The sequence below is a fragment of the Stappia stellulata DSM 5886 genome, from assembly GCF_000423705.1.
Taxonomy (GTDB): Bacteria; Pseudomonadota; Alphaproteobacteria; order Rhizobiales; family Stappiaceae; genus Stappia; species Stappia stellulata.
Genome location: NZ_AUIM01000011.1, coordinates 1 through 111,722 on the forward strand (window position 1 = coordinate 1; position 111,722 = coordinate 111,722).

At 65.0% G+C, this 111,722-nt stretch carries 108 protein-coding genes and 1 pseudogene (1 of these 109 running past the window's edge); 50 read left to right on the forward strand and 59 right to left on the reverse strand.

From position 1 onward, the window contains the following. Positions 1–2,775, forward strand: a 2,775-nt coding sequence (locus G572_RS22985) for a cadherin-like domain-containing protein (protein WP_037546214.1), incomplete at its 5' end; no start/stop codon positions are given. A gap of 33 nt (positions 2,776–2,808) precedes the next feature. Here G572_RS22985 and G572_RS22990 read toward each other — a convergent pair. The 3 genes from G572_RS22990 to G572_RS0107455 form a co-directional block, all read right to left on the reverse strand. Further along, positions 2,809–4,176, reverse strand: coding sequence for a TolC family outer membrane protein (locus G572_RS22990; RefSeq protein WP_051241961.1), 1,368 nt, complete (start codon positions 4,174–4,176; stop codon positions 2,809–2,811). Between the two features lie 98 nt (positions 4,177–4,274). Next, positions 4,275–4,727, reverse strand: a complete 453-nt coding sequence (locus tag G572_RS0107450) for a host attachment family protein (RefSeq protein ID WP_029057928.1) — start codon at positions 4,725–4,727, stop codon at positions 4,275–4,277. 128 nt (positions 4,728–4,855) lie between these two features. Then, a complete protein-coding gene (locus G572_RS0107455) occupies positions 4,856–5,302 on the reverse strand; it encodes a low molecular weight protein-tyrosine-phosphatase (protein ID WP_029057929.1) in 447 nt (148 codons plus the stop codon). 145 nt (positions 5,303–5,447) lie between these two features. Between G572_RS0107455 and G572_RS0107460 the strand changes: the two genes are divergently transcribed. Continuing rightward, positions 5,448–5,750, forward strand: coding sequence for a 4a-hydroxytetrahydrobiopterin dehydratase (locus G572_RS0107460; protein ID WP_281168761.1), 303 nt, complete (start codon positions 5,448–5,450; stop codon positions 5,748–5,750). A gap of 41 nt (positions 5,751–5,791) precedes the next feature. Here the strand turns inward: G572_RS0107460 and G572_RS0107465 are convergent, their stop codons facing one another. Further along, positions 5,792–6,034, reverse strand: a complete 243-nt coding sequence (locus G572_RS0107465) for a sulfurtransferase TusA family protein (protein ID WP_245566176.1) — start codon at positions 6,032–6,034, stop codon at positions 5,792–5,794. A 144-nt stretch (positions 6,035–6,178) separates the two neighbouring features. Here G572_RS0107465 and G572_RS0107470 point away from each other — a divergent pair, with 144 nt between their 5' ends. The 5 genes from G572_RS0107470 to G572_RS22995 all read left to right on the forward strand — a co-directional run bounded on the left by G572_RS0107470 (position 6,179) and on the right by G572_RS22995 (position 9,973). After that, complete coding sequence (locus G572_RS0107470) at positions 6,179–6,730, forward strand: DUF924 family protein (RefSeq protein WP_029057932.1); 552 nt, start codon at positions 6,179–6,181, stop codon at positions 6,728–6,730. Positions 6,731–7,097: 367 nt separating this feature from the next. Further along, positions 7,098–7,436 (forward strand): P-II family nitrogen regulator, encoded by a 339-nt coding sequence (locus G572_RS0107475; RefSeq protein WP_029057933.1) that lies wholly within the window; start codon positions 7,098–7,100, stop codon positions 7,434–7,436. Between the two features lie 24 nt (positions 7,437–7,460). Next, positions 7,461–8,786, forward strand: coding sequence for an ammonium transporter (locus tag G572_RS0107480; protein ID WP_051241968.1), 1,326 nt, complete (start codon positions 7,461–7,463; stop codon positions 8,784–8,786). 243 nt (positions 8,787–9,029) lie between these two features. Beyond that, positions 9,030–9,458: a hypothetical protein gene (locus tag G572_RS0107485; protein WP_029057935.1), complete on the forward strand. Its 429-nt coding sequence runs from the start codon at positions 9,030–9,032 to the stop codon at positions 9,456–9,458. Positions 9,459–9,637: 179 nt separating this feature from the next. Beyond that, a complete protein-coding gene (locus G572_RS22995; RefSeq protein WP_051241970.1) occupies positions 9,638–9,973 on the forward strand; it encodes a hypothetical protein in 336 nt (111 codons plus the stop codon). 93 nt (positions 9,974–10,066) lie between these two features. Here the strand turns inward: G572_RS22995 and ggt (G572_RS0107495) are convergent, their stop codons facing one another. Further along, entirely contained in the window at positions 10,067–11,659 is a 1,593-nt protein-coding gene (gene ggt, locus G572_RS0107495) for a gamma-glutamyltransferase (protein WP_029057936.1), read from the reverse strand. A gap of 264 nt (positions 11,660–11,923) precedes the next feature. Here ggt (G572_RS0107495) and G572_RS0107500 point away from each other — a divergent pair, with 264 nt between their 5' ends. Further along, on the forward strand, positions 11,924–12,358 hold the full coding sequence (locus tag G572_RS0107500) for a GlcG/HbpS family heme-binding protein (protein WP_029057937.1): 435 nt from the start codon (positions 11,924–11,926) through the stop codon (positions 12,356–12,358). Positions 12,359–12,392: 34 nt separating this feature from the next. On the opposite strand, the gene phaR is transcribed toward G572_RS0107500, so the two are convergent. After that, positions 12,393–12,989 carry a polyhydroxyalkanoate synthesis repressor PhaR gene (phaR, locus tag G572_RS0107505; protein ID WP_029057938.1) on the reverse strand — a complete coding sequence of 199 codons (597 nt, stop codon included), beginning with the start codon at positions 12,987–12,989 and terminating at the stop codon, positions 12,393–12,395. Between the two features lie 386 nt (positions 12,990–13,375). Here phaR and G572_RS0107510 point away from each other — a divergent pair, with 386 nt between their 5' ends. Together G572_RS0107510 and phbB are read left to right on the forward strand one after the other, a co-directional pair. Further along, complete coding sequence (locus tag G572_RS0107510) at positions 13,376–14,557, forward strand: acetyl-CoA C-acetyltransferase (RefSeq protein WP_029057939.1); 1,182 nt, start codon at positions 13,376–13,378, stop codon at positions 14,555–14,557. Between the two features lie 242 nt (positions 14,558–14,799). Beyond that, positions 14,800–15,528, forward strand: coding sequence for an acetoacetyl-CoA reductase (phbB, locus tag G572_RS0107515; RefSeq protein ID WP_029057940.1), 729 nt, complete (start codon positions 14,800–14,802; stop codon positions 15,526–15,528). Positions 15,529–15,699: 171 nt separating this feature from the next. On the opposite strand, the gene rpmF is transcribed toward phbB, so the two are convergent. From rpmF to G572_RS0107530, 3 genes are all read right to left on the reverse strand, one after another. Further along, a complete protein-coding gene (rpmF, locus tag G572_RS0107520) occupies positions 15,700–15,885 on the reverse strand; it encodes a 50S ribosomal protein L32 (protein WP_029057941.1) in 186 nt (61 codons plus the stop codon). Positions 15,886–16,033: 148 nt separating this feature from the next. Beyond that, the gene (gene mtgA / locus G572_RS23000) at positions 16,034–16,777 is read right to left on the reverse strand and encodes a monofunctional biosynthetic peptidoglycan transglycosylase (RefSeq protein WP_051241971.1); all 744 of its coding nucleotides are present in this window, start codon (positions 16,775–16,777) and stop codon (positions 16,034–16,036) included. Next, positions 16,774–17,703: a hydrogen peroxide-inducible genes activator gene (locus G572_RS0107530; protein ID WP_029057942.1), complete on the reverse strand. Its 930-nt coding sequence runs from the start codon at positions 17,701–17,703 to the stop codon at positions 16,774–16,776. Before G572_RS0107530 ends, mtgA begins: the two co-directional genes overlap by 4 nt. 248 nt (positions 17,704–17,951) lie before the next feature. Between G572_RS0107530 and G572_RS0107535 the strand changes: the two genes are divergently transcribed. The 4 genes from G572_RS0107535 to G572_RS0107550 all read left to right on the forward strand — a co-directional run bounded on the left by G572_RS0107535 (position 17,952) and on the right by G572_RS0107550 (position 20,817). Then, the gene (locus G572_RS0107535) at positions 17,952–18,503 is read left to right on the forward strand and encodes a peroxiredoxin (RefSeq protein WP_029057943.1); all 552 of its coding nucleotides are present in this window, start codon (positions 17,952–17,954) and stop codon (positions 18,501–18,503) included. 71 nt (positions 18,504–18,574) lie between these two features. Then, positions 18,575–19,102: an alkylhydroperoxidase, AhpD family gene (ahpD, locus tag G572_RS0107540; RefSeq protein WP_029057944.1), complete on the forward strand. Its 528-nt coding sequence runs from the start codon at positions 18,575–18,577 to the stop codon at positions 19,100–19,102. Between the two features lie 112 nt (positions 19,103–19,214). Continuing rightward, complete coding sequence (locus tag G572_RS0107545; protein WP_029057945.1) at positions 19,215–20,120, forward strand: polyprenyl synthetase family protein; 906 nt, start codon at positions 19,215–19,217, stop codon at positions 20,118–20,120. 19 nt (positions 20,121–20,139) lie between these two features. Further along, positions 20,140–20,817, forward strand: a complete 678-nt coding sequence (locus G572_RS0107550; protein ID WP_029057946.1) for an AraC family transcriptional regulator — start codon at positions 20,140–20,142, stop codon at positions 20,815–20,817. Here the strand turns inward: G572_RS0107550 and G572_RS0107555 are convergent. The 5 genes from G572_RS0107555 to gloB form a co-directional block, all read right to left on the reverse strand. Next, the gene (locus G572_RS0107555) at positions 20,766–21,164 is read right to left on the reverse strand and encodes a VOC family protein (protein WP_029057947.1); all 399 of its coding nucleotides are present in this window, start codon (positions 21,162–21,164) and stop codon (positions 20,766–20,768) included. The genes G572_RS0107550 and G572_RS0107555 overlap by 52 nt on opposite strands. Positions 21,165–21,248: 84 nt before the next feature. Beyond that, entirely contained in the window at positions 21,249–21,920 is a 672-nt protein-coding gene (locus tag G572_RS0107560) for a hypothetical protein (RefSeq protein ID WP_156884509.1), read from the reverse strand. 29 nt (positions 21,921–21,949) lie between these two features. Then, positions 21,950–23,170: an argininosuccinate synthase gene (locus G572_RS0107565; protein ID WP_029057949.1), complete on the reverse strand. Its 1,221-nt coding sequence runs from the start codon at positions 23,168–23,170 to the stop codon at positions 21,950–21,952. Between the two features lie 131 nt (positions 23,171–23,301). Next, positions 23,302–23,748, reverse strand: a complete 447-nt coding sequence (locus tag G572_RS0107570) for a cupin domain-containing protein (protein WP_029057950.1) — start codon at positions 23,746–23,748, stop codon at positions 23,302–23,304. Positions 23,749–23,795: 47 nt separating this feature from the next. After that, positions 23,796–24,587, reverse strand: a complete 792-nt coding sequence (gene gloB / locus G572_RS0107575) for a hydroxyacylglutathione hydrolase (protein WP_029057951.1) — start codon at positions 24,585–24,587, stop codon at positions 23,796–23,798. Between the two features lie 157 nt (positions 24,588–24,744). Here gloB and G572_RS23005 point away from each other — a divergent pair, with 157 nt between their 5' ends. Then, entirely contained in the window at positions 24,745–25,629 is an 885-nt protein-coding gene (locus G572_RS23005; RefSeq protein WP_245566177.1) for a class I SAM-dependent methyltransferase, read from the forward strand. On the opposite strand, the gene metW is transcribed toward G572_RS23005, so the two are convergent. Together metW and metX are read right to left on the reverse strand one after the other, a co-directional pair. Then, complete coding sequence (gene metW / locus G572_RS0107585; protein ID WP_029057952.1) at positions 25,565–26,179, reverse strand: methionine biosynthesis protein MetW; 615 nt, start codon at positions 26,177–26,179, stop codon at positions 25,565–25,567. The genes G572_RS23005 and metW overlap by 65 nt on opposite strands. After that, positions 26,176–27,327 (reverse strand): homoserine O-acetyltransferase MetX, encoded by a 1,152-nt coding sequence (gene metX, locus G572_RS23010; RefSeq protein WP_051242091.1) that lies wholly within the window; start codon positions 27,325–27,327, stop codon positions 26,176–26,178. The genes metW and metX overlap by 4 nt, the downstream gene beginning before the upstream one ends. 389 nt (positions 27,328–27,716) lie before the next feature. Between metX and hisC the strand changes: the two genes are divergently transcribed. Together hisC and G572_RS0107600 are read left to right on the forward strand one after the other, a co-directional pair. After that, positions 27,717–28,808 carry a histidinol-phosphate transaminase gene (gene hisC, locus G572_RS0107595; RefSeq protein WP_425423421.1) on the forward strand — a complete coding sequence of 364 codons (1,092 nt, stop codon included), beginning with the start codon at positions 27,717–27,719 and terminating at the stop codon, positions 28,806–28,808. Positions 28,809–28,859: 51 nt separating this feature from the next. Further along, a complete protein-coding gene (locus G572_RS0107600) occupies positions 28,860–29,801 on the forward strand; it encodes a prephenate/arogenate dehydrogenase family protein (RefSeq protein WP_029057954.1) in 942 nt (313 codons plus the stop codon). 20 nt (positions 29,802–29,821) lie between these two features. Here the strand turns inward: G572_RS0107600 and folK are convergent, their stop codons facing one another. Both folK and folP read right to left on the reverse strand, forming a co-directional pair. Continuing rightward, on the reverse strand, positions 29,822–30,334 hold the full coding sequence (gene folK, locus G572_RS0107605) for a 2-amino-4-hydroxy-6-hydroxymethyldihydropteridine diphosphokinase (protein ID WP_029057955.1): 513 nt from the start codon (positions 30,332–30,334) through the stop codon (positions 29,822–29,824). Then, on the reverse strand, positions 30,331–31,185 hold the full coding sequence (folP, locus tag G572_RS23015) for a dihydropteroate synthase (RefSeq protein ID WP_208979062.1): 855 nt from the start codon (positions 31,183–31,185) through the stop codon (positions 30,331–30,333). The genes folK and folP overlap by 4 nt, the downstream gene beginning before the upstream one ends. Before the next feature lie 297 nt (positions 31,186–31,482). On the opposite strand from folP, the pseudogene G572_RS25885 reads away from it, so the two are divergent. Next, positions 31,483–31,685: pseudogene (locus tag G572_RS25885) on the forward strand (alkaline phosphatase D family protein); the annotation flags it as partial. A 52-nt stretch (positions 31,686–31,737) separates the two neighbouring features. Here the strand turns inward: G572_RS25885 and G572_RS0107620 are convergent. Together G572_RS0107620 and G572_RS0107625 are read right to left on the reverse strand one after the other, a co-directional pair. Next, positions 31,738–32,997: a multidrug effflux MFS transporter gene (locus G572_RS0107620; RefSeq protein ID WP_051241975.1), complete on the reverse strand. Its 1,260-nt coding sequence runs from the start codon at positions 32,995–32,997 to the stop codon at positions 31,738–31,740. Then, positions 32,994–33,452, reverse strand: a complete 459-nt coding sequence (locus G572_RS0107625; protein WP_029057957.1) for a MarR family winged helix-turn-helix transcriptional regulator — start codon at positions 33,450–33,452, stop codon at positions 32,994–32,996. The genes G572_RS0107620 and G572_RS0107625 overlap by 4 nt, the downstream gene beginning before the upstream one ends. A 170-nt stretch (positions 33,453–33,622) precedes the next feature. Between G572_RS0107625 and typA the strand changes: the two genes are divergently transcribed. Beyond that, entirely contained in the window at positions 33,623–35,446 is a 1,824-nt protein-coding gene (gene typA / locus G572_RS0107630; RefSeq protein WP_029057958.1) for a translational GTPase TypA, read from the forward strand. 69 nt (positions 35,447–35,515) lie between these two features. On the opposite strand, the gene G572_RS0107635 is transcribed toward typA, so the two are convergent. Both G572_RS0107635 and G572_RS0107640 read right to left on the reverse strand, forming a co-directional pair. Then, positions 35,516–36,913: an MFS transporter gene (locus tag G572_RS0107635; RefSeq protein ID WP_037546323.1), complete on the reverse strand. Its 1,398-nt coding sequence runs from the start codon at positions 36,911–36,913 to the stop codon at positions 35,516–35,518. A 26-nt stretch (positions 36,914–36,939) separates the two neighbouring features. Further along, positions 36,940–41,736: an NAD-glutamate dehydrogenase gene (locus G572_RS0107640; RefSeq protein ID WP_029057960.1), complete on the reverse strand. Its 4,797-nt coding sequence runs from the start codon at positions 41,734–41,736 to the stop codon at positions 36,940–36,942. Between the two features lie 223 nt (positions 41,737–41,959). Between G572_RS0107640 and G572_RS0107645 the strand changes: the two genes are divergently transcribed. The 3 genes from G572_RS0107645 (at position 41,960) to leuD (ending at position 44,271) form a co-directional block, all read left to right on the forward strand. Next, positions 41,960–42,532 carry a peroxidase-related enzyme gene (locus tag G572_RS0107645; protein WP_037546217.1) on the forward strand — a complete coding sequence of 191 codons (573 nt, stop codon included), beginning with the start codon at positions 41,960–41,962 and terminating at the stop codon, positions 42,530–42,532. A gap of 129 nt (positions 42,533–42,661) precedes the next feature. Further along, positions 42,662–43,612, forward strand: a complete 951-nt coding sequence (gene argC / locus G572_RS0107650; protein ID WP_029057962.1) for an N-acetyl-gamma-glutamyl-phosphate reductase — start codon at positions 42,662–42,664, stop codon at positions 43,610–43,612. Between the two features lie 53 nt (positions 43,613–43,665). Next, positions 43,666–44,271 carry a 3-isopropylmalate dehydratase small subunit gene (gene leuD / locus G572_RS0107655; RefSeq protein WP_029057963.1) on the forward strand — a complete coding sequence of 202 codons (606 nt, stop codon included), beginning with the start codon at positions 43,666–43,668 and terminating at the stop codon, positions 44,269–44,271. 75 nt (positions 44,272–44,346) lie between these two features. On the opposite strand, the gene G572_RS0107660 is transcribed toward leuD, so the two are convergent. Beyond that, the gene (locus G572_RS0107660; protein WP_029057964.1) at positions 44,347–44,820 is read right to left on the reverse strand and encodes a MarR family winged helix-turn-helix transcriptional regulator; all 474 of its coding nucleotides are present in this window, start codon (positions 44,818–44,820) and stop codon (positions 44,347–44,349) included. A gap of 145 nt (positions 44,821–44,965) precedes the next feature. Between G572_RS0107660 and G572_RS0107665 the strand changes: the two genes are divergently transcribed. After that, positions 44,966–45,388: an organic hydroperoxide resistance protein gene (locus G572_RS0107665; protein WP_029057965.1), complete on the forward strand. Its 423-nt coding sequence runs from the start codon at positions 44,966–44,968 to the stop codon at positions 45,386–45,388. A gap of 14 nt (positions 45,389–45,402) precedes the next feature. Here G572_RS0107665 and G572_RS0107670 read toward each other — a convergent pair whose 3' ends face one another. Both G572_RS0107670 and G572_RS0107675 read right to left on the reverse strand, forming a co-directional pair. Then, positions 45,403–45,909, reverse strand: coding sequence for a cyclic nucleotide-binding domain-containing protein (locus G572_RS0107670; RefSeq protein ID WP_208979063.1), 507 nt, complete (start codon positions 45,907–45,909; stop codon positions 45,403–45,405). Positions 45,910–46,028: 119 nt separating this feature from the next. Further along, positions 46,029–46,712 (reverse strand): response regulator transcription factor, encoded by a 684-nt coding sequence (locus tag G572_RS0107675; RefSeq protein ID WP_029057967.1) that lies wholly within the window; start codon positions 46,710–46,712, stop codon positions 46,029–46,031. 157 nt (positions 46,713–46,869) lie between these two features. Between G572_RS0107675 and G572_RS0107680 the strand changes: the two genes are divergently transcribed. From G572_RS0107680 to G572_RS0107705, 6 genes are all read left to right on the forward strand, one after another. Further along, positions 46,870–47,445, forward strand: coding sequence for a L,D-transpeptidase family protein (locus tag G572_RS0107680; RefSeq protein WP_245566178.1), 576 nt, complete (start codon positions 46,870–46,872; stop codon positions 47,443–47,445). A gap of 130 nt (positions 47,446–47,575) precedes the next feature. Then, complete coding sequence (locus tag G572_RS0107685) at positions 47,576–48,493, forward strand: pirin family protein (protein ID WP_029057969.1); 918 nt, start codon at positions 47,576–47,578, stop codon at positions 48,491–48,493. 151 nt (positions 48,494–48,644) lie between these two features. Next, positions 48,645–49,541, forward strand: coding sequence for a diaminopimelate epimerase (gene dapF / locus G572_RS0107690; protein ID WP_245566179.1), 897 nt, complete (start codon positions 48,645–48,647; stop codon positions 49,539–49,541). After that, positions 49,538–50,824, forward strand: a complete 1,287-nt coding sequence (gene mtaB / locus G572_RS0107695) for a tRNA (N(6)-L-threonylcarbamoyladenosine(37)-C(2))-methylthiotransferase MtaB (RefSeq protein ID WP_029057971.1) — start codon at positions 49,538–49,540, stop codon at positions 50,822–50,824. Before dapF ends, mtaB begins: the two co-directional genes overlap by 4 nt. A 4-nt stretch (positions 50,825–50,828) precedes the next feature. Continuing rightward, on the forward strand, positions 50,829–52,034 hold the full coding sequence (ftsY, locus tag G572_RS0107700) for a signal recognition particle-docking protein FtsY (RefSeq protein WP_029057972.1): 1,206 nt from the start codon (positions 50,829–50,831) through the stop codon (positions 52,032–52,034). A gap of 6 nt (positions 52,035–52,040) precedes the next feature. Then, positions 52,041–52,679: a septation protein A gene (locus G572_RS0107705; protein ID WP_029057973.1), complete on the forward strand. Its 639-nt coding sequence runs from the start codon at positions 52,041–52,043 to the stop codon at positions 52,677–52,679. A 31-nt stretch (positions 52,680–52,710) separates the two neighbouring features. Here the strand turns inward: G572_RS0107705 and G572_RS0107710 are convergent, their stop codons facing one another. The 3 genes from G572_RS0107710 to yddG all read right to left on the reverse strand — a co-directional run bounded on the left by G572_RS0107710 (position 52,711) and on the right by yddG (position 54,841). Next, positions 52,711–52,917: a DUF1737 domain-containing protein gene (locus tag G572_RS0107710; protein WP_029057974.1), complete on the reverse strand. Its 207-nt coding sequence runs from the start codon at positions 52,915–52,917 to the stop codon at positions 52,711–52,713. Between the two features lie 27 nt (positions 52,918–52,944). Next, positions 52,945–53,838: an HpcH/HpaI aldolase/citrate lyase family protein gene (locus G572_RS0107715; RefSeq protein WP_425423422.1), complete on the reverse strand. Its 894-nt coding sequence runs from the start codon at positions 53,836–53,838 to the stop codon at positions 52,945–52,947. A gap of 76 nt (positions 53,839–53,914) precedes the next feature. Next, entirely contained in the window at positions 53,915–54,841 is a 927-nt protein-coding gene (gene yddG / locus G572_RS23020; protein ID WP_051241977.1) for an aromatic amino acid exporter YddG, read from the reverse strand. 279 nt (positions 54,842–55,120) lie between these two features. Between yddG and G572_RS0107725 the strand changes: the two genes are divergently transcribed. Both G572_RS0107725 and G572_RS0107730 read left to right on the forward strand, forming a co-directional pair. Beyond that, complete coding sequence (locus G572_RS0107725) at positions 55,121–56,410, forward strand: HD-GYP domain-containing protein (protein ID WP_084649992.1); 1,290 nt, start codon at positions 55,121–55,123, stop codon at positions 56,408–56,410. Between the two features lie 87 nt (positions 56,411–56,497). Next, positions 56,498–56,959, forward strand: a complete 462-nt coding sequence (locus G572_RS0107730; protein WP_029057977.1) for a GNAT family N-acetyltransferase — start codon at positions 56,498–56,500, stop codon at positions 56,957–56,959. 22 nt (positions 56,960–56,981) lie between these two features. Here G572_RS0107730 and G572_RS23025 read toward each other — a convergent pair whose 3' ends face one another. Beyond that, positions 56,982–58,025 (reverse strand): DUF2125 domain-containing protein, encoded by a 1,044-nt coding sequence (locus G572_RS23025; protein WP_051241981.1) that lies wholly within the window; start codon positions 58,023–58,025, stop codon positions 56,982–56,984. 172 nt (positions 58,026–58,197) lie between these two features. Here G572_RS23025 and G572_RS23030 point away from each other — a divergent pair, with 172 nt between their 5' ends. Continuing rightward, on the forward strand, positions 58,198–58,740 hold the full coding sequence (locus G572_RS23030; RefSeq protein ID WP_037546220.1) for a gamma-glutamylcyclotransferase: 543 nt from the start codon (positions 58,198–58,200) through the stop codon (positions 58,738–58,740). Between the two features lie 40 nt (positions 58,741–58,780). Here the strand turns inward: G572_RS23030 and G572_RS0107745 are convergent, their stop codons facing one another. The 4 genes from G572_RS0107745 to G572_RS23045 form a co-directional block, all read right to left on the reverse strand. Beyond that, positions 58,781–59,170 (reverse strand): hypothetical protein, encoded by a 390-nt coding sequence (locus tag G572_RS0107745; RefSeq protein WP_029057978.1) that lies wholly within the window; start codon positions 59,168–59,170, stop codon positions 58,781–58,783. A gap of 69 nt (positions 59,171–59,239) precedes the next feature. After that, on the reverse strand, positions 59,240–60,025 hold the full coding sequence (locus tag G572_RS23035) for a lysophospholipid acyltransferase family protein (RefSeq protein WP_037546222.1): 786 nt from the start codon (positions 60,023–60,025) through the stop codon (positions 59,240–59,242). A gap of 94 nt (positions 60,026–60,119) precedes the next feature. Next, complete coding sequence (locus tag G572_RS23040) at positions 60,120–60,803, reverse strand: YdcF family protein (protein WP_084649994.1); 684 nt, start codon at positions 60,801–60,803, stop codon at positions 60,120–60,122. Between the two features lie 151 nt (positions 60,804–60,954). Further along, a complete protein-coding gene (locus G572_RS23045) occupies positions 60,955–61,794 on the reverse strand; it encodes a phosphatase PAP2 family protein (protein ID WP_051241982.1) in 840 nt (279 codons plus the stop codon). Between the two features lie 452 nt (positions 61,795–62,246). On the opposite strand from G572_RS23045, the gene G572_RS0107765 reads away from it, so the two are divergent. The 6 genes from G572_RS0107765 to G572_RS0107795 all read left to right on the forward strand — a co-directional run bounded on the left by G572_RS0107765 (position 62,247) and on the right by G572_RS0107795 (position 68,727). Next, entirely contained in the window at positions 62,247–62,891 is a 645-nt protein-coding gene (locus tag G572_RS0107765; RefSeq protein WP_029057979.1) for a LysE family translocator, read from the forward strand. A gap of 61 nt (positions 62,892–62,952) precedes the next feature. Continuing rightward, on the forward strand, positions 62,953–64,278 hold the full coding sequence (locus G572_RS0107770) for an aspartate aminotransferase family protein (protein WP_029057980.1): 1,326 nt from the start codon (positions 62,953–62,955) through the stop codon (positions 64,276–64,278). Then, positions 64,275–65,090 carry a hypothetical protein gene (locus G572_RS25400; protein ID WP_051241983.1) on the forward strand — a complete coding sequence of 272 codons (816 nt, stop codon included), beginning with the start codon at positions 64,275–64,277 and terminating at the stop codon, positions 65,088–65,090. The genes G572_RS0107770 and G572_RS25400 overlap by 4 nt, the downstream gene beginning before the upstream one ends. 35 nt (positions 65,091–65,125) lie before the next feature. Beyond that, entirely contained in the window at positions 65,126–66,565 is a 1,440-nt protein-coding gene (locus G572_RS0107780; RefSeq protein ID WP_037546223.1) for a M48 family metalloprotease, read from the forward strand. A 77-nt stretch (positions 66,566–66,642) separates the two neighbouring features. Then, entirely contained in the window at positions 66,643–67,671 is a 1,029-nt protein-coding gene (locus G572_RS25890) for a glycosyltransferase family 2 protein (protein ID WP_156884513.1), read from the forward strand. Between the two features lie 6 nt (positions 67,672–67,677). Next, positions 67,678–68,727 (forward strand): glycosyltransferase, encoded by a 1,050-nt coding sequence (locus G572_RS0107795; RefSeq protein ID WP_029057982.1) that lies wholly within the window; start codon positions 67,678–67,680, stop codon positions 68,725–68,727. A gap of 22 nt (positions 68,728–68,749) precedes the next feature. On the opposite strand, the gene G572_RS23055 is transcribed toward G572_RS0107795, so the two are convergent. The 3 genes from G572_RS23055 to G572_RS25900 form a co-directional block, all read right to left on the reverse strand. Continuing rightward, on the reverse strand, positions 68,750–69,445 hold the full coding sequence (locus G572_RS23055) for an FkbM family methyltransferase (protein ID WP_051241989.1): 696 nt from the start codon (positions 69,443–69,445) through the stop codon (positions 68,750–68,752). A 4-nt stretch (positions 69,446–69,449) separates the two neighbouring features. Continuing rightward, a complete protein-coding gene (locus G572_RS25895; protein WP_156884514.1) occupies positions 69,450–70,334 on the reverse strand; it encodes a class I SAM-dependent methyltransferase in 885 nt (294 codons plus the stop codon). Between the two features lie 72 nt (positions 70,335–70,406). Then, positions 70,407–71,477, reverse strand: coding sequence for a glycosyltransferase family 4 protein (locus tag G572_RS25900; RefSeq protein WP_084649956.1), 1,071 nt, complete (start codon positions 71,475–71,477; stop codon positions 70,407–70,409). A gap of 245 nt (positions 71,478–71,722) precedes the next feature. Here G572_RS25900 and G572_RS0107810 point away from each other — a divergent pair, with 245 nt between their 5' ends. After that, entirely contained in the window at positions 71,723–72,811 is a 1,089-nt protein-coding gene (locus G572_RS0107810) for a YeeE/YedE family protein (protein ID WP_029057983.1), read from the forward strand. Between the two features lie 13 nt (positions 72,812–72,824). Here G572_RS0107810 and G572_RS0107815 read toward each other — a convergent pair whose 3' ends face one another. The 3 genes from G572_RS0107815 to G572_RS23065 all read right to left on the reverse strand — a co-directional run bounded on the left by G572_RS0107815 (position 72,825) and on the right by G572_RS23065 (position 76,142). Next, on the reverse strand, positions 72,825–73,523 hold the full coding sequence (locus tag G572_RS0107815; protein WP_208979064.1) for an SDR family oxidoreductase: 699 nt from the start codon (positions 73,521–73,523) through the stop codon (positions 72,825–72,827). An 80-nt stretch (positions 73,524–73,603) separates the two neighbouring features. Then, the gene (locus G572_RS25410) at positions 73,604–75,763 is read right to left on the reverse strand and encodes a 3'-5' exonuclease (RefSeq protein ID WP_051241993.1); all 2,160 of its coding nucleotides are present in this window, start codon (positions 75,761–75,763) and stop codon (positions 73,604–73,606) included. Beyond that, positions 75,756–76,142 carry a response regulator transcription factor gene (locus G572_RS23065; protein ID WP_037546226.1) on the reverse strand — a complete coding sequence of 129 codons (387 nt, stop codon included), beginning with the start codon at positions 76,140–76,142 and terminating at the stop codon, positions 75,756–75,758. The genes G572_RS25410 and G572_RS23065 overlap by 8 nt, the downstream gene beginning before the upstream one ends. A gap of 179 nt (positions 76,143–76,321) precedes the next feature. Here G572_RS23065 and G572_RS0107830 point away from each other — a divergent pair, with 179 nt between their 5' ends. Next, the gene (locus G572_RS0107830; protein ID WP_029057985.1) at positions 76,322–76,738 is read left to right on the forward strand and encodes a hypothetical protein; all 417 of its coding nucleotides are present in this window, start codon (positions 76,322–76,324) and stop codon (positions 76,736–76,738) included. A 7-nt stretch (positions 76,739–76,745) separates the two neighbouring features. Here the strand turns inward: G572_RS0107830 and G572_RS23070 are convergent, their stop codons facing one another. Continuing rightward, the gene (locus G572_RS23070; protein ID WP_156884518.1) at positions 76,746–77,240 is read right to left on the reverse strand and encodes a hypothetical protein; all 495 of its coding nucleotides are present in this window, start codon (positions 77,238–77,240) and stop codon (positions 76,746–76,748) included. Between the two features lie 175 nt (positions 77,241–77,415). On the opposite strand from G572_RS23070, the gene G572_RS23075 reads away from it, so the two are divergent. Further along, positions 77,416–78,054 carry a GNAT family N-acetyltransferase gene (locus tag G572_RS23075; protein WP_051241998.1) on the forward strand — a complete coding sequence of 213 codons (639 nt, stop codon included), beginning with the start codon at positions 77,416–77,418 and terminating at the stop codon, positions 78,052–78,054. Beyond that, positions 78,041–79,261, forward strand: coding sequence for an MFS transporter (locus tag G572_RS23080; protein ID WP_037546228.1), 1,221 nt, complete (start codon positions 78,041–78,043; stop codon positions 79,259–79,261). The genes G572_RS23075 and G572_RS23080 overlap by 14 nt, the downstream gene beginning before the upstream one ends. On the opposite strand, the gene ggt (G572_RS0107850) is transcribed toward G572_RS23080, so the two are convergent. Then, the gene (gene ggt / locus G572_RS0107850; protein WP_029057986.1) at positions 79,255–81,009 is read right to left on the reverse strand and encodes a gamma-glutamyltransferase; all 1,755 of its coding nucleotides are present in this window, start codon (positions 81,007–81,009) and stop codon (positions 79,255–79,257) included. The genes G572_RS23080 and ggt (G572_RS0107850) overlap by 7 nt on opposite strands. A 103-nt stretch (positions 81,010–81,112) precedes the next feature. Here ggt (G572_RS0107850) and G572_RS0107855 point away from each other — a divergent pair, with 103 nt between their 5' ends. Beyond that, a complete protein-coding gene (locus G572_RS0107855) occupies positions 81,113–81,457 on the forward strand; it encodes a c-type cytochrome (protein ID WP_051242000.1) in 345 nt (114 codons plus the stop codon). 69 nt (positions 81,458–81,526) lie between these two features. Here G572_RS0107855 and G572_RS0107860 read toward each other — a convergent pair whose 3' ends face one another. From G572_RS0107860 to G572_RS0107885, 5 genes are all read right to left on the reverse strand, one after another. Further along, complete coding sequence (locus G572_RS0107860) at positions 81,527–82,561, reverse strand: aspartate-semialdehyde dehydrogenase (protein ID WP_029057988.1); 1,035 nt, start codon at positions 82,559–82,561, stop codon at positions 81,527–81,529. Positions 82,562–82,927: 366 nt separating this feature from the next. Beyond that, a complete protein-coding gene (locus G572_RS0107870; RefSeq protein ID WP_037546230.1) occupies positions 82,928–83,968 on the reverse strand; it encodes an esterase-like activity of phytase family protein in 1,041 nt (346 codons plus the stop codon). 3 nt (positions 83,969–83,971) lie between these two features. Beyond that, the gene (gene cobT / locus G572_RS0107875; RefSeq protein ID WP_029057990.1) at positions 83,972–85,861 is read right to left on the reverse strand and encodes a cobaltochelatase subunit CobT; all 1,890 of its coding nucleotides are present in this window, start codon (positions 85,859–85,861) and stop codon (positions 83,972–83,974) included. A gap of 13 nt (positions 85,862–85,874) precedes the next feature. After that, entirely contained in the window at positions 85,875–86,861 is a 987-nt protein-coding gene (gene cobS, locus G572_RS0107880; protein WP_029057991.1) for a cobaltochelatase subunit CobS, read from the reverse strand. 305 nt (positions 86,862–87,166) lie between these two features. Further along, positions 87,167–87,808: a DnaJ domain-containing protein gene (locus tag G572_RS0107885; protein WP_029057992.1), complete on the reverse strand. Its 642-nt coding sequence runs from the start codon at positions 87,806–87,808 to the stop codon at positions 87,167–87,169. A 191-nt stretch (positions 87,809–87,999) separates the two neighbouring features. On the opposite strand from G572_RS0107885, the gene G572_RS0107890 reads away from it, so the two are divergent. Beyond that, entirely contained in the window at positions 88,000–88,302 is a 303-nt protein-coding gene (locus tag G572_RS0107890) for a BolA family protein (RefSeq protein WP_037546232.1), read from the forward strand. Here the strand turns inward: G572_RS0107890 and G572_RS0107895 are convergent. The 3 genes from G572_RS0107895 to G572_RS26535 are packed head-to-tail and all read right to left on the reverse strand — an operon-like array spanning position 88,299 to position 91,428. Next, positions 88,299–89,639, reverse strand: coding sequence for an HlyC/CorC family transporter (locus G572_RS0107895; RefSeq protein ID WP_029057994.1), 1,341 nt, complete (start codon positions 89,637–89,639; stop codon positions 88,299–88,301). The two genes, G572_RS0107890 and G572_RS0107895, sit on opposite strands and share 4 nt — an antisense overlap. After that, complete coding sequence (gene aroB / locus G572_RS0107900; protein WP_037546234.1) at positions 89,632–90,807, reverse strand: 3-dehydroquinate synthase; 1,176 nt, start codon at positions 90,805–90,807, stop codon at positions 89,632–89,634. The genes G572_RS0107895 and aroB overlap by 8 nt, the downstream gene beginning before the upstream one ends. A gap of 6 nt (positions 90,808–90,813) precedes the next feature. Beyond that, on the reverse strand, positions 90,814–91,428 hold the full coding sequence (locus G572_RS26535) for a shikimate kinase (protein WP_425423427.1): 615 nt from the start codon (positions 91,426–91,428) through the stop codon (positions 90,814–90,816). Positions 91,429–91,632: 204 nt separating this feature from the next. On the opposite strand from G572_RS26535, the gene G572_RS26425 reads away from it, so the two are divergent. Beyond that, the gene (locus G572_RS26425) at positions 91,633–91,776 is read left to right on the forward strand and encodes a hypothetical protein (RefSeq protein ID WP_169391296.1); all 144 of its coding nucleotides are present in this window, start codon (positions 91,633–91,635) and stop codon (positions 91,774–91,776) included. Between the two features lie 36 nt (positions 91,777–91,812). Further along, positions 91,813–92,745: a site-specific tyrosine recombinase XerD gene (gene xerD / locus G572_RS0107915; RefSeq protein WP_029057996.1), complete on the forward strand. Its 933-nt coding sequence runs from the start codon at positions 91,813–91,815 to the stop codon at positions 92,743–92,745. Positions 92,746–92,755: 10 nt separating this feature from the next. Here the strand turns inward: xerD and G572_RS0107920 are convergent, their stop codons facing one another. Next, entirely contained in the window at positions 92,756–93,808 is a 1,053-nt protein-coding gene (locus tag G572_RS0107920; protein ID WP_029057997.1) for a MaoC family dehydratase, read from the reverse strand. 219 nt (positions 93,809–94,027) lie between these two features. On the opposite strand from G572_RS0107920, the gene G572_RS23090 reads away from it, so the two are divergent. Then, positions 94,028–94,756 (forward strand): carbonic anhydrase, encoded by a 729-nt coding sequence (locus G572_RS23090; RefSeq protein ID WP_084649957.1) that lies wholly within the window; start codon positions 94,028–94,030, stop codon positions 94,754–94,756. Between the two features lie 82 nt (positions 94,757–94,838). Here the strand turns inward: G572_RS23090 and G572_RS0107930 are convergent, their stop codons facing one another. The 3 genes from G572_RS0107930 to G572_RS26205 are packed head-to-tail and all read right to left on the reverse strand — an operon-like array spanning position 94,839 to position 100,619. Further along, positions 94,839–98,198 (reverse strand): error-prone DNA polymerase, encoded by a 3,360-nt coding sequence (locus G572_RS0107930; protein WP_029057998.1) that lies wholly within the window; start codon positions 98,196–98,198, stop codon positions 94,839–94,841. Next, positions 98,195–99,862 (reverse strand): Y-family DNA polymerase, encoded by a 1,668-nt coding sequence (locus G572_RS0107935; protein ID WP_084649958.1) that lies wholly within the window; start codon positions 99,860–99,862, stop codon positions 98,195–98,197. Before G572_RS0107935 ends, G572_RS0107930 begins: the two co-directional genes overlap by 4 nt. After that, positions 99,747–100,619: an ImuA family protein gene (locus G572_RS26205; RefSeq protein ID WP_051242006.1), complete on the reverse strand. Its 873-nt coding sequence runs from the start codon at positions 100,617–100,619 to the stop codon at positions 99,747–99,749. Before G572_RS26205 ends, G572_RS0107935 begins: the two co-directional genes overlap by 116 nt. 208 nt (positions 100,620–100,827) lie before the next feature. Between G572_RS26205 and G572_RS0107945 the strand changes: the two genes are divergently transcribed. Together G572_RS0107945 and G572_RS0107950 are read left to right on the forward strand one after the other, a co-directional pair. Continuing rightward, the gene (locus tag G572_RS0107945) at positions 100,828–102,243 is read left to right on the forward strand and encodes a lipopolysaccharide biosynthesis protein (protein ID WP_029058000.1); all 1,416 of its coding nucleotides are present in this window, start codon (positions 100,828–100,830) and stop codon (positions 102,241–102,243) included. Between the two features lie 231 nt (positions 102,244–102,474). Then, a complete protein-coding gene (locus G572_RS0107950) occupies positions 102,475–103,623 on the forward strand; it encodes a GNAT family N-acetyltransferase (protein ID WP_029058001.1) in 1,149 nt (382 codons plus the stop codon). 11 nt (positions 103,624–103,634) lie between these two features. Here the strand turns inward: G572_RS0107950 and G572_RS0107955 are convergent, their stop codons facing one another. The 3 genes from G572_RS0107955 to ccrA all read right to left on the reverse strand — a co-directional run bounded on the left by G572_RS0107955 (position 103,635) and on the right by ccrA (position 107,263). Then, entirely contained in the window at positions 103,635–105,275 is a 1,641-nt protein-coding gene (locus G572_RS0107955) for an AMP-binding protein (RefSeq protein WP_029058002.1), read from the reverse strand. Positions 105,276–105,358: 83 nt separating this feature from the next. Then, the gene (locus G572_RS0107960; protein ID WP_029058003.1) at positions 105,359–105,871 is read right to left on the reverse strand and encodes a CAP domain-containing protein; all 513 of its coding nucleotides are present in this window, start codon (positions 105,869–105,871) and stop codon (positions 105,359–105,361) included. Positions 105,872–105,964: 93 nt separating this feature from the next. Further along, on the reverse strand, positions 105,965–107,263 hold the full coding sequence (gene ccrA, locus G572_RS0107965; RefSeq protein WP_029058004.1) for a crotonyl-CoA carboxylase/reductase: 1,299 nt from the start codon (positions 107,261–107,263) through the stop codon (positions 105,965–105,967). A gap of 386 nt (positions 107,264–107,649) precedes the next feature. On the opposite strand from ccrA, the gene G572_RS0107970 reads away from it, so the two are divergent. Beyond that, positions 107,650–109,677, forward strand: a complete 2,028-nt coding sequence (locus G572_RS0107970; RefSeq protein WP_029058005.1) for a protein meaA — start codon at positions 107,650–107,652, stop codon at positions 109,675–109,677. A gap of 9 nt (positions 109,678–109,686) precedes the next feature. On the opposite strand, the gene G572_RS0107975 is transcribed toward G572_RS0107970, so the two are convergent. The 3 genes from G572_RS0107975 to G572_RS0107990 all read right to left on the reverse strand — a co-directional run. Then, on the reverse strand, positions 109,687–110,388 hold the full coding sequence (locus G572_RS0107975) for an MOSC domain-containing protein (protein WP_029058006.1): 702 nt from the start codon (positions 110,386–110,388) through the stop codon (positions 109,687–109,689). Continuing rightward, positions 110,385–110,927, reverse strand: a complete 543-nt coding sequence (locus G572_RS0107980) for a MarR family winged helix-turn-helix transcriptional regulator (protein ID WP_029058007.1) — start codon at positions 110,925–110,927, stop codon at positions 110,385–110,387. The genes G572_RS0107975 and G572_RS0107980 overlap by 4 nt, the downstream gene beginning before the upstream one ends. A gap of 432 nt (positions 110,928–111,359) precedes the next feature. After that, positions 111,360–111,722 carry the 3' end of a LysR family transcriptional regulator gene (locus G572_RS0107990; RefSeq protein ID WP_208979066.1) on the reverse strand. The gene runs 543 nt beyond the window's last position, so the window shows 363 of its 906 coding nt (coding positions 544–906); its start codon lies beyond the right edge, outside the window — the gene reads right to left on this strand; the stop codon is at positions 111,360–111,362.

Below are 111,722 nucleotides of genomic sequence, written 5' to 3' on the forward strand. Positions count from 1 at the left end.
GTCGGCATCGTCGCGAATGCCACGGATTCCGATGCGACCGACAGCGTCTCCTATTCCGTCGACGACGCCCGCTTCACCGTCGATCCCGACGGCACCGTGCGCATCGCAGACGGCGCAAGCTTCGACGCGGAGACGGAGGGCAGCATCGACGTCACCGTCACGGCGACCTCCACCGATGGCAGCACGTCCAGCGAGACCTTTGCGGTCGACGTCACCGACGTGAACGAGAGCGCCGTCTCACCGGTCACCGACACGGACGCCAGCGCCAACACCCTGGCCGAGGATGCTTCCACCGGCACAACGGTCGGCATCGTGGCCAACGCCACTGACGCAGATGAGTCCGACAGCGTCAGCTACGCCGTTGACGACACCCGCTTCACCGTCGACCCCGACGGCACCGTGCGCGTCGCAGACGGCGCAAGCTTCGATGCGGAGACGGAATCCAGCATCGACGTCACAGTCACCGCAACATCCACCGACGGCAGCACCTCGTCGGAAACCTTCGCGGTCGATGTGACGAATGTCATCGATGAAACGCCGACCGACATCGTCATGAGTGGTGGAACGGTCGATGAAAACAGCGCTTCGGGCACGGTGGTCGCGACGCTCTCGACCGTGGATGCCGATGCCGGCGACAGCCACAGCTATGCCTTCACCAACGAACCGTCCGGATTCTTCGAAATCGTCGGGAACGAAATCCGGGTAAAAGCCGGAGCGAACCTGGATCACGAGACTGCGGACCGACACACCGTAACCGTGCAAGTAACCGATTCCGCCGGGAACACCCACTCGGAGGATCTGGACCTCGCGGTCAACGACGTGAACGAGGGGCCAAGCGCGGGGCTGGTCACTCTCGGCGCGGTCGCGGAAGACGGCAGCCTGACGATCACCGCCGCCCAACTGCTCGCCAACAGTTCCGATGTCGACGGCGACAGCCTGACCGTTTCCAGTGTCGCGGTGGATCCCGCTTATGGCACACTTGCAGACAATGGCGACGGCACCTGGACCTTCACCCCGACGAGCGACTACGCGGCGAACTATGTACCGTTGAGCTTCGCCGTGACGGATGGAGAATACAATGCGGGATCATGGGCCCTGGTCGATGTGACCGCGGTTGCCGATGCCCCCGCGGTCGCGGTCGGCTCCACGACAAAAAATGCCTTCAGTACCGACTTCGAGAGCGGTGCCGCCAGCCAGTTCGTCTCGACCTACGAGGGCTGGAACTCGGATGGCGCAATCGAGGTGCGCGATGGGCTCGAGAGCTCGTCGAGCCCGGCTTCGACAACGCATATCGAACTGAACATGGACCCGGACAATCAGCCCAGCGGCGACGACGACGACGACTCTCCACCGGCGTTTCCCGACGCGCCGAACATCTATCGCACAGTGGAAACGGAGGCGAACGGCACCTACGAGCTGACCTTCGACTACGCGGGCCGGCCAGGTTTTGACGCATCGGTAAACCGCATCGAGATCCTGTGGGACGGCGAGGTGATTGCCACGCTCTCCGCCGACGGAACCGCCAGCTCGGAGCCGGTGTGGCAGAGCTATACGGTCACGCTGCCCGGCGACGGCGACCCGACACGCATCGAGTTCCGCGAGGCCGGCGTCGACGTCAGCCGCGGTCGCGGCATGTTCCTCGACAACATCCAGATCGCCGAGACACTTGAGGACGCGGCGCGCGGCGCGGCGAACACGGCAATCGATCTCCCGGACCTCTCCGGCAGTCTCTTCGACACCGACGGCTCGGAGGCGCTGTCGCTCGCCCTTTCCGGCTTGCCGAACGGCACCGTCATTTCCGACGGCAGCAACACGTTCACGGCGACGAGCGATAACGCGAGCGCCAACGTGACCGGCTGGAACCTTGCCAGTCTGCGCGCGACCCCGCCATCCGACTACACCGGAACCATGCACCTAACCGTCTCCGCCACGGCGACAGAGGCGCTCAACGGCGACACCGCGACCACGCATACCGCGCTCAGGGTGCATGTCGACGGAGGGGACGGCCAGACCCTGACAGGAACGAGCGGCTCCGACACCATGGCAGGCACGGCCTATGACGACGTCATCGACAGCGGAATGGCCAGAGATACCGTCTCGGCCGGCGCCGGCGACGACATCATTCATTACAATGTGCGCTACAACGACGGCGGCAATCTCGTCGACGGGGGCGACGGCACGGACCTGGTGGATTTCTCAAGCTCTTCGCCCGGGGGATACACGACGAACTACGGCATCGGCATCGATCTCGCCACGGGCGCGGTCATCGATATCGGCAACTACAACGCCAACGGAAACTACAGCTTCAGCTATGGTGTGAAATCCAGCGTCTCGAACGTCGAGGACGTGCGCGGCTCGGCCTTCAACGACCTGCTGAAGGGCGATGCCGGCGGGAACACACTCTACGGCAATGCCGGCGACGACTTCCTCAGCGGCCGCGCGGGCAACGACGTGCTGGCGGGCGGCGGCGGCGACGACGCACTTTACGGCGGCGACGGCGCGGACCTGTTCATCTATGCGGCCGGCGACGGAAGCGACACGCTCGCCGGCGGCGCAGGAGGTGGCTGGACCGATATTCTCGACCTCGGCGATGGCGCCTCCGTGCAGCTCGGCGACTACGGGACCGACTGGACGGTGACGATCACGCAAGGAAACATCCTGACCGACGACAGCGCCAACGGTCATCTGGATCTCTCGCAGGATGCGGCGGGCTACATCGACATGCAGGACGGCAGCCGCATCGACTTCCAGGAGATCGAACAGATCCAGTGGTGACGACCGCGACAGCAGCGCCTTGGCTACGGCCGGTCAGTCGCGCTTGTCCAGCCTGAGCGACCAGCTTTCCATCGTCGGAACGAGGCGCGCCGGCACGGCGACGACCTTTGCCGGAACGCCGAAGCGCTCGGGCGACAAGCGGCCGAGTGTCGCCAGCAGAAAGAGTTCCGCCACAGCGCGGTCGAAACGGGCGTTCTCGTAGACCGTCCGGCTGTCGACCAGTTCGCGCTGTCCGTTGAGAACATCAAGCAGCGTGCGTTCCCCACCGCGATATTCCATCTTCAGACCCCGCACCGCGCGTTCGTTCGCGGAAATCGCCTGCCTTGCGGCTTCCGCCCGCCGGCGGGAGGTTTCCATCTGCTTCTGCGCGGCGATCACGCTTTCGCGCACCTGAAGACGTGTGTCGTCGACCTCGTATTCGCGCTGCGCGGCCGTTTCCTTGGCCTGGCGCACGCTGGCGATGTTGCTGCCGCCGGTGAAGATCGGAACATTGACCCGCACACCGACCTGAAAATCCTCGACCGATCGCGTTGCCAGACTGTCTCTGTATTCGTTGAGGTAAGACGCGCTGGCCGTGACCCTGGGCAGCATGTCGCCGACGCGGGCCCTTGCCGCGAACCGCGAGGCCCGTGCTTCGGAGACTTTCGAGCGCACCGTCGGATTGCCCCGCATGGCGATGTCGATCGCCGCCCCCAGCGACGCGGGAAGCAGGTCGGCCGGCAGGGCCGGCCATGCCAGCTTGCCCGGCTCCCGGCCGACCAGCCGCTGATAGGCGGCATCGCTTGCCGCAAGCTGGCCGAGCGCCTGTTCCAGATCGGCCTGCGCCTCATTGTAACGAGCGGAGGCCTGATCGACATCGGTGCGCGAGGCGTCGCCGAGTTCGACACGGCGCTTCGCCGACCTGCGTTCCTCGCCCACGAGTGCAAGATAGCTCTTTCGATGGGCGACGTTGTTCCGGTCCCTGAGGACGGCGAGAAAGGTCCGGCCGGTTCCAAACAGGAGGTCCTGTTCCGCGCCCAGCAGCCGCTCCTGCCCCGCCGCACTTTCCTCATGCGCCTGATTCAGACGGTTCACGCCGGCAAATCCCTGAAACAGGGTCTGTTCCGCCGTGATCTCCAGATTGTGCTCGAAGCGATCGTTGTCCGTCGCGTTCAGGTGGTCGCGGTAATCGCGCCGCTCCACCCCATAACTGCCCGACACGCGCGGCAGGAAGGCACTGCGCGCCTGCCACACCCCCTGATTCGTCGCGCGCTGCCGCGCGCGCTCGGCCTTCAGCGCAGGGCTTTGCCGATACGCCTCGCGCATGGCGTCGCGCAGTGTTTCCGCCTGCGCGGCGGGGCCGAACAGGCAGACTGCCAGCGCGACGCAAATGGCGCGCGAGGGGATGATCCAAACGGACATGCGTCGGTCCTCATTGTCAAAGAGGACTCAACCCCAAACGTGGTTAAGGACGGCTTAACCCTGCGGCACCGCAGCACGATCCGGGCGGTCTTCGCCGGTCAGTCCTTGGTCGCGAGGATCCGCTCGATCTGGTCGGGCGGATGGCCGGTCAGCGTCTTGTCGACTTCGGCCACCACCCGGCTTGCGACCTCCTTGTGAAACGCCTTGCGCAAGTCGCCCAGCGTCATCGGCGGCGCGACGACCACCAGTTTCGAGAAGCGCCCGGCATGGGCCGCCTTGTAGAGAGCCTCGGCCACCTCCTTGGCAAAACGATGCTTTTCGAGTGTATGCCAGTCGGTGTCCTCCATGGCACTGCGGTGGGCGCCGGGCCCGTCGGCGCGTCGACCGGGACTGTCCGTCCCCTGTTCGGACGTGGCGGGATTCTCGTGCTCCAGGACCCGAAGAACCTCGAAATTCGGATAGTCGGCATCGCCTTCATTGCGGAAAAAGAGAGCCTTTTCACCGTCGCCGACAAGAATCCAGCTTTCGTGTTCGATGCGCAAGCCGCTCATCTTCGACCTCCTTGTTTGGCACTTCGCCGTTTCGCGATCGAAACGTCTGTCGGATCCGCGCAGGGGTGAGTCGCCTCCGGGTGACATCAACGCCTCGTCCATTTCACATAGGAACGAAAGCCCCGGACTTAAACGCCCTGCGTGACCTCCGGGAGCAGACGGTCGCAGCCCGCATCGAGCATCTCGAACACACGCTGGAAGCCGTCGGGTCCGCCGAAATAGGGATCGGGCACATCGACATCCAGGAACCGGCGCAGGACGCCGCCGCCGTTAACGCGCATCGGCTTGAGGTTCGCGAGATTGTCGCCGTCCATCGCCAGCACGAGATCGAAGCGCTGAAAATCCGCAGCCGTCACCTGCCGCGCCCTGAGGCGGGTGAGATCGATGCCGTTGCGCCGCGCGATCGCAATCGACCGGGGATCGGGCGCCTTGCCGACATGCCAGCTCCCGGTCCCGGCCGAATCGACCCCGATCCGCCCGTCGGCCCCCATGGATACGAGTTTTGCCCGCAGGATGCCCTCCGCCAGCGGAGACCGGCAGATATTGCCAAGACAGACGAACAAAACGGAGGTCATGCAGCTCTCCCCAGGACGCACCGGCCTATCGGCGGATGGCGAATAAAGATCCCCACGGCAGGGGGTGTTTTCACGGAACGCACATCCTAGGTGAAGGGGGAAGGCATTCAAGCGCCTGGAATTCGCGCGGGCCTCGACACAGGAGATCTTGCATATGGCATCCCGTCTTGACGACAGCGAACGCTCCGCAGCCCTGGCCGACCTTGACGGCTGGGCCCCGGCCGCGGACCGCGACGCAATCGAGAAGACCTTCACCTTCCGCGATTTCAACGAAGCCTTCGGCTTCATGACGCGATCCGCGCTGGTCGCGGAAAAGCTGAACCACCATCCAGAATGGTTCAACGTCTACAAGACGGTAAAGGTGACCCTGACCACCCATGACGCGGGCGGCCTCAGCCAGCTCGACGTGAAGATGGCAAAGGCGATGGACGCGATCGCCGCGACCTAGGTGTCAAAGCGCACATGCAAAACGCCAACGGGCTCCCGGACTCAGCCCGGCTCGCCGCCGCGCTCCAGCACGAAGACATGCGTTTCGCCGGCCTGCTCGCGCGACACGAGACGATGGCCCGCCTCGTTGCAGAAATGCGGAATGTCGATCACCGACATCGGGTCGGTCGCCTCGATCCGCACCCGCGTGCCGGCAGGCAGCCGGGCAAGCGCCTTGCGCGCCTTGAGCACCGGCAGCGGGCATTTCAGCCCCTTCAGATCGAGCTCGGTCAGCGGTTCGGTCACTGGGGTCGTCCCTGTCCAATGGATTGTCGGTATGACCATCGGTGCGAAGCCGGTCGTCGTGTTGCCGGCCCCCGCCTGCCTGGGGTTCCACGCCCGTTCCGGCGATGCGATAGTCGCATGACGCAACCCGAGGATAGGCCTGAAATGACGCGCGACAAGATCGATCCCTTCGAAATCCTGGATTTCTGGTGGAAAGCCGGGCCGAAAAAATGGTTTGCCAGCGATGCGGCCTTCGACGACGAAATCCGCCAGCGGTTCGAGCCGGCCGTGACGGCGGCGGGACTCGGCGCCCTGGACGACTGGGCCGGCACCCCGCACGGCGCTTTGGCGCTGCTTCTGCTTCTCGACCAGTTCCCGCGCAACCTTTACCGCAACGACGCCAGGGCCTATTCGAGTGATGCTCGCGCGCTCGCCATCGCAGAACGGGCGCTCGACGCGGGCTTTGACCGCGCCTACCCGGGAATGGCACGCAGCTTCTTCTATCTTCCGTTCGAACATGCCGAGGACATGGCCGCGCAGGAGCGCAGCGTCGACCTGTTCCGCCGCCTCGGCGACGACACCACCTATCTCTATGCCTTGGTGCATATGGACGTCATTCGCCGCTTCGGACGGTTTCCCCATCGCAACGCCGCGCTCGGACGCGACACGACCGCAGCGGAATCCGCCTATCTCGCCGACGGCGGGTTCGGCGCCTGATTTCCAGGCACACGCTATTTTAGCTTATTTTTTATGCAGACCCGCGAGGCGAGTCTGCATATTTTTTGACCATGCGCCAGCCGGTGGCAACACGGCCGAAGCACGGGTTACGCAAAGTGGTTCGGCTTTTTATTAGCCTTTGATTTTCCTCGATAAATTCTGAATCAACACCTGGCAAGCCCGCCGCTTTTTTGCACTGCAATACGAGTTGGCACGCTCCTTGATACCTGAGGTTTGGCGTTGGTCGGCGCCGGCTCCCATGCGCATCGCGCATTCACCGGACGACGCGCCGCCGACAACCGCCCCCGGCAAGCGCCAGCCGCTTCCGACGGGCAGGGGCAAGCAGGGAAAGGAACGGGAAGCGAGCATGAAAATCGTGATGGCCATCATCAAGCCGTTCAAGCTCGACGAGGTGCGCGACGCCCTCACGAGCATCGGCGTTCAGGGACTGACAGTCACGGAAGTCAAGGGGTACGGACGCCAGAAGGGGCACACGGAAATCTACCGTGGCACCGAATACGCCGTCAGCTTCCTTCCGAAACTGAAGATCGAGGTCGCCGTGGCCTCCGACCTTGCCGACAAGGTGGTCGATGCGATTGCCGGTGCCGCCAAGACCGGACAGATCGGCGACGGCAAGATCTTCGTCTACGCGCTCGACCAGGTTCAGCGCATCCGCACCGGCGAAGCCGACGCCGCCGCGCTTTGATCCATTCGAGCAGGGGATAATCCGATGAACAACCGTATCAAGTCCGCCGGTCTCGCCATTGTCGCGACGCTCGCGGCGAGCGGTCCGGCGCTCGCGCAGGACACGCCGCAGTTTTCGCTGTCGGGCGAGACCGCCTATATCTTCAACACGCTGCTCTTCCTGATCGGCGGGTTCCTCGTCATGTGGATGGCTGCAGGCTTTGCCATGCTGGAAGCCGGCATGGTGCGCAGCAAGAACGTCTCCATGCAGTGCCTGAAAAACATCACGCTCTATTCCATCGCGGGGCTGATGTTCTGGATCACCGGCTACAACCTGATGTACACCGGCGTCGACGGCGGCTTCATGGGATCGCTCGGGCCCTACAGCATCGACCCCGTCGGCGGCAATGCGCTCGACACCGGCTATTCGACCGCCTCCGACTGGTTCTTCCAGATGGTGTTCTGCGCCACAACGGCCTCCATCGTCTCCGGCACGCTCGCCGAGCGCATCAAGCTGTGGCCCTTCCTGATCTTCACGATCGTGCTGACCGGCTTCATCTATCCGATCGGCGGCTCTTGGGAGTGGGGCGCGGGCTGGCTTGACGGCATGGGCTTCTCCGACTTCGCCGGCTCCACGCTGGTGCACTCGGTCGGCGGCTGGGCCGCTCTTGCCGGCGCGCTGGTTCTCGGGGCACGCGCCGGGAAATACGGCGCGGACGGCCAGGTCCATCCCATGCCCGGCTCCTCCATGCCGCTCGCCACGCTCGGCACTTTCATCCTGTGGCTCGGCTGGTTCGGCTTCAACGGCGCCTCGCAGCTTGCCATGGGCACCATCGCCGACGCCACCGACGTGTCGCGGATCTTCGTCAACACCAACATGGCCGCCGCTGCCGGCGTCGTCGTCGCGGTGATCCTGATGCAGATCATGTACAAGAAGGTCGACGTGACGATGGCGCTGAACGGCGCGCTCGCCGGTCTCGTCTCGATCACCGCGGAGCCGCTGGCCCCCAGCGTCTTCCAGTCGATCATCATCGGCGGCATCGGCGGCGTCATCGTGGTCTTCACCGTGCCGCTCCTCGACAAGCTGAAGATCGACGACGTGGTCGGCGCGATCCCGGTTCACCTGATCGCCGGCATCTGGGGCACGATGATCGTGCCGCTGTCCAACTCCGACGCGAGCTTCTATGTCCAGGGCGTGGGCGTTGTCGCCTTCGGTGTCTTCACCTTCGGCGTCAGCCTGGTGGTGTGGCTCATCCTGAAATCGACCATCGGCGTGCGTGTGACCCCGGAAGAAGAGGCGCTCGGCCTCGACAAGACGGAAGTCGGCGTCGAAGCCTATCCGGAGTTCGGCCAGGGCAGCCAGCGGGTCTGATCCGGCCTTGCCTCTCCCGTGACGGCCGATCCCGCATCGGCCGCACCTTGAAACCCGGAGCCCAGGCTCCGGGTTTTTTTGTGTCCCCGGGCGAGGGGAAGCAGCCCTTGCGGCCACGCCGGGAAGACAGCATCATCGCGCCACGGATGAAACGCACGCGAATCGATGCCCGCGCCACGCACGCATGTTTTCTCCGCCGACGATGCCCTTCGCCCACAGCTGCTCCCGGAAAGGATCCCGGCCATGCCGTTCATCGTGTCGATACCGCTGACCCTGGCGCCGCTGCTGGTCTACAACCTGCTCGCGTTTTCGCTTCTGGGAGATGTGGGCGGAGATCCGTGGCTCGGACCGGTGCTCACCGTCGAACTGGTCTCCGGCGCCCGCTTCACGCTGGTCATCGGCGACCTGATGATCCTGTCCGGCCTCGTCCTGCTGTTCATAGAACTCCTGAAGGCAACCCGCACGGGCGTCGTCGCACTGACCGACCACATTCTGTCGACGCTGGTCTTCGTCGCCTATCTGGTGGAATTTCTCACCGTCCGCGAGGCGGCGACCTCCGTGTTCTTCATCCTGATCTGCATCTCGCTTGTGGACGTAATCGCCGGCTTCAGCATCACCATCACCGGCGCGCGCCGCGATTTCGGTGTCTCGCGCGGCGACGACTACCACTGAACGCACGCACCGACCGTTCGCCCGCAACAGAAAAAACGGCGGAAATCCGGGGACAACCGGCGCGATTCGCGCGCGCATCGCGAAATAGTTAACAAGAGGTTATCGCCTGGCACGGCATTTGCGCTAAATTACCCGGTAACAACGCCAATGTCTCAAATTGGCACGCCCGGGAGGCGACAATGCGGATTGAACCAGCCAACCGTGTCACAGCGGGATCGACGACGAGACGGACGAGGGCAGCGAATGCCGGCGCGACGACCGATTCACGCGCGGCATCGGGCTCCGGAACCCTGGTCGCCATCGAACCGGTGGTCGAAACCCGGGAGACGGGATATTCGCGGCTGCATCGCACCAATGCCGCCTTTCTTGCGCAGCTGATCGCAACGCGGGACAACATGCCGCAAACCCGTGCACGCCGTCGCGCGGCTCCGGCGCAGGCGGTCGACGCCTATCGCGCAACCGAGCGCCAGCCGCGCCACATGGACGCCGGCCGCGTGCTTTCCGTCAGCCGTTGAGCCCTGTCATCAGGCCTTAGGCGCTCAGCGCGAATGAAAAGGCGGCAGGATCTCCCGCCGCCTTCCATCCGGTCCGGAACCTGATCGCGCCCCTCAGTACCCCAGCGCCATGCCGTCCTTGCGCGGATCGGACCCGCCGACCAGCGTGCCATTGTCACGGTCGATAAGGATCGCCTGCGCGCCGCCGATCGGCCCCGGGGCCTCGACGATCTCGTGCCCGAGCCCGCGCAGGACCGACAAGGTTTCCGCCGGAACGCTTCGCTCCGCCTGCAGCACATGGGTCGTTTCGTCGAAGAACATGCGCGGCGCGTCGATGGCCTCCTGCGGGTCCATGCCGAAGTCGACCATGTTGGTCAGCACATGCGCGTGTCCGCAGGGCTGGTAGCCCCCGCCCATCACGCCGAACGACAGATGCGGCTTGCCGTCCTTGAACGCCATGGCCGGAATGATCGTATGCAGCGGACGCTTGCCGCCGTCGATGCAGTTCGGGTGGCCCGGTTCAAGCCGGAAACAGGCGCCCCGGTTCTGCAAGAGCACGCCGCTCTTCGGCGCGCAGATGCCGGAGCCGAAATCCTTGTAGACCGAATTGATCAGCGACACGGCCATGCCGGCATCATCGACAACGGAGAGATAGATCGTGTCCGAGGAGGGCCCGAGCAGCGCCGGCGGAATGTCGGGAATACGCGAGGACGGCGTGATCCGCGCGGCGAGCTTGTCGAGATAGGCCGGCGTGAGGAAGGCATCCGGCCCATAGGCCATGTGATCGGGATCGGCGAGGAAGAGGTCGCGCACGGAATAAGCGAGCCGGCCGGCCTCCATCTCCAGATGGAAGCGTTCCGGCCCTGACGGATCGAGGCCAGCGAGGTCGAAGCGCTCCAGGATGCCCAGCATGACAAGGGCGATGAAGCCCTGACCGTTGGGCGGAAGCTCGGCCACGTCGATGCCGCGGTAATTGCGCACCACCGGCGTCATGTCGAGCGTCTCCATACCCGCCAGGTCGTCCATCGTCATCAGTCCGCCCTTGGCGGCCAGCGTATCGACGATATCCTGGGCGACCTCGCCTTCGTAGAAAGCTTTGGCCCCTGTATCGGCAATCGCCTGCAGCGTGCGGGCAAGTGCCCGGTGACGCATCACCTGCCCGACCTTCGGGATCGCACCGTCGATCAGGTATTCGTCGGCCGCACCGGCATCGGCGGAGAGTTTTTCCAGATTGCGCGCCCAGTCGTGGGCCACGCGCGGCGTCACCGGATACCCGTCGCGCGCGCAGCCGATCGCCCGTTTCAGGACGTCGCCGAGGCTGCGGGTCCCGTGACGCGCCAGCAGCACCTCCCAGGCGCGGACCGCTCCCGGCACGGTGACCGCATGCGGGCTGTTGAAATCGATCTGCGTGACGCCCAGTTCGGCAAGCTTGTCCGGCGTTGCCGCCGCCGGCGCCGGGCCCGAGCCGTTCAGACCGTGCACGCTGCCATCGGGATTGGCGACGATCGCGAAACAATCTCCGCCGATGCCCGTCATCTGCGGCTCGACGACGGCCTGGACGGCGGCGGCCGCCACCGCGGCGTCGACGGCATTGCCGCCCGCCTGCAAAACCTCAATGGCGGCCGACGTCGACAGCGGATGCGAGGTCGCCGCCATCGCGGTCGTCGCATAGGCCGCAGAACGGCCCGGATGATGGAAATCGCGCATGGTGTGCATCCTCTTGTTGCCTGGGCACCGGGTGCTTGTGCCGCGGAAGCGTGTCGCGGGCACCGCAACGCCTGTCATCCGGCCTCGTCGCGGAGGGGAGGGTGCAACATCCCGCTTCCCGTGGTCGGATGACACGCCCGCCGGCGCGCCCCATTGTTTCGAAATCGGAATGGGTCTTTGTCGATTTTCTCCATTGGAACACAACAGAGACCCTGATAGCCGTTTCCCGACCCTACACCGATGTCATTGCGGAGATTTTTGCAAATGAGCAAACTCACTCTTTCCGTAGCGGAGAAAATTATCAAGGCGGCTTTTGCCAAGGGCGCCGACCTCGACCTGAAGCCGCTGACCGTCGCGGTTCTCGATGCGGGCGGGCATGTCATCGCGCTGATGCGCCAGGACGGATCGTCCATCATGCGGCCGCAGATCGCCACCGGCAAAGCCTATGGTGCGATCGCGGTGGGAGCGGGGTCGCGCTGGCTGGACGCCAATGCCCAGACCCGCCCGCATTTCGTGCAAGCCCTCAATGGCGCGGCCGGCGGCGGCATCGTACCGGTGCCGGGCGGCGTGCTCGTACGTGACGGGGACGGGGGCGCGATCCTCGGGGCCGTCGGCATCACCGGCGACACCTCGGACAACGACGAGGCCTGCGCCATTGCCGGAATCCAGGCGGCCGGCCTCCAGGCCGACGGCGGCTGAGCGTCAGCGGCTGCCGCGAGACGGCGGCCGCCCCTCACTCCTTGTCGCTTGCCAGTTCGTCGATCTTCTTCTGCATGGCGTCGAGCTGTTTCTTCAGCGCGTCGAAGTCCTCGACCCCGCCGGCGCGTGCTGCGCTCCCGGCCTCGCCGTTCTGCGCCGGTCCGCCCTCGCCGTCCTTTTCCTGCCCGAAAGGCAGGAACATCTTCATGGCACGGTCGAAGACCTCTGCATTGCGCTTGACCTGATCCTCGATCGCATCGAAGGCGGTCGCGCCAAAGGCGCTGGACATCTGTTCGCGCAGCCGGTCCTGCTCCTTGGTCAGCGAGGTCATCGAAAAATCGAGATAGCTCGGAACCACATTCTGCATGCTGTCGCCGTAAAAGCGGATCAGCTGCCGCAGGAACGTGATCGGCAGAAGATTCTGTCCCTTGTTCTCCTGCTCGAAAATGATCTGCGTGAGAACGGACCGGGTGATGTCGTCGCCTGATTTCGCATCGAAAACGACAAAATCCTCTTCATCCTTCACCATGATCGCCAGGTCTTCGAGCGTGACATAGGTGCTCGTCCCCGTATTGTAGAGACGGCGGTTTGCATACTTCTTGATGATCGTCGGATCGCTCGTTTTTGCCATATCGTGTATCGGATCCCGGCTTCGGGCGTCGCCTCTCTGCAGGTGATCGGATCGGGCCAGACCAGACCGGAGAGAGGTGCAACGCGGCATTCCTCCCGGCTCCACGCAGCCGAACCGGCCGCATGCGCCACTCTTTCGTTTCCAGCACGATAAGCCAATCCCCCCCATCGGCACCACCGTTTTGTCGGCATGATTGCAAAACGCGTGGTTGTGCCCGCCACCCCGACGAAAGCACGAGCCGCGCGGCCTGCAAAACGCGCGTGCATACGTGGAGTGCCGGTTGACTATGGCAGGTCGAGCGTCTCTAGTTTGGGGAACGCGCACGCACAAAACCATTGAGGGGACAAGCGTGCACCCCGGGAGGTCCGGAGTTTCGGAGAACATACATGAGCGCACCCACCGACGTCGTTATTGTCAGCGCAACGCGCACCCCCGTCGGTTCCTTCAACGGAGCCTTTGCAAACACCCCGGCTCATGAGCTCGGCGCGACCGCGATCAAATCCGCCCTCGAGCGCGCCTCCGTGGACGCCGCGGATGTGGACGAAGTTGTCTTCGGTCAGGTCCTCACCGCCGGCACCGGCCAGAACCCGGCGCGCCAGGCCGCCATCCAGGCGGGCATTCCCGAAAGCGCGACCGCCTGGGTCCTCAACCAGGTATGCGGCTCGGGCCTGCGCACCGTCGCCATCGGCATGCAGCAGATCCTGGCCGGAGACGCCTCGATCATCGTCGCGGGCGGACAGGAAAACATGTCGCTTTCGCCGCATTGCGCGCATATGCGCTCCGGCTACAAGATGGGCGACTTCAAGCTTATCGACACGATGATCAAGGATGGCCTCTGGGACGCCTTCAACGGCTACCATATGGGCCAGACGGCGGAAAACGTCGCCGAGAAGTGGCAGATTTCCCGCGACCAGCAGGACGAATTCGCCGTCGCCTCGCAAAACAAGGCAGAAGCCGCGCAGAAGGCCGGGCGCTTCGCCGACGAGATCACGCCGGTGACCGTGAAGGAACGCAAGGGCGAAAAGATCGTCGACCAGGACGAATACATTCGCCATGGCGCCAGCCTCGACGGCATGGCCAAACTGCGCCCCGCCTTCACCAAGGATGGCAGTGTGACCGCCGGCAACGCCTCCGGCATCAACGACGGCGCCGCGGCCATCGTCGTGATGAGTGCTGCCGAAGCCTCGCGCCGCGGCCTGACGCCGCTGGCGCGCATCGCCTCCTGGGCGACCGCCGGCGTCGATCCGGCCGTCATGGGGTCGGGCCCGATCCCCGCCTCGCGCAAGGCGCTGGAAAAGGCCGGCTGGAAGGCGGAAGATCTCGACCTGGTGGAAGCCAACGAGGCCTTCGCCGCCCAGGCCTGCGCCGTGAACAAAGACATGGGCTGGAACCCGGACATCGTGAACGTCAACGGCGGCGCGATCGCCATCGGCCATCCGATCGGCGCCTCCGGCGCCCGCGTCCTCGTCACGCTGCTTCACGAGATGGCACGGCGCGACGCCAAGAAGGGTCTTGCGACCCTGTGTATCGGCGGCGGCATGGGCGTGGCGCTCTGCGTCGAACGCTGAGGCGCGGCATTGTCGGGCCACTAGACTTTCGGCTCAGTCACGACGCGCGAACCCTTTCGTGCGTCGTGACTCACACGCTTGATTTCAAATGTGAATTTCAATCGCGCACCACCATGGGCGGATGGCCGCCTGAAACGCCGATTGATGAGGATCAAGGCGGGCGCCTCAACGTATCGCCATCAAACCGCTGACGAAAAAAGATCGTTTGCGGCTATTTCGAACCGCCAAAGGGGAGGACGTTCATGAGCAATGTGGCAATCGTGACAGGGGGAACGCGGGGCATCGGCGCCGCGATCTCGAAGGGGCTGAAGGACGCCGGCTACACCGTGGCCGCCACTTACGCCGGCAACACGGAAAAGGCCGAAGCCTTCAAGGCGGAGACCGGCATTCACGTCTACAAGTGGGATGTGGCCGATCCGCAGGCCTGCCATGACGGCGTCGCCCAGGTTGTCTCCGACCTCGGTGCGGTCGAGGTGCTCGTCAACAACGCCGGCATCACCCGCGACGGCTGGTTCCACAAGATGGACTACGAGCAGTGGTCCGCGGTGATCCGCACCAACCTGGATTCCATGTTCACGATGACGCGTCCGGTCATTGACGGCATGCGTGAGCGCGGCCATGGCCGTATCATCAACATCTCCTCGATCAACGGCCAGAAGGGTCAGCTCGGACAGACCAACTACTCCGCGGCCAAGGCCGGCGTGATCGGCTTCACCAAGGCGCTGGCCGCAGAAACCGCTCGCAAGGGCGTCACGGTCAATGCGATCTGCCCGGGCTACATCGACACCGACATGGTCGCAGCCGTGCCGGAGAAGGTGCTGGAAGGCATCATCGGCAACATCCCGGTCGGCCGTCTCGGCAAGGCGGAGGAAATCGCCGGAGCCGTCGTCTATCTCGCCTCGACACAGGCCGCCTTCATGACCGGCGCGGTCATCACGATGAACGGCGGTCAGTACTACGCGAATGGCTGAGACCGCCGACAACAGGACGTGAAACGCAAAAAGGGCTTCCGGAGCGATCCGGTAGCCCTTTTTCGTGTCGCATGACACGTCGACGCAGCGCCTCACATGTCGCGAAAGACAACGCAAAAAAGCCGGCGCGAACACGCCGGCTCTTTAACGCTTCAAAGCGTTCCGCTTTGATCAGGCGTCGGTCTTCGGCGCCAGGATCTGACGTCCCCGGTACATGCCGGTCTTGAGATCGACATGATGCGGGCGGCGCAATTCGCCCGAATCCTTGTCCTCGACATAGGTCGGCTGCGCCAGGGCGTCCGCGGAGCGCCGTGCGCCGCGCTTCATGCGCGATGTTTTTCTCTTCGGAACGGCCATTCTTGTTCTCTCCGTCGTGCAATATCCAGCGAACCCGGACCGGGTCAGCCCGGGGCGTGGGTCCACACGGTGTGCAGGAATGGCGGGCTTATACAGAACCTTTGGACATTTTGCCAGCCCGAAAGGGACTTTTTTTGATGATTCCGCATCACTGCGACGCCGCAAATCCGGGCAGGCAGCCGAGATGCGGAGCAATATCGGCCGCGCGCGCCCGGTTCACCCGCGCCAGCCGCGCATGCCCGGGGCCGGGGCTTGCCGGATTGCGCGCAAGCGGCGCCGGCAGTGCGGTGGCAAGCCGCGCTGCCTCGCGGCGTCCGAGGGCCAGCGCCGTCTTGCCGTACCAGGCCTGGGCGGCGGCCTCCGCGCCGAAGATCCCCTCGCCCCATTCCGCGACGTTGAGGTAGATCTCGAGAATGCGCTTCTTGCTGAGCATTGCGTCGATCAGAAGCGCCAGCGGCAATTCCAGCGCCTTGCGCACATAGCTTCGATCCGTCCACAGGAAGAGGTTTTTCGCGACCTGCATCGTGATCGTCGAGGCGCCGCGCACATCCTCGCCCTCACCGAGCGCCTCGATCTGGCTGCCGAGCGCCTCCCAGTCGATACCGCCGTGTTCGCAGAACTTCGCATCCTCCGAAGCGACAACGGAGCGGATCAAATGCGGCGAAATCGCCTCCAGCGGCACATAGGTCCGGTCGACCCAGAGGAAGCGCACATAACGGTCGAGCATCAAGGTGCTCACCGGCGGCACCACCGCATAGACAACGATCAACACCGGCGGCAGCAGAAGCACGACGACCAGTCCCCGCAGCATCCAGCGCCGGATCCGACGCCAGAGCGAACGCCGCTTGCCGCGCACCGGCTCATTGTTCTCCGGACCGCGATCCCGCCTCATGCCGCGACCTCGGCCGCAGCTTCGCGACAGGCGGCCAGATAGCCGCGCAGGAAGGCCGCAAGGGCCCTTGCGTCGGCGGCATGCACGGACCGCCGGCGCCAGACGACGCCGAGCTGGCGCGTTGCCTCGGTCCCGGCAAGCGGCACGATGGCAAGCTGCGTGCCGCGAGCGATCCCTGCATCGGCCGCGATCTGCGGCACGAGCGTGATCCCGAGGCCATTGTCGACCATCTGCACCAGTGTCGTCATCGAGGAGGCGCGAATGTCGTCCGCCTCGCTCGGCGCGGCGCCGGCAAGGGCCCGCAACACATGCTCGCGCAGACAATGCCCGTCCTCCAGCAGAAGCAACGGCTCGTCGCGCAGACGCAAGAGATCGACCGGTTGCGCGAGCGCGGCCAGCGCATGATCCCCGGGAAGGGCAAGCAGGAGACGGTCGTCACCGATCATCTCGCTGTCGCAGTCGCCCACATTCTGGGGAAAGGCAATCAGGACCGCGTCGAGACGCCCCTCGCGCAGGGTCTCCATCAGCGGCGCCGTGAGATCCTCGCGCAAGTGCAGGCGCAACTCCGGATGCGCCTTGCGCAGGCCCGGCAGCGCACGCGGCAACAGGAAGGGCGCAATGGAGGGGATCACGCCGAGACGCAGCCGCCCCGAAAGCGGCTGATGCGCGATCCGCGCATGGCCGACGAGATCCTCGGCATCGCGCAGGATCGAGATCGAGCGATCGAGCACGCTCTGACCGGCCTGCGTCAACGCCAGCGTGCGGCCGGAGCGGTCGATCAGATCCGCCCCCAGGCAGGCTTCGAATTGCCGAATCCCGGCCGACAGCGTCGATTGCGTGACATGACAGGCCGCGGCCGCCCGGACGAAGGTGCGCTGCTCCGCGAGTGCGACAAAATACTGCATCTGACGAAGCGTCGGGAGCATCGATCCATCCGGTTGGGCACCCGCCGGCGGACACACTGGCCGGACGGAAAGGCGATTTCAAAACTGACGTCAGGTCATGAAACGAAAACGAAAATTCCGATTGGCGAGATCGTTTTTATCGGTTTGACCGAACGGCGGTAGTTTGCATAACCGGTCTCACTGCACCGCACAACACGCGGTGTCCCCCTCCTTTCCACCTCGCCGCGCGTCCATCGCGAGTGCGCGGCATTTCCCATCAGGAGACACAGATGATCGGCATTGGCGACACCCTTCCCGAGTTCGAGATCGTCGGCGTGAAGCCCGGCTTCAACCATCACGAGGAAAACGGCGAAAGCGCATTTGAAACGCTGACCGAGAACAGCTTCGAAGGCAAGTGGAAGGTCATCTTCTTCTACCCGAAGGACTTCACCTTCGTCTGCCCCACCGAGATCGCCGAATTCGCCCGTCTCGCGGGTGACTTCGAGGACCGCGACTGCGTCGTGCTCGGCGGCTCCAGCGACAACGAATTCTGCAAGCTTGCATGGCGTCGCGATCATCCGGATCTCGACAAGCTCGCGATCTGGTCCTTTGCCGACACCAACGGCTCGCTCATCGACGGCCTTGGCGTGCGGTCGCCGGACGGCGTTGCCTATCGCTACACCTTCATCGTCGACAACGAGAACACCGTCCAGCACATCTATGCGACCAACCTGAATGTCGGCCGCAATCCGAAGGACACGCTGCGCGTTCTCGACGCCCTTCAGACGGACGAGCTGTGCCCGTGCAACCGCGAGGTCGGCGGCGACACGCTGGCCGCCTGAGTTCGGAAAAACACCTGCCGGGGCGGCTCTTGTGCCCGCCCCGGCCTTTCTTCCGCCAAGGAGCGAACAGCATGTCGATCGATGCCCTGAAGACCGCGGTGCCGGACTTCGCCAAGGACACGCGCCTGAACCTGTCGTCGCTGGCCAGCGACGAGACCTTCACCGACCAGCAGAAATACGGCCTGATGGTCGCCTGCGGCATCGCCAGCCGCAATCCGACGGTGCGCAAGGAACTGCTGGACGAGGCAGCAAAGCATCTTGCGCCGGAAGCGCTTGCCGCGGCCAAGGCGGCGGCGACCATCATGGCGCAGAACAATATCTACTATCGCTTCGTGCATCTGGCCTCGAACGCGCAATACAAGACCATGCCGGCCAAGCTGCGCATGAACGTCATCGGCAAGCCCGGCGTCGAAAAGGCCGACTTCGAGCTGTGGTCGCTGGCCGTCTCCGCGATCAACGGCTGCGGCATGTGCATCGACGCGCATGAGGACGTCCTGCGCAAGGCCGGGATGTCGAGCGAGCAGATCCAGACGGCCATCCGCTATGCGGCGATCATCCAGTCTGCGGCTGTGGCGCTGGAGGCGAACCTCGCGGCGTGACGCCGCCGCAGTTGACCTTTTCGCGGTTTCACGACACTGAGGAGCCGCGATACGAACGCGGGCGGCGCGGCGCAACGATGCGCCGTTCGCGACCCGACACGCGGAGGCCCTCTTGACCGTCGATCCCGCAAGCCGCCTGGCCGACAGCGCCACGCGCGTCGAAGCCGCCCTGGAGCAGGCGCTGGACGCCGCGCCCCTCGACGGCGAAACCGCCCGCCCCGCGCGGCTGACGGCCGCCATGCGCCACGCCTGTCTGGGCGGCGGCAAGCGGCTGCGGCCGGGCTTGATGGTCGCGGCCGGCCGCCTGTTCGGCCGCGACGACGACGGGCTGGTGCTGGCGGGCGCCGCGCTAGAATGCATCCACTGCTATTCGCTCGTCCACGACGACCTTCCGGCCATGGACGACGACGACATGCGCCGGGGCCGGCCGACGGTGCACAAGGCCTTCGACGAGGCCACCGCCATTCTCGCCGGCGACGCGCTGCTGACGCTCGCCTTCGATCTCATCTGCGATGAACGGGTGCATGCCTCCGCCGACTTGCGTCTGACAGCGAGCCGCGAACTCGCCCGCGCCGCCGGCCTCGGCGGCATGGCCGGCGGGCAGATGCTGGATCTCGCCGCCGAACACCGCCCGACATCCGAGAACGACGTTCGCCGCTTGCAAGCGATGAAGACCGGCGCGCTGATCCGTTATGCCGCGCGCACCGGCGCACGGCTCGCCGGCGCCGACGCGAACGGTATCGCCGCGCTGACGCGGTTCGGCGAAATTCTCGGACTGGCGTTCCAGCTCGCCGACGACCTGCTCGATGTAGAAGGCGACAGCGCGGCGCTTGGCAAGGCCGCCGGCAAGGACGCGGACGCTGGAAAGGCGACGCTGGTCGCGCTCAAGGGCGTGGACTGGACACGGGCGGAACTCGACCGCCAGATCGCGCAGGCGGAAATCCTGCTGGCGCCCTTCGGCGCCAGCGCCGATGAGCTGTCGGCGCTTGCCCGTTTCGTCGCCAATCGCGACCGCTGAACCGGCACGCAGGTCCGGCATGTCGCCCCTCCTCGACGTCTGGCATCACACCGTCGACCGCCCGGCCCGCGATCTGGTGCTCCCGGACGGCTGCCGCGACCTGATCATGGTCGAGGTTCCGGGGGCAAGGCCTTCCGGCTTCGTCAGCGAGTTGCACACCGCGCCCGTTCTGGCCACGAACTTCGCTCCCGGCACACGACTGACCGGCTATCGCCTCGTGCCGGGCACATGGATCGACACCGTCCGGCTGCTCGCGCGCGTTGCGGAGACACGGGAGGATCTCCTGCGCCCGGAAATGCTGATCGAGGAGCATTGCGCCCGCGCGCCTTCCATCGTTGAAGCCTTCGCCGCAATCGAGGCGCGGCCGGAGGCAACGCCGGCGCAACTTGCGCGCCGGCTGGCCGTCGCCCCGCGCACGTTGCAGCGGCTGTTTCGCGACAACGCCCTGACCGTGCCAGGCTTCTGGCTGGGGCTTGCCCGGGCACGGCGCGCCGCGCTGCAGCTCGGCGACGACACGCCTCTTGCCGACATCGCCGCAGCTGCGGGTTATGCCGACCAGGCGCATATGACCCGGGCGTTCCGTCGCTGGTTCGGAACGACGCCGGCGCGGCTCAGGACCGATACGCGCCGCCTCGTCCTGCTCGCTCAGTCGGGGCTGGCGGTTCCGCCGACCGGAGAACAGATCTCCACCAGATAGCCATCGAGATCCGAGACATAGGCCGTCGTCTGGCCCCACTCCTCCTCGCGCAGCTCCTGCAGCACCGACGCCCCGGCCGCACGCGCGCGCTCAAGCGTGCCCGCGACGTCGTCGGTCTCAAGGGCAATCTCGAAGACTGGCCTCTTCGGCTCGGCGCGCGCCGGATCCTTGCCAAGCTGCGTCATCAGCGCGCGGGACGAGAAGGCGAGCTTCGTCTCGCCGGTGACAAGCTCGCCGTAGTCCCCGCCTTCGTGCAGGAAGCCGGTCGCCAGACCGAAGGCGCTTTCATAGAAGGAAAGCGCGCGGGCGACATCCTCGACATAGAGGATCGTGTAGCGAAATTTCATGGTCGGTTCTCCTTGAAGCCAATGCTGGCGCCCGCTTAGCCCGCAGGCGGACGTGGGTCTTGAAGATTTGCGACAGGCAACGCCTCAGACTGCTCCCGCCAAGAAACTGCGCATGTGAAACGCCCCCTCTCGCGGCCCTTGCGCGAAGGCGCTGCCCACCGGACAGACGTGGCGCGCGCGGCATCCGCTATGGCAGGCCGCATCCGGCGTCGCCTCGAGATGGGCCAGGCAGCGCGGCACGTCATAACCGGCCGGTCCAAGCGCTCCGGCGGGACAGGCTTTGATGCAGGGCCGCGCGACACAGGAGGGACACGGCCCCTCATCCGGGACATCCCTCGTATCCACGACGGTCTCAAGCGACAGGAAGGCCGCCCGCAGCGCCAGCCACGGCCCGAAGGTCTCATGGGCGAGCAGCCCCATTGGCGAGGACGAAAACCCGCCCACGCGCAGCGCCCAGCGCTGGAACGGATGATATGGCGGCCCGTCGAACACGAAGACCGGCGCAAGGCCCGCCGCCCCGGCAATCGGCGTCAGAACCCGGCGCGTGTAGCGGTCGAGCGGATCGGGCGCGCCGTCACGGGCTTCGGGGCTTTTGTCGAAAAGGGAAAAAAGCTCGCTCGACAGACTGCCGACAAGCATCAGGCCGGCCGTCGGAACGCCGTGGGGGAGTTCCGGCACGCCATCTTCGGCCCGCGGCGCGAAACCGCCAACGAGCCGGAACCCGGCGCGGGCGAGGGCGGCGCCGATTTCGGCCATCCGCCCGTCCTCCCGCGCCGGGGCCGTCATTACTTCGACCGGTCGCGCTTGGCGAGCGTGCGCAGGCGCAGGGCGTTCAGCCGGATGAAGCCGGCGGCGTCCTTCTGGTCGTAGGCGCCGTGGTCGTCCTCGAAGGTGACCAGCTCTTCCGAGTAGAGCGAATAGGGCGACTGACGGCCGACCACGATCACATTGCCCTTGTAGAGCTTGAGGCGAACCTCGCCGGCGACCTTTTCCTGGCTCTTGTCGATCAGCGCCTGCAGCATGTCGCGCTCGGGCGAGAACCAGAAGCCGTTGTAGACCAGTTCCGCGTAGCGCGGCATCAGCTCGTCCTTGAGGTGCGCGGCACCCCGGTCGAGCGTGATCGATTCCATCGCGCGATGGGCCTCGAGCAGGATGGTGCCGCCCGGCGTCTCGTAGACGCCGCGCGACTTCATGCCGACGAAGCGGTTCTCGACAAGATCGAGCCGACCGATGCCGTTGTCACGGCCATAGTCGTTGAGCTTGGCAAACAGCGTCGCCGGGGACATCGCCTTGCCGTTCAGGGAGACCGCGTCGCCCTTCTCGAAGCCGATGGTGATCTCGGTGGCGACGTCCGGCGCATCCATCGGCGAGACGGTGCGCTGGTGCACATATTCCGGTGCCTCTTCCCACGGATCCTCGAGCACTTTGCCCTCGGAAGAAGAGTGCAGCATGTTGGCGTCGACCGAGAACGGGGCTTCGCCGCGCTTGTCCTTCGGCACCGGAATCTGATGCTTCTCGGCGAAGTCGATCAGGTCGGTGCGCGACTTGAAGGTCCAGTCGCGCCAGGGGGCGATCACCTTGATGTCGGGATCGAGCGCATAGGCGGCCAGTTCGAAGCGGACCTGGTCGTTGCCCTTGCCGGTCGCGCCATGGGCAATTGCATCGGCCCCGGTCTCATGCGCGATCTCGATCAGCCGCTTGGAGATCAGCGGACGCGCGATCGACGTGCCGAGCAGGTAGACGCCCTCATAGACCGCGTTGGCGCGGAACATCGGGAAGACGAAATCGCGGATGAATTCCTCGCGCAGGTCGTCGATGTGGATCTCCCTGATCCCCATCAGTTCGGCCTTCTTGCGCGCCGGCTCCAGCTCCTCGCCCTGGCCGAGATCGGCGGTGAAGGTCACCACCTCGCAGCCGTATTCGGTCTGAAGCCATTTCAGGATGATCGAGGTGTCGAGACCGCCCGAATAGGCGAGCACCACCTTCTTGATATCTTTGTGTGCCATGAGATCCATTGTCCAGTCGAAGAAGTGCCGGAGGCGTTACGCATCCGGCGGAAAGCCGCCGCGCACTCTAACGGCCCGCGTGCGCAACGCAAGACGGGAAACCCCCGACCCGGAGGCGCGGCGACCGTGTCTCACCCGCGCGGCACCGGCCGCCAGTCCTTGGGCGCCATCTCGAAGCCGGAGAACTCAAAGCCGGGGGCCACGGTACATCCGACAAGCGTCCAGCGCCCGAGGCTCTCCGCCGTCTGCCAGGCGCCGACGGGCACCACGCCCTGCGGGCGCTGGTTCGCAGCCAGGTCGACACCAAGATGGAGCGCGCGCGCATCGTGCCCGTTTTCCGAAATCGTCAGCGCCAGCGGCCCACCCGCATGCCAGTGCCAGATCTCCACCGCATCCACCCGGTGCCAGGCGGAAATCTCGCCGGCCTCCAGCAGATAGTAGATCGCGGTCGAACGCGCCCGCCCGGCCGCATCCGTCGCCGGATCGCGGTAGGTCTCGCGGTAGTGGCCGCCTTCGGGGTGCGGCGCGAGGTCGAGAATGCGGATAATGTCCCGGGCGGAGAGCGAGGGGTCGAGCATCGAAAATCCTTGGTCTTGAGACGGTCCAATGGAGACCGCCTGCCGCGTCAGAAACTGTCCTTGCGCCGGCGGATCTCGGCGAAAACCTCCGCGTCGCTTGCGTCCATCATGCCGAGCGCCTTGCGGATGCCGGGATCGTCCGCGCGCAGGAAGGGGTTGGTGGCAAGCTCGTCTTCCATGGTGGTCGGCAGCGTCGGCTGGTTGCGCTCCCGCAGGCCTTCCACGGTCTTCGCGCGCTTTGCCAGCGCTGCATTGTCCGGGTCGACGGTCACCGCGAAACGCGCGTTCGCCAATGTGTATTCATGGCCGCAATAGATCCGCGTGTCCCCCGGCAACAGCCGCGCCAGCTTCTCCATCGAGGCCCACATCATCGCCATGTCGCCTTCGAACACCCGACCGCAGCCAAGCGCGAACAGCGTATCGCCGGTATGGGCGAAATGCGCATCCGGCGCCCACCAGGAAATCTGGTCGAGCGTATGGCCCGGGGTTCCCAGCGCCTGAAACGCAACGCCACCGGCGGTGATCGTGTCGCCGTCCGCGACGACGGCATCCATCTCCGCGATCTTGTCGCGCGACAGCGCGGGGCCGGTCACACGCGCACCCGTCGCCGCCTTGAGTGCGCCCAGCCCCTGCACGTGGTCCCAGTGATGGTGGGTGACCAGAATATCGGTCAGCGTCCAGCCCGTGCGCTCCAGCTCCGCCAGATACGGTTCGGCGTCGGGCACGTCGAAGGCGATGGTTCCGCCTGTCCCGGGCATGTGGACCAACACGCCGAAATTGTCGTCGAGACAGGGAAACTGCCGGATTTCGACCTGTTTCGTCGCTTCGCTCATCGCCATGCTCTCCTGTCGTTTCGCTTCACTCAACCCGCGCCCGAAGCGCGGACCGCAGCGACCGCCGCAGGACCACGCGACGGGCGCGCCCACCCTGCCCCGACCAAGCTCTGGGGACAAGAGGTCGACGCGGGCGAGCTGCGGCATTCGAGACGGTTGCATCGTGGCGCAGGGAAGGGTTCAATCGGCGTCCCAGCCCGCCACCGGGCCGTCGCTGCAGGTCTTCATGTATCTCGACGTCGTCCATCAGCGCACCTTCTACGACCTGCCTCTGGGTCGGATGTTGCGGGTCCTTGTCGGCGCGCGGATCCGCAGCTTCTGGCCGGAGTTGCGCGACCGCCGCCTGATCGGCCTCGGCTACGCCGGCCCCTACATGCGCCCCTATCTGGACGAGGCGGAACGCTGCGTCGCCGCCATGCCGGCGGCACAGGGCGTCGTCGCCTGGCCGCGCGGCGGACGCAATTCGGCAACGCTGGTCGACGAGACCGAGTTGCCGTTCTTCGACAACAGTTTCGACAATGCGCTGATCGTTCATGGCGTCGACCACAGCGGCGACCCCGACGCCATGCTGCGCGAGGTCTGGCGCGTGCTTGCGCCCGGCGGCCGAATGATCGTCGTGCTGCCGAACCGGCGCGGCCTGTGGGCGCGCTCTGAAATCTCGCCCTTCGGCTACGGCCGTCCGTTCTCGCGCGGCCAGATCGAGGCCTTGCTGCGCGCCTGCCAGTTCAACACGCTGGGAACCGGAGAAGCGCTCTTCCTGCCGCCGACGAAATCGCGCATGCTCTTGAGAAGCGCGCGCGCCTGGGAACGTGTCGGACTCCGGACGTGGCCGGCCTTCGCCGGGCTCCTGCTCGTGGAGGCGGAAAAGCAGATCTACCGCGGCACGCCGGTCGGCAAGACGCGGCTTATCCGTTCCTTCCGGCCGACCTTCATCCCCGAAGGCGCCGCGACGGGCCTGTCGGTTTCACCCGGCTCTTCCCCCTTCAGCGTTTCAGCAGAAACAGCGCCTGTTCACCGATCAGGTTCCACACCCACCAGGGCGCGGTAAAGCCGACCGGCTCGCCACGCGCATTGAGCGCCATCGCCTTGACCATATGCGCGTTCGTCTCCTCGCACATCGAGACGAAATCGCGGATGGTGCAGAAGTGGATGTTCGGCGTGTCGTACCAGGAATAGGGAAGATAATCGGTCACCGGCATGCGCCCCAGGAACATGAGCTGGAGCCGGTTGCGCCAGACACCGAAGTTGGGGAAGGACACGATCACATTCGATCCGATCCTCAGCAACTGGTCCAGCACGACGCGCGGCGCGCGCGTCGCCTGCAGCGTCTGGCTGAGAATCACAAAATCGAAGGCGTCGTCGGGATAATCCGCCAGATCGCTGTCGGCATCGCCCTGCACGACCGAAAGCCCGCGCGCCACACAGGCATTGACGCCGGCCTGGGAGATCTCGATGCCCCGCCCGTCGACCTTGTTGTCGCGCACCAGAAGATCGAGCAGCTCGCCGTCACCGCAGCCGATGTCGAGCACGCGGGACCCTGGAGCCACGAGGTCGGCGACCAGCCGGTGGTCGCCGCGAACGCCGTTCTTGCCGCTCATGCCGCGCCCCCGGTCGGCGGCGCGATGCCGCGTGCGTGGGCCGCGCCGGTCAGGAAGCCGACCACGGTGCGGAACATCTCCGGCTCGTCCAGCAGGAAGGCATCGTGACCGCGATCGCTCTCCACCTCGACGAAGGAGACATTGGCGGCGGCCGCGTTGAGGGCGCGCACGATCGCCTTGCTCTCGGATGTGGGAAACAGCCAGTCGGAGGTGAAGGACATGACGCAGAACCGGGTCGCGGAATGCAGGAAGGCGCGCGCCAGCGTGCCACCGAAATCGGCGCCGAGATCGAAGTAATCCATGGCGCGCGTAAGATAGAGATAGGCGTTCGGGTCGAAGCGGTCGACGAAGGTCATACCCTGGTGACGCAGATAGCTCTCGATCTGGAAATCGGCATCGAAGCCGAAGGTCACGGCCTCGCGATCCTGCAGGTTGCGGCCGAACTTGCGGTGCAACGCGGGATCCGAAAGATAGGTGATATGGGCGGCCATGCGCGCCACCGCGAGCCCCTTCGAGGGGCGAACGCCCTTGTCGAAATAACGCCCGCCACACCAGTTGGGATCGGCCATCACCGCCTGGCGGCCGACCTCGTGGAAGGCGATGTTCTGCGAGGAGTGCCGGGCGGCCGTTGCAATCGGCAGTGCCGCGAACACCCGCTCGGGATAGCTCGATGCCCATTGCAGCACCTGCATGCCGCCCATCGAACCGCCGACGACGGCGAACAGGCTCTCGATGCCCAGGTGGTCGAGCAGCACCGCCTGCGCATGCACCATGTCCTTGATGGTGACGAGCGGCAGATCGAGACCCCAGCGCTTGCCCGTCGCCGGATTGGTCGAGGCCGGACCGGTCGTCCCGAGGCATCCGCCCAGCACATTGGCGCAGATCACATAATAGAGATTGGTGTCCACCGGTCGGCCGGGACCGACAAGCATCGACCACCAGCCGGGCTTGGAGGTGATCGGATTGCTTGATGCGACATACTGGTCGCCGGTCAGCGCATGGCAGATCAGCACCGCGTTGCTGCGGTCGGCGTTCAACGTGCCATAGGTTTCATAGGCGATCTGCCAGGGGTCGAGCAGCGCACCGGAATCGAGCCGCAACGCGGTGTCGCCGCCAAAGGCGCGAACCTGGCTCGACGGTGCGTCCATCTCGCTTCTGCGGTCCGTCGAAACGTTCGCCGCCGTTCCGCTCGTGGCGCCCTTCGCCGCGTGGGTCGGCGCCGGCTCCGGTGAAGTCTCCTGCGTCATGGCAGATCGACCGTCCTTCTGCTCGTCTGTCCAGAGGCTGGCGGGCATTCAACCGCCGGGCATGACCGTGGGATGCGGCATGCTCCCGCCCGAATTCAAGGCTTCGAGACGTAGGAGGGCGCCCTGCCGAGGTCAATGTTTTCTTTTGCCATCCCAAGGCTCTCTGCCTATGACTGTGCGCGCGAACGCGCCTTGTCGTCCCGTCGCGCCCAACGGCACGACCGATCCGGCGGATGCGAGGCCGCAATATACACTCAATGCGAGAATCGGCGAAAGAAATGCAACCAGTCATGTCGCACCCGCAGCCCCGTCCCGGCATTCTCGACATTGCGCCCTATGTTCCCGGCCGCACCAAATCGACCGGCGGCAGCAAGCTGCACAAGCTGTCGTCCAACGAGACGCCGCTTGGCGCAAGTCCCGAGGCCGTCGCCGCCTATGCGGCACAGGCGGAACATCTGGAGCTCTACCCGGACGGAGGCTCCTCCGCCCTGCGCGAGGCCATCGCGGAAGTCTACGGGCTGAATTCCCAGCGCATCATCTGCGGAAACGGCTCGGACGAGATCCTGGAGCTGGTCGCACGCGCCTATGTCGGACCGGGTGACGAAGGCATTTTCACCGAGCATGGCTTCCTCGTCTACAAGATCGCCATCCTCGCCGCCGGCGGCACGCCGGTCGTCGCGCCGGAGAAGGATCTGGCGACCGATGTCGACGCGATCCTGGCGCGCGTCACCGACCGCACCAAGGTGGTGTTTCTCGCCAATCCGAACAATCCGACCGGCACCTACATTCCCTTCGAGGAAGTGCGCCGCCTGCACGCCGGCCTGCCGCCGCACGTGCTTCTCGTGCTCGATGCCGCCTATGCGGAATACGTTCGCCGCAACGACTACGAGGCCGGCATGGAACTCGCCGCGACGGCCGAGAACGTGCTGATGACGCGTACGTTTTCCAAGATCTACGGCCTGGCCGCCCTGCGGCTCGGCTGGGCCTACGGCCCGGCGCATCTCATCGACGTCCTGAACCGCATCCGCGGGCCGTTCAACGTGTCGGCCGCAGCACAGGCCGCCGGCATCGCCTCGGTGCGCGACCGGGCCTTTCTCGAGACCGCCGTCGCCCACAACGAAACCTGGCTGCCCTGGGTGGTCTCGGAGCTGGAAGCGCTCGGCCTGAGCGTCACGCCCAGCGTCGGAAACTTCGTACTGATCCATTTTCCGGACACGCCTGGCAAGACGGCGGCGGAAGCCGACGCCTATCTCTGCGACCGGGGATGCGTTCTCCGGTCGGTCGCAGCCTACGGACTGCCCGCGGCGCTGCGCATGTCGATTGGCACGGAAGAGGCAAATCGCGCAGTTGTCGCGGCCCTCAAGACCTTCCTCGCCGCCTGATCCCGGGACGGGCGCCGACCTCGGCGGCGCCCCCAACGCACAAGCAGTCTCATGTCCTTCACGCCCTTTACCCGCGTCGCCCTGATCGGCATCGGCCTGATCGGGTCGTCGCTCGCCCATGTGATCCGGCGCAACGGCCTTGCCTCGGAAATCGTCGTCTCAACGCGCTCGGAGCATACGCTGCGCCGGGCGGAAGAGCTCGACCTGGGAGATCGCTATTGCCTCGACGCGGGAGAAGCGGTTGCGGACGCGGACCTGGTGATCCTTTGCGTCCCCGTCGGCGCGAGCGAAGCGATTGCCAAATGGATCGCGCCCGCGCTGAAGCCCGGCGCGATCGTCACCGACGTCGGCTCCACCAAGGCCTCGGTAATGCGCCAGATGGGCCCGCATCTGCCCGACAGCGTGCATTTCATTCCCGGCCACCCGATTGCCGGAACGGAGGAATCCGGTCCCGACGCCGGGTTTTCGGATCTTTTTCGCGACCGCTGGTGCATCCTGACCCCCCCGGGGAATGCCGATGCGGATGCCGTTGCCCGCCTGACGGCCTTCTGGGAGGCCTGCGGCTCGACCGTCGAGACGATGGATGCCGACCACCACGACCTGGTGCTGGCCATCGTCTCGCATCTTCCGCATATCATCGCCTACAACATCGTCGGAACGGCGGACGATCTGGAAGCCGTGACCAAATCCGAAGTGATCAAATATTCCGCCTCGGGCTTTCGCGACTTCACCCGGCTCGCGGCTTCCGACCCGACCATGTGGCGCGACGTGTGCCTGCACAACAAGGACGCGATCCTGGAGATGCTGGCACGGTTTTCCGAAGATCTCGCGGCACTGCAGCGCGCGGTGCGCTGGGGCGACGGCGACGCGTTGTTCGAGCTTTTCACCCGCACGCGCAGCATCCGTCGCTCCATCGTCGAGGCGGGCCAGGACACCGACAGTCCGAACTTCGGTCGCGATGCCGCATCGAAGGGCGCCGCCAAGACCGACTGAACGGCCGGAAAGCGCCGGCCTCAGGCGTCGTCGAGGCGGCGGATCTCGTCCTGTCCCGGGCAGGTGGCAAGTGCCTCGGCAGCCGTGCGGCCGTCGCCAAGCGGCGCATCGGGCCAGATCTCGGCCAGCGGCACCAGCACGAACGCCCGCTCGCCCATGCGCGGGTGCGGGATCGAGAGACCGTCCTCTTCCACCCTTTCCTCGCCGTAGATCAGCACGTCGATATCGATGAGACGCGGCCCCCAGCGCACATCGCGCACGCGCCCGAGCGCGCGCTCCACCGAGAGGCACAGGTCCAGCAGCGCGCGCGGGGCGAGCGTCGTCTCCACCAGCGCGCAGGCGTTTCGATAGTCGTCCTGCGGAACAGGCCCCCAGGGCGGTGTGCGATAGCCGCTGGAGCGCGCGACAACGCGCAAGCCGTCGCTTTCGCTCAAGCCGCGAAGCGCGGCATCGAGATTGGCGCGCGTGTCGCCCATGTTCGATCCAAGCCCCAGCGCCGCGCGGACTGGCCGCGTTTGCGGTGCATCGCTCATGCCACGCCCTCTCCGGCAATCGCCCGCGCGATACGCGCGGCATCCACATGGGGCTGGACGTTGTGCACGCGGATCATGGCCGCTCCCTTCATCATGGCAACGGTGTGTAGGGCCAGCGAACCGTAAAGCCGGTCGTCGGTCTCGACCCTGAGTACGGCGCCGATCAGCCGCTTGCGGGAGGCTCCGACCATCAACGGCCTGCCGTGTTTGGCCAGGGTTTCCAGCCGGTTGAGGACGAGGTAGTTCTGGTCGACCGTCTTGCCGAAGCCGATGCCCGGATCGAGCATCTGCCGGCTCGGCGCGATACCGGCGCGTTCGGCGATCTCAAGGGAACGTTCGAAATGGCGATCGATGTCCGACAGGATATCGAGATCCGGATCGGCGGCCGAGCGATTGTGCATCATGATCACGGCGGCGCCGGCTTCCGCCACCACTGCGGCCATGCCCGGATCCTTCTGCAGACCCCACACATCGTTCACGATCAGGGCCCCGGCGCGGCAGGCCTTGCGGGCGATCGGCGCCTTGTAGGTATCGATCGAAACGGGCGTGCCCATCGCCACGACATCGGACAAGACCGGCTCCAGGCGCCGCCATTCCTCCTCCGGCGGAACCGGGACAGCGCCCGGCCGCGTGCTTTCCGCACCGACGTCGATCACATCCGCCCCATGGGCAATCATCTTGCGGGCGCTGGCCAGCGCGTCCTCGCGGGCAAGAAAGCGCCCGCCGTCGGAAAAGGAATCCGGCGTCACGTTCAAGATACCCATGACGCGGGGACGGTCGAGGGAAAGCCCGCCGCCGGGAAAGGCAAGATGCGCCGGAACTGTCCGGGCCGGGTCTGTCTGGGATGTCATCGCTCGTCTTCCGCTCTCGGCATCGTGGCGGCGGGAATACGGGCACGCACCATACGCCTCCGCTTCGCTCCCGCAAACACGCGAATGGCGTATTGGGCCCGGCATGCGCCACACGTCAAGACCGCGCCAACGTCGAGCGTCATGAAACCGTCGGCGCGCTGTCATCGGCATGAGAGTCCACTGCCAACAAGGGCTGCCATCGTGGAAAAGGCGGCGGGACCTATGCCTTCGCCAACCCGCCGCCGTCAGGCGGGAATCAACGCCCTTCCCGATAGCGATCCGGCCGCCAAGCGGCTGCTCGACAAGACCTTCTGTCCGGAAGGGAAAACCGTGAAGGCCCCGGACGAAAGCCAGGGCGCGAACCTGTCCCCTCCATGGGGCTTCAGTTCTTCGGCCTTGTCGACATCGATGACGCGAGCGAACAGATGACCGTCCGGCTGATGGACGTCGCAGGCGCCGAATTCTACTCGGTTACGCTCGACCCCGTCCGCAAGGGCTGAGCGCAGGCGCGTCCACGTCCCGAAAGCCCACGCGCAGATTGCGCGGGGGAAGCTACACGCGCTCCGCGGCCCGCTGCCGGTTGTAGCGCCCAAGCCCGGCATAGGCGCCGACACCGATAAAGATCATGGACGGCGGCACCAGCATGAGGCCGAGCAGCGGATCCCCGAGCCCGGCCGCCACGAGACTTCCTGCAAGGCCTGCGCCGAACTGCATGAAGCCCATCATCGAGGAAGCCGAACCGGCGAGCCGCGGAAACCCCTGAAGAGCCTCGGTCGAGGCTGAAGGCAGCGACATCGCCAGGCTGAAGGCAAAGGCGCCGACGGGCAGCATCACGCGCAGGAAGCTCGGCGGAAACACGGTGAGCAATCCCACCATGACCACCCCGGCGAGCACCATGCAGCTGAGGCTGAACGGCAGGATCGCGGCGGCATCCATGCGCCTCAGAAGCCGGGAGGTGACAATCGCTCCTGCAATGAAGGACCCGGACTGGATCATCATGCCGAAGCCGAACTGCGTCGGAGTCAGCCCGACCTGCTCGATCAGGACGAAGGGCAGAATTGTGGCAAGCGTGTAGATCGTGCCGATTCCAAGGCCGACCAGAAGGCTCGGCTGCAAGAACCGCAGGTCGGTGAGCAGCATCAGATAGTTGCGCAAGAGAACGCCCGGCCTGAGATTGGACGGATCGATATAGGCATTGGTCTCGCGCAGGAAGGCCAGGATGGCGACAACAAGCACCACGCCGTAAATCATCATTGCCCAGAAAATTTCGCGCCAGCCGAAGAGCTCCAGCGTCACGCCGCCGATGGACGGCGCAAGCGCCGGCCCGATCGCCAGCATCATGGCAATGGTGTTCATGATCCGCACCGACGTTTGCCCCGTGAACTGGTCACGGACAATCGCCCGCGACACGGCGACCCCGACCGACGCGCCAATCCCCTGCATCGTACGCGCCACCAGCATCCACTCGATCGTCGGCGCAAAGGTCGCCATCACGGTAGAGGCGAGATAGAGCGCCAGAAAGACAAGCGTCACCGATTTGCGCCCGAAGGCATCCGTCAGCGGACCGCAGACAAGCTGGGTGAGCGCAAAGCCGGTGAAATAGGCCGTCAAGGTGAGCTTCACCATTGAGGGCGAGGTGGAAAACACCTCCGCCAGCACCGGCATCGCCGGCGTGTAGAGCGCCATGGTGATCGGGCCGATCGCGACAAGAGCAGCCCCCAGAACGGCGGTGCGGGTCTCGTTCATCGGCGGAAGCGGTGTTCCGGTGGCGGGTCGGTCCGGCCGCAAGGTGCCGGCGTCGGTCGTTGTCATGACGTCTCCGAAGGACCGCAAACGGTCAGATTCTCGTGCATGCGTCCAAGCAGGTTGTAGACCGCGTCGACATCGGTCGGCGAAAACCCGGCAACAGCTTCCGCCCGCAACCGGATCGCAACGCCGTGGATGCGTTCCAGCACCGGCGCGGCCTCCGGCGCAACTTCGATCAGCTTGGCGCGACGGTCCCCTGGATCCGGCCTGCGGCACAGCAGACCCGCTGCTTCCAGCCGGTCGACAAGCGCGCTCAGCGTCATCGGCTCGACGCCCAGCCGCTCGGCAAGAACGGCCTGCCGTCGCGCAGGATAATGCTCGACATAGGCCAGCACCCGCGCCTCGGCGGCGGTCACCCCGATATCGGCAGCCGAAAGCGCCCGTTCGAAGCGCCGTCGCATGAGGCGGGCGATGTCGGCGACCAGATATCCGATGGGGCGGGTCGGCACGACCGAGGTCATAAGCACTCCATATAATAAGCTTACCTTAGTAACTGAGGCAGCCATGCGGCTCTGTCAAGGTGCCCCTGCGGTTTGCTGCATTGCAAGAAACCGTCCCCCGGTTTATAGAGGGGCGCGAAAATCCGCGGGTCCGAGGGGCCCGCGGTATATTTTTTGGAGCACGACCCCACATGAACCTGCGTAACATCGCCATTATTGCGCACGTCGATCATGGCAAGACGACGCTGATTGACGTGCTCCTGAAGCAATCCGGCTCCTTCCGCGAAAACCAGAAGACGGAAGAGCGGATGATGGATTCCAACGACCTGGAACGCGAGCGCGGCATCACCATTCTGGCCAAGGTCACATCGCTGACCCATGGCGACACGCGCATCAACATCGTCGATACGCCGGGACACGCCGACTTCGGCGGCGAGGTGGAGCGCATCCTGCACATGGTCGACGGCGTCGTTCTCCTGGTGGACGCGGCCGAAGGCCCGATGCCGCAGACGAAATTCGTGCTTGGCAAGGCGCTGCAGCTCGGTCTGCGCCCGATCGTTGCGATCAACAAGATCGACAAGCCGGACCAGCGCGCGGAAGAGGTGCTCGACGAGGTATTCGACCTTTTCGCGGCCCTCGATGCGGACGAGAACCAGCTGGACTTCCCCGTGCTCTACGGATCCGCCAAACAGGGCTGGATGGCCACCGACCCCGCCGGTCCGATGGACTCCATGGACCCGCTGTTCGAACTCGTCGAACAGCACATCCCGGCCCCGTCCGCCGAGGAAGGGGCCTTCCGCATGCTGGCGACGACCGTTCAGCCGAACCCGTTCCTTGGACGTATCCTGACCGGCCGCGTCATCTCCGGCGAAGCCGTGCCGAACATGGCCGTGAAGGCTTTGTCGCGCGACGGCAAGACCGTCGAAACCGGCCGCATCTCCAAGGTCCTGGCGTTTCGCGGCCTCGAGCGCCAGCCGATCGACAAGGCGGTCGCCGGCGACATCATCTCCGTGGCCGGTCTTTCCGAGGCGACCGTTTCCGACACGATCTGCGCGCCCGAGGTCACCGAACCCGTTCCCGCGCAGCCGATCGATCCGCCGACCCTGTCGATGACCTTCTTCGTCAACGACGGTCCGCTGGCCGGCACCGAGGGCGACAAGGTCCAGTCACGCGTCATCCGCAAACGTCTGATGGACGAGGCGGAAGGCAATGTCGCGCTGCAGATCGAGGATTCGCCCGAGGCGGACGCCTTCATCGTGTCCGGCCGTGGCGAGCTTCAGCTTGCGATCCTGATCGAGAACATGCGCCGTGAAGGCTTCGAGATCTGCGTCGGCCGGCCGCGCGTCGTGTTCCAGACCGGCGAGAACGGCGAGCGGCTGGAGCCGATCGAGGAAGTCATCATCGACGTCGACGAGGAACACTCCGGCATCGTCGTGCAGAAGCTGTCGGAGCGCAAAGCCGACCTTCTGGAAATGCGTCCCTCCGGCAGCGGCCGCAGCCGGCTCGTTTTCCACGCCCCGACGCGCGGCCTTATCGGCTACCAGTCGGAGCTTCTGTCCGACACGCGCGGCACCGCGATCTTCAACCGCGTGTTCCACGCCTATGCTCCGTTCAAGGGCGAGATTCCGGGCCGTCACACCGGCGTGCTGATCTCCAATGGCGACGGCGAGGCGGTCGCCTATGCGCTCTTCAACCTTGAGGACCGCGGCCCGATGCTGATCGATCCGGGCGTCAAGGTCTATCGCGGCATGCTGGTTGGCGAGCACACAAGGGGCAACGATCTCGAGGTCAATGTGCTCAAGGGCAAGCAGCTCTCCAACGTGCGCTCGTCGGGCAAGGACGAGGCGGTCCGCCTCACCACCCCGATCCGCCTGTCGCTGGAAAGTGCGCTGTCCTACATCACCGACGACGAACTGGTCGAGGTGACGCCGCAGAACATCCGTCTGCGCAAGGCGCTGCTCGATCCGCATGATCGCAAGCGCGCGGAACGCGCGGCCGTCAAGGCTGTCGGCTGATCCGGTTTCCCCGCGCGGCGGCCGTCAAGGCCGTCGGCCAATCTTGATCCCATCCGCGGTCCGCTTCCTTCAAGGGGCGGACCGCGGATCGCGGACTTTCAACAGCAACCACAAACCGACCGAGAAAAACGCCAGGATCACCGCCATGCCGGCGGCCTGGCTGGCCGTTGCCGCCGTCACCAGACCGACGGAGAGCGGGGCGAGAAAACTCGTCACCTTGCCCGAGAGCGCGAACAGGCCGAAATATTGCGTCACCGCGTCACGCGGCGCGAGATGGACAAGGAGCGTGCGTGACGCCGCCTGAAGCGGGCCGGCGACCGCTCCAAGCACGCCCCCCAGAACCAGGAAAACCTGCTCCGGCAGGGTCGAAAACAGCCCTCCTCCCGTTGAGGGCGGCGCGACGTCGACGATGAAGAACACCGTGTCCCGGTCGACGGAGACGAGACCCAACCCGCACAGGACGAGCACGACAAGCGCGCCGGCGATCACCGGTCGTGGCCCCAGCCGGTCGTCGAGCCGACCACCGATCACCGCGCCAAAGGTGCCGGTGATGGTCAGCAAAATGCCGAAGGTCCCGATCTCGACGCTCGACCAGTCGAGAACGCCGGCCGCATAGATGCCGCCGAAGGCGAAAAGCGCGACGAGACCGTCCTTGTAGATCATGTTGGCCAGAAGAAACGTCAGCACCTGACGATTGGCGCGAGCCATGCGCAACGTGCGGGCAAGGTCGGACACCCCCTCCCCAACCGCCGTGCCAAGCCTGACGGCCCGACGCGGAACGTCCGGTACCAGAACGAACAACGGCAGCACGAAAACGAGATACCAGAGCGCCGAGAAGGGGCCGGAAGCCCTGTCGCCCTCGCGCAGGACCGGATCGAGACCGAGGACCGGCTCAAGCCCAAGCAGCGTTCGCCCGGTCTCCGGATTGGCGGCCATCAGCCCGAGCGCGATGACGAGCGAGACCAGACCGCCGGCATAGCCTGTGGCCCATCCGCGTCCCGACAACCGCCCCAGCCGCTGGCGCGGCACGAGATCCGGCATCATCGCATTGGTGAAGACGGTGGCGAATTCGACGCCGAGCGTCGCGATGGCAAAGCCCGCAAGGGCAATGGCGATGCTGCCCGCACCGCCCGGGACCGCGAAATACAAAAGGCCGCAACCAACAACGAAGGGCACGGAAAAAGCGGCGATCCAGGGCTTTCGGGCTCCGGTGCGGTCCGCGATCGCACCGAGCACCGGTGCAAGCAGCGCGATCGCCAGCCCGGCAGCGGCCGTGGCATACCCCCACAGCGCCTGCCCTTCGGCCGGCGTCGCGGCAACGGCGGAGGCGAAATAGGGCGCAAAGACGAAGGTCGTCACCAAGGTGAAGAACGGCTGCGCCGCCCAGTCAAACAGGAGCCAGGCCGGCACGGCCCCGCGTCTGAGCGCGGGTGCCGGTCCGGAGCCAGGCTCCGGACCGGCGGTCATGGCAGGCGGCCTTGCGCCCGTTTCGTTCATTGCGCGAGTTCGGCCAGAAGACTGGCGGCGACCGAGAACTTCGAGACCGTGAGGTCGCCCTCCATGATCTCGCCGACCGCCCGTGCGGTGCGCACCACCTGCGCCTCCTTGGCATCAAGCCAGGCCTCGAACCCGCCGGCCGCCAGCGCATCGCGGGTGACATCGCGATGCGCGCCGGCCAGCGTTGCCCGGCCGCGGTCGAGCGCCAGACCGTCGTAATAGTCGAGGATCCGCAGCTCGCGCGCCTTCGCCTCCATGGCCCCGAGCCGGAAGTGCCCCGCGACCTTGAAGAAGACCTCGGCGACCTCAGGCAAGGCCCGCCCGCTCTGTTCGGCGACAAGCACGATGTCCGGCACCTCGGCTTCCAGCGGCAAACGGGCGATGCGCTGCGCCAGAGCCTCGGGCACGCCCGCTTCGTCGAGACGCGCGGCGACCGCGGAGATCTCCGCCCGCATCGCCTCCTGAACCACGTCGGAAAGCGACGGAGCAAGCGCCTCGATCCCGGAACGGAAGCGCAGCACCTGGGCCTCGAGCCCGTCTGCGAAGTCGACATTGCGCAGGAACCAGACCGACTGTTCGAGAACCAGGTTCTGGATCGCGCCATAGAGCGAGAGCTGCAGCGCGCCATCGACCTTCGTATCGAGGGCGTCGATCTCGCCATTGAGAGCGGTCAGGCCATAGGCGTCGCGAACAACCGCGAAGGCCTGTGCGATATGCGCGGAATCCGCACCGGTCTGGTCAGCGATCCGGGTCAGATAGGTCGGCCCGCCCCGGTTGATCATCGAGTTGGCGAGCATCGTGGCGATGATCTCGCGCCGCAGCCGATGGCCCTCGACTTCCTGCGCATAGCGTTCCTGCATCTGCACCGGGAAATAGCGGAACAGCTCCTTGGCCAGATAGGCGTCGTCGGGAACCGTGCTGTCGAGAAGCTTGTCATAGAGCGTGAGCTTGGCGTAGGCGAGCAACACACCGGTCTCCGCCCGCGTCAACCCGGTCTCGGTCGCCTCCAGTTCGTCGAGCGCGACCTCATCCGGCAGTTCCTCGACGGCCCGGTCGAGCAACCCGGCCTGTTCCAGCTGGCGCATCATCCGGCGCTGATAGCCGAATTCCTCCATGCCTCGCGTTTCCGAAAGGCTGATCGCCAGCGTCTGGAGATAGTTGTTGCGCAGCACCAGCGCCGCGACCTCTTCCGTCATCTCCGCAAGCAGCACGTTGCGATCGGCCACGGTCAGCGTGTTGGCCCGCACCGCCGCGCCCAGCGCGATCTTGATGTTCACCTCCATGTCGGAGGAGTTCACCCCTGCGGAATTGTCGATCGCGTCGGAATTGCACCGACCGCCGCGCCGGTTGAAGGCGATGCGCGCGCGCTGGGTCATGCCGAGGTTGGCCCCCTCGCCGATCACCTTCGCGCCGACGTCACCGGCGGTGACGCGGATCGCGTCATTGGCACGGTCGCCGACATCCGCATCGCTTTCGCCGGCGGCGCGGATATAGGTGCCGATGCCACCGAACCAGAGCAGGTCCACGTCCATCTTGAGGATCGCGTTGATCACCTCCTGCGGGGTCGCCTTGGACTTCGAAAGCCCGAGCAACGCCTGTATTTGCTGCGACAGATCGATCGACTTCGACTGACGCGAGAACACACCGCCGCCCTTCGAAATCAGCGAGGTGTCATAGTCCTGCCAGGACGAGCGTCCCAGGTCGAAAACCCGCTGACGCTCCGTCCAGGTGGTCGCCGGGTCGGGGTCCGGGTCGAGGAAGATGTCGCGATGATCGAAGGCAGCCACCAGACGGATGGCCTTGGACAACAGCATGCCGTTGCCGAAGACGTCTCCCGACATGTCGCCGACACCGGCAACCGTGAAGGGCTCGGTCTGGATGTCGCGGTTCATTTCCCGGAAATGGCGCTTGACCGCCTCCCAGGCACCCCGCGCGGTGATCGCCATCTTCTTGTGGTCGTAGCCGGCCGATCCGCCTGAGGCAAAGGCGTCGCCCAACCAGAAATTCCGGCTTTCGGAAATCGCGTTTGCCGTATCGGAGAAGGTTGCCGTGCCCTTGTCCGCCGCAACCACCAGATAGGGGTCGTCGTCGTCATGACGCACGACGCGTTCCGGCGGCCAGATGGTGTCGCCGCTCAGATTGTCGGTCACATCCAGCAGCGAGGAAATGAAGATCTTGTAGGCCTTCGTGCCTTCCGCAAAGACCTCGTCGCGGCTGCCGCCAACCGGCAGATGCTTGGGCACGAACCCGCCCTTGGCACCGACCGGCACGATCACCGCGTTCTTCACCTGCTGGGCCTTCACCAGGCCGAGCACCTCGGTGCGGAAGTCCTGGGCCCGGTCCGACCAGCGCAGTCCGCCGCGCGCAACCTTGCCAAAGCGCAGATGCACGCCTTCGACCCGCGGGCTGTAGACAAAGATTTCGCGGAACGGTCGCGGCAGCGGCAATTCCTCGATGCGCTGCGGATCGAGCTTGAAGGCGAAGGTCTGCTTCGGCAGACCATGGGCATCGATCTGGAAGAAATTCGTGCGCAGCATCGCATTGATGACATTGTCGAAGCGCCGCAGGATGCGATCGTCGTCGAGGCTGTCGACCTGATCCAGACTGTCGAGCAGGTCGCGTTCGACGCGCTCCGCGCCAAGCGTCCGATCCTCGCCGTTGGGGTCGGGATCGAAGCGCAGATGGAACATCTCGACGAGCTTCTGCGCCACGGCAGAATAGCGATTGAGCGTGCGCCACATGTAGTCTTCGGAATAGCGGATGCCCGCCTGGCGCAAATAGCGCGACAAGGCGCGCAGCATGGAGATGTCACGCCAGCCCAGTCCCGCCGACAGCACCAGCGCATTGTAGCCGTCGGACTCGGTGTTGCCGCGCCAGATCGCCATGAACAGTGCCTCGAGGCGGAGCTTGAGATCGTCCGTCAGGTCGATCTCGCCGCCGTTGACGGGCTCGAGCGACAGTTCGTGCAGATAGGCGAGCGGGCGCTCATCCGGCGTGAGCCGGTAGGTCCGCTCGTTGATGACCCGAAACCCCATGTTTTCCAGGATCGGCACACGCGCCGACAGCGGGATCGGCACGAGATGATGGTAGACCTTCAAGACCACGCGGTTGGGCGCGTCCTGCTCCCGGCGGGTGAAGGTGAGCGCGGTATCAGCCTCGTCGCTCAGCTTCTCGACGATCCGAATGTCCTCAAGCGCCGTTTCGGCGGAATAGACCTCGCGATAGCCCGCCTGAAAGGCATCGGCGTAGCGCTGCGCATGTTCCAGCGCCTTGTGTCCGCCATAGGCGGCGCGCAACGCGTCGCGCAGGTCGTCGGTCCAGGTGCGCACGATGCCGGCAACCGCCTGCTCCAGCGTGTCCTGTCCCGGATCCGGGGTTTCGCCCTGGTCGCGGCCGACGATGAAATGCACCCGCGCCAGCGGGCCTTCGGGATAGGCGACGTACCAGGCCGACAGGCGTCCGTCGAACTCCTTGGCGAGATAGGCGCCGATCCGCAGGCGCACTTCGGTCGTGTAGCGATCGCGCGGAACGTAACACAGGATCGAGACGAAGCGGTCGAACCGGTCGCGGCGGGCCAGCACGCGAATGCGCGGACGCTCGTCGAGCTGCAGGATCGCCGTCGCGAATTCATAAAGAAGTTGAGGATCGATCTGGAACAGCTCGTCGCGCGGATAGCTTTCCAGGACGTTGAGAAGGGCCCGTCCGGAATGGCTGTCGGGATCGTACCCGGCGCGATCGAGGACACTGTCGATCTTGCGGCGGAGAAAAGGAATGTTCTTGGTGGAAAGCGTGTAGGCGGTCGCCGTCAGCAGGCCGACCACACGCAGTTCGCCAACGAGTTCGCCCTCGTCGTCGAAGAGCTTCACCCCGACGTAGTCCATGTGCACCCGGCGATGCACCCGGCTCTTCACGTTCGCCTTGGCGATGATCAGCGGCTCCGGCTTCATCAGGAAGTCGCGGATTTCCGGCGTGATCACGACGAATTCCGATCCCCGGCGCAACACGTGCACATCGGGATCCGCCAGAAGGCCCAGGCCGGAGCCTTTCTTGTGGGACAACTCGCCCTTCGAGACGCCGCCCTCGAAATAGTATTCGCGCATGCCGAGCAGCGTGAAATTGTCGGCCGCAAGCCATTCGAGAAACTGGACGCCTTCCGCCAGCTCGTCGACCGGGACCGGGGGCGGGTTCTCCTTGTAGGTCGCAATCGCAGCGGCCAGGCGGTCGCGCATGGCCGTCCAGTCGCGCACGGCCGCGCGCACGTCGTTCATCACCGCCTCGAGGCGCTCGGCCAGCTGCGTGCGCTCCTGCACCGTATCGATGCGTGCAACGTGGATATGAATGAGGCTTTCGCGCCGACACTCCGCACCGCCGGATTTGCCCGTGCCCTGATAGGAGACCAACGCGCCGGTGTCGTCGCGCGCAACCGACAGGATCGGATGCAGGACGAGACGCGCCTCGAAGCCGCTCGCCTGAAGCTCTCCCATGACGGAATCGACCAGGAACGGCATGTTGTCATTCAGGATTTCGACGATCGTCACATCCGCCGCCCGGCTGCCGTCTCCGGACGAGTCGGGATTGTAGATATGAATGCGGTGGGTCCCGGTGGGGTGCGCGCCAACCTCCTTCCAGGAGGTGCGCGCCACGGCGACCAGGTCGGAAACCGTATAGGCGACGACGTCCTCCGCCGCCCCGCGCGCGAAGAGGTCCCGCGCAAACGCTCCAACTTCCGGTTCGAGTTCCGCCACCACGGCGTCAATCAACGTGGCCTTCGCCTGGTCTCGTACTTCGGGCATTGTCCCCCACCATCCGGCGCAGTCATCTGCATCGCCGGTGTTTCATGAATGTCATCGCAGATCGGGCTCCGGGCCACGCAAGTGATTCGCCCCGCTGGCATCCCCGATCCAGCGCATGCTAGGCCGAGACTGCCGACGATGGAATGACTTCCACGAAAGTCGTGCCTAAAGTGAGGGCCCGGACAGGCGCCGGATCCAGAAACAGGAAGGAAAAGGCAAAATCATGAGCACGTCCAAGCCACCGGTGGCACTGGAACTGCCGCAGGAGACGCCGCTGTCCGGCGAAACCGAGGCCTATTTCGCAAAGTGCCGGGAAAAGCTCGGTCTCGTGCCCAATGTCCTGACCGCCTATTCCTTCAATCAGGACAAGTTCGACGCCTTCACGGCCATGTACAACGACCTGATGCTTGCCGACAGCGGTCTGAGCAAACTCGAACGCGAGATGATCGCGGTCGCCGTCTCTGCGGTAAACCGCTGCTTCTACTGCCTCACTGCTCATGGCGCGGCGGTGCGCCAGCTCTCCGGCGATCCTGAGCTCGGCGAGCTGATGGTGATGAACTATCGTGTTGCCGATCTGAGCCAGCGCCAGCGCGCCATGCTCGATTTCGCGGTCAAGCTCACCGAACGCCCGGCCGAGATTCTGGAAACGGACCGTCAGGCGCTGCGCGATGCGGGCTTCAGCGATCGTGACATCTGGGACATCGCCTCGGTTGCCGCCTTTTTCAACATGTCGAACCGGGTCGCCGCGGCAACCGACATGCGCCCGAACCCCGAGTATCACGGCATGGCGCGCTGAGACCCGGGCGGCACTGGCGCACCGGCGGGAAAGCCCGCGTGAAAGCATGACAAACCGGCAGGGCGTGGTGTAGAACGCTCTGCGAATGCCCGCGCAGTCCGCGCGGCAGGAATTTATTGGAGAAGGGCAATGGTCGCGAAAGTGTTCATCGACGGTGAAGCCGGTACGACGGGTCTCCAGATCCGCGAGCGGCTGTCGCGTCGTCGCGACCTGGAACTGATCTCAATCCCCGCCGACAAGCGCAAGGATCTCTCCGCCCGCGCCGACTGCCTGAACGCGGCCGATGTCGCGATCCTGTGCCTGCCGGACGATGCCGCGCGCGAGAGCGTATCGCTGATCGAAAGCGACACCACGCGGGTGATCGACGCTTCGACGGCACATCGCACCGAGGCCGGCTGGGACTACGGCTTTGCGGAAATGACGAAGACGCAAGGCGCGGCGATTGCCGCCTCCAAACGGGTTTCCAACCCCGGCTGCTACCCGCAAGGGGTGATCGCCTGCCTGCGCCCGCTGATCGAAGCCGGCCTGCTGCCGGCCGACTATCCCGTCACGATCAATGCGATCTCCGGTTATTCGGGCGGCGGCCGCCAGATGATCGAGGCCTATGAGGCGCCTGGCGCGAACAAGCCGCCGTATCTCCCCTACGGCCTCGGCTTTCGCCACAAGCATCTGCCGGAGCTGGCGCACTATGCGACGCTTGCCTCGACGCCGATCTTCATCCCCTCGGTCGGCAATTACGCGCAAGGCATGGTGACATCCGTGCCGCTCAGGCTCGAAGCCCTGGCCAAGGTGCCGAGCGGAGCGGATCTGCACGCAGCGCTGGAGGCGCATTTCGCAAGCCTTGATGGCAGCTTCGTCGATGTCGCGCCGCTCGCCGACGTCGACCGCACACCGGAGCTCGACCCGGAAACCTTCAACGGCACCAATCGCATGCGCCTGCATGTCTTTGCCGACGACAGCCGCGCGCAAGCCGTGCTCATGGCCGTCTACGACAATCTGGGCAAGGGCGCGTCCGGCGCCGCCGTCCAGAATCTCAACCTGATGCTCGGTGTCGACGCGGCGACGAGCCTCGCAGCCTGAGCATCGCCTGCAAGCAGGTTCCTTTCTTTCGATCCCCAGGAGATCCCGGAAAAATGGAAAAATTCGACAAGCTGACGGGTGTCGCCGCGCCGTTGCCGATCATCAACATCGACACGGACATGATCATCCCCAAGCAGTTCCTCAAGACAATCAAGCGCACGGGACTGGGCAGCGCGCTGTTCCACGAGATGCGCACCCATGACGACGGTTCGGAAAACCCGGATTTCGTGCTCAACCAGCCGGCCTACAAGGGCGCCAAGATCCTGGTCGCGGGCGACAATTTCGGCTGCGGATCGAGCCGCGAGCATGCCCCCTGGGCGCTGCTCGACTATGGCATCCGCTGCGTGATCTCGACGAGCTTCGCCGACATTTTTTACAATAACTGCTTCAAGAACGGGATCCTGCCGATCGTCGTCAGCGAAGACGACCTGGAAAAGCTGATGGACGACGCCAAGCGCGGCGCCAATGCCACAGTGTCGGTCGATCTGGAAGCGCAGGAAATCCGCGGCCCGGACGGGGGCGTCATCACCTTCGACATCGACCCCTTCCGCAAGCACTGCATGATGAACGGTCTCGACGACATCGGCCTGACCATGGAAAAGGCGCCGTCCATCGACCGCTTCGAGCAGGCAACGGCGGAAACCCGCCCCTGGGCGTAAGGCATCGCAGCCTGCGGAGGCCAAAGCCGCTTCCGGTTTCAAGAATTCGAACGCCCGGCCCCGCGCCGGGCGTTTTCATTGCGGGGGGGCAGACGTCCCGCCAAGCGCACTGCGCAAGGCCTCGAGGTCCGTCTTCAGCGCCCGAAGGTCCAGACCCGACGCCCGGCAGGCCCCGGCGATCTGCAGCGGCACGTCGCGGGCCTGTTCCTTGAGCGCGGCCCCGGCCTGCGTCAACGTCACGAGCACCCGGCGCTCATCCTCGGGATCGCGCCGCCGCGCCACGAGACCGGCCGTTTCCATCCGCTTCAACAGCGGCGTCAGCGTACCGGAATCCAGCATCAACCGCGCGCCAAGCCGTTTCACCGGGACGGTGTCCGTCTCCCAGAGCACCAGCATCGCCAGATATTGCGTGTAGGTGAGACCGAGCGGTGCAAGCACCCGCGCATAGACCCGCCCGAGCGCAAGCGTTGTGGAATGCAGCGCAAAACACAGCTGTCGCGACAGCAGGAGATTGGCGTCGGGGTCGGAATCTGTGGCGCGGGTCGTCATGATAGCGGTGCTCTTTCTCGGATCCTCGAACCGTTCAATCGGGCAGGTCGCCCTCAGCTGTCAAGCTTCGCAAAATCTAATTGTATGCAATTTAATTTTGCGCTATTGAATTTCATTCGCGACATTTCGCAAGGGAGTTTTCAAGATGAGCATTCTCTACAAGGCACATGCCGAGGCCTCCGGCGGCCGCACCGGCACCGCTCACAGCGACGATGGCCGGCTCGACATCACGCTGTCCACGCCCAAGGAACTTGGCGGCGACGGCGGGAAGGGCACCAACCCCGAGCAGCTCTTTGCCGCGGGCTACTCGGCCTGTTTTCTTGGCGCGATGAAATTCGTCGCAGGTCAGGAAAAGGTGACGCTCCCCGACGACCTCTCGGTTGCCGCCGACGTCGGCATCGGCCCGCGCGACGATGGCGGCGGCTTCGGCATCGAGGTCGCCCTGACGATTACGGCTCCGGGAATGGACAAGGCAAACGCGCAGGCGATCGTCGACAAGGCACATGTGGTGTGCCCCTATTCGCACGCGACGCGGGGCAACATTCCGGTGACCCTGACGGTCGGCTGATCGTCAGCCTGTCGTTACGGCTGATCGTCGTCGCGCGCGTGTTCTGCGCGGCGACGCTCGGCGCGAACCTCGACGTTCTCGCGCTCGATCTGCTCCAGCACGGCCCCGACGCGGGACAGCGCCTGCGAGGTTGCAACGAAGGCATTCGTCCGCGCCTCGAACAGGCGGCGCGCGATATCAGGAAATTCCTGCAGCATGCGCTTGAACAGCGCACGGCGGATACGGATGACCTCGGTCGCTCCATTGGCCACCGCCCGTGCCGGGCGTCGGGTCTCCACCAGCAGCGCGGTCTCGCCGATCAGGCATCCGGGTCCGAAGCTATCGAGCACCTCGTCCGACCCGCCTTCGCCTTCCAGGGAAACGGAACCTGTGGCGACGACCAGTCCGCCGTCGGCTCGCTCGCCGGAGATGAAAAGCACCTCCCCGTCCCGGTAGTTCACGTTTTCCGCCGAAAACGCAAGCAGCCGCAATTGCTCGTCCGGAAATTCGGAGAGCAGCGGCACCTGACGTAAAAGATCCATATCCCGAGCGAGACTCATGCCAAGAGCATTACGCCGAAGGCTGCGATTTGCACAAGGGCCGAATGTCGCTCGCCTGCCATGCAAGCCCGGTCCTGCCCATCAAAACCGCTTGGAACATCTCAGGGAACCAGCTTGTAACCGCCCGCTTCGGTCACCAGAAGCTCCGCATTGGAGGGATCGCGCTCGACCTTCTGGCGCAGCCGGTAGATGTGCGTTTCCAGCGTATGGGTGGTGACACCCGAATTGTAGCCCCAGACCTGGGTCAGAAGAACATCGCGGGTGACCGGCTTTTCGCCGGCGCGGTAAAGAAACTTCAGGATCGAGGTTTCCTTCTCCGTCAGCCGGATCTTGCCACCGGATTCGTCGGTCATCAGCTTCTGCGCGGGGCGGAAGGAAAAGCGTCCGATGGAAAAAACGGCGTCCTCGCTCTGCTCGTGCTGGCGCAGATGTGCACGAACCCGCGCCAGCAGCACGGCGAACTTGAACGGTTTGGCGACGTAATCGTTGGCGCCGGCCTCAAGCCCCAGAATCGTATCGGAATCCGTGTCATGCCCGGTCAGCATGATGATCGGCGCCTTGAAGCCCTTCTTGCGCAGAAGCTTCACCGCCTCGCGCCCGTCAATATCGGGCAGCCCGACATCCATCAGCAGCAGGTCGACATGCGCCCCTTCGGCAGCCGCGATACCCTTCGCCGCCGTTTCCGCCTCGAGCGTTTCGAACTCTTCATAAAGCGAGAGCTGTTCGACCAGGGCCTCGCGCAGATCGTTGTCATCGTCGACAATCAGGATCTTGCGTGCGCTCATGGGCTGTCCTTCCGTCACAGGGTCTTGCGGAATCAAATCAATCTTCTTTCACTTAAGCAAGTCCACGCGGTTTCGCGAGCGGCTATTGACCAAAATCGCAAGGCGGGCCAACACAATTGGATCACGCCGGTTTTACCGACCGGTGAACACGCGCCCGATGCGGCCACGGAAAACGACCGAGGAACTGATCGCCATGCCGCCACGCCCGCTCGCGGCCCCACCCCGTCTCCACGTTCGCAGCCTCTCCGCCGAAGCGACGCGCGGCCGCCTGGTCTGCGGATCGCTCGACGTCGCTTGCGCGATCGGGCGCGGCGGCCTCACCCGCGACAAGCGCGAGGGCGACGGCGCCACGCCCGCCGGCCGGTTCGAGCTGCTGACCGTCTACTATCGGCCGGACCGGGGGCAGCGCCCCCGCACCCGGCTCCCGGTCACGGCGCTTCGCCCCTGGATGGGCTGGTGCGACGACCCTGGTCATCCGCGCTACAACCGTCTCGTCCGGTGTCCGTTCGCGGCCTCCCACGAGGCGATGTGGCGCGACGATCCGCTCTATGACATCGTCGTGGTGCTCGACTGCAACCTGCATCCGGCCGTGCCCGGACGCGGCAGCGCGATCTTCTTCCACCTCGCGCGGCCCGGCTACACGCCGACGGAAGGCTGTGTCGCCGTCGCGGAACGCGACATGCGCCTTTTGCTCGAACGCTGCGGGCCGGGATCGGCGATTTTCGTCGATTGAGGCGGAGAGCGTGAACGGTGCGTTGAGACCTTGACGACTGGTGTGACGCCACCGGACGCCTATCTTTGCGGAAACAACAACTGGCGTTGCGCTTTGCCCAGGCTGCGAAGCGAACAGAAAGGGACACCTCATGTCGGTCAGACCCGTCACGCATGTTTCCGCCGCCCAGCCGACGCTGGAAGGCGCCGGCGTCAAGCTGCACCGGGCCTTCGGCTTCGGCGAGCCGACGGCGCATGACCCCTTCCTGCTGTTCGACGACTTCCGCAACGAACATCCGCAGGATTATCAGGCCGGCTTTCCCTGGCATCCGCACCGCGGGATCGAGACGATCACCTATGTGCTGGCGGGAACCGTCGATCATGGCGACAGCCTCGGCAATCGCGGCACGCTGGGGGCGGGCGACATACAGTGGATGACGGCCGGCAGCGGCATCATGCATCAGGAGATGCCACAGGGCGACACCCGCGGACGCATGCACGGCTTCCAGCTCTGGGCAAACCTCCCGTCCTCGCTGAAGATGACCGCGCCGCGCTATCAGGACGTGCCGTCGGGCGAGATCACCGAGATCCTCGACGACGACGGCACGGTCGTCCGGGTGATTTGCGGCGAGTTCCGGGGCAAACGCGGTCCGGTCGACGGGATCGCCGCCGACCCCTGCTATCTCGACATCTCGGTTCCGGCGGGACGCACGAAACGCTTTCCAGTCGACACCTACCGTCAGGCCTTCGCCTATATCTTCGAAGGCTCGGGCAGCTTCCGCGACGCCTCAGCCCCCTCCGGCATCCTGCTGGAAAAGGAAATCGACGGACGCGAGATCCATGTGCGCGACGAAAGCGGGGACCGCACGCTGGTGCGCTTCGGCACCGGCGACGAGGTGACGGTGACGGCCGGCGAGCACGGCCTCCGCTTCCTGCTCGTCTCCGGCGCGCCGATCCGCGAGCCGGTTGCCTGGCACGGGCCGATCGTCATGAACACGCGTCAGGAACTGATCGAGGCGGTCACCGACCTGAAACGCGGCACCTTCATCCGTGAAGGGGCCCGGCGCTGAACCGACCGGGTCGATCTGCAACACGGCGAGAGCGCGCGCGGCACTGGAACCGCGCGCGCTTTTCCGCCATATAGGCGCTGTATACGGTTTCGCTGACACATTCGGCGCGCGAGGCGCGCCACGACAGGCATCTTCGACGATGAACGCGCGCATGCTACCCTTTTTGAAGATGAACGGGCTCGGCAATGATTTCGTTGTCTGGGACGCCCGCAAGGATCCCTTGCGCCTGCCGGTCGAGACGATCCAGGCCATCGGCGACCGTGAGACCGGCATCGGCTTCGACCAGATGATCACGGTGGAAACGAGCCCGGCCGGGGCCGATGCCTTCATGCGCATCCACAACCGTGACGGAAGCGAGGTCGACGCCTGCGGCAACGCCACGCGCTGCGTCGGGCGCCTGCTGATGGAAGAAAGCGGCCGCGACAGCGCGACCATCGAAACCAATGCCGGCCTTCTGATCGCCTTTGCCACCGACGATCCGGCCCGCGTCAGCGTCGACATGGGCGTTCCGAAGTTCGCCTGGAACGAGATCCCGTTGGCGGAAGAGTTTCACGACACACGCGCCATCGAGCTGCAGGTCGGGCCGATCGACGCGCCGGTGCTGCACACGCCGGGCGTGGTCAATGTCGGCAATCCGCATGCCGTTTTCTGGGTCGCCGACCTCGACGCCCATGATCTGGCAGGGGTCGGGCCGCTGCTGGAAAACCACCCGATGTTTCCCGAGCGCGCCAATATTTCCCTTGCCCACGTCTTGTCCGATGACGCAATCGAGATCCGCGTGTGGGAACGCGGCGTCGGCCTGACCCAGGCCTGCGGCACCGCCGCCTGCGCGGTCGCGGTTGCCGCCGCACGAGACCGGCGCACGGGCCGCGGCGTCACGGTGCATCTGCCGGGCGGGCCGCTCCATATCGAATGGCGCGCAAGCGACGATCACATCATCATGACCGGCGCGACCGAGATCGAATACGAAGGCGCCCTGGAGCTGTCCGACCTGACCCACCGCAAGACCGCGCCCGGCGACCGCCCGCATCTGGAGGTGGTATCGTGAGCGTCGACGTCGTGACATTCGGCTGCCGGCTCAATTCCTACGAGTCGGAAGTGATGAAGCGCGAAGCGGAGGCTGCGGGCCTCTCCGACGCGATCCTGATCAACACCTGCGCGGTGACGGCGGAGGCCGTGCGCCAGGCGCGCCAGTCGATCCGCAAGGCGCGGCGGGAAAACCCCGACGCCCGCATCATCGTCACCGGCTGCGCCGCGCAGACGGAAACCGAGACCTTCTCCGGCATGGACGAAGTCGACCTCGTGCTCGGGAATTCCGAAAAGCTGGAGCGCGCCTCCTACGGCCGCGTCGCGCAGTTCGGCATCGACGACAGCGAAAAGGTCCGCGTCAACGACATCATGAGCGTGCGCGAGACCGCCTCGCATCTGATCGACGGACTGGAGGGACGGGCCCGCGCCTTTGTCCAGGTGCAAAACGGCTGCGATCACCGCTGTACCTTTTGCATCATCCCCTTCGGGCGCGGCAACTCGCGCTCCGTGCCGATGGGCGCCGTGGTCGACCAGATCGCCCGCCTCGTCGACAACGGCCACCGCGAGATCGTGCTGACCGGCGTCGACATCACCAGCTACGGCGGCGATTTGCCGGGAACGCCGACGCTGGGGGATCTGTCGCAGAAGATCCTGAAGCATGTCCCCGGCCTCGACCGGCTTCGGCTGTCGTCGATCGATTCCATCGAGGCCGATCCGGCCCTGATGGAGCTGATCGCGAACGAGCCGCGCCTGATGCCGCATCTGCATCTGTCGCTGCAATCGGGCGACGACATGATCCTCAAGCGCATGAAGCGGCGGCACCTGCGCGCCGACACCATCCGCTTCTGCCAGGAGGTGCGCGCGGCGCGTCCCGACGTCGTCTTCGGTGCGGACATCATCGCGGGCTTCCCGACCGAGACCGAGACGATGTTTGAAAACACGCTCGCCATCGTCGACGACTGCGGGCTGACGCATCTGCATGTGTTCCCCTTCTCCGCCCGCCCGGGAACGCCGGCGGCGCGCATGCCGCAACTCGAGCGCGCCCTCGTCAAGGAACGCGCCGCACGGCTGCGCCAGAAGGGTCAGGCGGCTCTGACCGCCCACCTCGACGGCGAAGTCGGCAAGACCCGCGAAATCCTCGTGGAACGCGAGGGCCTTGGCCGCAGCGCGCAATTCACCCAGGTCGAATTCCAGCAGGCGGACGTGCCGGACGTATGCGCCGGCGACCTTGTCACCTTGCGCATCAGCGGGCATACCGGGCGTCACCTTCTCGCGACACCTCTCGACACACAGGCAGCCTGATCGCATGAGCGAAGCAAAACGCGGCCTCTTCGGACGGCTGTTCGGCTCAAAGCCGAGCGAAGCGGTTCCGGAGGAAACGACCGACGACACCGAGCACGCACCGCTTTCCGAGCCGGAAGCCGAGACGCCTGCGCCCGAAGAGCCCGCCGCACGGGGCGCGGCGGCAGACCCCGAGGTCGCAAAGGCGGAAACGCCTGCGGCGCCGGAGGAAGACGTGCCCTCCCAGGCAATAGAAGTCGTTCCGCCCCCCGGGCCGGAGGTGGTCTCCCCGGCTGCCCCGGACGAGAAGCCGAAATCCTGGCTATCGCGGCTGAAGGCCGGCCTGTCGCGCTCGTCGTCCTCGCTGACCGGCGGGATCACCGCGCTTTTCACCAAGCGCAAGCTCGACGCGGCCACGCTGGAGGATCTGGAAGATCTTCTCATCCAGGCCGACCTCGGCGTGGACACGGCCATGGCGATCACCGAGCGCATCGGCGACGGCCGTTTCGACAAGGAAGTCAGCGCCGAAGAAGTCCGCCGGATCCTGGCCGAGGAAGTCGCGAAGGTGCTGGACCCCGTGGCAACGCCGCTCACCATCGACACGGCGCACGCCCCCCATGTCATTCTCGTGGTCGGGGTCAACGGCACCGGCAAGACGACAACCATCGGCAAGCTCGCGGCCAAGCTCCGCGCCGAGGGAAAATCCGTGATGCTCGCCGCCGGCGACACCTTTCGCGCCGCCGCCGTCGAACAGCTCAAGATCTGGGGCGAACGCACCGGCGCGCCCGTCGTCGCGCGCGACACGGGAGCGGATGCGGCCGGGCTCGTTTTCGACGCGATGCGCGAAGCCCGCGCGGCCGCCTGCGACGTGCTTCTGATCGACACCGCGGGGCGCCTGCAGAACCGGGCCGAGCTGATGGCGGAACTGGAAAAGGTCGTGCGCGTCATCCGCAAGCACGACCCGTCGGCGCCGCACAGCGTGCTTTTGACGCTGGATGCCACAACCGGCCAGAATGCGCTGAACCAGGTCGAGATCTTCGGCCGCACGGCCGGCGTCACCGGCCTGGTAATGACCAAGCTCGACGGAACGGCGCGCGGCGGCATTCTTGTCGCCATTGCCGCCAAGCACAAGCTGCCGGTGCATTTCATCGGCGTGGGCGAAGGCGTCGACGATCTCGAAGCCTTCCGCGCGCAGGATTTCGCCGCAGCAATCGCCGGACAGGAGATCTGACAAGGCATGGAATTCGAACATCAGCCCAATGCCGCCGACCGCAAGGAACTCTCGCCGCTGCTCAAGCTGGTTCTCGAGCTCGGGCCCCTGGTGCTGTTCTTTTTCGCCAACGCGCGGGGCGAGGCCGTTATCGAGGCGTTCCCGGTGCTGGCGTCGCTCGGCGACCCGATCTTTCTGGCGACCGCCGTCTTCATGGTGGCGATCACCGCCTCGCTTGCCGTGTCCTATGCGCTGACACGACGCCTTCCGATAATGCCGGTCGTTTCCGGTGTCGTTGTGCTGGTCTTCGGCGCCCTGACGCTCTGGCTGCACGACGAGCTTTTCATCAAGCTCAAGCCGACCATCGTCAACGCGCTGTTCGGCACCATCCTGCTCGGCGGCCTTTTGTTCGGCCGCTCGCTGCTCGGCTATGTCTTCGACAGCGTGTTCCGCATGGACGATGACGGCTGGCGCAAGCTCACGTTCCGCTGGGGGCTGTTTTTCTTTTTTCTGGCCGCGCTGAACGAAGTCGTCTGGCGCAGCTTCTCGACGGATTTCTGGGTGTCCTTCAAGGTATTCGGCGTCATGCCGATCACCATCGCCTTCACCCTGGCGCAGCTGCCGATGATCAACCGGCACACGCTGGAAGACGACGCCGACGCGTGAGACGCGCCGGCCGTCTTCTGTCCTCGAAGCGTCAGTAGTCCGACAGCTTCATGTCGGGCGAATAGGTCATGCCGCCGACGTCCTTGGTCACCGCCTGTCCGCAAACGACGATGCCCTTGCCGGCGTCATAGGTCATGCTCGGCGGACCATGCAGGTCCCAGCCGCTGTTGAGCGCGGCGGTCACGCGGTGGCAGAACGCGCTTTCGTCGGGCCCGGTGAGATAGCGATAGAGTTTCATTGCAATGTTCCTTGTCTGGCGCGCCGATCAGGATGCGCGGGCGGCAATCGCATCCGAGATCGCAACGAGGCGGGCGCCCATGTCCGCGTGAAGCCGCTCTACCATGCGCCCCTCGACCTGTATCGCGCCCTTGTCCGCATTTTCTTCCCTTTCGAATTCCGCGATGATCCGGCGCGCCCAGTCGACCTCCGCCGGCGCGGGTGAAAACGCCGCATTGCAGGGCGCCACCTGCCTGGGGTGAATCAGTGTCTTGCCGTTCATGCCCATGTCCGCGCCTTGCGCGCATTCCGCCTCGAAGCCCGCCGCATCGTCCAGACCGTTGAAGACGCCATCGACGATGTCGATGCCATAGGCCCGAGCCGCCGCGACACACCCCATCAACCAGGACATCATCGGCGCACGGCCAGGCACCAGACGCGCGCCGGTCTCCTTGGCCAGATCGTTGGTTCCCATGACGAAACAGCCGAGCCGGGTCTCCGGGTTGGCGGCGGCCGAGGCGATCTCGCGCGCGTTGAGCATGGCGAGAGGGGTTTCCATCATCGCCCAGATTTCGACCCGTGCGGGAACGCGGGCGCCGTTCAGACGATGCGCGACCCGCTCAAGGTCGGCCGAGGCGGAGACCTTCGGTACCAAAATGGCATCGGGCGCGGCCGCGATCGCCATGGCAAGATCGTCCGCGCCCCAGGGCGTGCCGAGACCATTGATGCGGATCGCCACCTCGCGGTGCCCGTATCCGCCGGCGGCGACGGCATCGCGCACCTGGGCGCGCGCCATCTCCTTGGCGTCGGGTGCGACGGCATCTTCCAGGTCGAGGATCAACGCATCCACATCGAGCGTCTTTGCCTTTTCCAGCGCACGGGCATTGGAGCCCGGCATGTAGAGAACGCTGCGGCGGGGACGAATGGCGGTTTGCGTCATCATGGGTCGTGGCATCCTCTGTCGACTAAAATCCATTCCTTCAGCTTCTGCGCCCGACCCGGTCGAGCGCCAGACGCCTTCATTCCTCTACGCGCTCGCCTGCGGCCACGCCACCCGTCTTTTCGTTGCGCTGGCGAAACAGCATGTCCTTGGCCGCGACGAAGGCGCCGAGCGTCACCAGCACACAAGCCATCGCAACCGTTGGCGTGAAATTGCCGAACCCGAAGGCGATCAGCAAAAGGGTGGAGGAGACCGGCGCCGTGTAGGCAAAGGCGCCCAGCACCTGGATATCGCCGCGCTTGACGCCGATGTCCCAGACGAAAAAGGCAAGCCCGACCGGAAAGGCGCCAAGCCCGAGCACCGCGGACCACTCGCCGACGCCCTGCGGCCAGACGGTCGCCTCGAAAGCCAGATGCGCGACAATCGCCAGCAGGGACGTGCCGAGGCAAAAGCCCGCAACCGCTTCCGTTGGAATCCGCCCGAGCCGGCGCGACAACACCGAATAGCCGGACCAGAACAACGCGGAGGCCACCGCGGCGAGATAGCCGGGCGTTGCGTCGCCCTCAAGCGCAAGCCCGTCACCCCGCAAGATCAGCAGCGCCGCCCCGCCGAGACCGAGCAGCGTTCCCACGACATGCTGGATCTTCAGCCGTTCTCCCGGAAGGAGGGCCGAGAACACCACGATCAACAGCGGCCAGGTGTAGTTGATCAGATTGGCATCGACCGGCGGTGCGTTGCGAATGGCCGTGAAATAGAAGAAGTGAAACCCGAACAGCCCGAGGATCCCGAAGGCGTAGACCTTCGCCGGCTGACGCAACAACGACAGGCGACCGCGCAGGGCCAGCCAGGCCGTGGCGGCAAGGCCGGCGAAGCCGAAACACAGGGCATTGAGCAGAAACGGCGGCACCGCGCCCGACGCAGCGCCGAACAGGCCGAGCGTCGACCACATCAAGACGGCAGTCCCGCCGATCATCGTGGCGCGCAGGCGGTTCACTTGGCTTGGCATGATCGTTTGGGATCCGGCGAAAGAGGCAGGCGGGAGGCGCGAAGAAGGTCCGCCATGCTATCGCCCCGGGCGATCCCGTCAATCGACAGGGAAACCCCTCAAATTCGCGGAGACGACTTCTTAAGCGCTCCATCGTATTTTCATGAAGAGGCTTGGGAAGCCTTGGACAGATGGAGATGTGGTTTGGCACGCAGCCATTATCAGGACAACCGGGATCGCCAGCCCAGCCGGAGCCTTAACCCGGCCGAACTGCTCGGCTCGCTGAGCTACGCACTCGACATGACCGAGGGTCAGCCCGAAGGGCACTGCATCCGCTGTTGCTGGATCGGAACGGCCATCGGCGCGGAACTCGGCCTCGCCGAGACCGAGCGCGCCGATCTCTACTACACGCTTTTGCTCAAGGATCTCGGCTGCAGCAGCAATGCCGCGCGCATCTGCGACCTCTATCTGACCGACGACATTTCCTTCAAGCACGACTTCAAGACCATCGACGGCTCGCTGAGCGCAGCGTTGCGCTTCGTGTTCAAGAAGACCGGCCTGAAATCGGGGTTGAGCGAACGCATCCGCGCTCTTGTCCATGTGGTGCAGAACGGCGGGGAAATCGCGCGCGAGCTGATCGAGACCCGCTGCCACCGCGGTGCCGACATCGCCGCGAAGATGCGCTTTTCCGAGGCCGTCCAGGAGGGGATCCGCGCGCTCGACGAGCATTGGGACGGGTCGGGAAAACCGGAAGGGCTGACCGGCGACGCGATCCCCACATCCGCCAATATCGCCCTGCTGGCTCAGGTCGCCGACGTCTTCTTTCAAGAGCATGGCCGCGCCGAAGCGGAAAAGGAAATCGCCAACCGGGCAGGCACCTGGTTCGCGCCGGACCTGGTCGACGCCTTCCTTGCGGCTTCGCAGCGCCCCGGCTTCTGGGATCGTCTTGCCGCCGATGACCTCGCAAGGGACGTCTTTTCCATGGCCCCGCAATCGACCCAACCTGTGGATGAGGACTATCTCGACGCGGTCGCGGAGGCCTTTTCCGACGTGGTTGACGCAAAGAGCCCCTATACCGCCGATCACTCCGACCGGGTCACGCTCTACACCGACCTGATCGCGGAGGAACTGGGCCTTGACCACGACCATCGCCGCTGGCTTCGCCGCGCCGCGATGCTGCACGACCTGGGAAAGCTCGGCGTCAGCAACCAGGTGCTCGACAAGCCCGGCAAGCTGGACGAGGCGGAATGGGCCAGCATTCGCAGCCACTCCTGGCACAGCGAGCGCATTCTCGAGCGCGTGTCCGCCTTTGCCGACATCGCCCCCGTCGCCGGCGCGCATCACGAGCGGCTGGACGGAAAGGGCTATCCGCACGGCCTGAAGGACGAGGAAATCTGCCTGGAAGCCAGGATCCTTACCGTCGCCGATGTCTTCGATGCGCTTTCGGCGGAACGGCCTTATCGTGCCGCCATGCCGATCCCGCAGGCGCTTGCCATTCTCGACAAGGACACCGGCAGTGCCTTCGATGCGACCTGCGTCGCGGCGCTCAAGGCGGGCCTCGCCCGCCTCGACGCGTCAATTGCCGCGTGACCAGACAGTTGAAATAGCCGGGCTTTTGAGGGCAAGGTGGCGACCCGGTCCACTCCTCCGGCGGACTGTCCTTTTTGCGGAGTTTTCATGAGCAAGATCACCATCAAGTCGCTCGGCCCAGACGATGCGCTCGCCCTGGCACCGCTGATCGCGGAATACGCACAGGCGCTGAAGCGCGGCGCGCCGCGCCGGCCCGACCAGTTTTATGCCGAACGCATTCTCGGCGACCGCGCCGCCGAGGTTATCGGCGCGGAAGTCGACGGAAAGCTTGTCGGCTTCGCGATCTTCTTCGATCTCCCGGAGATCATCACCGGCCTTCGGTCCGGACAGCTCGACGAGATCTACGTGCACCCGGACGCGCGCAACGAGGGCGTCGCCAGACGGATGATCGAGACGCTGGTCAGCGAAGGCGCCAAGCGGTCCTGGACCGAGTTGCGCTGGATCGTCCCGGGCAAGAACGCCCCGGCGGTCGCGCTCTATGAAAAGATCGCGGAGCCGGCCAACTGGAAGGGCTATGTCCTGCCGATCGACCGGACGGCCTCCGCTTAGGCAAAGGCTCGCGGCAGACCGCTCAATACATCGGGGGAAGCGAGGCAATCGGGATCAACCCGACGCGCGCCACCCCCGCATCGAAGCGCAGCGGCACCGTGACCGCCGGCGCGCCGTCGAGCGTCGTCGGCGCGCCGAAGCCGATGAGTGCCCCGGCCAGCGATGTCGGCACGGACGATCCGTCCGGAAAGAAGGGCGCGAGAAGCGCAGGCAGCTTGTCCGCGCCGGAAACGGTCAGCGGCAAGGTGCCGGCAAGCCGGCCCTTGGCGTCGAGGTGCAGGGTCCCCGTGGCCTGCAGGTTCACCCCGGACGCGCTGGCACGCAACGCGCTTACCCGCACGGCCTCGTCCCGACGAAGCAGCGAAATCCAGTCGCCGCGCCCGGCCAGCGCCGCCGCGCCGCCGGCGAGGGTGACATCGGCTGAAATCTCGGCCGTGCCGTCCAGCGCGGGGACCGCGAGCCCGGCAACCCGCAACGCGAAATCGGCATCTTCGACAACACCCGGGTTACGGCGCGCATGAACCGTGGCCCGCGATGCGTTGAGCGCGATGGCCTGATCTCCGGAAATCCCGGAGAGCTTCGGTTCCTCGATGAAGACATCGGCGTTGCGCACACCGGCATCCGACAGTCGGGCGCTGGCTCGAGCGGTCTTCCAATCGGCAGACAGCCGGTCGAACGGCTGCGCGCCCTCGAAGAACCGCGCGGTGGCCGGTCCGTCCGCCTCCACAATCGCATGCCGGGGATTGTAGGCGAGCGCGATGACCCGCAGACCGGAGACCGTGCCGGCGCGCCCCCCTGCGTCACGCGCCTCGAAGGGCCGGCATTCAAGCTCGAAACGGAATGGATATCCGCCAAGTCCCTGCTCCCCGCAGACCAGCGCCCCACCCTCGGCCTGCGCCACCTCGTAGGTGTTGCGCAGGATATCCACCGCCATGCCGCGCGCCACCGTCCAGTAGGCCGACCACAGCGCGATGACCAGCAGGACCAGCGAGATCAGGATCCAGAAACGGCGACGCGACCGTGGTGGCGTGCTTTGTGAAGGCGAAGGGGCCGGCGTATCGGTCATGGGATCCTCATTGGAGCGGCGATGCAGCCTGTAAGCACGCTCTCATGTCGGTTTCAAGGCCCGTGACGTCGCACAGGCGGCTCCTCCCGCCCTCAACGGAGGTTTCCCCCATCACGACGGTTGCCAGCCGCGCCCGCCATTGCTACCCCCGACCTGCAACAGGAAAAGCGCAATGGACGATCTTTGGGTGTTCGGCTACGGCTCGCTGATGTGGCGACCGGGCTTCGTCTACGAGGAAGCGGTTCCGGGGGTGCTGCATGGCGCGCACCGCTCGCTTTGCATCTATTCCTGGGTCCATCGCGGGACCCAGGAACGGCCGGGTCTCGTGCTGGGTCTCGACCGGGGCGGCGCCTGTCGCGGCATGGCCTTTCGCGTGGCCGGGCATCGGCGAGCGGAGGTGATCGCCTACCTGCGCGCCCGCGAGCAGGCAACGCTGGTTTATCTGGAAGCCGAACGCCGCGTTCGACTTGCGGAGACCGCAAGACGCCTTGTGCCGGCGGTGACCTATCTGGTGGACCGCACCCACGAACAATATGCCGGGGTGCTGCCGCTGGAGCGCCAGGTCGACATCGTGAAGGGCGCCGTCGGACAATCCGGCGCCAATCCCGACTACGTTCTGAACACGGTTTCGCATCTGCGGGAGCTGAACATCCACGATGCCGGACTGGAAGCATTGAGCGCGCATCTCGCCGATCCGGCGGTCCAGGCGGGCTGAACCGGGCGCCCGGCATTCGCCGTGTCGCTTTTGCGGCCGGTCAGCTTTCGCAGTCGGAAGCGAACAGTCCGGCGAGATCATCGAGAACCAGGCGGCGCTTTGCGGCATCGCCGGCAAGAAGATGAACCAGAGCCGTGCGCCCCGCCAGATCGCGGTTGGTGAGGCGGGCGCCGCGGCGCTTGCCGTCCCGGTCGATTTCGCCGATCCAGGGCTTCTTCGTCCGCCCGCCGCGCCCGACGTCCGGGCCCATCACCACGATCGCGCAAGGGTAGTCGGCCAGACGGTCCGCCGGCACGGTCGAAAACAGATAGCGCTTGCCCGAACGCCCAAGCAGATAGCGATACTGGTCTGTCAGCCCGAGTTCGGCCGCCGCCCGCGGCGCATCCGCGCAGGCCGTGTCGAAGGTCGATGGACTGGATCGCCTGATCATTCACGATAAATAGAACGGAGCAAGAACGAAATCCAGACCCTACGGCAGGAAAACGCACCGTCGGGGCGGTCAGTCGAAAGACTTGCCCCGTGCCGCCCAGCGCGCGCGCACGCGCTCCAGGACCGGAAGATCCCGGCCGCTGTGCGCCGCCTCCAGGATCAGCCGGTCCGACGCGGTCTCAATGTCCTCCACCAGTCTGGCATGGGCGCGCTCCAGCGGTTGCCCCGGCTCGATCACCGGCAGAAATTCAGCCACGACCGTGCCGGGATAGATCTTCCAGCCACGGCGCGGCCAATAGACGCCGGAATTCAGGGCAACGGGCAAAACGGGACAGGCAAGCGACTTGTAGAGATGCGACACGCCGTATTTGTAACGCGGCTCCTCGCCGGCTCCGCGCCGCGTTCCCTCCGGAAAGATCAGGATCTGGCGGCCTTCCGCGATGGCTGTGCGGGCATTGTCCGTGAGCAGGGCAAGCGCAACGGAACGCTTGCCGCGATCGACCGGGATCTGGCGGAATTTCGCCGTGTACCATCCAAACAGCGGAATGTAGCGAAGCTCGCGCTTCAACACATAGGTCGGCGAGCGAAACAGCGGCAGGATGGCGAAGGTCTCCCAGGCCGACTGATGCTTGGCAGCGACGATGCAGCCGCCTTCGGGAATGTTTTCCAGTCCGCGGAACTCCAGCTTCAGACCGGCAACCCAGCGCAACAGAAACAGACTGACGCGCGCCCACAGCGGCACGACGGGCCACCCCCACCGCGCGGGCAGGAGGAAGACCGGAGATGCCAGGACCATCAGCACCACGGTGGACACATAAAACAGCACCTGGAAGACCAGCGAGCGAATGAGGATCATGACACGGATACCGTCGTGCAACAGGGATTGCGGAAAGACAGCGTACGGCGCCGCCTGACAGGATGAGCCCCGGCCGGGGCGTTGTCCGGCAGGCTCATGGCGCGGCGCTGCCCATGGCCGAGATGCGGACCCACGCAAACATGTACTTCATGTATTCGCGAGCGAGAAGCAGCGACACGCCCGCATGCCGGAACCAGCTGGTCAATTCGAGATCGACGCCCTGCACGGGAACGGCGACGAGTGTCGTGTCCGGCATCACCGACCTGAGTTCAAGCAACGCCCGGGGCATGTGATAGGCACTGGTCACAACGATCACGCTCGAAAACGCGTTGGAGCGAACCCATTTCGCCGTCTCGGCCGCATTTTCCAGCGTGTTGTTGGCGTTGCGGTCGAGGTCGATGCAACAGGCGAACAGCGCGAGGTCGCTCTCGGTGCGGCGCACGATCTGCTTCGGCGTCGTATCGGGATGCACACCGGAGATCAGCAATCGGCCGGCGCGCCCGTCGTCAAGCAGCATCAACGCCTTTTTCACCCGCTCGCTGCCGCCGGTAAGAACGACGATGGCATCCGCGCTTGCCGAGGTGTCTTCCGTGTAACGTGTCACCGTGTTGGCGAACTTCAGGAAACCGCCGACCAGAAAGCCGAGACAGACGACCGCGACAAACACCGTCGCAACGAGGGCGATCCGACGGCGTTTTCGCGCAGACGCGGCACGCGCGGCCGCGAAAGCGGCATCACCGGAAGCGTCCTGCGGAGCGTCGGGGTCGTTCTGATCCATCGTACCAAGTTGTTTCATATTCATACTACAGTATCAGAAATTCCGGCCGCGTCCGGCCAGGCAGACCCGCAAACAACGCCCGACACATTCGATCCGGACGGTTTTCCACCGCCGAGTTCCCGACGGGCCGCCGTGCCCCGCTTTCAAGAACCTACCGAAACATTGCGGCAAATCGCCGGCCGGCCATTGCGCTTCGGCGCCATGAGCCGGCACAAAAACGGCGCAGACCAACCGCAATACCGGCGAACCCGCGCCGCAACCTGGCTTCCCTGAGAAGCTCCGGCGGCGAACGGTAGAACAGGTGATACAGGCCCAGGATCACCAGAAACGTAAGCCCCCAGGAGAGCAGCGTGTCGGAGAGAAAATGCCCTCCGAAGGCAACGCGATTGGCTGACAGCACAAGGCAGAGCGGCAGGACGACCCACAGAATGCCCGCACGCCAGCGCGGTGGCGCAAGCAACGCCAGCGTGACCAGCCAGAAACTCGACGACGCCTCTCCCGAGACAAAGGAACAGTTCCGCGCGCAATAATTGGAGATGCGCCAGACCTCCACATAGGGGGCGTCGCCGCCGAAAAGGTCCACCGCATTGGGGCGCGGGCGCCCCCAGTTGTTCTTGAAGACCGCGTTCACCAGGACGCCCGGACCGAGCGCGAGCGTCGACAGGAGAAACAGCGGCGCACGCAACGACACCAGGTCTGGCAGACGCGGAAAGATCGCGGCGGCGACCAGAACGACAAGCGAGCCTCCCGCCACCAGCTTGACCAGAAAAGGTCCGAGTTCGCGCAGCCGCATGAAAAACGGATCCGATGCCGCGCGGAAGCCGGCTTGCGCATCGTAGAAGAGCCCGGTCGCCGCCTGATCGACCTGCGGAAAGGCCAGAAAAAAGACCGAAACCACGGCGATATAGGCGAATGTTGCGGCAAGAAGCCGGCGAAACACGACGGGCTCGGCGAGGGGGTCGCGTGTCGGGGGCGGGGAAGAGGCGGACATTGACGTTTCTGGTTTCCCTGGCAAGGTTTCGCCCGGTTATACCTGTCGATCGAACGCTGTCCACCGGGCGCGCGTTGCCGACAGCCGATTTCAGACCCCGAAAAGAACGACCCGCCAGGACGCGACCATGACCGCGCAGCGCGGCGTCTCGGTGCACTGGCATCCGTTCTCACGCCCCCCGTTTTCGATGGCGGGATGGCCGACGCCGCTTCTCACGATCTATCCGGCGAAAGGGGCCTACATGTGGCGCGAGACGCAAACAGACAGGCAGCGCTTCGCGAAAACACCGGCAAGCCGAACGGGCGGGCATCTTCGGGGCGCCCCGTTTCACCTGTGCGGACGGGATTTGTTCCGGGGCCACGACAGGCTTGAAAGCGCCATCGACCACGCCACGGGCTGCATGATAGTCTCACGTTCGACGCGCATGAAACCGGCACGTCCAGGAGTTTGAGATGGCATTCTTGCCCGACCCCGCCACGATGGTCACCTTCACGCTGGCCTGCCTTGTGCTCGTGCTCACGCCCGGTCCGGACATGACGCTCTTCGTCGGCCGTTCGCTCTCGGAAGGCCGCGCGTCCGGCATGGCTTCCATGCTCGGCGCGCTTGCCGGCAACGTGATCCACACGCTCTTGATCGCCTTCGGCCTTTCGGCCCTGATCGCAGCGTCCGCGCAGGCCTTCTTCGTCGTCAAGATCGCCGGCGCAATCTATCTGCTGTGGCTTGCCGTCCAGAGCATCCGCCAGGGGTCCGCGCTTTCGGTCACCCCGGACACGACAGCCCAGCGCAAGCCGCTGTCGCGCGTCTTTGCGACCGGCATCCTGGTCAATTTGCTGAACCCGAAGATCATCCTGTTCTTCCTGACATTCCTGCCGCAGTTCGTCGCCGCGCACGATCCCGACGCCGCGGCCAAGATGCTTTTTCTCGGGCTCTACATGGTTCTGTTTTCCCTGCCGTTTTGCGCCGGGATGGTGCTGATGGCGGAAGGCTTCTCGAAATCGCTGCGCCGCTCGCCACGCATCATGCGCGCCATCGATTGGCTCTTCGCCGGCATCATCGGCGGCTTTGCCGTCAAGATCCTGCTCACCAGCCGCACCTGACAACACCAGCTCCGTTTCATTTGTTTCCCGCAACCAGAAGATCCCGCGAAATCAAAGACTCATGACCCACATCTTTCCGCGACATACCGCCATGCGCCCGCCCCACGCCGTTTCGGGCGACGGCTGCTACATCATCGACAGCACGGGAAAACGCTACCTCGACGCCTCGGGCGGGGCGGCCGTGTCCTGTCTTGGCCATTCCGACAAGACGGTGACGGAGGCAGTCAAACGCCAGCTCGACACGCTTGCCTTCGCCCACACCGGCTTTTTCACCACCGATATCGCGGAAGACCTCGCAGACCTTCTGATCGCCAACGCCCCGGAGGGCCTTGAGCGCGTCTATCTGGTCTCCGGCGGATCGGAGGCAACGGAAGCGGCGATCAAGCTCGCCCGGCAATATCACCTGGAACGGGGCGACCCGTCGCGGGCACGCATCATCGCGCGCCGCCAGAGCTATCACGGCAACACGCTCGGCGCGCTGTCCGCCGGCGGAAACATGTGGCGCCGCGAGCCGTTCAAGCCGTTGCTGGTCGACATGTCCCACATCTCGCCCTGCTACGCCTATCGCGGCCAGGCCGACGGCGAGAGCGAGGCCGATTACGGTCGCCGCGTCGCCGACGAGCTCGAGTCCGAGATCCTGCGGCTCGGACCGGAAACGGTTGCCGCCTTCATCGCCGAACCGGTCGTCGGCGCGACGCTTGGCGCGGTGCCCGCGGTCGAGGGATATTTCAAGCGCATCCGCGAGATCTGCGACCGTCACGGCGTTCTGCTGATCCTCGACGAGGTGATGTGCGGCATGGGCCGGACCGGCCACCTCTTCGCCTGCGAGGCGGACGGGGTGTCCCCGGACATCCTGTGCATCGCCAAGGGGCTTGGCGCCGGCTATCAGCCGATCGGCGCGATGCTGTGCAGCGGCGAGATCTATCGCGCCATCGAGGAGGGCTCCGGCTTCTTCCAGCACGGACATACCTATCTCGGGCATCCGGCCGCCGCTGCGGCCGGACATGCCGTGGTCTCCTCCCTGCTGGAGCGCGATCTGGTCACCCGCGCCCGCACCATGGGCGAAACGGTGAAATCCGCCCTGGTCGAGCGTTTCGGCCAGCACCCGCATGTCGGCGACATTCGCGGACGCGGCATGTTCCTCGGTCTGGAGCTGGTGGAGGACCGCGAGACCAAGGCCCCCTTCGATCCTGCCCGCAAGCTGCACGCAACCATCAAGAAAGCCGCCTTTGCGCGCGGTCTCGTCTGCTATCCGATGGGCGGCACGCTCGACGGGCGCTCCGGCGACCATGTGCTGCTGGCTCCGCCCTTCATCCTGGAAGAGGCACAGGTCACCGAACTCGTCGACAAGCTTTCCGGCGCCGTAGCGGACGCCCTGGCACATTGAACGCCCCGCGCCCCAGTCCCGCCAAGTTTCTGGCGAGACTGGCGGTGCTCGTCTGCGCACTCCCGCTCGCGGCCGCCGCGACACAGACGGACCAAATCCAGATCTCACTGCCGGACGGATGCCTTCCGGACGACGTCGCCGCCGCGCAGGACATCGAAGGTCGGCTTCGAGGGGCGGAACTGAGCGCAAGGGATGGCAACATGTATCGGCAGATCGATCTTCACATCCCGGCGGAGGTTTCGGGTGTCATGGCGGACGGGGGAACGATCCGTCAGCTGCGGTTTTCGGATGTCGCGGGCCGCCCCGATCGCTGGCAACGCCGGCGCGGGCATCTCGTCGACGCCGTCTCCGGCGGCTGGGTCGCCAAAGACCTTGTCGAAAGGGGCCTTGCGATCGCGGCGCCCGACCGCGCCCGCCCCGGCTGTTTTCCATCCCTCCTGAAGGTCGAGAGCACGGCCCGCGCCCGCAAACAGGGTCTTTGGGCAAGCGAAAAAGTGCACTCCGCCCACCGTCCGGACGCCCTGCTTGCACGCGTTGGGCACTACACGCTGGTCGCCGGACGGGTGCTGTCCGTTGGAGAAACCCGCTCAACGCTCTATCTGAATTTCGGGTACCGCTGGAGCCGGGACTTCACCGCAACGATTGCCAAGGAGGAATTGGATGCATTCATCGCTGCCGGGGTTGACGCGGGGTCCCTTGAAGGGGCAGCTATTCGTGTTCGCGGCATGCTTCGGCAGTCTGGCGGACCCCTTGTCGAGATCTCCCACCCCGCACAGATCGAGCGGCTCGAAACGGATGGCGCGCGCCGGTGAACACCTTCCCGTCCCTTGACGTCCTGAGCGGACACATGCGCCGATGGCTTGCCACCGGTGCAGCCCTGCTGATCTTGTCCGGCTGCCAGATCTCCGGCTCCTCGCCCATCGAGATCGGGACGCCGGCGCCGGGAACCCTGCGCCCGGGGCTGGCGGCGGACCTCGGGGCGCGCGAGCATCCCCGCGTGGTGGCGACCTATGGCGGCATCTATGAAAACAGGGGCGCGGAACGCGCCGTCGCCCAGGTCGTCGGGCGGCTGGTGGAAGCCTCGGACGATCCGTCCCAGACCTATCGCATCACCATCCTGAACTCGCCGGCCGTCAACGCCTTTGCGCTTCCGGGCGGCTATCTCTATGTGACCCGCGGTCTGCTGGCGCTTGCCACCGACACCTCTGAAGTCGCCGCCGTTCTCGCGCACGAGATGGCGCATGTAACCGCAAGCCACGCGATCAAACGCCAGGAGCGCGCGGAAGCGACGGAACTCGCCGGGCGCGTGCTCGGCAATGTGGTGCGCGATCCGGACCAGGCGCGTGCCGCGATCATGTCCTCGCAACTGTCATTCGCACGGTTTTCGCAAATCCAGGAACTGGAAGCCGATGCGGTCGGCGTGCGCACGCTTGCACGCGCGCGTTACGACCCCTTTGCTTCCGCACGTTTTTTGATGTCGATGGGAAAATTCGCGGCCTATCAGAGTGCCCAGGGCGACCAGAGCACGGCCCCGGACTTCCTCTCGTCGCATCCGACCACGCCGGAGCGGATCCAGACCGCCGTGCGCGCCGCGCGCCAGGTCGGCGCCCCCGGCCTCGGCGAGCGCGACCGCGACGCCTATCTCACCAAGATCGACGGCATGCTCTATGGCGACGATCCGCTCGAAGGCTTCATTCGCGGCCGCTCCTTCCTGCACAAGGCGCTCGGCATCAGCTTCACCGTGCCGCGGGGCTTCGTGCTGGAAAACTCGCCCGAAGCCGTGCTCGCCAGCAACTCCTCCGGCACCGCATTGCGCTTCGACGGAGCGGATCTGACCGATTTCGCCTCGCTCAGCGCCTATATGACCAGCGGCTGGATCAACGGACTGGTGCGCGACAGCGTGCGCGAGGACACCGTGAACGGGCTTCCCGCAGTCACCGCATCCGCCGTGACGGACGGCTGGTCGTTCCGCATCGCGGTCGTGCGCATCGGGCGCACCGGTTACCGTTTCATCTTTGCCTCGCGCACCGGCGGCTCCGCCTTCACCCGCGACTACGAGAAGACGGTGCAAAGCTTCCGCCAACTCACGCCGACGGAACGCGCCCGTCTGCGGCCGTTGCGCATCAAGGTCATCCGCGCCGATGCCGGCGACACGCCGGAACGGCTCGCCGTCGGCATGAGCGGCGTGGAGCCCTCGCGCCGGCTGACGCTGTTTTCGATTCTCAACCAGACACCGCCAGGCGAGGCGATCCCCGCCGGCACGCCGCTGAAGCTGGTGGTCGACTGACCGGCTCCCGAAGACGGCTCAGCCGCCATCGACCTTGCTGTATCCGATTTCCAATTTTCAACGCTTTATCAGACTGCTTGGAAATTCGACGAGTTTCTGATAACACTACCTATCGGGACAATAAATCCCATCACGATAAAGTATTAAAGACGAATATGCCTCCCCAAGAAACAATCGGCATCATGATTTGCACTGCAGAGCGCCCTCAAATGCTGGAGGCGTGCTTGAGAACTTTAGCTACACAAGAACTTCTGGAATTCGATCGCGCAGAGATCTGTGTAATTGACAATTGCGAGAAAAGAAGCGCTCAAGCTGTTGTAGAAAAACTGGCCGACCTGGGCGGCTGGCCCATCCACTATTTTCGCGAAGTGCGAAAAGGCATTCCTTACGCACGAAATCACTCAATCGATGTGGCACTCGATCGCAGCTACAGTTGGATCGCGCTCATTGATGACGACGAGAAGGCCAGTGAGGGCTGGCTCGCGGCACTGCTGCAGGTTGCCCGAAATGAAGCCGCAGACGTCGTTTCCGGGCCGGTCATCAGGTCCTATGCCGCTGCGCCCCCGTCGTGGTGGAAAACTCTGAAGCCGATCAACGGCTCGACCGGCGCGGTTCTGACTGAAGCGCCTACAAACAATACGCTCTTCGCCCGGAAGTTAATCGATCCGCATCAATGCGGACTTCGCTTCGAGAATGCACTCACCTTTGGATTTGAAGATATCGACTTCTTCCAGCGAGCACATGCGCTGGGGTGCAAAATAGTCTGGGCTCCAGACGCCATTGTCGAAGAAGAAATCCCGCGAAGCCGAGTGAGCCCAGAACGTTTGTTGCAGCGCGCAATGTCGAGCGCAGCAGCTCACGCGTTCGCCACCAGTATCCGGAATGGTCGTCAGCGCTCTTTCCTAAAGTTCTTGCCACGAGCCAGTCGCCGCATAGTCGGAGGCGTAGGCCTGTCTGTTGCAGCGTGGCCGTTTCATGCGATTGGTCTTTCTCGCGGCACACATTTCCACTACAAGGGCCGCCTGCGTTTGGCTCGCGGCATCGGCAACGTTCGCGGCCTTTTTAAACGCCCTCCCGACTACTATGGCACTATTGACGGGCATTGAAACCTCATGGTCGATTCATCTCCTCGCGTTTCGCATATTCACCTTGGGATCAAAGGAGGTGCTGAGCGCTTTTTTGTAAATCTTGTTCGCGCCTTGGCAGAGCGTGGCATTGCGCAACAAGCGTTTCTGTTTCCTGATCGCGTTTGGAAGGATCAGATCTCCGACGTTTGCTCAATTCATGAATTTGGTTTTAGCCGATCTCATATTGCCCGCTTTTTTATCAATCAACGTATTTCCAGAATAAACAAGAATTTCGGCGCAAATGTCATGATGTCCTGGATGCCACAGGCATCACGCTGGTTGCCAGATGATCCTAATATACTCACACTGGCCAGACTTGGCGACTACCCTGAGAAGCTCGATTATTTCGTCAACTGCGACTATCTTGTATGCAATACGCCTGATATCGCAAAGAGCGTTGCTGAGTTGGGATGGCTTTCCGAGCGCACCAGGGTGATCTCGAATTTTACGGATGCCCGGATCGGCCCTTCAGTCCAGCGCTCTCAAATGTCGACTTCCGAAGACGAGTTCGTGATTCTGGGGATGGGGCGACTCGTCAAACGCAAAGGCTTCGATACACTAATTGACGCCCTAGGCCATACCTCAGAGCGGGTTATTCTATGGCTCATGGGCGAGGGAGAGGAAGAGGCGGCGTTGCGTCAAATGATCGAAGAACGCGGTCTGGAGGCACGCGTTCGTTTTTTGGGCTGGACGCTGGATCCCTCACCATACCTTGCGGCCGCGGATGCCCTTTGCATTCCTTCCCGGCATGAACCACTGGGCAATGTCGTACTAGAGGCATGGGCTTGCAAGAAACCCGTTGTCGCAACGATGAGTGAAGGACCCAAGTGGCTGATCGAAGACCAGAAAAACGGTCTGCTGGTTCCCATCGATGACACCGCGGCGCTAGGGCACGCAATCGAACGTCTCTGCCGAGAGCCGGAATTGGCAAGTTACCTTGTGTCGAATGCGCAACATAAGCTGAATACGTCCCATTCACGCGAAGCGATTGCAGACGCGTATCTGGACCTCTTCTCGTCAGGTCAGACTCGGTGATCTGAAATTCGACGTTTGGCGGTCACCGCAGATACAGCTCACTGATACCGTCGGCTGTTGCGAGATTAAATCCAGATAACTCCAGGTATCGACGCAGTTCGCCGATACGAGCGTCGCCAATAACATGGGGATGCATCTCGACGATGATCTTGTTGACCATGGCCAGGTCAGCATTTGGCAAGAGGTCCGCTTCCGCCCCCTCGACGTCCAGCACAAGAACGGACGGCTCGAATGTGCTCATAACGTCTTGCATGCCGTCGCATTCGACTCGTGTTTTCCCTCCGAGATTACGATCATATAGGCTGGATGAAAATATATTTTCTGCGAAGTGAAAATCAAATGCGCCAGGCCGCGCGGCAATCGCTCTCGTTCGCAGGTTAGGCTCTAGTTGGTTCAAAGAAAAATTCTTATTTATCACACGCTCCAAAAGTGGGTTTGCTTCGTAAGAAAGCACATTGTCGCGGCCGCAGATCTTTGAACAAACCAGGCTAACAAGCCCAATACCCGCCCCAATCTCCAGAACCCGATCTGCCTTTGACAATGCCGCTCTAACGAGCCTCCGTTCAGGCTCCTCGTAGGTTTCCTTGTAGAGCCCCTGTCGAATGGTCTCCGTCACGTCCTCCCGAGACGTGGAAATCTTTACTCCGTCGATCGTAATCATGTCCGGATTCAAGAAGCGTCTCAACCGCTTTCTTATTTTACGCTTGAACTTATTCATACCTTTACCTCGCCACTAATTTTTGCTTGAAAAAAACAGCAAAAAAGGAGGCCTCTTTCGGATCTTGTGGAACTATATGCTCCCGGGCTGCCTTCATGTTTTCAGCCATTCCCATGCAGTCATTGAACTCCACTGCGATTTTCTCGGATGAGAATTTCTTGGGTTTTCGACGCTGATGCCAATAGAATTCCCTCGTAATTCCGTTTCCAAGTGGCCAGATACGAACATCAAATGCGCCAATATCCGCTAGAAGACGGTCTATCTGAGGAGCACCATACCGCCGATAGCCATGATATCTATGCTCAAAAAAGCTGGGTGGCGCGGGAACGAAATGCAAATGCGTCAATATACTAGATGTCTCTGATTCGAGATTGAGTAGCGCTCCTCTATCATGTCGAATGTGCTCGAGCACCGATTGGGAAAAGATGCAATCCGCCTCGCCAATCGAAACCCGGTTTCTACCGATTTCCTGTTGGCGAAAAGAAACTCCGGGCCGCTCATATTGCCGCCATTGAGAACTTTGGAACGCGTCAAGACCAAGATAGTTTCGGTAGGAAATGACGTTCTTCAGGTATTTCGAGTAAATTCCGGACCCGCAACCAAGATCCACGACATCTGGCGACGTTGGAAACAGACTTGACATCATCGAAGCGATGAAATCGAAGCACAGCACGCGGGTTGGGTTGCCGTTGTCGACAGCTTCACCGAAAAGCGCACGCAACCGCGTCGTATCCAATTCAGGCTCATAGGTCTCGACCACTCCGGGAAGCGTTCCAAAGCCTTGCGTCCAACGTTCTACCAACGCATTTCCGCGGTATAAGAACCGCTGGATGCCAGTCAGCTTGTTATCCCCTGAAATCGGCGAAGCCGAACTGCTATACCTGTCCACGATCCGGTCCTTTAAAGCTCTCACACATGTGAAGTGACTTTCGAAAGAAAACAGATTCCGTTCTGAATATCATCACACAGTCGCACCAGCGATTCTCCCGTAGAGAGAATCCAAACTACTGGCTGTTTTTTGTATCGAGAAGTCGTATTCAACCCTTTTTCGCGCACGCTCGGAGAGTTCTATCCGCATCACTGGGTTTCGGACAAGATCTGAAATTGCACCGGAAAAAGTGGCTAGATCCTCAGGACATATTTTCAAAGCGGCATCTCCGCAGACTTCAGCGAGTCCACCGCGAAATGAAGCCACCAAAGCAGCGCCTCCGGCCATCGCTTCAATCGCGGTCCTTCCGAAAGGTTCCGCGAAAATTGACGGCACCAACACGATACTCGCTGTTTCCATTTGAGCCTTGACCGCGGCAAACGGAACGTCTGTCTGAACCCGAGCACGTTCACCGAGCGGACTAAGAGCGCGGCGTACAGCCTGAAGGTATTCTTGGTTGTTATCTAGGGTTGAAAGAAGAAACTCCGACCGCCAGTCAGAAACATCCCTTAGGGCATGAGCGACTGCTGAAGCAGCCTCCAGCCCGCCCTTTACGGGGCTCGCTCGTCCCGCGAATAAAACTGTCTTTTCACGGTTCGACGAAGGGTTCCAGTCTCCGACATCAAGTCCATTGTAAATCGTGGATGTACGACTTGGATCTATGCCAAAGTCGCTAAGGCAGGCTTCTTGGCAAAACCGACTCACAAAAATACAATGAGCGAACCTATCGATTTGTCGGCGCCTCCAAAACAACTTTATTTTGGAGAGCGGTAGACGCATTGAATTGTGCTTATAAAGAACGACCGGAGTATTCTTGAAATTCTTAGCGATTGAGTAAGCAGAAGGAATATGCTGGTGAACTACGATTAAATCAGGTCGCCAGTCCGAAAGGGCTTTTATAAAGGCTTTGATTGGGGATCTAGCATCAGGCGAAATACCTGTAAAAAAGACATCTTGAAACGGCTGATTGACCGCCACGCCAAAAACGCGCGTGCTACTACGGAAAGCCGAATGTCGAACGCTGTCGTGAACACAAAGATCAATAGCAGTGGCGCGCTCAGGGCCAAAATGCATGCCTTTCGGCAAGACGATTGCAATTTTCATTACAAAGTCGCCCCAAAACAAGACACTACCATCTCACTTGTTCGTTTAAAGATTTCCACACGATTGTTAAGAGACACGGTGTGCATTTGGCCATACCCTCTTGACTTCTTCCCGGAGCGCATTCAAGCGCCGTCTCTTTAGGTCGCTCACGCGACACTTCTCGATTGAGGCAAATCAAGGCGGAATGTTCAACTTTGTCCTTGTTTAATTGAATGTAGGGATAAACGCATTCACTTGGACACACAATGGACCTGACCGGATTGTTCGATTTCTTCGGGGAGCCCGGGACCTCCGCGCTCGGAGGCCTCGCAATCGGCATCGCCTTCGGCATTTTCGCGCAGCGCAGCCGGTTTTGCCTGCGCGCAGCCGTCATCGAGTTTGCCAGGGGGAGCATCGGGATCAAGGTCGCGGTCTGGCTGATCGCCTTTACCTCCGCCGTCCTGCTGACCCAGGCGATGCTGCGGCTCGAGCTGGTCGATGTATCGGAAGCCCGGCAATTCGCAGCGCGCGGATCGCTGTCCGGCGCGTTGATCGGCGGCGCGCTTTTCGGCGTCGGGATGGTGCTCGCGCGCGGTTGCGCAAGTCGCCTGCTGGTGCTCTCGGCGACCGGAAACCTGCGTGCGCTTCTCTCCGGCCTGATATTTGCGGTTGCTGCCGAAGCCTCGATCCATGGCATTCTTTCGCCCTTGCGCGAGAAACTCGCGGGGCTTTGGACCGTGGGCGGGCGCAACAGCCTGGACCTGCTCCAGTCGCTGGGACTGGGAGCGGAGGCCGGGCTCGTCATCGGACTCCTGTTCGTTTGTGGCGCCGTCTTCTTCGCACTGCGTGCCGGTCTCGGCCCCTGGGGCTGGCTGGGCGCCGCCGGCGTCGGGGCGACGGTCGCCGCAGGCTGGTGGTTCACCTATCAAATGTCCATCCAGGCCTTCGAACCGATGACCGTGAAGAGCATGACCTTCACCGGGCCCTCGGCCGACACGCTGATGAGCGTGCTGACCCCTCCGGGCAGCAACATCGATTTCGACATCGGGCTGGTCCCGGGCGTGTTCATTGGCGCGGCCCTGGCAGCCCTTGCGGCACGCGAATGGACGTTGCAGGGCTTCGAGGGTGGACGCTCGATGCGCCGCTACATCGCCGGCGCGGTGCTGATGGGCTTCGGTGGCATGCTCGCCGGGGGCTGCGCGGTGGGAGCGGGCGTCACCGGCGGATCCATCTTCGCGTTGACCGCCTGGCTGACGCTTGCAGCAATGTGGGCGGCCGCCGGCCTTACCGATCTTGTCGTCGACCGCCTGCCCCGGGGATCCGGCGCGCAGATCGAAACCCCGCAGCCGTCTTGAGGGCGCCCCCGCCCTACCAGGGGTGATCCTCACCTGTATAGGTCAGGAACCGGCCGCTGTCGGCAAGCGTGAGATCCAGCGCCAGACGATGGATGCCCGCGGCACTCTGCTCGACGGAGATATCCGCCCCGCTGCCGCCCATGTCCGTGCGCACCCACCCCGGATGCACCACGACCACGCAGACACCCGCCTCGGCGAGGTCGAGCGACAGGCCCTGCATCGCCTTGTTCACCGCCGCTTTCGAGGAACGATAGGCATAGCTTCCACCGCGCGGGCGCGCCATGGAGCCCATCTGGCTGGAAATCGTCATGATGCGCGGCGCAACGCTGAGGGCAAGATTGGGGCGCAGCGCAAGCGCCAGCCGCATCGGACCCAGCGTGTTGACGTCGAACTCGGACAGCCAGGCGTCGAAGTCGATCTCCTCCAGCGACTGATGCGCCCCCATCACGCCCGCGTTGTTGAGCAACACATCGACCGCCCGACCCGACAGCGCATCGGCGAATTGCGCGACCGATGCCGCATCGCCGACATCGAGCGCATGAAGCTCAAGCCGCGCGCCATGGCGCGCCTGCAGGGCCTGGAGATCGCTCGCAGTGTCCGGATTGCGGCAGGTTGCGATCACCTGCCAGTCGGGGTCCTCGAGAAAGCGGCGTACGGTCTCGAGTCCGATGCCGCGATTGGCGCCGGTTATGACAAGACTCGACAGGGGCATGGGGCGGGATCTCCAGTTTCGGGACACGCCTGATACGCGCTTCCGCCTCCGCTCTTGTCAAGACGGCACCTCACCCAGGTTCAATATCCCGTCTGGCGACGACGCAATGCCACCTGCCGGTTGGATGCGGAAACCGCATCGTCCAGTGTCCTGACACCAAGCGGCGCGAGCATTTTTACAAGCCGGCTAAACACCTCCGCCGTGGCCAGCGCGTCGCCGAGTGCGGTGTGCCGTGTTTCCGGAGGAAGCGAGACCTCGAAACGCTCCGCGAGCGCATCCAGCGTCAGGCTTTCCTGCGTTCCGAAGACATGCGCTGCGAGAAGAACCGTGTCGAGCACCGGCTGGTCGAAGACCACCCCGCTGCGGCCGCGATACTTCGCCAGGAACGTCATGTCGAAGGCGGCGTTGTGGGCAACAAGCACGCTGTCGCGCGTGAAGCCGTGAAACGACGGCAGGACAGTTTCGACGCCCGGCGCATTCGCGACCATCTCGTCCGTGATGCCGTGCACCCGCGTCGACGCGGCCGGGATCGACCGCCCCGGGTTCACGAAGGCGCTGAAGGTTTCCCCGCGCAGGACCCGGCCGTTGACGATCCGCACGCCCGCAACAGAGAGCATCTCGTCCCCGCGCGACGGCTCCAGCCCGGTCGTTTCCGTATCGAAGACGACATAGGAAAGCGACGCCAGCGGCGCGTCCCCGATGGCCGCCGGCGTTTGCCGCGCGAACAGGTCGAAGTCATAGAATTCCGGGCGCTCCGGCACGGGCGCAAGCGCCTTCTTCGCGCGTCGGTACGCCTGCGGCGGCCGGGCGAGGGGAAGGCGGACCCTGGCGCCGCCGGCCGGGTTTGCGTCACTCCACATCTCGGTCTTGTGCCGGCTTAATACATCGCGCCCCGACATGGCGCCACCCCCCTCTTCGAGAGGTTCCTCCAGCCAGTCGTCCAGACGCGCGACCGGAACCGGGTCTCCCTCGTAGGCAATGTCGAGACAGGCATTCTCGCCGGCGTCGCTCAACGACACCTCCAGCCTGCGAATGCGGGCATGGATCGCGACCCGGTTCAGCATCCGGTCCACCAGTTCGACGATCGACGCACTGTCGCACATCAGCCAGATCGGCGTGCCGGCCGTCGTCACCTCCAGGTCCCGGTCTTCCGAACGCCTGGCCACGATGCATCCGGTCAATGTCGGCGAATAGACCTCCGCCATCGGCCAGGCACCGGCGAGCAGGTCCCCGGCCACCTGGTCGAGACGCTCCAGCCGACCGGCCAGCTCCCGCGTCTCGCCGCAGATCAAGCCATCGAATTCCCGCCGCTCGTCCCGCGTCAGATCCGCCCGACGCAACAACACCTCGCCGGCGGCCGAGAGGCTCGCTATCCTCTGTCGCATATCCTGCGTCACGTCATGCAGCAGCCGGTCCCGCCAGATGCCGGCGCCAAGCTCGTCGGTCACCTCGTCAAACACGGCCACATAGCCGATCGGCGCTTCCTCATCCGCCGACAGCGTGAGCGTCATGCGCCCGCGCAGACTGTCCCGCCGACCGACGGTGGCGGTGAGAAAAGGGGTCGACAGCCCGTCCGGATGGGTCCTATGCCGTCCGGACGCCAGGCGGCGGCAGAGCCGCTCGAGCGTGTGATGCAGCGGCTGTGCCAGTACCAGTGCCGTCAGCCTTCGCTCCAGACCGAGGCTTTCGCCGGGCGTATCGCGGTCGAGCAGCGCTTGCGCATGGCGATTGTAGAGAAGCACATTGTGATCCGTCGTGCAGATCACCACTGCCTGCCGGAGATCGCGAAGCACGGCTTCCAGTCGGCTTTTCTCAAGCTCCGCATCCGTCACCGCGCGCGCGACGGAAGCATCGGTGTCCCGACGCGCCTCGGCAAGCGCCTGTGCGGCCTCTTGCATGGCTGGCGCAAGCAGCCCGAGATAGCGCCCGGTGCCGGAGCCGCTCTTCGGCACTGCCCCCGCGTGAACGCTCGCCCGCAGCTCCGCGCCAAGGCTCATCAGCGGCCGTGCGACATGGTCGTCGAACTTCATCCAGACCCAAAAAGCCAGTCCGGAAATCGCAAACACCGACATCAGGCCGGCGAGAACCAGCCGGGACACGGCCGGGGCGGCGCCGTCTGCCGATAGAAAGACAAACACCAGGGCCGCAACGACCACCGCCGCCGACCCCGCGACGATAAGCGCGAAGAACAGAAAGATGCGAAGCCGCAGGCTCCAGCTTTCGATGCCGCGTCTAGTCATTGTCCGCCTTTCCCTTGCGTCGGGCAGCGATCAGGCCACGGATCGCACCGAGCAGGTCGTGGGTGCAAAACGGCTTGCCGAGATAGACGTCCGCCCCGAGCGCGAGCCCCTTTTTTGCGTCGACCGGACGGGCGCAGGCACTGATCATCACGAGCGGCGTCGCCCGCATGTCCCCGCGCTGGCGGATTTCCTGGCACAGGGCATAGCCGCTCACATCCGGCAACTGCGCATCAAGCACGATGAGATCAGGGACATGGCGCTGAAACTGCCGCCGCGCTTCGCGGGCATCCGCTGCAAGATGCACATCGAACCCGTCACGCGTGACCAGTTCCGCCCAAAGGCGGGCGAGCGTTGCCTCGCCCTCGATGATGAGCACCATGCCGGCCAATGACCTTTCCTCCCGGTCCTCAGTGTGCCCCGTGTCCGCCGGACGTTCCAGAAGGCCCTTCGTCTATACGTGACAGCCCGCAGGCGCCAACGCCGCCCGTCGGGTCATGACAAGGCCATTGCGGTCCTCTATGACGGCGCAAGGCAACACGGGCACAAGGACGATTTCGCATGACCGACCAGATCGCGCCATTTCTCGGGACCTGGATCCTGGACCTCGACGAAAGCGAGTTCGACCAGAGCGACCTGCCCAGATCCGGACGCTGCACGATCGAGGAGGAATTCGGGCTGGTATGCATCCGCATGACGCTGATCACGTCCGAGGGGGAAACGCTGGAAGCTGAAATTACCGGCGTACCGGGCGGCGCTGGCCAGCGCTTGTCGGAAAGCGGACTGGCCGACAGGCTATTCCTGTATTTCGAGGACGAGCAGACCCTGACCTCACAGGCCAAACGCGGCGACCAGGTGCTGATGACGGCGAGGCGCATGTTGTCGGAAGACGGGCGCAGCATGGAAGTCGAACAGACGGTCGAGGTGCCCGGCGAAGGCCCGGTGGTGAACACAGGCATCTACCGGCGGGCGCAATGACACGCCGTCACAAGAGCTGCGGCCAGCGCGCCAGCGTCAGCACCGCAAACCAGCAGATCATCGAGATCAACCCGGCGGTCCGGAACCGTGAGATGGTCCCGCGCGAATCGACCTGGTCCAGCAACCGCCAGGCCGGCACGAGACGCAGGCTCACGGCATTTGCACCCGCAAGCGCGATCAGCAGCATCTTGACCTGAAAGGCCGGAACGGCGGCGATGGCAAAGGGACGCAGCGACAGCAGCGCAAGCCCGCTGAAAAGGGCGAGGATCAGACCCGCAAAGGCAATGGGCGACAGCACCCGCCGCACATCGGACAGCGCCGCCGCCTTCCACAGGCCGAGCAACCGCAGGTTCAGCGGTACGAGCGCACCGACCAAAAGCATGGCGCCGAACAGATGAAGGGTCAGCGCCACGCCCTGCGCGGCTTGCGATTCGGCAAGCATCCGCGCCGCCGGCTGGACGCTCAGCCATTCCAGAAAGGGGGCAATGGATTGGATCGGCATGAAGGCTCCCGCGGGCGCGCGTCTGACCTTTTCATAGACTGATTCCCGCACCGGTGGCGAGGCGTCGGACGCGGCGTGTGGAATTTTCGCTTGCAACCTGAGACAGGGGTATTACGTCAATTGGGAGAAACAATCCCGCCTGCTTTCCTCCGCACAAGAAAGGACCGACAGCCAGATGGACATCCTTCCCTTTGTGCGCGGGGCGGATACACGCGCCGCGACCGTCGTCTATGCGCAGGCCCTCTTCCAGAAGCTTCGCCCGTTCTTCGGCACGCCGCACCTGGCGGCCGAATTCCTGGCCCCGCACCTGTGCCACGACCGGGCCGTAACGGCGGTGGAGGGGAACCGCCTGCTCGGCATCGCCGGCTTCAAGATGGACGGCACCGGCCTGTTCGAGCCCGGCTGGGCCGATTTCCGGAAACGCTTCGGGCGCGCCGGCGGCGCGATCCGCGTTGCCGGGCTGTCCTTTCTGGACAAGACGGAGGAGCCGGACACGCTGGCAATGGACGGTATCGCAGTGACCGCGGCGGCGCGGGGACGGGGCGCCGGCACGGCCTTGCTTGCCGGCATTGTCGATATTGCCCGGGCAAACGGTCGCGAAACGGTGCGTCTCGATGTAATCGACACCAACCCCCGCGCCCGCGCCCTTTACGAGCGAAACGGCTTCGTGCCCACGAAGGTGACGCAGATTGGCGTGCTGTCCACGCTTTTCGGGTTTTCCGCAGCAACGACGATGGTCCGGCAGGTCCTTCCGGGCGCCCCCGCACCCTCGACAGCAGACGATCGGAGCGAGGCGGCGCATGGCACGCATTGAATCGGGCATCTCCGAAAATCTGGACAAGGTGGCACTTGCCGTCGTTTTCTTGATGGTGGCTGTCTTCGGGCTTGCGCAGGGACTGACCTACCCGCTGCTCTCCTTCATCCTGGAACGGCAAGGCACGCCGGCCTGGCTGATCGGTGCCAATGCGGCCATGATGGCCATTGGCATGATTGCCTCCGCGCCGCTGATCCCCGGACTTTCGATTCGCTTCGGCGCGGCACGTCTGGCCGTTGCCTGCGCGCTGGCGCTCGCCGTGCTGTTTGCAACGATCGCATTCTGGCAATCGCTCTGGGTCTGGTTTCCGGCCCGCTTCCTGCTCGGCGTAGCGATCAACGGCCTCTATATCGCCAGCGAGACCTGGGTAAACCAGATGGCGCCCGACCGCATACGCGGTCGACTGCTCGGGCTCTACGCCACCGCTCTTGCAGGCGGATTTGCGCTCGGCCCGGCAACGCTTGCGGTGACCGGCACGCAAACCCTCACGCCCTTTCTGCTTTGCATCGCCGTGGCCTTCACCTGCGCCGGGCTGATCTGGTCAATTCGCCATCGCCTGCCCCGGTTCACGACCGGAGACAGCGGCTCGATCCGCAAGATCGCGCCGATGATCCCCTTTCTGATGGCAGTCACCGGGATCGCGGCGGCCTTCGACCAGGCGATCCTGACATTGTTTCCCGTCTACGGACTGAGCAACGGACTGGACGAACCCGCAATCGCCACCGCCCTCGCCGTGCTCATCGTCGGCAACATCCTGTTTCAGGTCCCCATAGGCACACTGGCCGACAAATGGGGCACGGGCCGCGTGATGGCGCTGCTGTGCCTCCTGACCATCGCCGGAGCCGCCCTTCTGCCGTTTTTGATCACGCAGCGCGTCGTGCTCTGGGCGATGCTCTTCGTATGGGGGTCCGCCGCCTATGGCGTCTATACGATCGCCCTGATGGAACTCGGTCGCCGCTTCACCGGCGCGATGCTGATCTCCGGCAATGCCTGCTTCGCGGTGATGTGGGGCGTGGGCGGCTTCGCCGGCCCGACGATTTCAGGGGCGACAATCGACATTGCCGGTCCGCACGGTCTGCCGCTGCTGCTTGGAACGGTCTATGTCGCACTGCTGGTCGCGACGGTGCTACGGCGGCCGCCGAGCGATGCCGGCGGCCGCAACGCGTCCGGGATCCGGGCGGCTCCGGCCCGGGATCGCATTCAGTAACCGATGGCCAGCGCGCCCTGACGCCGGGGATCGGCCGCGCCGGCAAGCCCGCCCTCGACGGCCATGATGGATTGCGTCGACCCCATCGCCGGCTTTGGCGCGATGGCGTGGCCCTTTTCCGCAAGAAGCCGGAGCGTGTCGGGAGAAAAGCCCTCCTCGACCCGCAACTCGTCGGGAAGCCATTGGTGATGCATGCGCGGCGCCGCACTTGCCTCGGCGATGTTCATGCCATGGTCAACCACATTGAGAATGATCTGGAGCACCGTGGTGATGATCCGGCTGCCGCCCGGCGACCCGGTGGCGAGAACGAATTTTCCGTCGCGAAACACCAGCGTCGGGCTCATCGACGACAGCGGGCGCTTGCGCGGCTCGACCGCATTGGCCTCACCGCCGATCAGCCCGTAGGCATTGGGCACGCCGGGCTTCGCGGAAAAATCGTCAAGCTCGTTGTTGAGCAGGATACCGGTTCCCGCAGCCATCATGCCGACGCCATAGGAGAAATTGAGCGTATAGGTATTGGACACCGCATTGCCGGTGGCATCGACCACAGAAAAATGCGTCGTCTCGTTGCTCTCGTAGGGCTGGGGAACCCCTGGCCCCACCTCCGAGGCAAGCGCGGCCCGCGCCGGATCGAAATCGGCCATCCGCTCCTGCGCATAGGCTTTCGAGGTCAGTCCCTTGACCGGCACATCGACGAAATCGGGATCGCCGAGATATTTCGAGCGGTCGGCATAGGCGCGCTTCATCGCTTCCGCCATCGCATGCAGCGTCGCCGCCGATCCCGCGCCGCTTTCCGACACCGCATGCGGCTCCAGCATGTTCAGGATTTCCACGATATGCACCCCGCCGGACGAAGGCGGCGGCATCGACGCGATCTCATATCCGCGATAGGTGCCGGTAACGGGCTCGCGCCAGACCGTGCGATAGGCTTCCAGATCCTCCGCGGTCATGGAACCGCCGGTCTCCTGGACCCGCGCCGCAATGGCCTCGGCCACCTCCCCCGTGTAGAAGCCGGCCGGACCGGTCTCGGCAATCAGCTCCAGCGAGGCGGCAAGCTCCGGCTGCCGCAGCAGGTCGCCCGGCTCGTAGAAGCGACCATCCGCCCGGTAAAAGGTTGCCTTGGCATCCGGGTCCTTCGACAGGCGCGGAAACACGCGTTTCAGCGACTGCGACAGATCGTCGGACACCACAAACCCGTTGCGCGCCAGCGCGATTGCCGGTGCCACCAACTGGGCGAAGGAGAAGGTTCCGCTGCCGAACCGCTCATGAGCCGCCGCAAGACCCGCCACCGTGCCGGGCACGCCAACGGCAAGGCCGGAAAAGCGCGACTTCTTGCTGTCGGCATTGCCCTCCTCGTCGAGGAACATGTCGCGGAAAGCTCCGGACGGTGCCGTCTCGCGGTAGTCGAGCGCAAGGGTCTCGCCGCTCTCGGCCATGTGAACCATCATGAAACCGCCGCCGCCGAGATTGCCCGCCCGCGGCAGCGTGACAGCCAGCGCGAACCCGGTCGCAACCGCTGCATCCACGGCGTTTCCGCCGGCGACGAGAGTGTCCCGCCCGACACCCGAGGCAATCGCTTCCTGACTGGACACCATCCCGGATCCGGCCAGAACCGGATGAAAACGGTCGTCTCCCGACAGGATCGGCGTTGCGGAAGGGCTTGCGGTCTGCGCAAGGGCGGCGGGCCCGATCAGGCCCGCCAGCGTCAGGCCGACACATCCGAACGTCTTCAGACTTTGCAACACCATCTGGAAATATCCTTCTTCAAACATCAAAGGCGAGACGACAGTCTGTTCCCGATTGGTGCGGGCGGCTACCCTTGTCGTCCGACATTCGAAAGAAAGGTGGGCAATGACCTTCACGCGAAGACACCCGAAAGCCGGCTCCTTGTGCCTTGCCGCGGCCATGCTCGCGGGCCTTGCGAGCCTGCCGGTCACCGGCGCCCTGGCCGCCGATGCGGAAGCCGGTCGTACCCTGGCACGGATCTGGTGCGCCAGTTGCCATGTGGTGGAGGACAGCCAGGAAAGCGGAAGCGCTGCCGTTCCGACGTTCGCCGAAATCGCCCGTCGACCCGATTTCGATGAAAAGGCGCTTGGCGCGTTCCTCGCGGATCCGCATCCGAAAATGCCGGGCATGTCATTGACGCGGCGCGAGATCGCAGATCTCAGCGCCTACATCGCGCAGCGCGCCCCCTAGGCCGGCACCAACGAAAACGGCCGGGCACAAGGGCCCGGCCGCAAACTCGCTGACAGTCGCTGCGCAAGATCAGGCAGCGGCCTTTTTCGGCTGGATCAGGCCGCGGTTGACCAGCAGCTCGGCAATCTGGACGGTGTTGAGCGCCGCGCCCTTGCGCAGGTTGTCGGCCACGACCCACAGGTTGAGGCCGTTCTCGATCGTCGCGTCCTCGCGGATGCGGCTGACATAGGTCGCATCCTCGCCGGCACTCTCATAGGGCGTCATGTAGCCGCCGTCCTCGGTCTTGTCGATGACCAGAACCCCCGGCGCCTCGCGCAGGATGTCGCGGGCCTCGTCCGCGCTCAGCGGCTTTTCGAATTCGATGTTGACGGCCTCGGCATGGCCGATGAAGACGGGCACGCGCACGGCCGTGCAGGTGACCTTGATCGACGGATCGATCATCTTCTTGGTCTCCGCCAGCACCTTCCATTCTTCCTTGGTATAGCCGTCTTCCATGAAGGTATCGATGTGCGGAATGACGTTGAAGGCGATCCGCTTGGTGAACTTCTCCGGGGTGATCGGGTCATTCACGAAGACGGCGCGGGTCTGGTTGAACAGCTCGTCCATCGCGTCCTTGCCGCCGCCGGAAACCGACTGGTAGGTCGAGACGACGATGCGCTTGATCCGGGCCGCGTCATGCAGCGGCTTCAGCGCCACGACCAGCTGCGCGGTCGAGCAGTTGGGGTTGGCGATAATGTTCTTCTTGCGGAAGCCCTCGACCGCGTCGGCATTCACTTCCGGAACGATCAGCGGGACATCGGAATCGTAGCGCCAGGCCGAGGAATTGTCGATGACGACACAGCCCTGCGCCGCGATCTTCGGCGACCATTCCTTCGAAACGGTTCCGCCGGCGGACATCAGGCAGATGTCGACATCCGAGAAATCGAAATGGTCGATCGCCTGGCACGTCAGCGTCTTGTCGCCGAAGGAAACGTCGACGCCCTGCGAACGCCGCGACGCCACCGCGACGACTTCGCTGGCGGGAAAGCCACGTTCCTCGAGAATGTCGAGCATTTCACGGCCAACGTTGCCGGTGGCTCCTACGACGGCGATCTTGTAAGACATCTTCCATGTTCCTTTGTTGCGGCTCCCCGGTCCGGGGATGCGAGCGAACCGCGCGCATCCTCTCGTTTTCACGCCCCCCGGAGACCCCGGGAAGCGCTGGTCGCGAAGGCCGTTAGACGGTCGTTTTGCGGGATGTCGTCGTGCGCGTGTCGCGCGGCATGCGAACCGTGGGCGTTCGTGCCGCGCCCGCGCGCAACATCGCGGCCGCGACAGGTGTCGCAGAGCGGAGCGAGGCGGGCATTGAACGGCGTTCGAACATCGGATCCCGACATTTGGCGGTTGCGCGAAGTGGCTTTTAAATGACGTTGCCGCCCCGAAATGTCAACCTGACACCGAGATTTCCGACGCAACGGCCGTTCGTCCGCGTCACGGCTCGAGACGAAACCGGAGCAACAGATTGCGTTGCAGTATCGAGCGGTTGTCATCCGAGATGAGCGTCAGGATCGTTTCGCCCTGCGCCGTCTCGTGCACCGCCAGGCCTTCCATGTTGTCGATCTGGTCGGTGTATCCGGCCTCGAGCAGCACCTCGCCGACCGCACGCCGGCCAGGCCGCAGCTCATCGGCGGCGAACAGCCGCAGCCGCATGCCGAGACCGTGGCGCAGCGTGAAACGCCGCTCCAGCAGCAGCAGGTCCCCGTCGGGCAGGAAGGCTGCGTCGGTCGCATCATAGGCATCCTGACGCGCCACTGTGAACTCGCCGGGATCGGCCCCGCCGATCAGGAATCCCGGAAGGTCATCGGCAAAGGTCGCACCGCGTTCGCCGATGATAACCAGCGTGCCGGCGAGCGGGCCGGAATTCGCCGCCGCGATTGCCTCCATGCCCTTGTTGTGGCGCAGTTTGCGAATGCCGGGCGGCAAGGCGATGTCGCGCCCGCGCGCGTCCGGGTCGAGCGGAAAAGGATAGGCGTAGACATGCGGCCTGCGCTCCGTGGAGACCAGAAGCTCCGCGCCCTGCGCGCCCAGGCGCAAGGTCACTCCCTCGCTGTCGCCGCGCCCGCTGTCGGCGAGCGGCCGGCCGTCGGGCCCGAGCATCGGCGCGATCCGCGCATCCTCCACGGCAAGCGGACGCCCCGCCGGATCACTGACGACACGCGCCTGAAACCACAGGCCGTTGTCGGCAACGGCAAGAAGCTCACGCCCCTCGCCGGTCACCACGAGACCGGACAGCCCGCCCATGTGGCGGTTGCCCGGCAGGAGCTCCAGACCTCCGATGAACGTCAGCCGGTCGCTTGCCCGGTCATCGCCTGCCGCCTTGCTAAAACGTGCGATCTGCTTGACCTGAACGTCGACCGGAACGATCCCGATCTGCTTGCGCCCGTCGGCCGCGACGGCCGGGGCCACGGCCAATGCAATCAGCACCGGCAGCGCTGCAAGGCACCGCGGCCAGCGGCATCGCGCAAACGCCATCGTCTAGCGCGCCCTGCGACGGCGCGTGCGGCGCGAGCGGGCGGTCTGGGTCTGGTCGTCAAAGAGATCGGCGAGCTGGTCGGTCATCGCGCCGGCCAGTTCCTCCGCATCGACAATGGTGACCGCACGGCTGTAATAGCGCGTCACATCGTGCCCGATGCCGATGGCGATCAGTTCGACCGGAGAGCGGTTCTCGATCTCGGCGATGACGTGGCGCAGGTGCCGTTCCAGATAGTTTCCGGGATTGACCGACAGCGTGCAGTCGTCGACCGGCGCGCCATCGGAGATCATCATCAGGATCTTGCGCTGTTCGGACCGCCCGAGCAGCCGCTTGTGCGCCCAGTCGAGTGCCTCGCCGTCGATGTTTTCCTTCAGCAGGCCCTCGCGCATCATCAGCCCGAGATTGCGGCGCGCACGCCGCCAGGGCGCATCGGCCGACTTGTAGATGATATGGCGCAGGTCGTTGAGGCGACCCGGCTGTGCCGGCTTGCCGGCGGAAAGCCAGGCCTCGCGCGACTGCCCGCCCTTCCAGGCCCGCGTCGTGAAGCCGAGGATCTCCACCTTGACACCGCAGCGCTCCAGCGTGCGCGCGAGAATGTCGGCGCAGGTTGCCGCCACGGTAATCGGCCGCCCGCGCATGGAACCGGAATTGTCGAGCAGCAGCGTCACCACCGTGTCGCGGAAATTCGTATCGCTTTCCTGCTTGAAGGCGAGCGGCTGCATCGGATCGATCACCACGCGCATCAGGCGCGCGGTATCGAGCATTCCTTCCTCGAGGTCGAAACTCCAGGACCGGTTCTGCTGCGCCAGCAACTTGCGTTGGAGACGGTTGGCAAGTCGCGCCACGGCGCCCTGCAGGTTGACGAGCTGCTTGTCGAGATGACCGCGCAGCCGGTCGAGCTCGGCCGTGTCGCACAACTCCTCGGCCGGGATCGTCTCGTCGAACTTCGCGGTAAACACCGTGTAGTCGGACGCCGGCGGCTGGTTGGAAAAGGGTTGCTCGCGCTGCGGGCTTTCGCCGGCCTCTTCGGTCTGGTCAGCGCCGTCCTCCTCGAGCATGTCGTCCAGCTCGCCGTCGAGACCTTCCGTGTCGCCGGACTCGGTTTCCTCGCCCGAAAGCTCCATTTCCTGAGGCGCGCCTTCCTCCTCGCCGGTGTTTTCCTCACCGTCGGCGGAGGTTTCGCCGCGTTCGTCCCGACCTTCGGCTTCTTCCTCCTCGCCGGAATCGTCCTCGCCCTCCTGGCCGAGATCTTCTTCCATTTCAAGCGAGGACAGGACCTTGCGCACGCGCCTTGCGAAATCCTGCTGGTTCTCCAGGCGCTCGGCGAGGTCGTCGAGGGCGGCGCCGGCCTTGTCCTCGATCCATTCGCGCCACTGCGAAATCATCGGTTCCGCGCTCTTCGGCGCAGCGCGTCCCGTCAGCCGCTCGCGCACCATATAGGCGATCGCTTCCTCGAGCGGCGCATCCTCGCGGCTGCCGACATCTGAAAACGCGGCCTTGCGACACTTGTCCTCCAGCATCGCCTCGAGATTGTCGGCGACGCCGGGCATGCGGTTGGCGCCGACCGCCTCGCAGCGGGCCTGCTCGACCGCATCGTAGATCGCACGCGCAGTCTCCGACTGCGGCCCGAGCTTGCGGTGGAGCCCGGGGTCGTGGCACGCGAGCTTGAGCGCCATCGCATCAGCGGTGCCGCGCGCGATCGCGACTTCCGCATTGTTTGGCCGCCGCGACGGCTCCGGAAGCCGGGCGGTGTGGCCGCTAAGCGACGGACGGTCGGAGGAGAACAGGACCTCGAGTTCGGGATCGGCCGCGATCGCGCGCATCGTCTCGCCGATCACGCGCTTGAGCGGACCGGTGTCCGGTTTGTTCTGTTCTGACGGCGGATTTCGCATGAAAGGATCCGGGTTAGCTCATCACCACATTGGCAGCGGATTCCGGCAGTTCCTCGCCGAAACAGCGCTGGTAGAATTCCGCGACGAGCGTTTGTTCCATTTCATCGCATTTGTTGAGAAAGGTAACGCGGAAGGCAAAGCCGAGATCGTCGAAGATCTGGGTGTTCTCGGCCCAGGTGATCACCGTGCGCGGGCTCATCACCGTGGAGAGATCGCCGTTGATGAAGGCGTTTCGCGTCATGTCGGCCAGCCGCACCATCCGCGAGACGGTCTTTCGCCCCTCTTCGTTCTGGTAATGCTTGGCTTTGGCCAGGACGATTTCCACCTCGTTGTCATGCGGCAGGTAGTTCAGCGTCGTGACGATCGACCAGCGGTCCATCTGGCCCTGGTTGATCTGCTGGGTGCCGTGGTAGAGGCCGGAAGTGTCGCCGAGGCCGACCGTGTTCGCAGTCGCGAACAGGCGAAAGGCGGGATGGGGGCGGATCACGCGGTTTTGGTCGAGAAGTGTCAGCCGGCCCGACACCTCCAGGACACGCTGGATCACGAACATCACGTCCGCACGCCCGGCATCGTATTCGTCGAAAACGAGCGCGACGTTGTTCTGCAGCGCCCAGGGCAGGATGCCGTCCCGGAACTCGGTGATCTGCTTGCCGTCGCGCAGGACGATCGCGTCCTTGCCCACCAGGTCGATGCGCGAGATGTGGCTGTCGAGATTGACCCGCACGCACGGCCAGTTGAGCCGCGCCGCGACCTGCTCGATGTGCGTCGACTTGCCGGTGCCGTGGTAGCCGGTCACCATCACCCGGCGATTGTGGGCGAAACCCGCGAGGATCGCCAGCGTGGTCGGACGGTCGAACAGATAGTCCGGATCGAGATCCGGCGTGTATTCGTTCCGCGTGCTGTAGGCGGGAACCGTCAGGTCGCTGTCGATGCCGAATACGTCGCGCACGGATACGCTGGTGTCGGGCAGGCTTTCGACGGGCTGCGTCATGTCAGTCATAGTTCCTCCGCTGGCCCGCGCAATCACGGGTGAGGGCATGTCGATGCGGATCCGCGCGGACGCGGATGAAAGGCGGACTGGACCCTAGAACAAAGTCCAACCGAGTGAAAACGGTTTGTCGCCCTTCCGGACGACGCGCCCCGCGACCCGATGTCCCGCCCCGAGATGCGAACCGGACCGCCGGTCGCCCCCGCGCCGCACCGGCCCTGCAGGGTGGGAAACAACGTGCTGTCGGTCATAGCGCACTGTTGCGATCCTGCAAGGGAGCCGGACAGGCCCGTTCGCTTTCGCGGCGCGCAGAAATTCTAGCAAAACCCCGCCTTCTTGAGCAGCGAATAGGCATTGATGATTTCCCGCAACCGGTCCTCCGAGGAGCGGTCGCCGCCATTGGCGTCCGGATGGTGGCGTTTCACCAGATTCTTGTAGCGCGACTTGACCTCGTCGCCACGCGCGCTGTGCGCAAGACCGAGCGTGTCGAACGCACGGGCCTCGAGTTGCTTCAGCTTCGGCGCGCGCGCCCGGGATTCCGCACCCCGGCCGCGTCCGCGCATTCGTGCCTCGGCGCGCGCGCGCGCCGCCTGGCGCGGATCGATGTCGGACCACGCGGCGCTGTCCTCCTTGGCGGCCTTGGCATTCACGCCCATTTTCCAGGTCGGCCTGTGGCCGGTCAGCGCATCGCGCTGATAGGCGCGGGTTTCGTTGTCGTCCATTCCGGAAAAATAATTGTAGGACTTGTTGTAGAGCCGGACGTGATCGAGACAGAAGTGATGATACTGGCCATCGTTGTCCCGCCCTTTCGGCGCGCGGTGGGTGCCGGCCTGATCGCAGCCCTCCCACTCGCAGACGCGGTCGGCCACGAATTCCTCGGCGCGCGCGCGCGTGCGCGGCCGGTTCGGGCTGATGCGTATGCGGTCGAAGATATCCGAGGTCACGGGTGTCTTGTCCATTCTCCGTCGAGCGCGCGTTCGCGCGACCGCCGCGCCGGAATATCCGGTCACGACGTGGCGCGACGGCACGATAACGCGTCCGGTGCCGCGCGTATCACTGCCACCGCCCTTGCGCGATCTGCATAGATAGGGGGAGCCGCCCGTGTTCGGCAAGATCTTGACGCGGGCGAAAATCCTGTCACATGAGTCGCATGACCATCAAATCCCATATCGAACAGCGTTTGAACGCATCTTTCGCCCCCGAGATCCTCGACGTGATCGACGAGTCGGAAAAGCACCGCGGACACGGCGGCTGGCGGGAAGGCGGGGAAACCCATTTCCGCGTCCGGATCGTTTCTGCCCGATTCGACGGGCTGACCCGGGTCGCGCGGCACCGCGCAGTCAACAGCTGCCTCAAGGACGCGCTCGAACAGGGCGTGCACGCGCTGGCCATCGAGGCACGCGCGCCCGGTGAGCCCGATCCGCGCGGCGGCGGCCGGGCAACCGCCCCCTAGCCTGGCTGCACCGTCGGGGAATGCGGCGCCGGCAGGACGGCCGCTGTCTTTACCGTTCCCGCCGCGACCTTCGACAGGGGCGTGATGCGCAGCCGCGTGATCCGGTTCTTTTCCCGCCGAAGCACGGTGAACCGGTAATCGTGGAACGTGAAGGCCTGACGCTCCTCGGGGATCATCCGCGCCTCGTGGATGACCAGACCGGCAATCGTTGTCGCCTCGTCGTCCGGCAACCGCCAGTCGAACGCCCGGTTGAGGTCGCGGATCGGCACGCCGCCGTCGACGATGATCGACCCGTCCGGCTGGGGCCGCACGCCCGGCAGCTCCACATCGTGCTCGTCGGAAATCTCGCCGACGATCTCTTCAAGGATGTCCTCGAGCGTCACCAGTCCCATCACTTCGCCATACTCGTCGATGACAAGCGCGAAATGCGCCTTGCGCTTCAGGAAGGCATTGAGCTGATCCTGCAGGCTGGTCGTGTCTGGCACGAACCAGGGCGGCGAGACCAGCTGCTCGACATCGATCAGGCCCACGTCGCCGCCGGCCTTCGCCAGCGCCCGCAGCAGATCCTTGGCATGAAGCACGCCGATATAATTGTCGGTCTCGCCACGCCACAGCGGCAGGCGCGTGTGGGGACTGTCAAGCGCGGCGTTGATAAGGCTTTCGGCATCGTCGTCGGCGTTCAGCGCGTTCATCTTGGTGCGATGGACCATGACGTCGGAGACTTCCAGGTCCGCCAGATCCAGCAGCCCGCCGATACGGTCGCGCTCGGCTTTTACCAGACCTCCCTCCAGATGCTGGAGATCGACGGTGCCGCGCAATTCCTCATGCGCCGACAGCACGTTGCGGTTCTCCGAAACGTCGACGCCAAAGGTCTTGAGGATCGCCCGCACGATCACCTCGACTCCCATCACGACAGGTGCGAACAGGATCACGACGGGGCGCACGATTGGCGACACGGCAACCGCGAAACGGTCCGGATTGGAAATCGCCCAGGTCTTCGGCAGGACCTCGGAGAAGATCAACACCAGCATGGTCATCACCAGCGTCGCATAAACGACGCCCGCATCTCCGAAGAACCCGAGAAGCACGTTGGTGGCAAGCGCGGAGGCAAGAATATTGACGAGATTGTTGCCCAGAAGCAACGCGCCGATCAAGCGTTCGCGCGCGGAAATCAGCCGTCCGACCACGGCCGCGCGCTTCTCGCCGCTGCGTTCCATCTGCAACATGCGCGCGCGCGATGCCGCCGTCAGCGCGGTTTCGGAACCGGAAAAGAACCCCGACATCGCCAGGAGAACGACGATGGCAATCACGGAGAGCCAGAGACTCGCGTCACCCATAGCTTACCTCGCCCGTCGACAATTCGGTTTCAAGAAAGTCGCGCAGGACGGACGGGTCAACGCCGCGCTCGACGAACGCCTGACCGATGCCGCGCGTCAGGATGAAGGTCAAAGCGCCACGGCTCACCTTCTTGTCCTGCGCCATGATGTCGAGAAACGTCTCGGCCGGCGGCATCTGCCCGGGCACCTGCCGGATATGGGTGGGCAGACCGGTTTCGGCAAGATGGCGTTCGGCGCGCGCCGCGTCCTCTGGCGGACACAGCCCGAGGCGCACGGAAAAATCGAAGGCGAGCCGCATGCCGATGGCAACGCCTTCGCCATGTACCAGTCGCGTGCCGTCGTAAGCGACAACCGCTTCCAGCGCATGTCCGAAAGTATGGCCGAGATTGAGCAGCGCGCGCGCGCCGCTTTCGCGCTCGTCGGCGGCAACGATCGCCGCCTTGGCGCGACAGGAAGCGGCGATGGCCTGCCCCCTCTCCGTCCCGCCGGAAAAAATCGCGGCGTGATTTTCATCAAGCCAGTCGAAGAACGCCGCATCGCCCAGAAGCCCGTATTTTACCACTTCCGCGTATCCGGCGCGAAACTCGCGTTCCGACAGCGTGTCGAGCACGTCGGTGTCCGCCAGAACCAGCGCCGGCTGATGAAAGGCACCGATCAGGTTCTTGCCCTGGCGCACGTTGATGCCGGTCTTGCCGCCGACGGATGAATCCACCTGCGCCAGCAGGCTCGTGGGGATCTGCACGAAGGGCATGCCCCGACGCACGCTCGCCGCGACGAAGCCGGCAAGATCGCCCACCACACCGCCACCCAGCGCGACGACCGCGTCGCCGCGCTCGAGCCGCGCCTCCAGCACCCGGTCGCAGACCGTCTCGTAAACCTCGAACCGCTTGCTCGCCTCGCCCGGCGGCAACAGGATCGCGGAGTGGGCGATGCCGGCGTCATCCAGCGCGGCCTGCAGGGTCTCAAGGTGCAGCGACGCCACGGTCTCGTCGCTGACGATGGCGACCCGCGCGCCCGGCAGAACGCCGCCGATATGCCTGCCCGCATCCTCGATCAGCCCGCGGCCGATCCAGATGTCGTAGCTGCGGTCTCCAAGATCGACGGCGACACGGGCGGCCGGATCCGTCTCGGACGGCGCGGTGGCCGGCACGCGGGGCGAATGGGACATCTTGCGTCAGGCTCCTTGTTCCGGCAGCCGGGCAGGCGGCATATCTTCCGCTCCCAGCCCCAGATGGGTCTCGAGGGCCGCAACCACATCGAGAACGACAGTCTCATGCGGGACATCGCGCGACCACACCGTCAAGTCCGATTGCGCATAGACCGGATAGCGCTCATCCATCAGCCGCCGCATCACGCCTTCCGGATCCGGGTCGTTGAGCAGCGGCCGCGTCGGCTTGCGCCGCACCCGGCTCATCACCACGGACAAATCCGCCTTCAGCCACACGGAGATGCCGGCCGCGGCGATTTCCCGCCGGGTTTCGGCGCTCATGAAGGCACCGCCACCAGTCGCCAGCACCTGCGCGCCGTTTTTCAGCAGGCGGGCAATCACCCGCTGCTCGCCGGCGCGAAAATAGGGCTCGCCATGCTGGGCGAAAATCTCGGCGACGGTCTGGTTGGCAGCGGCCTCGATCTCCGTGTCGGCATCGACAAAAGGCAATGCGAGCGAATGGGCAAGCCGGCGCCCGACACTGGACTTTCCGCACCCCATGATACCGACCAGAACGATCGCCCGCGTGTCGAGCGCGCCCACCAACCGGCGGGCACGATCCGCTTCGACAACCTTTTGCATCGCGGACATGAAATACCCACCCTCCCTCGCGTTTCCCCTCGCTTTGCCCTTCCCGGCCCCGGATAGTCAAGCCTTCCCGCACGCGTCCCCCGTCTTCCGTTGCGGAAGAATCGTCAAAAACCGCCGTTTTTCTTGCAAGCCGGAGCTGGATTGGTCAAAACAGGGAAAATTTCTCCGTCGTTTTGACGAGTTCGCGGAGCTGGAATGCCCACCTTGACCCGTCTTCTCGTCGCACTCGTGGTCCTCGCCGGCCTGGGCGCGGCGGTCGTATACGCGCTCGGAACCTTCGTGGAACCGTCACCGCACGAAATCACCATCCGCCTCAGGATGGACGGCTTCGGCAGATAGGCGTCGAACGCAAAGCGAGACGGAAAGGCGAACGCCATGGCCTCCGACGGCATCCTGATCGAGGGCTTTCTGGAAATGCTGTCCGCGGAACGCGGCGCGGCGCTCAACACGCTGGAAAGCTACCGGCGCGACCTGGAAAGCTTCGCCGACCATGTCCGCTCCCGCGGCACCTCCCTGCAATCCTCGGACAAGCAGGCAGTCGCGGGCTATCTCCGCGACCTGTCGCACCGCGGCTTCGCGGCGAGCACCCAGGCGCGCCATCTGTCGGCGCTGCGCCAGTTCTACCGGCACCTGTTCGCCGACGGGATTCGCGGCGACGATCCGACCCGCACCATTTCCTCTCCCAGGACACGCGCACCCTTGCCAAGGGTCTTGAGCGTCGAAGACGTCGACCGGCTGCTTGGCACCGCACGCGCCGAGGCGCAGGGCGGCAAGGGAAGCGAAGCCGCCCGGCTGCGCGCGGGGCGTTTGCATGCGCTGCTGGAAGTGCTTTACGCGACCGGTTTGCGCGTGTCGGAGCTTGTATCGCTGCCGCTCACCGCGGCGCTGCGCGACGAACGGCTGATTTCGGTGCGCGGCAAGGGCAACAAGGAACGCGCCGTTCCCTTGAGCGATGCCGCGCGCGACGCGATGCGCAGCTATGTCGACGCACGCAAGGCCGCCGGAGCGCAGGCCGGATCCAAATGGCTGTTTCCCTCGCATGGCGAAAGCGGTCATCTGACACGCCAGGCCTTTGCCCGTGACCTCAAGGCACTGGCCGTGCGCGCCGGGCTGGACACGGGCGCGCTGTCGCCGCACGTGCTGCGGCATGCCTTCGCCTCGCACCTGCTTCAAAACGGCGCCGACCTGCGCGTGGTGCAGCAGCTTCTGGGGCATGCCGATATCTCGACGACGCAGATCTACACGCATGTGCTCGACGCCCGCCTGAAGGCGCTCGTCGACGCGCATCATCCTCTGGCCGGCTCCTGAAAAGCCCCTGTCAGCGCGGCAGCAGCACCCAGCAGTCGAAATCGAGAATGACCGAGGCAGCGTAGTGCCCCTGCGCATCCAGCAGCGGAAAATCGGCGCAGGCGCGATCCTTGGTGGCGATCATGCGAAGCCGCAGGGCGCCGACATCCTCGCGCCCCTCGAGCGTCGCCTTTTCGATGACCTCTGACCAGGCATAGACCGTATCGCCGGCAAACAACGGCGCGACATGGCGGCCGGCATTGATCGCGGCAATGTGAAAGGCATTTCCCAGGCCGTTGAAGGACAGCGACCGGGCCAGCGAAATCACGTGACCGCCATAGATCAACCGTCGGCCGAAACGCCCCTGGCCTTCCGAGTGCTGGTTGAAATGCACCTTGGCCGTGTTCTGGTAGAGCCGCGTGGCGATCTGGTGCTCCGCCTCCTCCACGGTCATGCCGTCGACATGGTCGATGCGCTCGCCGACGGCGTAATCGTCGAAACGGAACGGCGCACCGGACAAGTCCGCGTCCCAGGCGCCGGCGTTGAGCAGCGGGCAGGCATCGCCCAGCCCCTCAGGCGCAATCGCCTCGGGAAGCTCCGGCACCACAGGCTCCGGCGCGGGCGAGGCGGCATCACGCTTGCGCACCATCACCCAGCGCACATAATCGAGCACCTCGGTGCCGTCCTGCTTGTAACCGGTGGACCGGACATAGACGACGCCGGTCTTGCCGTTGGAGTTTTCCTTTACGCCGATCACTTCGGACACCGCCGACAGCGTGTCGCCGGGATAGACCGGCGCCAGAAACCGACCGCCGGCGTAGCCCAGGTTTGCAACCGCGTTGAGCGAGATATCCGGCACCGTCTTGCCGAAAACGATGTGGAAAACGAGCAGGTCGTCGACCGGCGCTTGGGGATAATTCAGGGACCGCGCGAAGGCGTCGGAAGACTGGACGGCAAAGCGCGGACCGTAAAGGGCGGTATAGAGCGCGACATCGCCGCTGGTGACCGTTCGCGGCGTTGCATGGCGCAGCACCCGACCGGCATGAAAATCCTCGAAAAAGTTGCCCGGGTTGGTCTTGGTCACGGCTGGTCCCTTCCGTTTGTCCTGCACCGCCGGCGGCGGCGTCGGCGTCGCGCGCCGCATAAGACCGTGCAGGCGCGCCGGGTGCAAGTCGGACCTATGACGGATGCGCGGTCGTGAAGATTCGATCGCGGCACTGGCGCGACGCACGATCTGTCCTTAGGGTGCGCGCTTTCCGCGCGGGCATGCGCGAACGACCACGCAACATGATGAGGCAGCCCCATGCCATCCGACAGCTCCAGTTCGTCTTCAGACGGAATCGGTGCACAGGCTTCGACCGACAAGCGGATCGCGCCCTTCCCCGAGCCGCTGCTCGACGGGTACCGCCAGTACCGCGAGCGGGCCCATGCGCCGCATCGCTCGAACTACGAGCATCTGGCCCTCTACGGCCAGCAGCCGGAGGTCATGGTCGTATCCTGCTGCGACAGCCGGGTAACGCCGGAAGGCATATTCGGCGCCGGTCCCGGCGAATTGTTCGTGGTGCGCAATGTCGCCAATCTGGTGCCGCCCTATGAACCCGACGGCGACTATCATTCCACCAGCGCCGCGCTCGAGTTCGCCGTTCAGGCCTTGAAGGTGAAGCATATCGTCGTGATGGGTCACGGCCTGTGCGGGGGTGTGAAGGCCTTCCTGACACAGGATTCCAAGCCCTTGTCGCCGGGCGATTTCATCGGCAAGTGGATGACGCTGCTGGAGCCGGCTTCACAATTCCAGTGCCTGGCCCTGGAACGCGACGAGGACCCGCAGCTGGCGCTTGAGTATGCCGGCGTGCGCCAGTCGCTCGAAAACCTGCGGACCTTCCCGTGCGTGCGCGTCCTGGAGGAGCGGGGCAGGCTGGCACTGCACGGCGCCTGGTTCGATATCGGCTCCGGCGAACTCAGGGTGATGGACGCGGAAAGCCGGAAGTTCATCGAGGCCCAGAGGCTGACCGGCATGACGGCGGCGCAGTAGCGGGGCTCTCGCGGATCGCGCGGAAAGGCCGCGCCCTTCGCCGGGCGGACAAGGCAGCTTTCGCAAGACGCGCCCCTGCGCCTCAGTGAAAATTGCGCCCCTTCGGCATGGCGGCCTGCGTCTGGCGCAACCGCGTGTGCACATCCCGGACCCGTGCTAGTTCCGGAACCTCACGCACCAGCTGCACAAGTCCGCTGCCCGGACTGACCTTGTGCCGTTGCTCCGGCACGGGCCGCTTCACCTCGTCGGCACGGGCAAGGCCGGCATCCGCGAGACTGTCGCCGGACAGATCCCCCAGCATCGCGGTTGCATCCTCCAGCGTGTCGGCGATCAGATGCACCACGCCCTGGTCCGACTGGACCTTGCCGCGCACCCGCAACAGCCGCGCGCCGAGCACGATGGCGCGGTGGCGCTCGAACACCTTGGGCCAGACCACGATATTGGCGACGCCCGTCTCGTCCTCCAGCGTCATGAAGATCACGCCGCTGGCCGTGCCTGGCCGCTGGCGCACCAGAACGAGGCCCGCCACTTCGCGCCGCACTCCGTTGCGCACATGTGACAGCGCCTCGCAAGGCGCGATCGACAGCCGCTCGAGACGCTGGCGCAAGAAGACGACCGGATGCGCCTTCAGCGACAGCGACAGCGCGCGATAATCGGCCACGACATGGGCGCCCGGCGGCATCGGCGGCAGATCCGCATCCGGCTCGCGGCGCAACTCGCCGACGGCCGCCGTGTCGAACAACGGCAGGCGCGTCGGCTCACCGCCCTCGTCCAGCCCCTGCGCCGCCCAGAGCGCGGCCCGCCGGTCGAGCCCGATGGAGCGAAACGCATCCGCCTCGGCAAGCCGGGCGATGGCGCGTTTCGACAGGCCGGAGCGCAGCCAGAGATCGCGCACGGAATCGAAGCCCTCCCCGCGCCGGGCGATGAGCGTTTGCACCTCCTCTTCCTTCAGTCTCTTGGCACTGCGCAGTCCGAGCCGCACCGCCCGTGTGCTCAGGATCGTGCCGCGCATCTGCGCATGGCGCGGATGCAGGCGACCGGCCGCCGGAGCGCCGGCTTCGAGCGTCGCGTCCCAGTCGGACAGATTGATGTCGACCTCGCGCACCTCCACACCATGCTCGCGCGCATCGCGCACCAGCTGTGCGGGCGCGTAGAAGCCGAGCGGCTGCGCATTCAGCATGCCGGCCAGAAAGACGTCCGGATAGCGCGCCTTGAGCCAGGCGGAGGCATAGACCAAGAGCGCGAAACTGGCCGCATGGCTTTCGGGAAAGCCGTATTCGCCAAATCCCTCGATCTGGCGAAAGCACCGTTCGGCGAAGTCGGCTTCGTATCCGCGCGCGACCATGCCGTCGATCATCTTGCGCTGAAAGGTGCCGATTGTGCCGACCCGGCGAAAGGTCGCCATCGCCCGGCGCAACCGGTCGGCCTCGCCGGGCGAAAACCCGGCGGCGACGATGGCGATCCGCATCGCCTGCTCCTGAAACAACGGCACGCCAAGCGTCTTGCCGAGAACCTCCTCCAGTTCCCTTTTCGGATAGACAACCTTCTCCAGCCCCTGCCGGCGACGCAGATAGGGATGCACCATGTCGCCCTGGATCGGTCCGGGGCGCACGATCGCCACCTCGATCACCAGATCGTAGAAATTGCGCGGCTTCAGGCGTGGCAGCATCGTCATCTGTGCCCGGCTTTCCACCTGGAACACGCCGAGCGAATCGGCCTGGCACAGCATGTCGTAGACCTCCGGCTCCTCCGCCGGAATCGAGGCCAGCGTTTCCTCCCGGCCATAGTCTTCGCGCAGCAGGTCGAGACACTTGCGGATTGCCGTCAGCATGCCGAGCGCCAGAATATCGATCTTCAGCATGCCGAGCGATTCCAGGTCGTCCTTGTCCCACTCGATGACCGTGCGCCCCTCCATCGCAGCGTTCTGGATCGGGACCACCGTATCGAGTCGGCCGCGGGTGATGACGAAGCCGCCGACATGCTGGGAAAGGTGGCGCGGAAATCCGGCGATTGCCCGCGACAGCCGCGCCACCAGCACCAGGCGGGGGTCGGCAGGGTCGAGCCCGGCTTCGCGCAGCATGCGTTGATCGATGCCCTGCGACGACCAGCCCCAGATGGTGCCGGCGAGACGGTTGAGCGTGTCCTGCGACAGCCCGAAGACCTTGCCCACCTCGCGCACGGCGGAGCGGGTGCGATAGGTGATCACCGTGGCAGCCAACCCCGCATGCTCGCGCCCGTATTTCTCGTAGATATACTGGATCACCTCCTCGCGCCGCTCGTGCTCGAAATCGACGTCGATGTCCGGCGGTTCGCGCCGTTCGGGCGAGATGAAGCGCTCAAACAGGAGGTCGCCGCGCGCCGGGTCGACCTCGGTGATGCCGAGACAGAAACACACGGCCGAATTGGCCGCCGAACCGCGCCCCTGCGCCAGGATCCCGCGCGCGCGGGCGAAACGGACAATGTCCTGAACAGTGAGAAAATAGGGCGCATAGGCAAGCTCGCTCACCAGTGCCAGTTCGCGCCGGATCGTCGCCTCGACCCTGGGCGGAATGCCGTCGGGATAACGACGCTCCGCCCCCTTCCACGTCAGCCGCTCCAGTTCCTCCTGCGGCGTGGCGCTCAAGCCGGTCGCCTCCTCCGGATACTCATAGGCGAGATCGTCAAGGGAGAACGTCAGGCTTTTCAGCACGGAAACGGTCTCGGCCAGTGCCTCGGGGGCCGCGCGAAAGACATGCGCCATCGCCGATGCCCCCTTGAGATGGCGCTCCGCATTCGCCTCCAGACGGCGGCCGGCGCCTTCCAGCGTCTCGTGCAGACGGATGCAGCTCAAGACGTCCTGCAAGGGCCGACGCCCGGGCACATGGTACAGCACGTCGTTGGTGGCGAGCAGCGGCACGCCGGCCTTGCGCGCGATTTCGCCAAGCCGCGCCAGCCGGCGTCGGTCGTCGATGCCGTAACCGAGCGCGACCGCGAGGCGGGGCATGTCGTCGAACGTGCCGCGCAGCCGGACCAGCAGCGCGTCCAGCCCCGCCTCCTCGCCGGGCCCGGGCAGCGGCGCGAGAACGATCCCCTCGCCCCAGGCAACCAGATCCTCCAGCGTCAGATGGCATTCGCCCTTGGGCGCGCGCCGGTTGCCGATCGTCAGGAGCCGCGTCAGCCGGCCATAAGCCTGCCGCTCGCGCGGCCAGGCGAGAATATCCGGCGTGCCGTCGCAAAACCCCAGCCGGCAGCCGATCACAAGCTGCAGCCCGATTTCCTTCGCCGCCATATGCGCGCGCACGACGCCGGCCAGCGAATTGCGGTCGCAAATGCCAAGGCCCGCCAGACCGAGCGCGGCCGCCTGGCGGACGAGTTCCTCCGGATGCGACGCGCCGCGCAGGAAGGAGAAATTCGTCGCCGCGCAAAGCTCGGCATAGGGGCGCGATCCGGTCTGCACGCTCATGCATAAAGACCTTGCAGGAACCAGCGTGGCGGCGGCCCCTGCGGGGCGGAATCCACGCCGTAAAGGCCCTCGCGATACAACCAGAAGCGCCGCCCCTCGCCGTCCTCCACCCGGTAATAGTCACGCGCCGGCGCCGGTCGCGGCTCCTGCCACCAGGGGGGGACGAGTCGTTCCGGGCCTTCGCAGGCGCGCACCTCGTAAAGCGCGCGCCGCCAGCGAAAGCGCAAGGGCGGCCCCTCGGGCACCATCGCCACCGCCTCGACCGGCTCGGGCGGATCAATCAGCCGCAAGGGCCGCAGCTGCGGCGTGTCCGGCGCCACCGGCGTCTGCGAGCACCAGACGAGAGCACCCGTGTCAACCACGGCCGCCGGCACCAGTTTCTGGCGAATTTCCGGCAAATGGGTGTCGCACGGCAGGAAACGGGCGACCCGGGCAATCCCGAGCCGCGCACCGAGACGGTCGATCAGCGCCTCGAGCGCTTCCGCATGTTCACCCGTCTGCGCGAAATCGGCCTGTGCCGGCTCGAAGCGCTGCACCTCCAGAACGCACAGGCGCACGAGGTCGAAGCCGAAGCCCGCGTCGAAGTCGTCACCAAGCGCGGCAAGCTTTTCCGAAAAGAGCCCGCGCACCCTTGCGGGATCGCGAAGGGCACGGCTGGTGCCCACCGTCACCCGGTTGACGACGCCGTCCACCCGAAACAGGGCAAGTTCGAAGGCCCGCCCGCCCTCGCCGCGCCGCTCCAGATCGAGCGAAAGACGCTCTGCAAGCCCCAGGATCACGCCGCGCACGTCCTCCTCGCGGGAGATCGGCTCGAAAAAGCGTCGGTCCGCGGCCAAAAGCGGCGCAGCCAGGCGGGGCGAGATCGGCTCCGCCGCGTCTCCGCGCAACCGCTCGATCCGGCGCACCAGATCGCGCCCGAACCGCGCGGCGAGCGGCCCGCGCGGCCGGTCGATCACATCGGCGACCTGCGTCAGTCCGACCCGGCCAAGCGCATCGAGCGTTGCGTCCTCCAGCCGCAAGGCCGCCATCGGAAGGGGGGCAAGCACCTCGCGCCAGGCCCCGGGAGGAAGGCCACCGCAGGACGGCTCTCCTGAAAGAACGTCCCGCGCCAGAGCATGGCGCGCATATGCCCAGGCTGCCGCCGGCGTATCGGCCACGCCGGCCCGCACCGCAAATCCCTGATCGCCCAGCCGGCGAAGACAATCGCGCATGAGCGCGTGTTCCCCGGCGGGCAGCCTCTCCTCCCCGGCCGGCGCAGCACTTTCGTCATGGGCAAACAGATGCGCGCAGCCGGTGATGTCGAGCAGGAGACCGTCCTCGCCATCCAGAGCGACGAGCGGCGTATAGCGATCGCACCAGTCCGCAAGGGCGGCGAGCAGGGCCGCCACCTCGCCCGCAGCCTGCGCGTCGCTCTGCAGCGCGGGATGCCGGGCACGGGCATCCGCCAGCGGCTCGTCCGCCGTCACCCCAAGCGCCCGGGCGGGAGCATTCAGCGCCACGATGCGATCGGCGCCACGACGGGCAGCGACCACCACACGCGGCACGGGGTCAGCGCCGCGAGAACGCCATGACGCGCCCCGTTCCAGACGCTCCAGCCGGTCCGTCGCCAGTTCGGGGAACCACAGGCTCACGATCCGCTGGCGCGGCGAAGCTTCGCATCGCATGATCCCACTCCAGCTCCACGGTGCCGGGACGTCCGTCCCGATTGCGTTGCAGCGCCACCTGCCAGCCGGGCCGGCCAAGGGGCGCCAGTCGAAGTCCGTCCCGCCCCCCGCTCGGCCGGGCTGCGATGCGAAACCGCGTCACCGCGGCACTTGGCGCGCTCTCTCCCCCATGCCGCAGGAGAAAGGCGGTCGCACCGCCCGCCTCCGTCCGCAGCAACAGCCGCCGCGAGGCCGTGAGGTCGAGCGCCCGGGGGGCGCCCCGCAACTCCGCCACGACAGCGCAGATTCCACTCGCCTGCACCCCCTCCTCCATCGCCCACAGCGTTTCCTCGACACGGCGTGTGCGCACCAGAAGCACCCGCGCCGGATCGAGCCCGAAACGCGCCAGCCCTTCCGCATTAGGACATCCGGCTTCCCGCCCGGCCTCCGGTTCCATGACCCAGAGAACGGCTCCGGCGCGCCGGGCTGCAAGACACGCCAGCAGCGCGGCGACGAAACCGGTCAGCGCGCCGCCGGACCGGCTCTCGGCGCTTGTCGCCTCATGCAATGTGCCGCAGGGCATCCCGGAAGAGGCAAACAGTCCGTCGAAACCGGCAACGCCCGTGAGAAGACGGGCCGGACCCTGCCCGTTTGCGGCGGAGGCAGGGTCCGGCATGAGCCGCCCCTCGCTGGAGAGGCCTCCCTCGAGGGCCGCAACGCGGCTGCGCAGCTCGGCAAGAAGCGTTCGGTCCGGATCGGGTCGGGGCACGGCAACCACTTTTTGTTCCTGTTATGTTCTTATAGATTCCGAAACCCGGTCCCGGAGTCAAGCGCCGCGTTTGCACGGACGGGACAGCCGGAGGCCCGCATGAGGCGATCACATTCACGTGATCTGAGCTCATCGGCACCCGACATGCCAAGGAGTAAGGAAAATTAAGCCTCGCGCTCCTATGCTTGCGCGATCGATCGCGAAGGAGCCTATTCTGTTGCGCCTCACCCCATCCACATGGGCCGAACGCATTCTGCCGACTTCCGCCTTCCTGCGCGTTCAACCTGCGCTGGCACGGCTCGATGCGTTTTTCAACGGCGAACCGGATACCTCCCAGGCGCAACGCATGGCGATGGTCGTGTTTCTCGTGCGCGTCCTCGGCGCCGCACTCGCTTATGTGTCGCAGGTGATTCTCGCGCGCATGATGGGAAGCCACGAATACGGCATCTATGTCGTGGTGTGGACGCTGGTCGTGGTGCTCGGCATCTTCGCACCGCTCGGCTTCTCCTCCTCCGTCCTGCGGCTCATTCCCGAATACCGCGCGCTGCCGCGCCCCGACAGACTGAACGCCCTGCTGTTCGGCAGCCGGCTGGCCGGCGGGCTCTCGGCCACGGCGATCGCCGTCATCGGAATTCTGGCGGTGTGGCTGTTCCAGGACTGGATCACCTCCTATTATGTGCTGCCGCTCTTCCTGGCCGCCGTTTGCCTGCCTCTCTACACGATCGGCAGCATTCAGGACGGAATTGCACGCGCCTACGACTGGCCGCTGCTGGCGATGCTCCCTCCCTTCATCTGGCGCCCGATCGTGCTTCTCGGCGGACTTGTGCTTGCCATACGCTTCGGCGCGCCGGCAACGGCGGCGACCGCCTGCACCGTCGCCATTGTCGCGACCTGGTCGGTCACGCTGGCGCAGATGCTGGTGCTCTCGCGCTCTCTGAAACCCGAACCGCCGCGCCTGCCCGCACGCGAGAACTGGACTTTCTCGGTCTGGCTCAAGATCTCGCTGCCGATCCTTCTGGTCGAAGGCTTCTTCCAGCTCATCACCAGTGCCGATGTCATCCTCGTCAGCTTCTGGCGACCGCCCGACGAGGTTGCGATCTATTTCGCCGCCTCCAAGACCCCGGCTCTGGCGCATTTCGTCTATTTTGCCGTGCGTTCCGCCACCGCCCACCGCTACTCGCGGCTGTTTCACAGCGGCGCTCACGCGGAACTGGCCACCCTCGTCGGCAACACGGCGCGCTGGACCTTCTGGCCCACCCTGGCGCTCTCCCTCGTGCTCGTGCTGATCGGCCCGTTTCTTCTGTCCCTGTTCGGGCCAGGCTTCGAAAGCGGCTACCCGGTGATGCTTATCCTGTTGTTCGGCGTGCTGGCGCGCGCCTCGGTTGGCCCCGTCGACGCGCTTCTCACAATGGCCGACCAGCAGAACCGCTGCGCCATGGTCTATGCGCTAACCTTCGCGCTCAACATCGCGCTCAACATCACGCTGATCCCGATCCTCGGCATTCTGGGCGCCGCGATCGCCACCGCCATCGCCATGATGTTCGAGGCCACGGCCCTTTGCCATCAGGCCCGCAGCCGACTGGGTCTCAATCCGTTCGTGCTCGCCAAAACGCAAAGCACCCGGCTGTCTTGAGTCAAATTGACGAGCGCCATTAACCACCGCTTAAGGAAACGATCCCTTTCACGCACAGATTGTGGCAGGTTTCTACAACCTGAAGACGGCATCTGAGCTGGACGGGAAATGGCAATGGCTCTTGTAAAGAACCGGATGATCCCTGCATTGTCGGCTCCGGCATCACGACAAGCATGCCGGACGAGAACGGCACCCCGGCACCAACCGCGCCCGGGAAACGGGAGAGCCTGCGTGAACGGCACGACGACAGTGACCTTCACCGCAGCACAGGCCGGCGAGCACCTCCCCGCCTGGTCGGCGCTCGCGGATGTGGCCGTCGAACCCAACCCGTTCTTTCGCCCCGACTTCCTGTTGCCCTATCTGGCGCATATGGAGCACCGCGAAGTCGCGATCTGCGCCGTGCGCAGCAACCGCGACGGCGCCCTTCTCGCCCTCGCACCCGTCGCACGACGCCGCCTCGGCTTTGCACTGGCCGGCGCAGCCTTGCATGCCGGAGAATACGGCCCGCTCGGCACCCCCCTGATCGCGCCGCAGGCCGATTCCGACACGCTGACAAGCCTGCTCGACACGGCCGCCGCCCGGTTCGGCACCGATCTTGTCACGCTGCCTTACCTGCGCACCGACGGGCCAGTCTACGACATGCTGCTCGATCTCGCCGAAACCTCGAAGTGGCGGGTGGCACGCGAAGCGGTCAGCCTGCGCGCCGGCCACGCGACCGGGCAGACGGGCCAGGAACAATACGGCCTGCTGGGCAGACGCCGGCGCAAGGAAATCGGTCGCCAGCTACGCCGGCTGTCCGAAACCGGGGAGACACGGTTCACGAGCCTGACCGCACCGGCCGACACCTGCGCGGCGTTTGAAGACTTTCTTGCGCTGGAGGCGCGGGGCTGGAAGGGACGGCGCGGAACCGCCCTGGCCTGCGACCCCGGGCGCATGGCCTTCGCGCGCGCCTTCATCGCCGACATGGCGCAGGCCGGACGACTGCGGATCGACCGGCTCGATGTCGACGACGTGCCGGTCGCCATCATGATCATGCTGCGCGACAGCCACCGCGCCTGGTCCTGGAAAATTGCCCATGACGAACAACTGGCCCGCTTCTCGCCCGGTGCCCAGGTCACGCGCTATGCAATGCGCCGGGATCTCGAGGAGCCCGACCTTGCCGAGGCCGATTCGCTTGCGGTCCCCGACCACCCCATGATCACGCCGCTCTGGCGCGGCCAGGTGCCTTATACCACCGTGTTGCTCGCGCGCGGCGCATTTGCCGGCACGCGGCTGTCGCTGGCGCAGGCCGACCATGCGCTGGCGCGCGGCCTTCACGGGCTGGCGAAATCGGCCCTTCGCCGCCTCCGGTCGCGCGCAAGACGGGAGGACGCGGCCTGACCGGCACGGCCCTATTCCTCAAGCACGGCGGTCGCGCCGGCCTCGTCGCGCAACAAACGACGGATGACCTTTCCGGTCGTCGTCATCGGCAGCGCATCGACAAAGGCGATTTCGCGCGGATACTCATGCGCTGACAGGCGCGTGCGCACATGGGCGCGGATATCCTCTTCCAGCTCCGCCCCCGGACGGGTGCCGGACGTCAGGACCACGAAGGCCTTGACGATTTCCGTGCGCACGGGGTCGGGCTTTCCGACCGCCGCCGCCAATGCGACCGCCGGATGCGACAACAGACAGTCCTCGATTTCGCCCGGACCGATCCGATATCCCGAAGAGGTGATGATATCGTCTGTCCGCCCGACGAAATGCACGTAGCCGTCCGCGTCGCGCTCGCCGCGATCTCCCGTCAACATCCAGTCACCGACGAATTTGGCCTCTGTCGCGGCATCCTCGCCCCAGTAGCGCAGAAACATCACCGGATCCGGACGGGCAATGGCGATCTGGCCCTGTTCGCCCGGCGGGCAGACACGGCCCTCCTCGTCGACCACCGCCACCGTGTGACCCGGAACAGGCTTGCCGATGGCGCCGGCGCGCGACACGCCGAGTGCACCGCAGGAGGCGAGCACGGCATTGCATTCCGTCTGGCCGTAAAATTCGTTGACCGTCAGCCCGAGGTCCTGGCACGCCCAGTCGTAGGTCTCCCGGCCCAGCGCCTCGCCGGCCGACCCGATGCTGCGCAGCGCCAGGTCGAACCGGCCCCGCGGGCGGGAAACGGTCCGCAGCATCTTCAGCGCCGTGGGCGGGATGAACGCGTTGCGCACGCGCTGGTCGGCGAGGAGGCGAAGCGCGCGTTCGGGGTCGAATTTCTCGAAGCGGTGCGAGACGACCGGAACGCCCAGCGCAAGCGAGGGCAGCAAGGCATTGAGCAAGCCGCCCGCCCAGGCCCAGTCCGCCGGCGTCCAGAACAGATCGCCCGGCTGCGGCAGAAACTCATGCGCCATCTGGATGCCCGGCAGATGCCCGGCCAGCACCCTGTGGCCATGCAGCGCGCCCTTTGGCGGACCGGTGGTGCCGGAGGTGTAGATCATCATCGCCGGATCGTCAGGCCCGGTCGGGGCGGGCTCAAAGACGTCCCGGCCGTGTGCAAGCAGCGCCTCGAAGGACAGCACGTCGCCGGGCGTGTCCTGCGTGGAGACCAGCAGTTTCAGATCTGGAAGGGTCTCGCGGATTTCACAGAGTTTTGCGATACCCGGCGCATCGGTGATTGCCGCCGAGGCTCCGGAGTTCGCCAGGCGGTACTGCAGGGCATCGACACCGAACAGATTGGCAAGCGGCACGACGATGGCGCCGAGCTTGTAGAGGGCAAGATGGGAGACGAGCGTCTGCGGCGATTGCGGCAGAAGCAACGCGACGCGGTCGCCCCGTGCCACCCCCTGGGCCGCGAGCGCATTCGCCAGCCGGTTGGAGAGCGCGGCCAGTTGGCCGTAGCTCAGCCGCGTTTCAGCGCCGTCCTCGTCAAGGTGAATGAGCGCAAGCCTGTCGGAACCGCGCGCCGCCCATGCGTCGCAGGCTTCCACCGCGATATTGTAGCGCTCGGGGATCCGCCAGCGGAAGCGCCGCAGCAGATCATCATAGGAGGATGCGGGGTGCAGCATCGAAGCGACCTTCGTCGGTCAGGGATGCGGGACCCTAGTCCTCAACGCACTGCAGTGCAACAATCGCCCGCAGGGTCAGGCTCTCACGGGGCCGGCGACGCCAGCACGAGCGACCAGAACACCCGGTACTTGGATCCCGGCGCATAGGCAGTCGCGATGCCCATGCGCGTCGCGCGCGGGTCCAGCATCACGGCATTGTGCTTGGGCGAGTCGCGCCAGCCGGAAAAGGCTTCCGCCAGCGTGCGATAGCCGGCGCTCGCGTTTTCGACCGCATAGGTCTGGGTCTCGCCGGCGGCCGCAAGGCGCGCCGCGAGCCGGTTTTCCGGCTGCAGGGAGGCCCGCACGTTGTTGGCCTGCGCCATGGCTTCCGCCTGCTGGCGCGCCGCGCGCATCAGCGCCGGATCGACGGTGAGCGGACGAAGCCCGTTGTTCTGGCGATAGCCGGAGATCATCTGTTGCGCCGACGCCGCATCGACCGCGGCATCGACCCGCGCCAGATCCTTGTAATAGGGGGGCTGGTTCCCGCGCTCCGGCAGACAGCCCGAAAGAACGAGGGAACAGGCGACGAGAGCAAGGAACCGGGAGAACAGGATCATGTCGCCGTCATAGCCTGCCGGCGCGCCCAAGGCGAGAGAATTCGCCGGCGGCGCGAAAGCTCCGCGCCGCCGGGCCATCGGCCTTGCACCGGCTCACTCGGAGCCGGCCGCCAGAACGTCGTCGAGCGTGCGAAGGCCCGTCGTCGGCGCACTCACCAGCACCGCCATGTTGCCGGGCGCATGCTGGTTCTTCCACATCTTGGTATGGGCGCTGGGGATCTCCTCCCAGGGGAAGACCTCGCTCATACAGGGATCGATGCGGCGATCCATCACCGCCTTGTTGGCTTCCGACGCCTGCTTGAGGTGGGCGAAATGCGACCCCTGCACGCGCTTTTGCCGCATCCAGACATAGCGTGCGTCGAACGTCAGGTTGAAGCCGGTCGTGCCGGCACAGAACACCACCATGCCGCCGCGCTTGACCACCAGGCAGGAGACCGGAAACGTCGATTCGCCCGGATGCTCGAACACCATGTCGACGTCGTTGCCCTTGCCGGTGATCTCCCAGATCGCCTTTCCGAAACGCCGCGCTTCCTTGAGCCAGGTGTTGTACTCGGGCGAATTGACGGTGGGCATTTGCCCCCAGCAATCGAAATCCTTGCGGTTGATCACGCCCTTGGCGCCGAGCGACAGCACGTAGTCGCGCTTGTCCTCATCCGAGATGATGCCGATCGCATTGGCGCCGGCAGCGGCCGCGAGCTGGATGCCGAAAACGCCGAGCCCGCCCGACGCGCCCCAAACCAGAACGTTCTGGCCCGGACGCAGCTGATGCGGCGCATGACCGAACAGCATGCGATAGGCGGTGGCGAGCGTCAGCGTGTAGCAGGCGCTTTCCTCCCAGGTCAGATGCCTGGGGCGCGGCATAAGCTGCTGCGACTGCACCCGGCAAAACTGCGAGAACGACCCGTCCGGGGTCTCATAGCCCCAGATGCGCTGCGTCGGCGAGAACATCGGATCGCCGCCATTGCACTCCTCGTCGTCGCCGTCGTCCTGATTGCAATGCACGACGACTTCGTCGCCGACCTTCCAGCGCTTCACCTTGGAGCCCACCGCCCAGACAATGCCGGACGCATCGGAGCCTGCGATGTGAAAGGCCTCGTCATGGACCTTGAACACCGAGATCGGTTCGCCGAGGGCGGCCCAGATTCCATTGTAATTGACGCCGGCCGCCATCACGAGCACCAGCACCTCGTTGCTGTCCAGCTGCCAGGTCGGCACGACCTCCAGCTTCATGGCCTCTTCGGGGGGACCGTGCCGTTCGGCCCGGATCGTCCAGGCGTACATGTTCTTGGGAACATGTCCGAGCGGCGGGATCTCGCCAATCTCGTAAAGGTCCTTCACCGGCCGGCTCTCCTCCGCCTCGAGATTGTCGTTTGCTTGGGCAACGGTGCTCATCGTCTGTGTGTCCTCCCGTATTATGCATTTTCGCCGGCGCACGGCCACCGCCACGCCACTGCGTGTCCCGAAGCCCTTCCGCCGCCCCGGAGAGCTTCCGCGAAACGGCGACGTTTGCTGCGGCGCGTCATTCAAATCCCGTCCCGCGCGCCCCTTCACGAAACTATCGTGCGAAAAAGAGGCGTCACGCTATTGGACTATTGCTTAATTTACCCGTTTGCCCAAGACTGTTTTTGCATTGCACATAGAAATTCTGCGTGCGTGAGCGCTTTCACGCGCGCTCGGGGGAGGCCATACGGATCCGCGACAACGGACGTATCGGAGAAAAAACAGGAAGATGCCGGGCCGAGGCAAGCGGCCACCGGCGCGATTGCGAGGAGGTTTCCATGAGCGACCCGACGAAGAGCCAGCCAACGAAGACCAGCGCGGATCGCCAGCCCCCGGCACGCGACCGGCCGTGGATCTTTCGCACCTACGCCGGGCATTCCACGGCGCGCGAATCCAACAAGCTTTACCGCAGCAATCTCGCCAAGGGGCAGACCGGCCTGTCGGTGGCCTTCGATCTCCCGACACAGACGGGCTACGACCCCGACCATGCGCTGTCGCGCGGCGAGGTCGGCAAGGTCGGGGTGCCGGTGGCGCATCTCGGCGACATGCAGGCGCTCTTCAACGAGATCCCGCTGGAGAAGATGAACACCTCCATGACGATCAACGCGACGGCGCCCTGGCTGCTGGCGCTCTATGCCGCCGCCGCCGACGAACAGGGCGCCGACCGGGCGCTTCTGACCGGCACGACGCAGAACGACATCGTCAAGGAATACCTGTCGCGCGGCACCTATGTGTTTCCGCCCGCGCCCTCGTTGCGCCTGACCCGCGACGTCATCGCCTGGACCTACCAGGCGATGCCGAAGTGGAACCCGATGAACGTGTGCTCCTACCACCTGCAAGAGGCCGGCGCGACGCCCGTACAGGAGCTGTCCTTCGCGCTCGCGACCGCCGTCGCCATCCTCGACGAGGTCAGGGACAGCGGCGCGATCCCGCAGGCGGACTTCCCCAAGGCGGTCGGGCGAATTTCCTTCTTCGTCAACGCCGGCATGCGCTTCATCACCGAGATCTGCAAGATGCGCGCCTTCGCCGAACTTTGGGACGAGATCTGCCGGACCCGCTACGGCGTGGAGGACGAGCGCTACCGCCGCTTCCGCTACGGCGTGCAGGTCAACTCGCTGGGGCTTACCGAGCAGCAGCCGGAAAACAACGTCTACCGCATCCTGATCGAGGCACTGGCCGTCGTTCTGTCCAAGAACGCCCGCGCCCGCGCCGTGCAACTGCCCGCCTGGAACGAGGCGCTTGGTCTGCCGCGCCCCTTCGACCAGCAGTGGTCGCTCAGGATCCAGCAGATCCTCGCCTATGAGACCGATCTTCTGGAACATGCCGACATTTTCGACGGCTCCGAGGTGATCACCGAAAAGGTCGAGGCTCTTAAAGAGGAGGCCCGCGCGGAGCTCGCCCGGATCGACGACATGGGCGGCGCCATCGCGGCCGTTGAATCGAGCTACATGAAACAGGCGCTCGTCGCCTCCAACGCCGAGCGCCTTGCCGGGATTGAATCCGGCGAACAGGTCGTCGTCGGCGTCAACCGCTTCACCGAAAGCGAACCCTCGCCGCTTGCGACCGGCGAGGACGGCGGCATTCTCACCGTCCCGGAACATGTCGAGGCGCAGGCCATCGACGCCCTCAAGGCCTGGCGCGAGGCCCGAGACGATGGCGCGGTCGAAAAGGCCATCGCCGATCTCAAGCAGGCCGCGGGCGAGGGCGCCAACATCATGGAGCCCTCGATTGCCGCGGCCAAGGCCGGCGTGACGACAGGCGAATGGGGGGCGGCGCTGCGCGAGGTCTTCGGCGAATACCGCGCGCCGACCGGCGTCGGCAAGGCCGCACGCGCCGACGCCGACGATCTGGCGGATGTGCGCGCATCCGTCGACGCGGTGTCCGCAAAGCTTGGGCGCCGGCTGAAATTCCTGGTCGGCAAACCCGGCCTCGACGGCCATTCCAACGGCGCGGAGCAGATCGCCGTGCGCGCCCGCGATTGCGGCATGGAAGTCGTCTACGAGGGCATTCGCCTTACACCGGCCCAGATCGTCAATGCCGCTCTGGAAGAAGACGTCCACGTCATCGGCCTGTCGATCCTGTCGGGCTCGCATCTGGCGCTGGTCCGCGACGTGATGGAGCGGTTGCGCAGCGAGGGGATCGACGACATTCCGCTGATCGTCGGCGGCATCATTCCGGAGGAAGACGCCGCCCAGCTCCGCGCCATGGGTGTCGCGGCCGTCTATACGCCGAAAAACTTCCAGCTCACCGACATCATGCGCGAGGTCGTGCAGATCGTCGGCACCCGCGCCGAGGCCGCCGCGTAACGAAACCGGTCAGTCGGTGGCGCCGAAAAGGCGCGCCGACGTGTCCTCGTGCAACGTATTCGCGGAAATCTTCGCGAATGCCTGGCGCCAGCCGTCCGCAAGCTCCGGCAGGGCAGACAGTTGCGCGGCCCGCGCCGGATCGATCCGCTTGGTGAGCCGCGCGCGCGTGACCTCAAGCACCGTCCATTGCGGACAGGGGCGCTCGACGAGGTCCATCGCGTCACCGGCGGCGACGCGACCCGTTTCAAGCACGCGATAGTACCAGCCGGTGCGCCCCGTCTTCTGGAACGCCGCCGCCATGTCGTCGCGACCGCGATGGGCGTTCAGCTTCCAGCAGGGCTGGCGGCCCTGACAGATCTGCACGCGCGCCGTGCCGAACCGGAAAACATCCCCGATGCAAACCGCGTCTTCGGTCAGGCCGAAGGTCGACAGGTTCTCGCCGAAAGCGGCCGGCCTGGTGCCCGCCGGCAGATACCCTTCCGCAATCCAGGCCGCATAGTGATCGCCCGGATAATGATGCAGCGCCTTGTCCGCCCCGCCATGCACCGCGCGGTCGGCCTGCGCGTCCACCAAAAGCCCTTCGAAACCGACCTCGGCCGGCCCGATGACCGGCGTTTTCGCGATGGCGGACGGCGGACGGCCCTCCCAACGCTCGGAGACCGCGCCTGCGAACAGGCCCTCGAGGCATGTCTTCGATCGATCCTGGCTCATGCGGGTTCCTGTTCGTGGCAGATTTTCAGGGTTTCTTCGGCCTCCAGCGGCAGGGACAGGAGCGAACAGAACCCGCCCTTGTCCCCCGGCCGGAAGTGCAGACAGTTGCGGCAGATACCGAAAGGCTTGTTGCCGCCGGACCGCACGGCGCGTCGAAGCAGGCCTTCCAGATCATTGGCAAGCGCAAGCCGGTCGGGTTCACGGATCTCCGCCAGCGCATCGACAAGCGGCCCCGGGCGTGACGCCTCATGCAGGCCTGCAGCGGTGACGCGATAGGAAATCGACCGCCTGTCCCCCGTCGACCGTTCTTCGGCAACGAGACCTTTGCGTGCCAGGCTTTTCAGCGTCTGGGAGACGGTGCCGCGCGTGCTGCCGAGATAATCGGCAACGACCGAAGGACTCCGCGAGAACCGGTTGGCGCGCGCAAGATAGTCTAGGGCCGCGCGCTGCGCGGGATTGATGTCGCCCTCCCACCCGGCGCCGGCGTCGAGCCGGGCCAGCCGGTTTACAAGGCTGCGGATCCGGTCAATGTCTATCATGCCTTTTTATAGCGAGTCGAAATCAACATAGCAATAGTTTCGACTCAACACTATCAAGGATGCATTCGATACAGCCCTTGAAATTCCCCAATGATGTAATTCGCCGTCATCCCCGCGCTCTCGGTCCTCATCCCGGCCACCGCCTATGACGGCGGGCGTCGCGGCAGCGCTTCGCATCCATGCCAGCGCGCACACCCCGCTTCTGTGCGTGGAAGACGTCTTCGACGCTGCCTCGGGCGAGCCGAGCCTCCCCGGCCGTCTGCGATAGACCTGAAAGACGTGGGCGGTGAACCGGCCCCTCACCTGTACATCGAAGGCTGCCCCAGCGCCTCGGGCGAACGGAAGAGATCGTCGAAACCAGATGCAAAACGGCAAGCCCCAAAAGCGGCCCGCTCCCGGGTTCAAGCGCATGTGACGACTGTCTGGCTCCCCTCACAACACCGCATTGCGGAAGCGCTCCACGAAGAAATCGGTCAGCGCACGGATGCGCGCGGAAACGATCTCGCTGGCCGGACGCACGATGGAGACCGCGCTGTCGCTCGCCGGATCGCGGTACGCATCGAGCAGCGGCGTCAGACGTCCCGCCTCCAGGTCCGGCCCGACGAGAAACATCGGCAACCAGGCGATGCCGAGCCCCGAGAGGCACGCCGAATGGATCGCTTCCAGTGAATTGCAGGACATTCCCTTCCCGAGCCGAAAGCGCTGTTCGGCGCGCCCGCAAAGTCCCCATTCGTTGAACGCGCTGGACAGGCTGAGCCGCAGGCAGGCATGCCGGGCCAGGTCGTCGGGCGCTTC

Excerpts from the sequence above, each read along its gene's own strand:
- G572_RS23035 (WP_037546222.1), bottom strand. The coding sequence starts at position 60,025 with ATGATCCTCATTCGCTCGCTGGTCTTCCAGGTGCTGTTTTATGTGTCC.
- G572_RS0107795 (WP_029057982.1), top strand. The coding sequence starts at position 67,678 with ATGGTCGATTCATCTCCTCGCGTTTCGCATATTCACCTTGGGATCAAA.
- aroB (WP_037546234.1), bottom strand. The coding sequence starts at position 90,807 with ATGTCCCATTCGCCCCGCGTGCCGGCCACCGCGCCGTCCGAGACGGAT.
- G572_RS0107885 (WP_029057992.1), bottom strand. The coding sequence starts at position 87,808 with ATGGACAAGACACCCGTGACCTCGGATATCTTCGACCGCATACGCATC.
- G572_RS0107870 (WP_037546230.1), bottom strand. The coding sequence starts at position 83,968 with ATGGCGTTTGCGCGATGCCGCTGGCCGCGGTGCCTTGCAGCGCTGCCG.
- G572_RS0107450 (WP_029057928.1), bottom strand. The coding sequence starts at position 4,727 with ATGAGCGGCTTGCGCATCGAACACGAAAGCTGGATTCTTGTCGGCGAC.
- ggt (WP_029057986.1), bottom strand. The coding sequence starts at position 81,009 with ATGGTGTTGCAAAGTCTGAAGACGTTCGGATGTGTCGGCCTGACGCTG.
- yddG (WP_051241977.1), bottom strand. The coding sequence starts at position 54,841 with ATGCCAAGCCAAGTGAACCGCCTGCGCGCCACGATGATCGGCGGGACT.
- G572_RS23055 (WP_051241989.1), bottom strand. The coding sequence starts at position 69,445 with ATGAATAAGTTCAAGCGTAAAATAAGAAAGCGGTTGAGACGCTTCTTG.
- G572_RS0107780 (WP_037546223.1), top strand. The coding sequence starts at position 65,126 with ATGCGCCGATGGCTTGCCACCGGTGCAGCCCTGCTGATCTTGTCCGGC.
- G572_RS0107670 (WP_208979063.1), bottom strand. The coding sequence starts at position 45,909 with ATGGATCTTTTACGTCAGGTGCCGCTGCTCTCCGAATTTCCGGACGAG.
- ggt (WP_029057936.1), bottom strand. The coding sequence starts at position 11,659 with ATGCGCGATTTCCATCATCCGGGCCGTTCTGCGGCCTATGCGACGACC.
- leuD (WP_029057963.1), top strand. The coding sequence starts at position 43,666 with ATGGAAAAATTCGACAAGCTGACGGGTGTCGCCGCGCCGTTGCCGATC.
- G572_RS0107640 (WP_029057960.1), bottom strand. The coding sequence starts at position 41,736 with ATGCCCGAAGTACGAGACCAGGCGAAGGCCACGTTGATTGACGCCGTG.
- G572_RS0107705 (WP_029057973.1), top strand. The coding sequence starts at position 52,041 with ATGGAATTCGAACATCAGCCCAATGCCGCCGACCGCAAGGAACTCTCG.
- xerD (WP_029057996.1), top strand. The coding sequence starts at position 91,813 with ATGGCCTCCGACGGCATCCTGATCGAGGGCTTTCTGGAAATGCTGTCC.
- G572_RS0107860 (WP_029057988.1), bottom strand. The coding sequence starts at position 82,561 with ATGTCTTACAAGATCGCCGTCGTAGGAGCCACCGGCAACGTTGGCCGT.
- G572_RS0107675 (WP_029057967.1), bottom strand. The coding sequence starts at position 46,712 with ATGAGCGCACGCAAGATCCTGATTGTCGACGATGACAACGATCTGCGC.
- G572_RS23030 (WP_037546220.1), top strand. The coding sequence starts at position 58,198 with ATGGACGATCTTTGGGTGTTCGGCTACGGCTCGCTGATGTGGCGACCG.
- G572_RS25410 (WP_051241993.1), bottom strand. The coding sequence starts at position 75,763 with ATGACTAGACGCGGCATCGAAAGCTGGAGCCTGCGGCTTCGCATCTTT.
- G572_RS0107710 (WP_029057974.1), bottom strand. The coding sequence starts at position 52,917 with ATGAAACTCTATCGCTATCTCACCGGGCCCGACGAAAGCGCGTTCTGC.
- G572_RS0107510 (WP_029057939.1), top strand. The coding sequence starts at position 13,376 with ATGAGCGCACCCACCGACGTCGTTATTGTCAGCGCAACGCGCACCCCC.
- G572_RS0107530 (WP_029057942.1), bottom strand. The coding sequence starts at position 17,703 with ATGCTCCCGACGCTTCGTCAGATGCAGTATTTTGTCGCACTCGCGGAG.
- G572_RS0107620 (WP_051241975.1), bottom strand. The coding sequence starts at position 32,997 with ATGACAACGACCGACGCCGGCACCTTGCGGCCGGACCGACCCGCCACC.
- G572_RS0107555 (WP_029057947.1), bottom strand. The coding sequence starts at position 21,164 with ATGAAATTTCGCTACACGATCCTCTATGTCGAGGATGTCGCCCGCGCG.
- phaR (WP_029057938.1), bottom strand. The coding sequence starts at position 12,989 with ATGGCAAAAACGAGCGATCCGACGATCATCAAGAAGTATGCAAACCGC.
- metW (WP_029057952.1), bottom strand. The coding sequence starts at position 26,179 with ATGAGCGGCAAGAACGGCGTTCGCGGCGACCACCGGCTGGTCGCCGAC.
- G572_RS0107685 (WP_029057969.1), top strand. The coding sequence starts at position 47,576 with ATGTCGGTCAGACCCGTCACGCATGTTTCCGCCGCCCAGCCGACGCTG.
- G572_RS0107645 (WP_037546217.1), top strand. The coding sequence starts at position 41,960 with ATGAGCACGTCCAAGCCACCGGTGGCACTGGAACTGCCGCAGGAGACG.
- G572_RS23080 (WP_037546228.1), top strand. The coding sequence starts at position 78,041 with ATGGCACGCATTGAATCGGGCATCTCCGAAAATCTGGACAAGGTGGCA.
- G572_RS0107810 (WP_029057983.1), top strand. The coding sequence starts at position 71,723 with ATGGACCTGACCGGATTGTTCGATTTCTTCGGGGAGCCCGGGACCTCC.
- hisC (WP_425423421.1), top strand. The coding sequence starts at position 27,717 with ATGTCGCACCCGCAGCCCCGTCCCGGCATTCTCGACATTGCGCCCTAT.
- G572_RS0107635 (WP_037546323.1), bottom strand. The coding sequence starts at position 36,913 with ATGACCGCCGGTCCGGAGCCTGGCTCCGGACCGGCACCCGCGCTCAGA.
- G572_RS0107550 (WP_029057946.1), top strand. The coding sequence starts at position 20,140 with ATGTCGCCCCTCCTCGACGTCTGGCATCACACCGTCGACCGCCCGGCC.
- folP (WP_208979062.1), bottom strand. The coding sequence starts at position 31,185 with ATGACATCCCAGACAGACCCGGCCCGGACAGTTCCGGCGCATCTTGCC.
- phbB (WP_029057940.1), top strand. The coding sequence starts at position 14,800 with ATGAGCAATGTGGCAATCGTGACAGGGGGAACGCGGGGCATCGGCGCC.
- G572_RS0107980 (WP_029058007.1), bottom strand. The coding sequence starts at position 110,927 with ATGATAGACATTGACCGGATCCGCAGCCTTGTAAACCGGCTGGCCCGG.
- G572_RS22995 (WP_051241970.1), top strand. The coding sequence starts at position 9,638 with ATGCGGATTGAACCAGCCAACCGTGTCACAGCGGGATCGACGACGAGA.
- G572_RS23040 (WP_084649994.1), bottom strand. The coding sequence starts at position 60,803 with ATGGATCAGAACGACCCCGACGCTCCGCAGGACGCTTCCGGTGATGCC.
- G572_RS0107565 (WP_029057949.1), bottom strand. The coding sequence starts at position 23,170 with ATGGCACACAAAGATATCAAGAAGGTGGTGCTCGCCTATTCGGGCGGT.
- rpmF (WP_029057941.1), bottom strand. The coding sequence starts at position 15,885 with ATGGCCGTTCCGAAGAGAAAAACATCGCGCATGAAGCGCGGCGCACGG.
- G572_RS26535 (WP_425423427.1), bottom strand. The coding sequence starts at position 91,428 with ATGCAAAAGGTTGTCGAAGCGGATCGTGCCCGCCGGTTGGTGGGCGCG.
- G572_RS0107815 (WP_208979064.1), bottom strand. The coding sequence starts at position 73,523 with ATGCCCCTGTCGAGTCTTGTCATAACCGGCGCCAATCGCGGCATCGGA.
- ahpD (WP_029057944.1), top strand. The coding sequence starts at position 18,575 with ATGTCGATCGATGCCCTGAAGACCGCGGTGCCGGACTTCGCCAAGGAC.
- G572_RS0107455 (WP_029057929.1), bottom strand. The coding sequence starts at position 5,302 with ATGACCTCCGTTTTGTTCGTCTGTCTTGGCAATATCTGCCGGTCTCCG.
- dapF (WP_245566179.1), top strand. The coding sequence starts at position 48,645 with ATGCTACCCTTTTTGAAGATGAACGGGCTCGGCAATGATTTCGTTGTC.
- G572_RS0107975 (WP_029058006.1), bottom strand. The coding sequence starts at position 110,388 with ATGAGCCAGGATCGATCGAAGACATGCCTCGAGGGCCTGTTCGCAGGC.
- G572_RS0107715 (WP_425423422.1), bottom strand. The coding sequence starts at position 53,838 with ATGATGACGCAAACCGCCATTCGTCCCCGCCGCAGCGTTCTCTACATG.
- folK (WP_029057955.1), bottom strand. The coding sequence starts at position 30,334 with ATGAGCGATGCACCGCAAACGCGGCCAGTCCGCGCGGCGCTGGGGCTT.
- G572_RS0107930 (WP_029057998.1), bottom strand. The coding sequence starts at position 98,198 with ATGAGCGTGCAGACCGGATCGCGCCCCTATGCCGAGCTTTGCGCGGCG.
- G572_RS0107745 (WP_029057978.1), bottom strand. The coding sequence starts at position 59,170 with ATGATCAGGCGATCCAGTCCATCGACCTTCGACACGGCCTGCGCGGAT.
- G572_RS0107480 (WP_051241968.1), top strand. The coding sequence starts at position 7,461 with ATGAACAACCGTATCAAGTCCGCCGGTCTCGCCATTGTCGCGACGCTC.
- G572_RS23070 (WP_156884518.1), bottom strand. The coding sequence starts at position 77,240 with ATGCCGATCCAATCCATTGCCCCCTTTCTGGAATGGCTGAGCGTCCAG.
- G572_RS23090 (WP_084649957.1), top strand. The coding sequence starts at position 94,028 with ATGCCATCCGACAGCTCCAGTTCGTCTTCAGACGGAATCGGTGCACAG.
- G572_RS0107730 (WP_029057977.1), top strand. The coding sequence starts at position 56,498 with ATGAGCAAGATCACCATCAAGTCGCTCGGCCCAGACGATGCGCTCGCC.
- ccrA (WP_029058004.1), bottom strand. The coding sequence starts at position 107,263 with ATGAGCACCGTTGCCCAAGCAAACGACAATCTCGAGGCGGAGGAGAGC.
- G572_RS0107560 (WP_156884509.1), bottom strand. The coding sequence starts at position 21,920 with ATGGCCGAAATCGGCGCCGCCCTCGCCCGCGCCGGGTTCCGGCTCGTT.
- G572_RS23045 (WP_051241982.1), bottom strand. The coding sequence starts at position 61,794 with ATGTCCGCCTCTTCCCCGCCCCCGACACGCGACCCCCTCGCCGAGCCC.
- G572_RS0107475 (WP_029057933.1), top strand. The coding sequence starts at position 7,098 with ATGAAAATCGTGATGGCCATCATCAAGCCGTTCAAGCTCGACGAGGTG.
- mtgA (WP_051241971.1), bottom strand. The coding sequence starts at position 16,777 with ATGAGGCGGGATCGCGGTCCGGAGAACAATGAGCCGGTGCGCGGCAAG.
- G572_RS0107470 (WP_029057932.1), top strand. The coding sequence starts at position 6,179 with ATGACGCGCGACAAGATCGATCCCTTCGAAATCCTGGATTTCTGGTGG.
- G572_RS0107935 (WP_084649958.1), bottom strand. The coding sequence starts at position 99,862 with ATGCGATGCGAAGCTTCGCCGCGCCAGCGGATCGTGAGCCTGTGGTTC.
- G572_RS26425 (WP_169391296.1), top strand. The coding sequence starts at position 91,633 with ATGCCCACCTTGACCCGTCTTCTCGTCGCACTCGTGGTCCTCGCCGGC.
- G572_RS0107660 (WP_029057964.1), bottom strand. The coding sequence starts at position 44,820 with ATGACGACCCGCGCCACAGATTCCGACCCCGACGCCAATCTCCTGCTG.
- G572_RS0107625 (WP_029057957.1), bottom strand. The coding sequence starts at position 33,452 with ATGACCTCGGTCGTGCCGACCCGCCCCATCGGATATCTGGTCGCCGAC.
- G572_RS0107830 (WP_029057985.1), top strand. The coding sequence starts at position 76,322 with ATGACCGACCAGATCGCGCCATTTCTCGGGACCTGGATCCTGGACCTC.
- G572_RS0107485 (WP_029057935.1), top strand. The coding sequence starts at position 9,030 with ATGCCGTTCATCGTGTCGATACCGCTGACCCTGGCGCCGCTGCTGGTC.
- G572_RS0107665 (WP_029057965.1), top strand. The coding sequence starts at position 44,966 with ATGAGCATTCTCTACAAGGCACATGCCGAGGCCTCCGGCGGCCGCACC.
- G572_RS0107725 (WP_084649992.1), top strand. The coding sequence starts at position 55,121 with ATGACCGAGGGTCAGCCCGAAGGGCACTGCATCCGCTGTTGCTGGATC.
- G572_RS25900 (WP_084649956.1), bottom strand. The coding sequence starts at position 71,477 with ATGAAAATTGCAATCGTCTTGCCGAAAGGCATGCATTTTGGCCCTGAG.
- G572_RS0107535 (WP_029057943.1), top strand. The coding sequence starts at position 17,952 with ATGATCGGCATTGGCGACACCCTTCCCGAGTTCGAGATCGTCGGCGTG.
- ftsY (WP_029057972.1), top strand. The coding sequence starts at position 50,829 with ATGAGCGAAGCAAAACGCGGCCTCTTCGGACGGCTGTTCGGCTCAAAG.
- G572_RS0107855 (WP_051242000.1), top strand. The coding sequence starts at position 81,113 with ATGACCTTCACGCGAAGACACCCGAAAGCCGGCTCCTTGTGCCTTGCC.
- G572_RS0107770 (WP_029057980.1), top strand. The coding sequence starts at position 62,953 with ATGACCCACATCTTTCCGCGACATACCGCCATGCGCCCGCCCCACGCC.
- G572_RS0107960 (WP_029058003.1), bottom strand. The coding sequence starts at position 105,871 with ATGATCCTGTTCTCCCGGTTCCTTGCTCTCGTCGCCTGTTCCCTCGTT.
- metX (WP_051242091.1), bottom strand. The coding sequence starts at position 27,327 with ATGGACGCACCGTCGAGCCAGGTTCGCGCCTTTGGCGGCGACACCGCG.
- G572_RS0107970 (WP_029058005.1), top strand. The coding sequence starts at position 107,650 with ATGAGCGACCCGACGAAGAGCCAGCCAACGAAGACCAGCGCGGATCGC.
- G572_RS0107890 (WP_037546232.1), top strand. The coding sequence starts at position 88,000 with ATGACCATCAAATCCCATATCGAACAGCGTTTGAACGCATCTTTCGCC.
- G572_RS22990 (WP_051241961.1), bottom strand. The coding sequence starts at position 4,176 with ATGTCCGTTTGGATCATCCCCTCGCGCGCCATTTGCGTCGCGCTGGCA.
- G572_RS0107570 (WP_029057950.1), bottom strand. The coding sequence starts at position 23,748 with ATGCTCGACCCCTCGCTCTCCGCCCGGGACATTATCCGCATTCTCGAC.
- cobS (WP_029057991.1), bottom strand. The coding sequence starts at position 86,861 with ATGACTGACATGACGCAGCCCGTCGAAAGCCTGCCCGACACCAGCGTA.
- G572_RS23075 (WP_051241998.1), top strand. The coding sequence starts at position 77,416 with ATGGACATCCTTCCCTTTGTGCGCGGGGCGGATACACGCGCCGCGACC.
- G572_RS0107680 (WP_245566178.1), top strand. The coding sequence starts at position 46,870 with ATGCGGCCACGGAAAACGACCGAGGAACTGATCGCCATGCCGCCACGC.
- G572_RS23025 (WP_051241981.1), bottom strand. The coding sequence starts at position 58,025 with ATGACCGATACGCCGGCCCCTTCGCCTTCACAAAGCACGCCACCACGG.
- argC (WP_029057962.1), top strand. The coding sequence starts at position 42,662 with ATGGTCGCGAAAGTGTTCATCGACGGTGAAGCCGGTACGACGGGTCTC.
- typA (WP_029057958.1), top strand. The coding sequence starts at position 33,623 with ATGAACCTGCGTAACATCGCCATTATTGCGCACGTCGATCATGGCAAG.
- G572_RS0107955 (WP_029058002.1), bottom strand. The coding sequence starts at position 105,275 with ATGCTGCACCCCGCATCCTCCTATGATGATCTGCTGCGGCGCTTCCGC.
- G572_RS0107765 (WP_029057979.1), top strand. The coding sequence starts at position 62,247 with ATGGCATTCTTGCCCGACCCCGCCACGATGGTCACCTTCACGCTGGCC.
- gloB (WP_029057951.1), bottom strand. The coding sequence starts at position 24,587 with ATGGCGATGAGCGAAGCGACGAAACAGGTCGAAATCCGGCAGTTTCCC.
- G572_RS0107600 (WP_029057954.1), top strand. The coding sequence starts at position 28,860 with ATGTCCTTCACGCCCTTTACCCGCGTCGCCCTGATCGGCATCGGCCTG.
- G572_RS23065 (WP_037546226.1), bottom strand. The coding sequence starts at position 76,142 with ATGGTGCTCATCATCGAGGGCGAGGCAACGCTCGCCCGCCTTTGGGCG.
- cobT (WP_029057990.1), bottom strand. The coding sequence starts at position 85,861 with ATGCGAAATCCGCCGTCAGAACAGAACAAACCGGACACCGGTCCGCTC.
- G572_RS0107500 (WP_029057937.1), top strand. The coding sequence starts at position 11,924 with ATGAGCAAACTCACTCTTTCCGTAGCGGAGAAAATTATCAAGGCGGCT.
- G572_RS0107895 (WP_029057994.1), bottom strand. The coding sequence starts at position 89,639 with ATGGGTGACGCGAGTCTCTGGCTCTCCGTGATTGCCATCGTCGTTCTC.